This is a genomic window from Cyclobacterium sp. L-R (assembly GCF_056859355.1).
Genome location: NZ_JBSXOH010000079.1, coordinates 1 through 112,807, shown reverse-complemented (window position 1 = coordinate 112,807; position 112,807 = coordinate 1). Strand labels below are relative to the sequence as shown.

Below are 112,807 nucleotides of genomic sequence, written 5' to 3'. Positions count from 1 at the left end.
AACCCGAAATATGCAATAGACAATCTATTAAGTGCTGAAATCGCTTCAAAATCAGCCACTTCCTTGCTGATTTCAATTTACCCATAGCGGTGCTATGCTAAAATCTCCAAACAGCCTGATTTTCTTGCGATTGCAACACTTCCCGTAAACACGGGACAGGCTTCACCCCTGACATTGTCAGGGCGGAGAAATCCTATTACATAATCCGGGTTAAACTGTCGGTTTTACTACTAATGGAACAGTAAATTATTTAGGAAGGGTTTTCACCTGCTGGATTACCATAGCTTGGTGACACATTAATGGTTTGCATATGGTTTGTGTCGGTTTCAAAGTATTTTCTTGTCCCCTGAAACCAAAGCTGGCTTCAGAACAAACTTCGGTATTCTATCTGGTCTCGATCGACTGGGATGCTGCGAGGAGTGCTCCACAGGCTTTTGGCTTGGGGCCATTCACTCGGTTGGGCTTTAATTTTCATATCTCTTTGTCTAATTTTTTCGGGTTTTGTCTTGTGTCAAATAACGTAACAATATTGATTCGCTTGGAATTATAGCGATAGTATAAAATCGTTTGTTTTGTGATAACACATTTTCTCAAACCTTCTCCTTTTTTAGATTCCGGAAATATTTCAGGTTGGTTTTTAATTATTTCTATTGATGACTCTAATTTTTCAACGAAGTCCGTTTTAACCTTAACAGACCATTCCGTAATTAAATACTCAAAAGTTTATCTAATTTCTTTTCGGCTGTTTTTGAAAGAAAAACTTTTCTGCTCAATTCACCTGTGTTTTTGCATAAAAGTATCGTAATCCGTTACCTCTCCATTTTTAATTTCAAGTGAAGCCTTTTCAATTTCTTTACGTTGCTCGATAGATAAATCATCCTGAAAGTCAGATGCTTCTTTTTTGAATATTTTTTTAATGGATTCAATTATTTTTGGATTTTCAGTATCCAAAAGCATTTTAACCAGTTCGATTTTTTCAGCTTGAATATCCATAGCATTTAATTTTATAATCAAAAATAACGATTTAAACCTAAATTTCTGATGGTGAGACGAAATTTTTAAATGAAGCCATTAATTAAGGTTTGCTAAGATATAGGGAAATCCTTGTTCAACTGTCGGGAGCCCTTCCAAATACACACCACATTATTTAGGTAAGACTTTCACTTGCTGGATTACCACAGCTTATTGGTTTACTTTTTCGAATAAAATATCTTTTACTGTTCCTTCTGAAGCTACATAAAAAGAAGACACCTTATTTTTATCATCTCGTATAAAAGCATATTTGGTTCGTCTATTTGCTCCAAAAACATCTTTTTCCCCTTCTTTCAATACCAACCCTTCATTATTTGGGTAATTCAAAATCAATTCTTGATCAGAAACAATGATCTCGTAACCAATATTTAGCTCTTTAGAAAAGTAGCTACCTGCATATTCAGAAATATTCGGATTTGGGTTCCTTGCTAATTCAATCTTTTCAAAGTAAAACACCGCGCCTCCAAAATCTACGAGTAAATCTGCCTCTGATTTTTTTTCTGAAAGAAAAGTATATTTCACAGAAGCATTGTCAATTCTAGCAAAAGAATTGACAGATACTGAATTGAGTTGCACAGGATTTCTTCCATAACTGCTCTGTACATTAAGGGTGTCATTATTTATAAATAGGTGCATTCTCAAATCACTATTTAGTTCTTGATAATGTCCTATGAATTGATTCAACTCGTTTTTCTTATGATTGTACTTTGTCTGATTGTAATCGTTTTGAGGAAGATCTTGAATATAAAGGTCCAGGATTTTGTAGGATACATCCACCGCATTGATCTCCTCAGAATTAGCAAAAACGACTACTCCTAGATTTAAATCAGGAATACAGATGAATTGGGACCGCAACCCTAAGTCTCTGCCGCTATGATTAAACGTATTATAGCCCTTATAAGCTGTCACAAACATTCCGCGAGCATGTTGCATCTCTTCACCATTGTTCAGTGGCTCAAGCTTTGTGACAAAATCTGCAATATAGGAGAAAGGGTGCTTGCTGTCTAGAAAAACCTGAGACCAGGTTATTAAGTCTGAAATCGTACTACTCATCCCGCCAGCTCCAACACAAAGTGTTAACGACTTTGGCTGTTTGAATTCATTTTTTACTTGATAATAAGGATAGGCCCTATTCTTAACAATGCTCCTTAAATCACTGCTATAGAAAGTATTCGACATCCCAAGAGGCTCGAACAATTCCTTTTCAGCAAACTGATGAATAGGAATTCCTGACACTCTTTCAACGATAAGTGCCAGCAAAACATAATTTGTATTGGAATAAAGAAACTTGTCTCCCGGTGTATTGTTCATTCCTTTTTGGCGGAACATCAGTTGCTGAATGCTTTTATTTGTATAACCCTGGTGTTCATAATCAAACCCAGACAAGTCCAATAAAACATTGTGATTTCGTATTCCACTTGTGTGATTTAATAGGTGCTTAATCCTTATTGTGTCTCCAGAAAAATACAATTCAGGAACAATTTTTCTTACATCATCATTTACAGAGAGTTTGCCTTGTTTTTCGAGTAGGGCTATACAGGCTGAAGTAAATTGCTTGGTAACTGAAGCAAGTTCAAATGTCGTAGCATCATTAAATGGGATATTGTATTCCAAATTCATTAAGCCATTACTGTTCTTATAAACAAGTACCCCATCTTTAACAACACCAACTGTTAAACCAGGCCCTAATTCGGTAACAACCTGCGCTGACAAAATGGAATCGATTCTTTCATTCAAGCTATTTTGTCCAAAAGAGCAAATGCTAAATGATGAAAATAATATAAGTAGTAGGATTCTCATTTTTTCAACTTAATTATTGATTTAGAATGAAGTAACGTTTTCAATTAATGCCAACGGTTTATGATATGTTTTCTTGCGGGATTATGAAGCGATTCCCTAACAGTTTTTACCGATTTTTTCACGAATTACAAGCTTACTATAACCTCCGAAACCCGCAGGCATTCTACCAGGTGTTGAACGAATCCTGCTAAGACAGGAAGCGAGCAATGATTGCCCTTTCTTCCAACTTTAGACCTATCATTAATTTTCAACATGATAAGCTATGAAAAAAAAGCAATCATTCCGTAAAAAAGCCTATAAAAATGTAGTTGGCTCAGTTGTACAGCTCAAAAGGCTCCGCCTTTTTAAAAATAACTATTGTGAAAAACGGTAAATAAGAATTTTACAGTTAAAAGATTAACACTTTAGTAAATTTCAAACACTATTATTTGCATTTTACACTATATAAAAGTATTTTGAATAGTATAAATTATGTTTTACTATAAATCTCAATGATATGAGTACGAAGAACACAGTTTCTATTCAGATTCCGGAAGCGGAGCTTCAGACGGTGAAAGAAGCCATCGCTACCCTTAAAACAACTTTAAGCCCCTACCTAATTGCCATTAGTGCTGAAGAAAGGCAGCGCATACCCAAGATGGGAGATGGCACTATCCCCTTTGTAGAAAAAGTAATGGACTATGCACAGGAAGACAGCCAATTCCTTCCTCCCTTTATTGATTTAAATGAATTGTCTAAGGATTGGGAGGTAGTAAAAAGACTGGCGCCATTGCTTAGGGATTTGCAGCAGGTGGAAAGCAACCTCAATGATACCGTGATGATGGCAGGATCTGAGGCCTATGTCGGTGCTCTTGGTTATTACAATTCTGTAAAATACGGGGCTAGGGTAAATGTAGCAGATGCCAAGGTGATCCATGAGGATCTTAAGCAGCGGTTTAATAGATCCAAATACAATCAGTCTGAGTAAGGCCAAATAAGTAATCAATTCATAATTTGGAAATGAAACCTATAATCAATTAATGATGCGCATATCACCCAATCCAATATAAAGGGGACAGTCAAAGGCATTTGAATTGTCCCCTATTTTTTTTGCATTCCTTATTTAAGTTAAACTCTTTTCGGTTCAAATATCCCTGTTTACACCTTCATTTTTCCTTACAATTCTTTCAATTCTTCAGTTTTTTTATTGAATTCTCTCCCTATTAGGTGGAATTTTGGAGCTAAAAATCCAATTGATCTGCCAAAAAGGCAGAATTTTCCTGAAAAAACATTGAAAATTCGACCTAAAAGCTCGAATTTTCCAGCAAATAACTGCAATGGGTAGGTTCCGAAGTACCCCTCCCCACTTCTAAACCCCAAAAATTTAACGGTCCCGTTGAATATTCCGGCAATTTTGTCAGTTTTTTAGTAATTAAGTCGATTAAAAGTCTGTTTTAGGTGGAATTTTCCGGTATTTTGGTGAAAATTTTCAGCTAAATGCCAAAAAATTCGACCTCCGAGGTCGAATTTTGCAAGTTTAGGGTACCCTCCCCTACTTCTGAACTCCTCAATCGGAGCTAATAAGCCCAAAGGGTAGGTTCCGAAGTACCCCACCCCACTTCCGAAGTACCCCTTTCAGGTATAGAAGTAACCTTAAGTTTTAAAATCTTACTTTAATTTCTTGCGATGTCAAAGGGTACAAAAGGTTTGTTGATCTCAATCCTGAACATGGTCCCTGAGCTTGATCCCTGAGCCTGTCGAAGGGTGGCGAAGGGTAGTGATGGGTTCCTGCTATTGGAATGATTCGTTATTATTTCCGCTCTGGATAAATTGAAAACATTTCGCTCCTGAAATTTTCGTACCAAACATCAAAATTGAAATGGTGTCGTTGGACAGTTTCTTCAGGTTCAAAAGACATCAAGAGTCCGTAGTTTTGTTTCATTAACATTGCAGTCTTATAGTCCTTCTTCGCTAACAGTTCTTCAATTATCTCCAGAAAAGAATTGTAATCAATTGAAAGTGGAGTTGAAAAGTCTCCTCCTTGAAATAAATCTGATCTTCTTTTAACAATCGGGTTATCCTTCAACTCATTTGATGGAATCATCTCCTCAAACCTGTCAAATACTTTTTTAGAGGGAACGCCGAAAAAGAAATTTGATGAAATTGAATTTATAAGCGCCTTGTCTGCTTTATCCTTTTGTCCTGTTTTATAGTAGTTCTCTGCCAGCCAGTACCATGGTTCAAAATACTCTTCAAATAAAGATGTCGCTCTTTCTAGTTTCTGAATTGCTTCTTCGTGCTTTCCTTTTTTCGTTAGAACTTTACCTTTATTGGTAAGAGCGACAAAGAAATCGTTGTCATTCAGATTCATTGTCGGGCCTTCTTGGCCACTTGACTCGTCAAACCAATGAGTAAATGATGCGAAGTCTTTAAATTCAGGAACTAATAAAAACTCTTCGTGTCGGGCAATACAGACAATTGGGTCTCCATTTTCCTTTCCAATTTCCCAGTACAATCCGTAGTAATCCCCACCTCCATCAGCTGTTTCTTCAATGGATAAACACCCTATCGGTGGAAAGAAGTAGCTGTCATTTTTGAGGGTAAACCGTTCTATATCGTGAGGAAATTTCATAAGTTTTTATTGTGCCCTAAAATTGCACCTGATTGCCATTTTTAATAATTGCCCATAAAGATTATTAGTAATAAACCAACAACGTCCCCTATACTTCTTACCGATAACCCTTTTCATAAAGCTTTCTAAAAAGGTATTGCCAAACTTCAGAAAAACCCTCAGGTGCTTAACTTTCGGTTGTACTTCTAAAGGAACGACAAATCATTTAGGTAGGATTTTCACTTGCTGGAATACCATAGCTTGGTGGTATATGGTTTGGGCAGGCAAAAATGTGAAATTTTTAAGGTTATTTTTTACATTTCTAAAAATACAAAACTTTGGTTCTGACACAATTCCGCCATAAACTGTATGCGCTGTTAGCAACTGGCTTATTTTTTAAATAAATAATTATCTAATGAATCTAAATATCTTAATTGTAAATAATTTATTGAATTATCATATGTGAATTCTCCTTGATATTTTGGAATGTCAACCCAATTAGGTATTGTAGTAGAATCGGATGAATTACCTTTTGCTAAATAATTCAATTTACCATCAAAAACTTTTATAAGGACAATTCCATGTTCTTTGGCATACTTAATGGCTCCAACCTGATATCCACTTGTTGAGAAAATCATTCCTTTCTGAGTTCCAGTAGCTCTTAATTTATCAAATAATAACTGAACAGTTTCTCTTTTTACTGAATTTTTATATTTCTTACATTCAATTAGAACTTTTATTACACCACCAAAAGCCTCTAATTCAGCATAAACATCAATTTAATAGTTTCTATCTGACTTTTTGATTTTTAAATTATGTATAGCTTTAAATGAGCTTAAATTTTTCCCAAGATTTGATAGATAATCGTGGAATAGCTTCTCAAATTCTATAGGTGAGATTTCAGTATTTGGATTGATTGGTATATGCGACATTTTTTTAGCTTCTGACGTAGATTAGAACCTGATAGTCTACTTTATTAACCCCCATAAAGATAATAAGAAGCAAAGAATCAGTAACCCTTCATCAAACAGTACCCTGTTAAATACAAGGCGACATCCTTAGTGTAATGGTAAAGAAACGGAATGTTTCTCTATCTACCGTAAAGCCCCTACCGGAGCGGGATTAGAGCCAACTTTCATTAATTTGTTGTTAATTTTCGTTTTTAAATTTTCTTACAATTCAATCAAGTCCACAATTATATCTTTTGGAAATGCCCCAGCTTTTCCATAGGTTAAAATAACTTCATTATCTTCTTTAACCGCAATATCTTCGGGTCGAAACCCTAAAATTTTATTTACATCGTAAGTTTGAATGTTATATAATTCAAATAATCTCCGGTCGATTTTAGCTATAATTTTATTTCGCTGCCCATAGAACTTAGCTCTTTCTAAAAACGGTGTAGTCGAAATACCTCTTGTTGGTAAACCATTTTGTTTCCATTGATGCTGTCTCACTTTGTTATCAACGCTATCAAAGAAAAATGGAAAAGTCGTGTCAAATCCGAACATTGGATCGGATGTAAATTCCTTGTCAGTAAATTCCTTAGGTATTAATGTGAAATCAGATTCAATTTCAAGTCTTCTAAGGGCTCGGTATAAGAAAAAGTTCTCCATTTATCATCTATTTCTGCGGTCAGTCGAAATGAAAGGTACCATCTGTATATACATATATTGGCTAGGAAGTTGCGATAACCGACTATGCAAATAATTCTTTTCTTTAATTATCTCCCAAATTAATCCTTTAGTACAATAAAACTAGCTCCATACCTATAATTCTACGGTAAAAAGCGAGAATTTATTGATAAATGGCTTGAAATTCAGGTCAATTGCTAAAAAATAAGCGGTTTAAGACAGGATTAGCCGAGGATTATATCTTAAAGTTGAAAAAAATGCTTGTAACTTTCCTCGTTTGCAAGATCTTTAGCTCATAAATAATCTGTAAAAAGCTTGAGGGTATGCAGAAAAACCTGCTTAGATCTAGAGTGAGCCAAGAACATGCCTCCACATTAACCAAAACCGAAATTGGACGCAGCCGTAGGCGCCGTTCCTCCTATTTATTATCCCCACTCCTTGGTTTATTCTACATCCCCCCCATTCAGCCAAGTTTAATGAATTTGTCTTCAAATTTTACATTAAAATTGATTTCTGCTTTTAATGCTTTGAACACTTTTAATATGGTGTCAATGGTCGCACTGTTGGCACTACTTTCAAGTTTAGAGATTTGGGCTTTCTGCACGCCAACAAGTCGACCAAGCTCTTCTTGTGTCAAGTTTCTTTCTTGTCTTGCTGTTTTAATCATCTTACCCAAAACGTCCATACGAAGTTCGTATTCATATTCGTCACGTTCTTGCGTTCCCACCTCTCCGATATACTTGTCTTTCATTTCGGCAAGCGAATAAGTCTTTAATTCTTTAGTTGCCATAGGATTATAGCTTTTGTTTATTTTTAAAATATTTTTCTCTAAGTCGTACTGCTCATTAGTCTGTTAGGCAACATCAATAAAAGTTTTTCTTGATAGTTTTTCGGTCAAGTCCAGAAATGAACTTATCCACTTCTTCTAAAAATTTCGTCTCAAAATATCTCACTTAAAATCGCCTTGTTCAACGTATCCAAGATAGTGGAAGTTTCCAAAATTAGAAACATTCCTTATCGAACTTGTTCTAGGTGCCTGCTTTATAAGGTAACTCAACCCATACCGCACATCCAAATACCACCTCCATTGTATCAGCCAATATTTTAACTTATATTCAATACCCTACACCTATTTTATCTCAAGGGCTTTGTGCGAGGCCAGCACCTTTAAATAGCACTTGGGCTTTAACTACAATTGAAGAACGCATATGGATTTGTTGAATAAGTTTTTAGGATTTGAGCTGCTTTCTATTGGGGAGTACAGCCTGAAGGTTGGGACTTTGGTGCTGGTGCTCCTCATTATCGTTTTGACGAAATTGATTTTATGGGGAATAAAAAAATCCATTTTTCGCAAAAAAAGAATCAGTAAGTTCAACGAGGGGAATATTTATTCCTTGTACCAGATTTTGACCTATATTGTCTGGGTAATCGCATTTGGCCTAATCCTGGAAAGCATCGGCATAAAGGTATCCCTCTTAATTGCTGGTTCCGCCGCCCTACTGGTAGGCATAGGTCTGGGCTTGCAGCAGACCTTCAACGATATTGTTTCTGGAATCATCTTACTTTCTGAGCGGTCGATCAGGGTAGCGGATATTTTGGAAATTGATGGGGGCATTTTAAAAATTCAGGAAATAGGCTTGCGTACCTCCAAAGGACTGAATACCGATGACATTTCCATTATTATCCCCAATTCATTGATCACCACCAATAAAGTCATAAACTGGAGTCACCAAAGAAAACAAAACCGCTTTAGGATTGAGGTGGGCGTAGCTTATGGTACAGATGTGGAGTTTGTCATCAAGATTCTGGAGGAAAGCGCCAAAGAACATCCTGAAGTAAATGCAGAAAAATTGGTAGAAGCCAGACTGGTGAATTTCGGGAATTCCTCGCTGGACTTCCAGGTGCTTTTTTATAGCAGCACCATTTTTGGATCGGACCGCATGAAAAGTGATATCCGAAGAATCATCAACCGGAAATTTATCGAAAACAATATTTCAATTCCTTTCCCTCAAATGGATGTGCACATAAGAACGAACGAGAAACGGGGGGAATAATACCCCTATTTAAAAACCTTATAGGTTTTTAAAACCTATAAGGTTATATTTTTAACGTCAAACCACTTCCAGAATCTCCGTTGTACTGCCTCTAAAGGCTACTCTATCCCCTACCCTTTTTCCTTTCAAGGCGAGGACTAGGGGAGAATCAGCGGAGACGACTTGGACTTCTTGGTCTTGGTGCGTTATTTTACCTATAGAAGCCGCAATCCATATCCATCCAAGAGGGATTTTAACCAGGGCTCCTGTAGTGACAATCGAGAAAGGATCTACCGATGTTTGCTCAATCATCTTTTCATTTCGATCCAACAGCACCTTTTGCTTTTCCAGCAGACCCCTACTTTGGTTGATGCTTTCTCTGCCCGTTTCATACTTGTCTCCCATACTGCTTTTGGTGTCGGCATTGGAGGCTTCCTGTAAGGCCAGTAATTGGGATTCCAAGTCTGCCTTTTTTTCTGAAATTAAATCCAGAACGGCCTTCTTCAAGCCGGTTTTAAATGTACTGTCCATCAATGGAAAATGTAGCTGTAAGGTTGAATTAAAAATTATTTTTCATTCATAAGGGTCTCTATTTCTTCAGGGTCTATAGGGATATTTCCCATAAGATCTGTGTAGCCATTGTCATTGATCACAATGTTATTTTCCAGCCTGATGCCAATTCCTTCTTCCAGCACATAGATGCCCGGCTCCACGGTAAATACCATGCCGGCCTGAATCGGTTCATACATGGTGCCTACATCATGCACATCCAATCCCAAGTGATGAGAAGTGCCATGCATAAAGTACTTTTTATAAGCCGGATTTGCAGGGTCTTGATTTTGCACATCTGTCTTGTCTATCAAGCCAAGGCTGATCAATTCGGCTTCCATGACTAGGCCAATTTCTTTGTGGTAGCTCTGAATGTCTATGCCCGGTCGGAGCATATTCATGGCCTGACGCTGTACGCGCAATACGGCATCATAAATCTGCCTTTGTCGCTTGGTAAAGCGACCATTGACCGGAATGGTTCTGGTCATGTCAGCATTGTAGTTGCCGTATTCAGCCCCTACATCCATCAGGATCAAATCTCCATCCGCACAGGCTACACTGTTGTCCAGGTAATGGAGTACACAAGCATTCCTGCCTGAACCGATGATGGGTTCATAGGCAAAGCCCCTACTGCCACTTTTTATAAATTCATGCAGAAATTCCGCTTCAATTTCATATTCGAGTACGCCCGGCTTGACAAATTTCAACACCCTGCGAAAAGCCGCATCCGTAATGTCACAGGCTTTCTGAAGTTGAGTGATTTCTTCCGGTTCTTTAATTGCCCGGAATTTATGCATTATTGGAGCCAAACGATGGTATTGGTGCAGTGGATACTTTGCTTTGCATTCTTTAATAAAGCGCGCATCCCTGGTTTCCACTTCTACCACAGCCCTTAGGTGTTCATTGGTGTTTAAAAACACATGTTTGCTAAGCTGCATTAAGGTGTTAAAAAACTTATCGAAGTCTGTATTCCATTTTATGGTTTTAATCCCGGAAAGGGCTGCCGCCTCTTCCATGGTAAACTTATGTCCTTCCCAAATGGCGATATGCTCACTGGTAGGTTTTATGAAAAGGATCTCTCTTAAGTCCGGATCTGGAAAGTCGGGACAAATCACCAATACGGTCTCTTCCTGATCTATTCCACAAAGATACAGCAGGTCATTGTTTTGCCTGAACTTCATGGTCCCATCCGCATTGGTGGGCAAAATGTCGTTGGAGTTGATAACTGCTAAAGAATTTGAAGGTAATTTATCGGCAACTTTAGCCCTGTTTTTAATATAAAGTGATGCTTTGGCAGGTTCGTATCTCATAAAATATTGGGTTTTGACAAAGGTAAAAAATATCCCTTGATCGCAAATTCAACTGGCAAAGGGAATTGGTGTTTTTTATCACTGCTTAATACAAGTAAATAGTGACCGATTCCCTGTTGGGCCTTAAGTTAACAAATTTAATTTTCTATTGCCTTTTCGGTACCTGCAGTAAAGGTATAACGAAGTAAAACTTTGGTCACACTAGCCAGTACCCCTGTAGCTACAGTCCATAACAAAGCCTCTTTAAGGGAATTTTTTTCCGGATAGGGATTTTTGGGAGCTTCTTTACCTGTGCGCTTTTCATACAGTTCTTCTAAACCTTTTCGCACCAAGTAGGCACCAAGGATAGTTCCTCCGGTGATTACTGCTGATTGTAAATACTCATTGTTTCGCTTTTTCATGGGTTAATGGTTTAAATTGTAAACTTATAGTAGTTTAATAATCATGCCAAACCCCTGAAATTTCACCCATATTTTGGAATTAATTGCTCTCGCTATATTTTGAAGGGTGATTAGATGAAGTTTTTTAAAGGATTCCAGTTCATAAACAAATCCCTCCCGACTATACAGGTCTGGTCCCTTTGTCTAAGGGGGACAAAGGGGGATTTCTTACGTTAACTGTAAACCAATTGTAGTTTTTAAACCAGAAATAGGTAAACCAATTTTAGGAGGTAGCACCGTAAATTCAAAGCCCAACACTTCTATTCTATAGAAAACAATGATATCCTAAATCATTAAGGAGAAGCCTGAAGGGCTTTAACCATAATAGCCACGGGTGAAACCCAATGCTATTAAGTTAAGAAAAAAAGTCCTTTATAAGCAAAAGAAGCCAGTTTTCCTTATGAAAACTGGCTTCTTTTAAGTAAATTATGTTGTCTTAAAACATATAGTTATGAAGGTACAAAATACCAACCAAAACACGAAGGGCATATCTTGCAGATGTCCGAAAAAAAATCTTTGAAAAAATTCAATCAATTGACAATCAGTCGATTTACTGTTCTGATGCTGCTCATTTTTCTAGATCATCTCCCCTTGATTTTCAGACAGTAGCTATTTCTATTCTTCAGTTGTTTAAAGAATCTGCTGAATTTGTTACTTCTAGTGTTCTTTCCAAGCTTTGTAAGCGGGTTGTCACTGGCAGTGCTTTTTCACAGGCGCGATATAAAATTGATTGGAAGTTCTTTTCTGATTTGTGTGATATCAGCTCAAAGGCTTATGATGGTTTTGATACAGCTCTATTTAAGGGGTATAGAATTTTGGCGGGTGATGGAAGCACCCTAAACCTTCCTGCCTCCAAAAATATCCGTGATCATTTTGGAATAGATGCGACTAGTAAATGTACCTCTCTGGCTAGAATATTCCTCTTATATGACGTAAATACGGGCTTTACTATTAATGCAAAGCTTGGAAACATGAGAAAAGGTGAAACAACTTTACTTTTCAAATGCCTTTTAGAAACTCCTGTTAAAGACGATGACCTTATAGTTTTGGATAGAAATTTTGGCTATTTCTATCATGTAAACCAGATGATTCGTGAGCAAAGAAATTTTTGCATTCGAATGTCTACTATGACCACCAGATTTGCTAAAAAGGTAATGGCTGATCCCAGAGTAGATTTTACTACTAATTGGACACCAAGTTTTCCGGAGATGAGTAGATCAAAAACGAAGAGTTCAATTAAAGTGAGGGTTACAAAAACTGTTCTTATTACTGGAGAAACAGAACTGTTGGTTAGTAATTTAGATGAGAGTGTATTTAATAGTGGGGATATGGCAAAACTCTACAAAATGAGATGGGGAGTAGAGGAAGGTATAAAGAACCTGAAGCCTAAGATCAAAGTTGAGCAGTTTGGGTGCCGAAAAAAAGAAGGAATCTATCAGAAATATTACGCCCACATCTTAGCAATGAACATGGTGGCTTTAGCAGGAATTGTAGCCAGCACACAAATCAAAAATAAGACCGAAAAGAGGAAATTGCCTTACAAATATAACTGGAAGAATGCTTTCTTACATTTTCGGGATAATATTGTAGCACTGTTTAGCAGAAAACATGTAGCAAAACTATTAGATGAATTAGTCGAAAATATTGCTCGAACCTTAATAGCAATAAAAAAAGGTAGGCAATTTTCAAGGAAAAAATTAAGACCACCATGTCGAACAAATCAATACTATAAATGAATATTGAAACTTAAAAGAAAGACCTAATCATTACATATCGCCTCAAAATGTTTACCCTTAAAATAAGGCAAGGGAAAAGTACATCCTACACTCAAAAAAGGAACCTGGACTGAACATGAAAACTCAAAAAATGACATTTTGAGTCACAAAATTATTCATCTCATATGCTTAGCTTAACTGCATTGGGTGAAACCCGTGGTTAGGGACAACTACACGATCCTGATTTTGGCGGCATTGTTGCCTTTTTTTCTGCAACAATGCTGACAAAATCATATCGACGTAATCGCTATAACCTGACACTTTCCCAGAACTTTAAGCCAAGCTCACAGCCCCAAGAACCTTTTTATATTACCGGACTGTAAGTTTGCTCTGGTTTGGGCATCTGCTTCATCTTCTCTTAATGAAGCGATTCTCAAGGCCCCAGTCTTGTAATCCAGAATCGGCGAATGGGTGCCAAAACCAAACTTTTCCTTGCCTAAGGTTTCCATCAATCCCGCCAAATCAAGGACATTTCTGCCGGAAGTATCCATAAACACATCGGACTTTTTAAATAATTCCAAATCCTCTTTTTCCAAATGTGTGCTGCCGGACAAGTTAAGCACCATAAACTTAGCATCAGGAACAGCCTTTACAATTGGCATTACATCGCTTAACCTCCATTCATTGCTTATGTCCAACCAGGAACTTGGACGGCTATCTACCATTCTCAATGTAAGGCCAACGGGTATACCCATATCTCTGCACATTTTCACCAATTCGACACATGAAGGATGATCCAGGTTGTAGCGGTGGTATTTAGGGAAAATCCTAATCCCTTTCATGCCTAATTTGCTGGTGCTCTCCTTCAGATCTGCTTTCCAACCTGAATAGACCGGATTAATCACGGCAAATGGAATCAAGCGATCAGCCCATTTGCGGTTGGTTTTGATTTCCTCATAGGTCTCCCGATTGGCAGCCTGGGTGTCTTTATAAAAAATCCCATTGATATTGGTCAAAACCGAAGCTGAGATACCATTGGCATCCATCCTTTCCACCAAATCCTTACAAGTACTGTTTCTTACCTGACGAAAGGGCCAGTGACCTATATATGTATTACTATCTATCCACATGGTTACCTGACTTTTTAAGTACATTATTATAATTATCAAAAAAGAGCTTCTTCTTTTGGGTATCCGTAAGGTCAGCAGCCATCATATGGCCTACTCCCTGAAAAAAGCTATTGTCACAGCCAAAGAAGATCCTATCTTCCCCTACATGCTCCATGGCATAAGGAATGATATCTCCCTCATTATTACTTCCCGATACATCTACAAACACATTGGGATAAGGCGCTACGGCTTTACAAGCATCCAACCAATCGCCTCCACCAGCAAGGTGAGCCAGTTGGAACATGGCCTCCGGATAGCGCTCCGCAATCAATACAAAATCATCAGGAGTAGAAACATTCTCAGGTTCTCTGGCATCGAAAATAACCCTGGACTTACCGATCCCCATGTGCATCAAGATGATCATCTTCATGTCTATGTATTTTTCGATAATCGGGTAAAACAAAGGATCACTTATCTTCACATGATTGTAAAGTTTCAAACCTGTCATGCCATGGTCCATGCATCTTTTGATTTCCTCCATTGCCTGCTTAGGAAATGCTGGATTGACCGTTGGCTGTCCAATAAACCTGTCAGGGTATTTTTTCATGGACTTAAGGATTAAATCATTGCAAGCAATAAACTCTTCAGGAAGCCCCTTGCTTCCCGGAGCCATCGGCCTTGAAATCACCAATTTTTCAATCCCTAACCGATCTGCAAAACCTATTTGGGTTTCAGGACTATCGGCTGTAAAATAAACATGGGCATGGGAATCTATTTTCCTGTATTTCATGACCTCTTTCATAAGGTCATTCTCTTCTTGCGGTTTTTCCTTGCTTGTAAAACCAGTCATATGTACGCCCAATGCAATCCCTGAAACAGAAACGGCACCAGTCGAAAAAAACTTTCTTCTATTCATATTTTCTAACTGTTTTTAGAATTTAAATATTCGATGCTAAATCGACACCTTGATCATGCCCTAGAACAAATCATTTACTCTTATATTTTTCTGACAATCCCCAAGCTAAAGAGACAATGCTTCCCTCCAAACCAATTCTTCTTTTTGGACGGAGGCAGCAGCAAAGTGTCCACTAAGTATTTCCTTGCCCTTGCCATGTTCAATACTCATTTCTCCATTGCCATGCATGGACATAATATAGTCTTTTCCTAATGAAGTTTCCACCTCTACAACTCCGGTTTTGTCCACAAGTGCTACATTTTTGACAAATGACTCCTCTCCATCGAAGCCCTCAAAGACAGAAACAAAAGTCTGTAAGCCCTCTCCTCTTTTCCGCCTTACAAAATAAGGCAGTGTGGCGCCAATATCTGCATTCTTCCAATCTTTTTGTCCCCAGCCATCGCCAACAAACATCTCCTCCCCTTCTTGCCCAAGGGACCAAGCCCGAGTAGTCATTCCATTCTCAGATCCCCATTGGCTGTTCCACGTTCCTTTTCCATTACTGGTCCTGGTTTCTTTAAAATCATAAAGTGTCAATCCAGCCTTCGCCATGGGAGAAATACCATTTATTGTCAGTTGCTTACTCGGGGCGTGGAAAACATAATCCTGAATTTCACCGCCCTGTACCCTAAAGAAATCCACCACATAACTGTGTCCGTTTCCATGATCGACCAATACAGCCGTTCGCTTATAAACAGAAGTCTGGGAATAGGCCGTTGAAGCCATTTCCATTATTTTGACTTTAGGAAAGGTTTTGAACAACAAAATCTCTCCCCCTCTTCCTTTACTAATCTGGTTCTCCTCATCGATCAGCACCGTATTGTGCGCCAAGGCCCTGATATTATTGGGTTTTAGCGGATGGTCCCAAAGGTATCCCAAGTCAGAGAGTAAGGAAGCACCATTCTTCCAATAGTAAAGGTTAAGGCTGTCATTTTCATGGTGAATACCCCAAGGGCTAGCACTCAATAACAATAAGCTTTCCCTACCGTCAAGCCCCGTTCTAAGGTGGCCAATTTGCAGATTTGGCGGGCACCAATCTGGGAACGATAAGACAGCTCCTTTTTCCTTTTCCAGCTTTGGCTTTCTGTAATACATGGAGAAAGACAAAGCGCCATTTGGCTTGGTAAGGTCATAAGGAAGTCGAAGCACAGGTTCTACTTCACTGTCAGTGAATTCGCTGTTAAACCCCGCTGATCCACTGTGTAAAAGAAGTTCATCCCCGCAAAGTTCTTTTAGCAAGGCGAGGTATTCCTTTTTCTCCGGATAATTGGCGACCATTAACTCCACATAAGCCACATCAAGCGTGGTGTTTTCGAAAGAGTCCGCATAGGGTGGGTATTTTAAATCCCCTTGCAAACCTTTGAAAAAGGCCTCCCAAACCAGTTTATAATTGCTATCATGGTAAAGGTCTAAATCGTCTATTCGTTGTCCCGTCTTGTCCTTATATCCTGAGGGGTCTGAATACCCATGAGCAGCTTGGGCCATGTCCCAAATCCCTCCCAAGGTCATCAAACCATAGAAAGGGGATTCGCTGGTAGTCCCATCAGGCAAATACCAACCATCAACGGTCATATTGAATCCTTCAAGTCCAAACCTAAGCAAACCCGGATGCCCTACACACATCCCAACCAGGGCTACGGCCGTTCGGTTACTTACAGATTTATTGTTTAATTTTTTGTCGCAAACCAGCAAAATGGTGCTTTCAAGAAGCAGGTCTTTTTCTATTCTGCGTTTGTCTTGTTCAGTATAAAGAGGGGTTCCATCGGACTTTTTTGCCTGACAAGTCAGGTCATAGGCGGTCACAACTTTTCGCACAAAATCGGATTCCAAGCCTACGCCACTTGCCCTACCAGCACTCCAGAACCCTGTCCATAAAGCATTGTCAGGTACGTTTGGTGGTGGACACAATTCCGGCTCCGGCAGGTTCATCATATTGAGCGCTGCCTTTTTTGGATCCATGTCCGCAAATTCACCATAGCCAACATGGATCAGCCAGCCGGGATAGCATTTGGCTAGCCGAAGCAGGATCTGTCTGCATGTTGCAACATAGCTAATGTTTTCTGTAAGTAGATACCCTTCTGCCAGTGTTTTGCAAAAGCCTGCTATCCATTGTACTTTCCGCGACCTTATATTAGCCGTAAAGCTGGGTCTCCCCTCTTTATAACCAAAGATCACAAAAGGATCTCCGCCACAATAAGTTAGTTTTTGAGGTTTTCCCCAACTCGTCGTTAAGACGATGTCCTCCGGATAGTCACTGTTAGGGAATACCGCATCACACTCAGTACACTGGATTTCCTCTGGATTTTCTACGTCCCAACGCCACAACCCATGTGGATGAACGGGCAAACCTTTGTCTCTGCAAGAAGGACATGGCGTCCATAACGGATCCCCTGGTGTTGTTTCTTCCACCATACTATTTAAAAAGTCTGGTGTGATCTTGCCAATGTGTTGCTTTATGATCGCATCAATCCGATCAAAATGAACCTTTGCCCAATCGTAATTATTAATGTTTTCTTTAGCAGTTTTCAGGTTCTCTTCCTTGATTGTCAGGCAAGGATGATTAACTGAGTCTCGGTACTTTTCCCAATCGGACCAGTCAAGCAACTGTTCGGTATCAGAACATTCAAAGAGTTTGCACGGTGTAGAAGAGAAGGTAATTGGGCTTAAATACATACTTAAGCCCAAAAGCGTACTTTGTTTTATAAAGTCCCTTCTATTCCCTGTTTTATTGTCCATCACTACAGTGTAAAATTTCCTTTTATTGGATTAGGTATATTTAAGAAATCTTAAAAATCAGCCATCATTTGATTAATGCGGCTAAATATTCTTGATTCCAGCGTTGGTTTCCATGTGCCTGGATGACCAAAAGCAATTTGTGAAGTAGCTCCTTCGTAACCACCTTCGTTCAACACTGTTCGGGTAGGGATATAAGCCATCACATCATTTGAGTAACCAAGAACAAATAAATCATTTCCATACTGGGTTTTCAGCTTGACAGAATAGTCAACAACTGGCTCTCCCCCAAGGGCAACCAAAAATTGCGCGCCCAATTTCCAAATTTGAATGGGATAAGGATAAGATAAGTTTACCTCCTTATTTTTCACCTTTTCATGCATCATTTTGGCCCAGCGTTGGTAATGTCCGCTACCTTCCTTGATCATTTTCTCCAAAACCTCATTAGAAGGCGGTTCATTCAATGCCAGGTTTACTTCCGAGTAAGCTGTTTTTAATTGAGGAGTCAAAGGTTTCATTTCTTTAACCAATACACTCTCTACAGCAGCTGCCAATTCTTTCCCATACTTTTTAGCCAAAGGAAGGGTTCTTCTCGGCAAAGGATTTTGATCGGCTCCTGCACCTTGAAAAAACATTGCTGTAGCACCTGGATACATTTTCTCAAGTTCAATTTGAGCAAACCCAGGGTAATCACCGGACCACTGGCTGATTGACAAAACAGTGGCATGACAGGCATAACCAAAAGTTATGGCATTTAGGTTGCCTTCCATATCTGTAACTTTCAGCACGGGTACCGAATAATCATTAGGCCCATTCACCTTTGTAGTTGCCTCCATGCTGGCTTCCGAATTGTTCCTTCGATTTACCTGAAACCTGGTTACTCCACTCTCTGAATAAATCTTTGCCGGGGCCAAGCCTGCCAATGCATCCCCTACTAGGGCTACTATTTGTTCTTCTAACCAAGCCGAATAATGGATAACCTTTTCAACTTCTTCTTGATTCAAAGGGTAAACATGGTACAAATAGTCTTTCAGCACAGGGCCGGAATGAGAATGAGAAAAATTCATCAGCACAGCATCCTCAGGCAGAGAATACCGAGCCTTAATTTTCTCCTTGATGCGACTGCTCATGTCTCGAGGCATGCCCGAAAGGTCATTGGTAATTAAAACGGCTGTATTGTTATCCTCATCCTGAATGGCAAGTGCTTTGGACCATATAGGGTGAATGGTACCTTCAGAAGGCCCTGTTCTTGAAGCAAAGCCAGCCATCCACATAGGGACTTTAGGTGTAATGTCTACTTTTGCCACATTTGCTTTCCAATGCGCTGAGGCATCCTGAGCGGACAAAAGGGAAGCGCTAAAAAAGCTACTAGCTATAAGTACCAAAAAAGACAGGTGCTGAATGTGTTTAATGTTGTTTTTAATATTTCTCATGGCGCTATTAAGGGATATTCCACAGTTTTAATGCCTACACTTTCAGCAAGCTTTACTGCTTCGGAAAGGATATTGTCTTCTATTGAAGCTGCCCATTGGGTGGTAAAAAGCGGAGACCTATTGGCCTCATAGCCACCTTCTGCAAGCACTACTTTAGTGGGGATATAGCCCATCACATCATTGGAATAGCCCATCACAAATATATCCGGGCCAAAAATCTTTTTAAGTTCCAGAGAATACCCAACAAGGAGTTCACCTCCTAAAGCAAATAGAGGTTGATCGCCTATTTTCCATGCTTGTACTGGATAAGGATAGGAATCCTTAATTTTTTCTCCTTTGTCCAATCTAGCTATCCAGATTTTTGCATATTCTTTCAGGTAATCTGGATAACCTGGAATTACACCACTGATTATATCTTCAAGTTCTGATTTGGTAGGAACGTCCTTAGCAAAGGTCAGGTCTATTTCTGAATAAGCCGTTGATAGTGTTCCTTCCAATACATTCATGTCTTCATTTATAACCCGCTCTACAGCAGCTGCCAGCTCTTTGCCATATTGCTGTGCCAGTGGTGCGGACCTTCTTGGCAATGGGTTTTGATCGGCTCCTGCTCCTTGGAAAAACAAGGCGGTAGCACCTGGATAAAGCTTCTCCAGTTCTATCTGAGCAAAGCCTGCATAGTCCCCTGATAGCTGATAATCAGACAGAACAGTAGGATGGCAAGCATAGCCAAAAAGTATTGCTTTAATCTCTCCTTTTTGGTCTTCGACTTTTATGACAGGGACAGCGTAATCGTTGGGACCTTTTAATTCAGTTTGTGCGTTTAATTGGGCTTCTTTGTTATTTCTTCTGTTGACTTGGAATCTCGTCACCCCATTATCAGAAGACAAGGTTACGGGTTCAAGTGCCTTGATGGCATTGCCCACCAACTCCACTATTTCCCTCTCTACCCGAAAGGAAAATTGTTTAATTTTATTGTATTCCTCTTTACTAAGCTGGAATTCATACCTGGGATAGTCCGTCTCCGGGCCGGTATGTGTATGCGAACTATTTAGGATAATCTGATCCCTTGAAAGCCCATATTTCTCTTTCAATTGGTCTCTTATATTATCGGACAGAAATTTTCTGAAAGCCAACAAATCTGTGGTCACGATAACAGCAAGTTTACCATTGGAATCTTCTATTGCAAGGGCTTTGGCCCAAACGGAATGCCTAACACCTTCTGAAGGTTTCTTTCTCGCGGCATAGCCTCCCATCCAGATGGAACCTTCAGGGGTAATTTCAACTTTATCCACTCCGGCTTTCCAGGAGGATATTTTTTGTTGTGCATGTAACTGATGGCTAAACAATAAAACTGTTAGGCCTAAAAAAATAAGGTTACAGGATCTTTGGAAAATTATTTTCATGAGTCAATATTTAATGGAACGGATTTAATCGTTTTAAAACCAATTAAACAAAAAGGCTCAATGACCCTTCTCAGGTGCAGCCTTCATAAGAAAGACATTCTTATTGGTTTAGAGAGTAGTTAACTAATCACCTGGTTGAAAATAGTAAAGTTGGCTGTTATTGGAATGATTTCATGAACTGATAAAATGGTTTAAGCATGTTTTGGGTTTAAAATGCTTGAACCCGAAATATGCAATAGACAGTCTATTACGTGCTGAAATCGCTTCAAAATCAGCCTGATTTTCTTGCGATTGCAACACTCATCACTAATTCTATTACATAATCCGGGCTGAAAGTATAACTTTATCAAAATACTTCAGATAAAGTTATTCAGCAAAAAATAACAGGTCTTTCTTCTTCAATCGTTTAATTGAATACCGGTATTGATTCTAGGTGGAATGGATTAAACCCGAAATATGCAATAAATATTCTATTACGTGCTGAAATCGCTTTATAATCAGGCACTTCGTTGCTGTTTTCAATTTCACCATAGCGGTGCTATGCTAAAATCTCCAAACAGCCTGATTTTTTTGCGATTGAAACACTCCCTGGGAAAGTTCAGGACAGGCATCACCCCTGACATTGTCAGGGCGGAGAAATTCTATTACATAATCCGGGTTAAAAAAAATCCCTCTGCTAAAGATTTAACAGAGGGATTTAATTAACTATTCTATAGTTTCCAAAGGAGGAACATTGTTCTCTGCTCCAACATAACCTATATTTTGGTTAATTGTCCCTAAGGAGTTTGCTGTTATCACATTATTGTCAATTGGCCATAACACGTGAAATGGTGCAATTGCAGGAGTATTTCCAATCACAATAGGCTTGATAGTATACATGATATTTTTCTCCATGATTCTATCGTACCACCAGTTACTGTCAGCAAATCCATCCAAAGTATAACCTCCAAGACCTTGAGAAGCCATGATGTAAGATACCCTTACCATTTCTGAATGGCGAGGAGTTTCTAGGAACAACTCACGAGCTCTTTCATCAAAGATGTATTCGATAGTAACATCAGAAGCATCTATTGGAAGGGCATTGGCTCTGTTTCTAACCATATTGATATCAGCAGCAGCTGCATCCATTTGGTTTTTCCAATAGTAAGCTTCAGCACGTAGAAGGTAAGTTTCTGCAAGTCTAAAGATATACCAGTCACCATTTCCACCCATAGGCACTGCAGTAGGTGATTGTTGAGGCTGGTAAGTTTTATAGAAAATCAATGGGAAATGCTTATAAACTGAATCCTGAGGAGCAGTCATATACATAGGATTAATAGGTTTTCCAAAGTCAACAGACTCAGGATTGGTATATACCAATTCATGCTTATCAATCCAGTTAACATCACTTCTTCTAAGGTCAGGAGTAGTCATGTAATCAAACCCATCTTCTTCCCAAATATCATAAAAGCTATAAGGAGTAGAGATCATATCTGGGTTACCTCTTCCTAATGAATCATATCTTGGTCCATTGTCAAAAGTACCTCTTAAACCTTGGCTATCACGAATGGAAGAATGCCACCAAGATGCGTGGAAATGTCTCATAGTATACAAACCAGCAGTTTGTGCACCAGAAGGGGCTTCAAATCTATCAACCATCGCTAAAATGGTTTCTGTATTTGCACCAATATTCTTGTTTTCAGGACGGTGTAAATCCCAGATCACATTTTTCTCCGCAATATCAGCTTCAGAGCCAAATCTATCTTCAACCAATGCATAACCACCATTGATAACTGCTGAAGAAGATGCTATGGCTTTATCAAATTCCATATTGGCAAGGTAAACCTTGGTCAACAAATGGTTACCAGCACCCTTAGTAATCGCTCCTGGAACAGCCGCTTCAGGCAACCATTGCACTGCATATTCCAAATCTGCTTGAATTTTATCAAGAATGGCCCAACGGCTATGTGTTTGGTAATCCAATCTTACACCTCTTACCTCTTCTCCAACAAATGGAACATCACCATAAGAGTTGATCAACCAGTAATACCAAAATGCCCTGTGCCATAAACTTTCAGCCAAGATCGCATTTCTAGTGGCATCATCCTCCCATTCGATATCATCAATTCTTCCTATAACTACATTGGCATTTTTGATGAATTCAAAAGACTCAGAAAAAAGAGGCACAAAGGTATAATAACGATCAAAGAAAGGAGTGGTTTGAAACCAGTCCATTTGGAATGTTGGAGTACCTCCTTCAGAAGAAGACCATTCCCCCACCATATAGTGTCTTCTACTACCTGTTACACCTTCAGTAAGGGCTTTCCTCATGGTAACCAAACCAGCTTCATAGCCAGATGCATCTATAAACACATTCTCCGGGGCAAAGAAGGAGAGCGGTTTTTGTTCGAGTAAGTCTTCTGAGCAGGAAAATGCTAGTAAACCTACCAGAAAAAGGAACAAATATTGTTTTATATATTTCATAATATTTAAATCTTTTTGGTACTAAACATTAAAGCGAAAGGTTGATTCCTGCAGAAAACGATTTTGGCATTGGTGTGTTTCCTAAAACAGGTCGATCACCCGGTTCATCAGGAATACTGGTGGATTCAGGATCCCATCCTGGCCATTTAGTAAAAGTCAGAAGGTTACGTGCAGAAACAAACACTCTGATACTTTTTGTTTGCAACTTTTCTGCGATATAGGAAGGAATATTGTAGGACAAAGAAACGTCCTGTACCCTAAGGAATCCTAAGGATTTAAACACCCTTAAACCTCCACCATATGCACCATGAACTTCGGAAGTACGCGCATATTCATTTTCTCCATTAGTTGGTGTCCAGTAAGGGATATCCATGATATTGATTCTATCATAAGTTGAGGACTCATGCGTTGCATAGGTAAACTCTCCAATATGTCCTAAATCAGCTCTCAAGAAAATAGTTGCAGTGAAATCTTTAAGGAAAGTGAAATCATTTCTTAAACCCAAACGGTATCTAGGTCTGGTATGTCCGATAAACTGTTTGTCAACCAAAGCATCATACACTCCATCATTATTTACATCCTCTGATTTGTAATCACCAGGCTGCATATTGTAAACAGCTGCTTCGTCAGCTTCATCCAATTGCCAAACTCCTTGTACATTATAATCCCATACTACATCAATTGCCTGTCCTGGGAACCATTGATTGGTATAATCAGGAACTTCTCTGGTAACAGTTTCACCTCCAATGATTACCTCTTCAGTATCACCAAATAATTTAACAATTTTGTTCCTGTTCAAAGAGAATACAAAATTGGATTTCCATAAAATATTAGGACGGTTTACGTTTACTGTATTAATGGTGATATCCAATCCTTTATTTCTTAATTCACCTAAGTTCGCAGTGATGCTGGAAAAGCCGGTTATTTCAGGCAATTGCCTGTTCATCAACAAATCAGTGGTAGTCATGTCATAGAATTCTGTAGAAACATCAATTCTATTTTCTAACAATCCCAAATCCAAACCAATATTGTAAGACTCGGTTTTTTCCCACCTCAAACCTTGGTTTGCCAATGTATTGTTGTACAATCCTAGTTGAACATTGGTTCCATCATAGTATAAGTTGGTACCAATTTGTGCCAAAGAAGAATAGATTCCGATATCCCTGTTACCATTGACACCCCAGGATCCTCTAAGTTTCAATAAACTGATTGCTGTATTCTGAGGGAAGAAAGGTTCTTCAGAAACGATCCATCCTAAAGCCACGGCTGGGAATGTCGCTACATTATTGTCTGCACCAAAAGCAGAGTAACCATCTCTTCTTACTGAAGTGGTCAACAAGTACCTGTCTAAATAGGTATAGTTAAGTCTTGCCATGTAGGCATTTCCACCAGCTTCAGTATCCTTAGTTTCAACAAGTGGTCTTGCACCAAACTGAAGCCCATTGTATCCTAAGGCTTGGTTAGGTTGGAAAGTTTGATTTTCTCCATAAGAATTAAAGGTCTTGGTTTGTTCAGCATTGTAAAGCAAGGTTACATTAAAATTATGATCACCTATTTCTTTGCTCCAAGTCAAGATATTATCAACCATCCATGCATTCAAAGAATAATCCGTTCTCGTACCATATCCATCCAATCTGTCTCTACCACCAATAATTGTTTCAGGTCCCCAGAAATTATAATTCTTTTGGAAGTTGAATCGAGGCTGGTAAGACAATTTGTACTGAATACCAAAAGGCAATTTCACATTCGCATACAAAGAAGCGAAAACACCAGTAGTCTTATTAAGTCTTTCCTGGTACGTATTATTGATCAATGGATTTACAATGATCGGATATCCATGAGGATACCAATTCAAACTCCCATCTTCCTCATACTTCGAACTATAAGGGCTGATTGAGGCAAAATTCATACTAGCTGGAACAGAGCTATTATCGGTATTTGAGAATTGCGTGTTAGTACCCACATTTAACCAATCGGTTACCTTAAAGTCTAAATTCAACCTAGATCTAATAGAGCTAAAATCATCACCCACCAAATAATTTTGGTTATCTACATAACCCAAAGACCAGTAGTATTGGAATTTTTCATCTCCACCACTAATACTCAAATCATAATCTTGTCTTACACCATTACGAGTGGCTTCATTCATCCAATTGGTAGTATTACCGGCAAGATATTGATCTATCTCAGTATCAAAGAAATTAAGTCTGTTCAAGTACTCCAAAGTATTGTCTGAATTTGAATTGGCATTGGCATTTCTCCATTGATCAAGGGAAACACCATCTGATAGGCTAGCAGGATCATCCCAATAGTAATCAGGACGATCAGCAACACCTAAGGTCCTAAAGAAATCTCTTCTAAAGTCCTCATATTGTTCAGCATTTTTTGGTCCGAAATTTTTATTGGTATAGGTGTTGATACCCGTTTTGGCTGAGAAATTAATAGTTGGCGCACCGGATTTACCTTTAATAGTAGTTATCATTACCACACCGGAAGCTGCCTTAGATCCAAAAACTGCAGCGGAACTCGCATCTTTTAAGATATCAATTGACTCAATATCATTTGGGTTAATATCGGAAAGAGCACCATAAAAGATCACACCATCTACCACGATTAATGGTGAGGTTCCACCATTGAGAGAAGTAGGTCCCCTTACCTCTAAAGAAGTCCCACCAGAAGCAGAAGTTCCTTGGCTACCATAAAAACCGGCTACTGTACCTGCTAACATATCAGAAACCTGAGTCAATGGTTGGTTCTTAAATGTAGCTGCATCCACACGGGTTACCGCACCTGTAAGGTCACTTTTCTTTTGAGTACCATAACCTACAACAACAACCTCATTTAAGTCTGTTGCACTAGTCGTTAATCGTACATCTATTGTAGTCTGGTTACCTACTTTAATTTCTTGATTCAAAAAGCCTATAAAAGAGTAAACCAATGTGGCCTCACTATTAGGAACACTTATTGAATAAGTTCCATCAATATCCGTTATGGTACCGATACCGGAACCTTGCAAAAGAATATTAACACCCGGTAAAGTTTCACTGGTCGCAGCATCCATCACCACTCCAGTAACGGTAATTTCATTCTGTGCTTTTGCTCCTGAAAGCCCTACAAAAGAGACGCCCAAAAGTACCATAAAACTAAAAGCCAATCCACGCAATTTACCTTTGCTAGGCTGGCTATATGGTTTTGAAAAAGCACCTATTTGCTTTTTTAATTTGGTAAGAATTTTTATCATAACATTGAATTTTGGTTTGTGAAACTTCTTATCACTCTTTTGTTGCCTATTAAAGCTTCAAATGAATTTTAAGAAATAAAGTGGATTAAGCAGGTTATTTTTTCATTATATTATAGCACGTATTTTATTGAAGATTTAACTCTCCATTCCGAAATACGCTTAAAAGTTATTACAAATATTTTTAATACTAATAAAACTAAAAAAATAAGTTTGTATTATTTTACACCAATGGTTCTAAATTCAACAAAATAGAAGTCCCAAAACTGGCATTTCTTCAACAAAGCAGACTTTATTTTGAAATTCTAAAAAGGGCATATCCATAGTGTTTGGGGCAGTAAATCACCAAAAAATATCCCAAATCACATCCTCCATTTACCAATATTATATTCAATTCCAATCCAAGAAAAATTTCATTTCACTAACTTCCTAAAACACCATTTCTCCTCAAACTCTACTGCCAATACCATTATAAAAAGTCATTTACTAAATGTTTTTTTTGTAAACATTGAATCCAGCCCTACCAAAACAAACCGCTTCGATAGAGCTGAATTTAATAGACTTATCATCAATTTTATTAACGACCGAATGTAACCCCTAAATTGATTCCAGAGCCCCAACCGGTATTTCCTGCGGAAGTATATTCTACCATAATCCCAAAATTCTTTTTATCCCCAGGATACCATCTTGTTCCTAATACAATCCCTAGCTTATTGTGATTAAGAAAGGTAGCATAACTACTACCAATAGATGGCCAATATTGTCCAAATGTAAACCCCAAATAGGGCTCCAATCCTGCTACGCTTAGTTCTTCGTCAGAAAATTCTTCAAGAGCCTGAAAAGCATAGCCAACAGCTCTTACTGTCATCCCTAAAGACACCAAGGTTTCATCAGAATATAAAGGCTGTCTTAGGTCCGTACCTACGGCTAAGCCTAAACTTAGAAAATTGGCTACCCCTCGTTCAATATATAAGGACACGGGTGGGATTGTTAAACTTGAAAATTTACCCCCTAGGGTGGGATCGACTGCAAGTGTGTAAAACATGCCGTCTTTAGCAGTTTGTGCATTTGCATTATAATTCAAAGCCATTGTACTTACCAATAGCATTAGAATTAGGATTTTGTTATTGTGCTTTTTCATATTTAGTTAATTTATGTTGAGTTTGGGTTATATTTTTTTGTAAATTGAAGCACAGTATCCCCACAATAAAAAACAATACAACTTCCTCATTGTCTTTTACTTAGGCACTTTACAATTGAAATCAAATATATTGTTTAATGAATAAAGCATGAATTGGAATTCGCGAATGGTGGCTAATTATTCGTGAAAACCTCTCCTCATTGTGTGAAAAATATATTGCCCCTAATTCAATGGGTTTATTTTGGCTAAAAACCCATATACGGCCTTGATCGATTTGGCTCATTTGAGCATTTCTGAATTGAAAATCACTCAGGACCTGTCTTGATGTAGAACTACTAAAAGAAAAACAGGGTAAGTTATCGAGAAAGGGGATTTCTATTAATTAAGGTCTATTGAAGAAGTCAGATTTAACCCGGATTATGTAATAGGATTTCTCCGCCCTGACAATGTCAGGGGTGAAGCCTGTCCCGTGTTTATGGGAAGTGTTGCAATCGCAAGAAAATCAAGCTGTTTGAAAATTTTAGCATAGCACCGTTATGGTGAAATTGAAAACAGCAACAAAGTGGCTGATTTTGAAGTAATTACAGCACGTAATAGATTGTCTATTGCATATTCCGGGTTTAAGCTAAGCCAACTGAATAGGACACTTACCAGTACCTACTTCCATGGTCAAGAGGCAAGAAATTATCCCCTATTAATTATATTTTGTGTTTTACTACAAATACAGGATCAAATTAGAATTATCTCAAAGGAGGAATTGACCTTTCCACATAAAGCCCCTTTTTTATTCAACTGTATTTTTCTAAATTAAAGCCTATTACAATAACCACTGAACCATGAAATGCAAAGAAATCAGATTACCCCAGGATCTTGACAAATCCTTTATTGTGTTTAGGGAGAAAGGACAGTACATACCATGCCCTTGGCATTTTCATCCTGAATACGAATTGGTATTGGTTTTAAAGAGTACCGGAAAACGCATGGTAGGAGACCATATCGGCAAATTCCAGACTGGGGATTTAGTATTGGTCGGGCCTTATTTACCTCATGTATGGTCCAATGACCCCATTTATGTTAATGGACAGGCCACAGAGGAGGCCGATGCATTAGTCATCCAATTTAAAGAGGACTTTCTGGGTGGTGAATTTCTTAACCTACCTGAGATGAAACCTTTCAGAAACTTTCAGAAGCTATCGAGACGAGGAATGTCTTTTTATGGAAAAACAAAGGAACAAATTAATCCATTGATCATCGAGATGATTCATATGAATGGAATCCAAAGATTATCCAATTTGCTGTCCATATTCGATATCCTCGCCCATACAACGGAATACGAATTACTCGCCAGTCCAGTATATGTATCCCAATTGGACCCACCCAATACGGACAAAGTTTCAAAAGTTAAAAACTATATATTAAACAATTTTAACCGAGACATCAGCCTAGCAGAGGTTGCCTCCATTGCCAATATGGCTGTTTCCACTTTTTGTATGTTTTTTAAAGACCAATACCGGATTACATTTGTCGAGTATTTAAATTCTATTCGGATTGGTCATGCCTGCAAACTACTCATAGAGGAAAATGATAGTATTTTGGAAGTAGCCTATAAAAGTGGTTTCAACAACCTAGCTAATTTTAATAGGCAGTTTAAAAAATTTAAATCCATGACCCCTACTCAATTCAAGAAAATCATAAATGAGACCGAAATGGCCTCTTAAATAGATTCCCAATAATTATTGCACACAGAGCCGCAGAGGCGCGAAGAGATGTATTCTACACCCTAACTAGGGTTAAGAAAAAAAAGCTAATCAAAGGGTTACCTTTTAAATAAGAGGCATCCCTATTCCCTTTGCGTCTTAGCGCCATTGCGAGAAACAATTATCTGAAAATAATTTATAAATATTGCACGCAGAGTCGCAGAGAAAAAACCTCAGCACTTTCATGAATAAAAAACTTTGCGCCTTAGCGCCTTTGCGAGACCAACAATCTGAAAACAACCTATAAATATTGCACTCAGAGTCGCAGAGTCGCGAAGAGATGGTTTCCTCATCATTACAATAGCCCAAAATAAAACAAGTTATATAAGTGTCAACTATTCAAATAAAAGTAACCCTATTCCCTTTGCGTCTTAGCGCCTTTGCAAGAATTAATAACCTGAAAATAACTTAAAATATTGCACGCAGAGACGCAGAGTAGCGAAGAGATGTTTTCTACGTAATAACGAAGGTCGAGAATAAAAAAATATAAATCAAAGGGTAAGGTATTCAAAAAGAGGTAGCCCTATGACCTTTGCGGCTTAGCGCCTTTGCGAGAACTAAGAACCCAAAAAAAACTAGTAAATATTGCACGCAGAGACACAGAGTCGCGAAGAGATGTTTTCTACACCCTAACGAGGGTTAAGAAAAAAAAGCTAATCAAAGGGTTACCTTTTCAATAAGAGGCATCCCTATACCCTTTGCGTCTTAGCGCCTTTGCGAGAAACAATTATCTGAAAATAATTTATAAATATTGCACGCAGAGACGCAGAGTCGCAGAGAAAAAACCTCAGCACTTTCATGAATAAAAAACTTTGCGCCTTAGCGCCTTTGCGAGACCAACAATCTGAAAACAACCTATAAATATTGCACTCAGAGTCGCGAAGAGATGGTTTCCTCATCATTACAATAGCCCAAAATAAAACAAGTTATATAAGTGTCAACTATTCAAATAAAAGTAACCCTATTCCCTTTGCGTCTTTGCGCCTTAGCGAGAAACAATAATCTGAAAATAATTTATAAATAGTGCACGCAGAGACGCAGAGTCGCGAAGAGATGTTTTCCTCATCATAACAATAGCCCAAAATAAAACTAGCGTACTAAGAGGTACCTCTTAATATTTATGGTCTACGAATCCGGTCTAATTATTTCTCTACGACCTTACTAAGGCAAATCCGGAAGCCATCTCGTGAATCCGAGTAAGAGGTACTATGTAGGCCTAACCTTACCGCAGATCGGGCATTGCCTGGCACGTCAAAGTAATTACCACCACGACAAACGGGTTTGTAATTTTCTTTAACGCTATAAAATGCTTCATGCCCACCTTTTGGATCAAAGTGATCCAAGACGATTTCCCATACATTCCCCAACATGTCTGCCAAGCCGAACCCATTTCTTCCTTTTTCGCCAAAATAATCAACGGGAGATACAAAAGAAAAGCCATCACTCCATGGTACTTTAGCCAAAGGCCATGTCTTGTTCCTTCCCGGTAAAAAATCAACACTTGAAATATTAAAGCGGCCCTCTCCATCTCTTAAATCGTTTCCCCACCAATAATAAGTACTTTCTTCATTACCCCCACGACAAGAATAGGCCCACTCCGCCTCCGTAGGCAGGCGGTATTCCATCCCCTCTGGAAGTCTTCCTGCTACTCTTTCCTTTTCTGTCAACCACTTCCCAAAAGCATTTCCATCATTCCAACTAACACAAACTACCGGATAGTCATCCCTTAGCGGGAAACCAAAATTAGGGTCTCTCCAACTTTTATTTTCTGCTTTGATCCAAGGATGAGGGGGTGCCAAGCCTGATATTTTCCACTCTGGATCAAAAACCTGTGTCATTCCGCCTGGTTTTTCTGCATCGGAGACATATCCGGTTTCCTCTACGAACCGCCGGAATTGCCCTACTGTAACTTCTGTCCTACCCATCCAAAACCCATTCTTCACCTCCATTAGTCGAGGTAATTGACCTTCATAAGATTCCCTTTCCGTCCCTGCAGTAGCTCCTCCTTCAGGACCTGTGGCCCAAGCTTTTTCTTCTGGCGTGCTTCCCATATAAAATTTACCGGCAGATATATAGACAAGTTCAAGAGAAACTCCCTTGCCCAATTCAACTTTTCTGGATTTTGGCTCAGCACCAATTGCGTCAAAGTGGTCTGTAATCAAACTACTTAAAGCCAGTTGATCACTTGAAAATGAATAAACTGTCGGACCCATTAAAACTCCCATACCCAAAATAGACAATACAAGTAAGCTTTTCATAAGATATTTATTTAATTTTTTGATAACTCTTGTAAAACGGATGCAGACCCTGAGACAAGACCCACAAACCCCTAGACCTTGTTACTTTTTATATAGGAAACAAAATCTAACTAAGCTGTCATCTATGCTCAATATTTACCTCTCTATTTTGAAGAAAACCATTTTTTCAATTGGCTTTCAGGAGTAAGTCCCTGATTAAGGGCTAAGCGCATCCATGCATAATAAATCACGCCTGTTGTGACCATTCCATTTATTAAGGAAATGAAAAACTCTTGACTAAAATAACCTACCAAAAACCCTACAATCCAAGCCAGGAAAGCTGCTGGATTGATTACCATATCCGGACTGCCATCAGCCTTTTCATAGAGGTCCCTCTTTTCAGGAAAAAGCCAATAATCAATAATCACCGTCATGGCAATGGGACCAATCACCCAAGATAAGAACTGAAGGAAGAAGTTAAATATCTGATCAGGTCCATACCAAGCAAAAAACAAGGCTATTCCCCATGATATAAGCAACACAAGTTTTCTGTTTTTCTCCTCCGTTTTATATTTAGGCATGGGTGGTGTTGACATCATGTTGGCTCCGAAATAAATCGCAGCCATGGCGGTAGACCAGGAACCTAGGAATATGGCAAGAAATGAGATTTCCAGCAAACCAAATTCATCCATAATTAAGAAAATATTCCACTCTCCGGTAGCAAGCGCTCCTAGGGTAGCACCGATGTATTGAAAGACCATCATCACGCCATAGGTCAAAAACAAACCTATTGCTGCCTGTTTGCCAGTTTTATAAAACCTTGTAAAATCGGATATTACCGTATTCGCATGCAACCATCCACCTGCTGCGGCAGTGAAAACAACAAAAGAAGAAGCAGAAGCTACCGGAGATTTATCTATGATCGCCATTAATCCTCCACCAGCATCCAATGCACCACAAACGGTAACTATCAAAATAAATACAATGGCAGGAACAGCCAAATAATTTACATAGGCAATCCATTTCATGGTTTTATAAGCAGGAATCAGGAATAAAACGGCCATTAAAAGGGTTATTCCATAAAACAGCACCGAAGATTCAGAACTCACTCCTATTATCCCTACAAAAGAATCCCTAGTAAGATTTAATATCACGGCAAACCAAATGACCGTGGTAATGGCGATAATAAAATTGGGGAGCAAAACTCCTTTGACTCCATAGGAATACCGGAAAATCATGGCACTGGTAAATCCAGTTCTTGCTCCTATTATACCAATCAAAATAGCGATCAAACTGTTAAAAACACCAGCCATGGCAATAACAATAACCGCATCCTTAAATGCCAGTTGTGAACCTACAAGACCACCTACCAACAAACTGGTGACAGTAAGGACCAGCCCCCAAAGGATAAACGTATTACTCCAAAACCCTAGGCGTTTTGAAGCAGGCAATCTAGACCTAACTTCGTCTCCTCTTTCTAATTCATTTTCAATTATCGTTTCTTCCATGGGCTTCTAATTTTTACATTTTTAATTAACCAAAATCATAATTTTCTGTAACCATATTTATTACCTAATTGTAGGCATTCCATCCAAGGCAAGATGGCCTCGGAGGCAGTATTGTCCATAAGGCTGGCAGCGGCAACAGTCACACCTAATTGTAGCGATGCTTTCATCTCCCAGCCTTCATGCATCCCCGCTAAAACCCCAGCAGCAAAAGCATCACCTGCACCAACAGTCCCTTTTACCAATAGCCTCGGCATTTTTATACATGGCTGAAGAATTTGATGCCCCTCTTTATTCAATGCCAGGGCCCCATTGGGAAAGTGTATTACCACCCAACTAAGCACTCCCATATCTAGGATTTTTTTTGCGGCTTTAAAGCCATTTGAAATCAGAAAAACATTGTCAGCGTCTAATAATTGAATCCCTGTAAGGTTGTGTGCTTCCAGCTCATTGATGAAAAGGAAATCAATAAAAGGAAGTGACGAAGGAATCACCTCCGTATACCGATCTGATTGTTCACTTACAATATCAGCAGAGGTATACATTCCTGCCTCCTTTGCCCTTCTTAAAACTTTCGCAGCTCCGGAAAGCCCATCCGATTGAATTCTGTCCAAATTATCCAATAAAAGCAAATAGCCTAAATGGAAAAATTTCGCCTTCGAAACCTCAAAATCAAAATCATCCTCTTCCAATAAAGCATTGGCCCCACGGTGGTGAAAAAAGGTTCGTTTTCCTGTAGAACAAACCGTCATCACATCAGTAAAAGAAGTTTCAACCCCTTTCAAGCGTTTCATTTGCCTGGTTTCTAAACCCAACCTTTCACATTGATTCAAAATATCGTCACCGTATTCATCGTCACCCAACACGCCTACCCCTTCGAGTGGAATTGAAAAGTCCATTTTACGAATGGCCTTCAATACATTGAAAGGAGCGCCTCCGTTCCCTGAATTTTGGCTTAAAATATTGGCCAGGGCATTTTCATTTGGATACACATCAATCATTTTGATGAAATCCAAAATCCAATTCCCCCCAGCCAATATGCCTACTCTATTGCTTTTTTCCATTATTTCATCGAGTCAAATCCAGCTATAGGTGATTTTGTGAAATAACAATTTATTGCATTTGCCATTTAACAATATTTAAGGTATAACAATGGCTGATTTTGATTGGTGTGACTTCAAGGCTGCATCAAAAACCTGATGGCTCATTACCGCTTCTTCTGGAGTAACACATCCTAGTCTTCCCTCAAGAAACCCCTCTCTTTCCGCAAAATAGGCGGCCAACATCTGCATAAAACAATCAGGAAAACCAGGCTCAAATATTCCACCGGTAATGGTAGGGAATGGCACCTGAAAACCAAGATCTATCCGTTGCCAAATTTGCTCCTTTTCCCGATTAAAGGTCCAAAGCACTTTGGTATCTTTGGTACTGTACCTTACACCGCCCTCTGTTCCTAAAACTGTAATAAACCAGGAGTTTGTTTCCCCAGGAGCCAGGCGCTTCATTTCTAACAACATAGGCACTTCTTCTCCTTCAATTGAAATGGTAGAAGAAAGGTGGGCATTGTTCCAGGTATCACATTCACTCCATCCACCTTTTCCATCAGGCCTTTTTGTGACGATCTTTTGAAGCTGGGCATAGACCCTGTCAGGCTTCCACCCCATCCTTAGCGGAATATGCATCACATGCATACCTAAATCGCCCATCACTCCTATATCTCCACAAAACTTGGATTGCCTTTTCCAGTTAATTGGTTTAAAAGGATCCATATCACTTGAATGACAAAACCCAGCCTTGACTTCTATAACCTTACCGAGTCTTCCGGATAAAATCTCCTTAATTACTCGCTGACCTCCTGGGAAAAAGGGCATTTCAGAACTGCACCTTACAAAACGGCCCGATTCATCAATCTTATTTTTGATAATTTTGGCCGCTTCAAGATTTATCCCGAATGGCTTCTCTGCAAACAAATCTTTCCCAGCTTCGAGTACTTTCAGGTAATATTCCTCATGCAGGTGGTGGGGAAGGGCCACATAAACCACATCCACATTTGATGAATCAAGCAAAACTTTGTAATCAGTGGTTAGCAAATCTATAGTAGGAATCTGCTCATACCATTTTAATGCCTCTTTATTGATATCGCAAATGGCTTTTAAAACTACCTTTAAGGGATAATCATTGAGGACAAACCACCTTCCAAGCGCACTCGCCACTTCCTTGCCCATCAGGCCTCCTCCTATTATTCCTACGTTAATGGTTTTCATTTCCTAGTTTGACTTTAATAAGCCTCTCACTTCATCCGGAGTAGCATCATTGTGAACAATAGCCATCAGGGCTCTGGTCATTCCTCCAGGATTGGCATGCTGCACCACATTTCTGCCATAAACAATGCCTTTTGCACCTTGCTTCATCAGGCGATAGGTTCTTTCCAATATTTCTTCGTCACTGGCACGGCCTCCACCTCTTACCAATACAGGTACATCTCCAGCCATCTCAATTACTTTATGGTATTCCTCCACATCATCTGTTGGATCAGCTTTTATTAGATCCGCACCCAATTCTGCTGCCTGCCTGACCATTGGCGTGATCAGTTTTATATTGCCATCTACCATATAACCTCCAGCCTTGTTATTGGGCTGAAAAACCAATGGTTCTATCATTAGAGGCATTCCATAATGGTCACACATGGGTTTTAGCTTAAGTATATTCTGAATACAATGGTCTGTAACTTCTGGCGCTCCAGGGATATTAAAAAGGTTAACAACCACACAGGCCGCATCCAATCTGACAGCCTGCAGTACAGGCTCCTCTATCATTCTACTGTACAATACTTTCTGTAATTCAAGACCATACACATTGGCAACATCAGTTCTTAAAACAAGTGCTGGCTTTCGCTTACCAGGCACAGACTGTAAATGTCGGGCCTGCCCTACGGTCAATTGGATAGCATCTGGATCGGCATCGATCAAAACTTTGACAGATGCTGAAATATTCTCTATTCCACTCAAAAATGTATATTCACTAAAAAACCCATGGTCGATGGCTACATCAAAACATTTTCCAGATTTCTCGTTAAAAAGCCTATTAATCCTACTTAATTTCATACTATTTTTATTTACTAAGGTTATTTCGTTTGATTGAATTAAATTTTAATTCTATTAATTGTATCGCTAATATTTATGGGTTTCCCACCCTGTCTTTTACTTTCATTAGCTGCTTCCATAAATGCATAAATTTCAATGGTTTCTTCTGGTTCTACTGGAAGTTTACCCGTAGTAAAAAAGCCATCTATGGACCTAACCAACCTTTGATACCCTTCAAATTTTCCTATTGAATTAATTCCGTTCGTACCAAATACGGTACCTCCGAAACCAACTTTCCCCATTCGTATACCTCTGAAATACCCCAACTTATCACCTGCCCAATTCCCAACAATCATATCAGTCCCGTTGGTTGAGGTCCTTGTGACCGTTTGACAGCCTGTGCCCATGACACTGTAGAGCGATTCTATCCCATGAATGCCATCCCAGAACATATCCACATGGGATTTTTGAAGGGGAGCAGGCCCGTAAGTTTGCGCTCCCAATAACTCACCCACGTATTCCCCTGCTTTAATCTCACTGTTTTGGCTTCCATAGCGTAAGGCAGAAGAGCTAAAGACTTTGACCCCAAAACGATTGGCTTCATGAAAAATCTTCAATACATTTTCCAGATTTTCTGCCAAAGGTTTGTCGATATAAACAAGCTTACCTGCTTTTAACACAGGCAAAACCTGTTCTAAATGTGGCCTCCCATCGTTGGTCAATAGCATTATAGCATCCGATTTTTCAATGACTTCATCTATTGAATTGACCGTAGATACTCCTTGTTTTCCAATCCTCTCAGCAAAGTCTTGCAACCTTTCTTCAGAGAATTCCACATCAGGATTTCCTTTTGGATGGTATATCGCCACAACTTTACTGTTGTAGCCTCCTGAATTAGCTCCTTCAGCATTCAGAATTTCAGTAAAATCAGCACTATGTACAGAAAGCCCAATAATACCTACGCTAATTTTCGGCTTAATCATTTCCTTGTCAACTGATTAGAATAAGGTTACTAGATTGAACCCGAAATAGGCAATAGACATTCTATTACATAATCCGGGTTGAAACAGATTAATGAATTTAGGGCAATACCCGCATGATGCCCCTCATCACTGGCGCATGCCCAGGAAAGGTGCATACGAACTGGTAATCACCCGGCTTTGTTGGAGCTTTAAACTTCATTGTTTCTATGGTTTTCCCATTTAACAATTTGGAAGCGGTTATTATTTTCGGGCTTTCTGGAAGGTATTGTTTCGCAGGCCCATCGTCCCCCAAAGCTATTGCCAATGAGGCTACTTCATCTGCGGTACCAGGCTCTACGATGACAATATTGTGTTCCATCAAGTCTTTGTTATCCATTGTCAATTCTATTTGCTGACCAGCCTTAACAGTAAATTCTGAAACATCAAAGGCAAGCAATTCGGCCACAATGGTTAATTTTGCTATAGGATCTTTTTGTAGTTCTAGTTTTCGTTTCCCACTTTCATTAGCCTTTTTGGCAGGAGCCATATTGGAATGGCTTTTCATGTCTTCATGTTTCTCCTCCACTTTAGTAGAATCTGCATTTTCCCAGAATTTCTCATAGAATGTTCTAAACTGCATTCCTGAAATATCTGCGGTAGTTCCACCACGTCTATGAGAATCCCTATCGCTCCAAAACCAGGCAACTTTCTGCGCTGCTATTCTGGCTTTTTCCTCAGGTGATCTCAACACCATTTTGAGCAATTCATTGTTTTTTACATTGTGTTGCTGGTGAAGCCATAAAATCTCCAACATTGGAAGCGCATCATCCTTACTTTGAGGATCAAGTGTCTTCGCATAAGTTTGCGCTTTTTCTATCACTTCCTTTGTGTCCCTTCCGCTCAACTCTACTCGTACTGAATGCCTAATCCCATCCACTGGACTCCTAAACAGTTCCAAAAGCTTCTCTATTGGTTCTCCATAAATCTCCACTGGCTCTTGAAGCGGTCTGTTTTTCGCTGTGACACGGTATATTCTACCATGTGCCTGATCTCTATTGATATCTCTTAAATTATAGGGAGAATGGGTAATAATCGCATTGTGCCAATCCCCAAAGTACAAGGCCCCGTCTTTTCCTATTACCCCATCAGAAGGACGGAAGTTAGGGTCACCTGTGTAACCCGGAGGCACAACCCTAGGTTGGGCTTCAGAGGAAGGACGGAAGGTTGGATCATTTCCTGTAAACACTAGGTCTCCGGCTTCAACACCTTCTACTACTCCCATATCTTTGTATTCCAACTGGTAACGCTTTATCCCTTGAAATCCAATCACATTGTATATCAGGAAATTGTTTTCGTATTTCTCTGGGAAATGCTGGCTGGATAAAATTTGATTGGAGGTAATTGGTCGAATTGTTTGTTTGAACAATGGCCTTTTGTCAAATTCATTGGTGTCTGTCGTGGATGTCACCGTTCTTTTGTAATAAACCTGAAAAGCTTTTCCTGTTGTACCATCTGTTATTAACGGATTGCCCCATCTATCTATACTGATACCGTGTGCATTGGGTGTATTCTCCACCATAAATGAGAAGTCAGAAGTCCTTGGATTGAAACGATAAAGTCCCGGTGATCCTGATTCTTCACTTTTTCGGTAAGGTGTTTCTATATTTTCAAGAATGAAAATCCCTCTTTGGTAATAGATATTTCCATCTGGAGCATAGATTAGGTTATTCGCTGTATGATGTGAATCATCAGAACCTAAGCCTCCAAAGAGCCTCTCTTTAAAATCAGCCACTCCATCGCCATCAGTATCCTTAAGAAACCACACGTCTGGAGCAGAGATTACGATCACTCCACCATTCCAAAATTCAAAACCAGTAGGGTGTGGTACATAGGCAAAAGTGGTTACTTTATCCGCCTTGCCATCACCGTCCTCATCACTGAGGTAGGCTAATCTGTCACTCATCTCTCTTCCAGGCTCCCATTTTGGATAGGTGGACCATGAGGCTACCCAGATATTTCCTTTTGTATCCACCTGCAAAGCAACAGGGTTGATGATCTCCGGGAATTCATCTTCCGCAGCAAAAAGGTTGACTTCCAAATCGTCAGGCACTGTCATTCTTTCTATGGCTTCCTCCGGATCTACATAAGTCAAATCTCTCACAATATGTGTACCTACCATCACTGGATCAGGCATATTGCTGTCATCCACTTCCAGATCTTCTCCAATGGCTCGTGCCCAGATTTTCTCATCTCTATTGGCTGTCATCACATCCAACATTTCTAATTCCCTCTGCAAGGTTTTATAATTACCATCTTGTATGGATCGCGTTCCCCAAACATCATTGCCACTAATGGCTCTGTACTTGTGAAACCAATAAAGGTTTTTGTCCTTAACAGTAGACCTTATGGAATCCAAAGCTACTTGATCCTCAATTAAGCTTCCCCCCATTAGGGTTTCAGCAATGAATTTGCCCACTTCCTGATTGCCTTTTTCATTTAAATGAATGCCATTTATCGTCAAAGGCTCCTCTATGATTTGGTACATTTGCTTTGTTGCTTCAAACAGATCAACGAAGACAACCTCTTTCTCCTCTGCAACTTCTGCCATGGCCTGGGTATAAGCCTGCAGTCGGGGATTGTTTTCGGAGCCATCAGGAAGGTTGGGAGAACCTAGGTCCTCATGTGCTATAGGAGAAAACAACACGACTTTGGGCACATTCACAGAATCGTATTTCTGTGTCCGCAAATGATCGATCCAAAGGGAAAGTTGTTTTTTAAAGTTCTCTGGTTGATTATCAAAAGATTCATTGTACCCGAAAAATGAGAAAATTACATTGGCTTTAACCTTTGACAAATGACTATCGCTGTCCCCAAACCCTTCATGAGCTCTCGGCCTATAATGCACCTGATCCCCTGAATAACCCAGGTTTCTGAAAACTAGCTTTTTGCCAGGGTTAGCAACTTGAAGATAAGTCTCCATCCATCCGTCATGTTGGAATCGCTCAGCCAATGAATTCCCAACAATGGCTATTCTATCCCCTTCACTGAAAGAAAAATCAGACTTGCTGGAACAGGCCCCTAAATAAATCAGGCTGCCCAAGAGGATAAAGGAATGGGCCACCCTTATGGGGTTTCTCGAATTTTTCAATAATCTCATTTAGAATTTAATTTAAATAAATGTTAATTTTCCAACCTATTGGATAGGGCTTTCCTCAATGCATTTCTACAGAACAGGTTCCAAGCCCTGGTGCGTAAAAGTTAAACTTTACATTAGGATGATCTGCCAAAACCGACATAGGCACAGAAGTGTCTGGAATATTATTGGATATCATGTAGGTGGTCAGTCTCTGACCAAAGGGATTGTCATGGGCTCCGGCATGCCATATAGAGACCTGATCCGTTTCCCAGGTTTCTTTAGGTCCTACTGTCACAGCTTGCGTTGGTATCAAAGGAACATTCCCACCACAGTGCAACCTGGAATTTTGTTGAATGGTGATAGGGTGCAAATCCAAAACCCTGGTAGGAAGTTTTTTGTATTCCTCCACCGTTTGAGGATTTTCCTTATAGGCTCCTTCTCGTTTTGGTGGCTCATTAAAGGCCCAATGCTTTACATCGCCCTGCCCACCTTGCATGATTAAACACCTGGCATGTTTCCAGCTTTCAATAAATTTGGACGTATCCGCTTGAGGGAAATGTATATTTTCCTCTGGCATGGCCAGTTTCTTGTCTATTCTACTATAACAAAGGTCATTAAATGCTTTTTTGAAGGATAGGGAGTGATTGGCGGAAACTTCCTTGCCGTCAACCACCCACTCGTCCATGGACCAGAAATGCGCATGTTTCAAGGATATTTGCAATTCATTGACCAATCTTGCCACAAGGGGTAACTGTTCTGTAGGGCCGATCGGGCCGCAAATCCCTACTGGATTATCTGCTGTTGCTTTTTTCCAGGTAGTAATGTATTCCAGTGCTTCGGCTAGGTAAAATTCTTCGATGGTATCATAAAAGACTACTTCAAAACCAGGCCTGGATAATTTTATCATATCTGCTGGAGTCATTCTGGCTATTTGGTCGGTAATCTTGCTTCCCAAATCTAAGGTTGTATAATCCCACCAATCAGGAGCTATTGAACTTATCTTTCTCATATTTTTATTCATTATTTTTAAGTTTTAATCTTTTACCCCAATGCTTTTTTTGCATAAGGAATACACTTCTCCTAACTCCTTAAGAGGATCAAATTCGGACTCTGAAAATCCAAAGTGAACCCTTTTCCTCCACCCTTCTGCATGTACAAAACATTCCGACATTCCCCCAACCTTTATCGAGAAATCTTCCATGGCCGCAATGTACGAGTCCATTTTCTGACTGTCTTCCAACCAGTTTTTTTGACTTTTATGGGCATCTAATGCTTCCTTTTTGATAGTATGTACTGATTCGGTGTTAATAAATATCCCTGGGATTACTTCTTGCCCTAGAGGATCTAGCAGCCCATGCGGAAGCGCATGATATATGGCACAGTTGTAATTGGAAACGGCAGGATAGGAAGATTTAAAATTGGGAACCCCTCTTACGAATGCTGCTGTTACTGCCAAACGGCAGGCATTCATATGATCTTCCATATAATCCACTGGAGAATGTGTAAGGATAATACTTGGCTTTACTTTTCGAATAATTCCCGTCAATTCCCTTAGTGCTCCAGCCTCGTAGAAAATTTCAAAATCATCACAAATGGGCGGGTGAAAAACTGCACCCAATATCCTAGCAGAGTTTTGCGCCTCAAGCAATCTTATCCTGGCCGTAGTCGCAGCATCCGATTCGGTACTTCCACAGTTTCCTGAAGACAAATTCATGTAATGGATTTCATATCCTGCATTTTTTAACAATACCAATGTACCAGCCATCATAAACTCAATATCATCAGGATGCGCTGCAATTGCCATGGCTATTTTATTCATCAATTATAGCTTTACACTTTTCCCTGTTGCAGCGGATTTGTCAGCAGCAAAAATAACTTCATGTGTTTTCATGGCTTCTTTCAGTCCAGTCAAAGGCATGTCTGTCCCTTCATTGATGGATTGAAAAAAACTGTCAAACTGCAATTGATAGGGGTGGTCAGCCACATCTCCCGAGTCTAACATTTTCATGGACAGTTCACTCCACCTAGTTTTATCAGACTTAAGCTTGTTGGAGTGAAATTTATTGTCCAAAATAGACCCTTCGCTTCCAAACAAATGGGTATGGAAATAATAAGGTTGCAAACAGTCTACACTTGCTGCACACTTGGCAATTTTTCCACTTTTGAATTTTAGAATGGTTACACTGGTAGTGGTGTATTCATAGGGCTTGAAAATTTCACTTTTGGTCTTGGTATCATAACTGGTTACCTCTTCAACATCAGACCCCATAAACATCAGAAGGGAATCCAAAGCATGGCATCCTGCGGTCAGCAAAGAGCTTCCTCCTCCGGTTTTCTTCGCATTCCATTCAAATTGTCCGTACCAGGGACCTATACCATGTAGGTAATCAATTTCACCGTAATGGATGTCTCCGATCAATCCCTGATCCACGACTTCTTTTGTGGAGATAAACTGGTTGGACCACCTGCATTCGAAGCAAATACAAAATTTAACATCTGCAGCTTTCACCGCTTTTTCAATTTCCTTGCAATCTTCCCAGGACAAAGCCATTGGTTTTTCCAAAATGATATGTTTTCCCGCCTTTGCTGCAGCCAATGCATGTTCAGTATGTTGATAGGTGTAGCTACAAATGGAAACAGCATCTATACTTTTGTCTTTTAACATTTCATCAAGGTCTGTGTAAGATTTGATGTCTGTTCCCCAGGTCTTGCTTAATTCGGCATCGTCATGTTTTCTGGATGAAAAAATAGCCGAAACCTGAGCATATTCTCCCGCGTTTATCGCGTTTATATGTGCTGTAGCTACCCAACCGTATCCAATAATCCCAACATTTAATTTTTTCATAATTATCTCTTTATTAAATAGTTAATAGTTAAAATGATTATTTTAAAACCTTTTTTAATACTTTGTCCAGTGATATCTTTTTACCGCCTTTGTTTTTACTTTCCTGAGCTGCTTCCATAAAGGCATAGATTTCAAAGGTTTCTTCAGCAGACACCGGAGCTTTATTTTGAAGGAAAAACTCGACAACTTTGACAACCAGCGATCGATAACCTGTAAATGAACCCAAATCAACGATTTCTTTTTCTTTGAATACTGTTCCTCCAAAATCACGTTTTCCTTCCCTAATGCCTCTGAAAACGCCTACCCTGCCATCTTTCCAGTAGCCTATAACTAGGTCTTCGGCTTCTGAATGTTGCACTTGCTGAACTTCCACACAGCCTGGTCCCATCACGGTAAATAGGTATTCAATGCCATGAATCCCATACCAAAACAAGTCTGTATGGCTCTTTTCCAAAGCCGCAGGACTAAAAGTATGGGCACTTATAACCTCAGAAGGATTGATATTTTGAGCGCTTTCCATGTACCTCAAGGCTGAGGAGGAAAAGATGGGCACTCCGTATTTCTCTGCCTCTTTGTAGATATCCACCACTGCCTGTAAATCCTCAGCAACAGGCTTGTCTACAAATACAGGTTTTCCTGCTTTCAGCGCTGGGAGAACTTCTTTCATATGGGGTCTGCCGTCATTGGTCTCTATCATCACCACGTCCACTCGTTCTATTAATTGATCCATGGAGTCAACCATGATAACCCCCATCTCCTCCACATCTTTTTGATAACTGCTTAGTTGTTCTGGAGTGAAGTCAACATCAGGATTTCCAGGTGGGTGGTACAATGCCACCATTTTACAACCAAAAAGGTCTTTCTTTTTATAAGGGTCGTTTAGTATTTTTGAAAATGCCGCACTATGGACCGATAGACCTACCAAGCCTACCTTTAAGTCTTCCCTTGGAAGGTTTTTGGCTATAGAAAATAAGGGCTGCCCCAATAAGCTTAACCCAACTCCCCCAAAAGACAGCTTTTTTACAAAATTCCTGCGTACTATTTTATGCTCGACCATTTACTTTGTTGATTATTTTTATCTCTTTTATTTCTATCTATAAACACCTCTTTTGAGTGCGGATAAAGCCTATGGCTCTGTGTTGAACCTAAAGCTTATATCCGCCTCTCATTTGTTGTAGTGGTTTTGCTAGTTTTAAGCTAAAGCAGAATTAATAACCTGGATTTTGTTCCAATGCCGGATTGATATCAATCTCTGATAAAGGGATTGGAATTAATTCCATGTCTGCTGTTATGCTACCTGTTTTATCAATTACTTTATAATGACCGCTCATTGGCCCAGACGTTTCCACAGAGTAATCCGTATAATTGGCCGGATCATCAGTCAATTTCATTCCATAAAATTGTTTGTTCATTACCTCTTCAAAAATGCCCCACCTACGGATATCCATGTATCTGATTGTTCTTTCAATACAAAACTCTACCCTTCTTTCTCTACGTAAAATTTCCGTCAGCTTAGCAGGATCTGTCTCCGTAACCATTGGCATCATTACAGCTTCTCTCCCTCTAATCTCATTGATGGTCTGATCGAGTAGGTCCTGATTAATTATGTCACCATTTTCGATCTTAGCCTCTAAATAACTCAACAGCACTTCTGCGTACCTCAACAAAATGATATCGTCTCCTGAATTTCCAAAATCACCTGCATAATCTTCAGTAACATATTTCTTCCACCCATAGCCAGTGGCACCTGGTAAAGCTGCAATGTTGTTTGAAGCCCTATCTGGATGAGCTAAAAACAGCCTTCCTCTAAATTCGGTGTATTCTGGAAGAAAAATGCTGGCATAAAGCCTTGGATCCCTGTTGTCAAATGGGTTTTCGGGATCGTACAATGGCGAATCTTCTATGGGAAGACCATCATTCATTAAAAACGCATCTACCATGCCCTGATAGGGATTGACTTCTGAATATCCACCGTAAAATTCTGGGTGGTGGTTTCTTTGGTTGTGTGTGTTCCCATAAAGACCAGCAATACAATTGGTAGACAGGATAATCTCGCTACTCCCCTCACCTGCTTCTTCAAAAATCGTTTTGTATCTAGGATCTATTTCATGCACCTGCAGCCCAATAATCTCTTCATAAACATCAATTGCCTCAGCCCATTTTTCATCAATCATCAGCAATCTACCTTTAATACCCAGAGAAGCAGCTTTAACTATTCTGCCTTTTTCATTCTCTGGCCTACTAGCAGGAAGATCGGCTGCGGCAGCAGTTAGTTCCTGTATGGCAAAATCCACCACTTCAGTCCTTGAATTACGGGTTTGAGTATTGGCCTCTTCAATGGTCATTACATTGGTGATCAAAGGAACACCACCGTAAAGAAGTGACATGTAGAAATATTCGTAAGCCCTTAAAAATTTGACTTCTGCAATCCACTCATTCTTTAGTGTCTGATCCATTTCTACCTGCCCAATGTTCTCGAGGAAATAATTGGCTTTGAAAATGGTCCTGTATGCCCTTTGCCAAATGGCCAATACCACTTGCGTATCAGCCGCTCTTAAGTAACCACTGTATATGTTCCCAACTGAACCAAATTTATAGCTGGAGTCATCTGTAGCACTAGATAGGATCAGTAGCTCATTTGTATAGGAGTTATTACCTACATTACTACCATTATAAACACCAGTGAGCGCAAGCATGGCGTCACTTTGACTGTTCCAGAAGGATCCTTCTGACAACTGAACCAAGGGTTGTTCATCCAACCAATCCTGGCAACCAGTTTGACCGATCAAGATCAGAATAGACAAAACACTAACTAAGCCTAATTTTTTATATGTTTTCATAATCAGAATATCTTTTATTAAAACCTTACATTTACACCCACCACATAGGACCTGATAAGCGGATAAAACCAATCTGCTCCTCCTGTTTGCATTTCAGGATCCCAACCTTTATAAAATTTGGTGATCGTGAAAAGGTTTTCACCGGTGACGTACAAGCGCACATTGTCTAGGAAGGTATCTCCAATAAGGCCCTCTGGTAGCGTATAGCCGAGTTGCACGTTTTTCAACCTTAAGAATGTGGCATTCCGGTTCCAGAAATCAACTGGATTGGAATTGTAGAAACCAGAGGCGGTAGCGATGATTGTTGGATAAGCCGCATTGGGATCTGGATTTTCAGGTGTCCATCGGTTTTCATAAAAATCCCTTTGCACATTACTATTGTTCTCCAATGGAAAGAAGAATTGACCAAGGGTCACAAAAGCATCCCTACCTCCTTCTCCTTGAAACATAATGTTAAAGTCAAAATTCTTGTAATCCCCATTCAGTATAAAGGCATAGGTACTAAGTGGCAAAGGCTTGCCTATCACGCTTCTATCATAGGTGGAATTCACCACACCGTCTGGTACACCATCAGGTCCACTGATATCCTTGTACTTTATTCCTCCAGGGATGGCCAAATTTGAAAAGGGTTGGGTGGCATAACTCGCAACATCGGCTTCACTTACAAATAATCCATCGCTCATAAACCCATACCTGCTCCCTATCGGATGACCTATAAACAAGCCTCTTGAAATATCTCTTTCAAGGTTGGCAATTTCTAACACCTGATTCTTCACGACTGAGAAAATGGCCGACGCACCGATATTTAATTCTCCTATTGAATTTCTGTAGCTAAGGTCAAAATCCCAACCTTTGTTTTCCACCTTAGCGGCATTGGATTCAGATGGGGTAGCCCCTAACAATCTGGAAACTGAAACTGGATAAAGAATATCATTTGTGATCTTCACAAAATACTCTCCTGAAAATGACAGCCTATTTTCCATAAGTGCCAAATCAATTCCTATATTAGTCATTGTTGTTGTTTCCCATGTGATTTGCTTATTGGCAATAGTCGTCACCGCTCCTCCAGCTGAGAGCGAGCCTCCAAATGGATAATTCTGACCTAAAGCAATCAAGTCCTGATAAGGATAATTGGCAATGGATTGGTTACCCAATTTCCCCCAAGAACCCCTGATCTTGAAATCTGCTACCCAAGGAAATGCATTCTGAAAAAAGTCTTCTTGTGCTACCCTCCAACCTGCAGAAAAAGAAGGAAACAACCCCCATCTACTTTCCTCTGGGAATCTGGAAGAACCATCGTAGCGAAAATTTGCCTCCAATAGATATTTATCCTGGAAGTCATAATTTACTCTTCCAAAATAAGAAGAAAGAGTATTTCTTGCCGCACCTCCATTATTAGTTGCGCGAACAGTTGCTCCTGCATCAATTTCATAAATTTCATTGTTTGGAAACTCATCTCTGAAAGCTCCCAGGTATTTTGAGCTATAAGCTTGAGCAGATCGTCCCAAAAGCACCTGAAAAGAGTGATCATCAATATCCTTATTGTACTCTAGAAAAGCTTGAAGCGTCAAAGCTGAACTTTGGTACCATCCAGTCCTTAAACTATTTCTTTGTATTGCATAAGTAGAAGTGATAGGATAGGTCGAAATAAAAGTTTTACTTTCAGTAAGCCCTTGAGTGTAACCGGCCTGACCTGTAATTTTAAGGTCCTTTGTGATTTGGTAGATCATACTACCATTCGTATAGATATTGGATTCCTCCCCGGACACAAAGGATTGGCTGTTTAAATCTGCTTCTGGATGAGAGGTCTCATTTCGGCCGTACAATCCATCAGCTGTAAAGCCTGGTATGGCATTTGAATTCCTCATGGCTCCGGCAATTATATTCCCTATACCTCCATTGCCATAAGGAGCAGATGGCTCGTTACTATTCGTCTTGTTTCCAGCTAATTTGACACTGATGCTTAATTTATCACTCAGCTTACTATCCAGATTAAGACGCAAATTAACACGGTCAGCATTGTTCTTTTGAATAATCCCTTGTTGATCGTAATAACCTAAGGAGAACATGTATTGCGTTTCAGCAGTACCACCACTTACAGAAAGGTCATGCTTGGTTTCTGTACCTTGACCTGAACCAAATAAATGCCCAATATGATCAAAATTGGGATAGTCAGGATTATTTCCAGCTCTGAAAAAATCAATCTCTTCATCTGAATACCTCCTTTGTTGCCCTAAATTCAGGTTGTTTTCATTGACTGCTAATCCATATTCCCATGAATTCAACATCTCAGGAATCATGGTTGGGGTTTGACTGCTTACATAAGCATTGTACCTAAATACAGGCGTTCCTGATTTTCCTTTTTTGGTTTCAATGAGGATAACGCCATTTGCAGCTTTCGACCCAAAAATAGCAGCAGATGCGGCATCCTTTAACACAGAAATGCTTTCAATATCATTGGGATCTACATCATCCAGAGAAGATTCTATCATGTCCACCAGTACCAAAGGGCTATTGCCTGCGGAACTAAAAGTACCTTGTCCCCTTATTAACAAAGAGGCACTGTTTTTACCGGGATTACCCGAACTTTGACGTACAGAGATCCCACTCATCTGCCCTTGTAAAGCAAGGGATGATTTAGGTACAGACCTTTTTTCCAATGCTTCATTGGTAACAGTAGAAACAGAACCTGTTAAATTCACTTTTTTCTTGGTACCATAGCCTACCACCACCACTTCTTCCAAACCTTTAAGATCTTCTTCTAAAGCTATGTCAATAAGATTCCTTCCTATAATTGGTACTTCTTGGGTAATAAACCCAATGGACGAGAAAATCAAAACTTCAGATCCATCTGGAACATTTAAATTATAATTGCCCTCCACATCAGTGACAGTCCCCATAGACGTTCCTTTAACCAAGATGTTCACTCCTGGTAAACCAATTCCATCCGATTGGGAAGTAACCTTCCCTCTTATACTAATGGCTTGATTAGCATCATTAATACCCACTATATACCTTGTAGATTTGGAAGTCTCAATCCCAAAGGCAAATCCGGCCCCAGTAAAAACTAGGGGCCCCAAGATCCCCAGAAACAAGAAACTTAATAATCTGGTAAGTGGTCTGTAAATTAATTTTTTCATACTTTTGTGGTCGTAGATTAAACTTAGTTTTTCTGCATTTCCTATTCATTTTAAGATTCCAAATCGATACAAATGAGTAGGATCAATATCTGGCCGGAGATCATCCCACTGATCTCCGGCTTTTCTATTATTTCACCATAAGCTATAATAGCAAGATCTATTAGCACTATGATTATCTTATTACCAAATTTAATTATTACATATTCGACAATCCTATACTTTTTACTAGATCTAAGATACTATCTTATAGAATTGTTAAATTTTAATGTAAAAGACAATAAATACGCTATTAATTACCCAATGAAGTTGTTTTATAATTATTAAGCTATTATTCATCCCTTTAACCAGAAATGTGAATTTGAATTAGACGTACCTGTCCCCACTCCCAGAAGGGAGTTCTATATTTAAAAGAAAATCAGTTGGTTATGTAAACACAAACAGCCTAATTAAGCAAAAATTACTTCATGAGCACTGGAACTGGGTGATCCATTTTTCCAGGGCTTCTTTGGTTAAGACCGGGCTGACCGCTATTTCCCAAATCATTTTTGGCAATGGCTGCCAATTCCGTCAAGCTTTTTACTATCTCAGGCTTTTCAGCAGCCAAATTATGAGAAGAAGTAACATCATTCACGACATTAAACAAAAGTGGCAGGTTCTCTTCCCCTTCTTTAAAATACGGATGAACCTTAAACTCCTTTAAAGGCAGGAATAATTTCCACTGACCGGATCTTATGGCTTGAAGTTGATCCATATAGTAATAATAAAAAACATCGTAAGGGGTTTTTGCATCCTTTTCTCCTAGAATCAGTGGAAGAATGTTTTTACCATCAATAATCCGATCTTGGGGAACCTTGGCTCCTGAAAGAAGGGCAAAGGTCGGTAGAAAATCCATAGTCGTCGCCATCTCCTCGCTTACGCTTCCCGCTGGAACTTTACCCGGCCACCAGAAGATAGTTGGTACTCTAAATGCCCCCTCAGCAGTAGTATAGCCTTGACCTGATAAAGGAAAGTTCGTTCCTCTTACTGTACTTTCAGGATCACTAGTCATTGGGGCACCATTGTCTGAAGTGAAAACTACGATTGTATTTTCATCTATCCCAAGCTGCTCTAGCTTATCCATTATTTGACCAACCGACCAATCCAACTCTTCTACACTGTCGCCCCATGGTCCTCCTTTACTTTTACCCTTGAAAGCCTCACTGGCAAAGGGTTTGGTAGTACTTCCAGGCATGGCTTGAGGCAGGTAAAGGAAAAATGGTGTATTTTGGTTTTGGTCTATAAATTCCAAAGCCTTTTCAGTGTAATCTTTGGTCAACAAATTTCTATCAACTCCTGCCTGCACTACTTTACTGTTTTCCATTACAGGCAATGGAGGCCAATTCGACCCATTAAATTTTGTCCCGATCCGTTGACCGACCTCTTGGGTCATGTCATCACTATAAGGTATGCCATAAAAATAATCAAAGCCCTGATTGTTTGGTAAAAATTCTGGCTGGTCTCCCAAATGCCATTTCCCTATAAGGCCTGTTTTGTAGCCAACGCTTTTTAGCACTTCTGCTATTGTTACTTCTTCAGGACTTAATCCATAGGGTGAAATAGGACGCAAAACCAGCCCATCTCTAGGATTGACATGCATACCTACCCGCTGAGAGTAACATCCTGTCATAATAGAAGCCCTAGAAGGCGTACAAACTCCTGCAGTAACCAAAAAATGGGTAAACTTCCGGCCTTCTTTGGCCATCCGATTTAATTCCGGAGTGCGGATCACTTTTGAGCCAAAAGGCTCAATGTCTCCATAGCCCAAGTTGTCGCAGAATATTATAATAAAGTTAGGTGTCTTTTTTAAAGTATCGGTTTGCTCCAAGACCTTATGATTATTCCCTACCCCTGCTTTCAACACTTTAGCATTAAGCTGAGCATAGCTCATGAACAATAAGAAAAAACAAGCTAAATAAATGGAAAGGCAATTCCCTTTGCTCCTTTGAAGTAAATTAGAAAAGATTTCCATTTTATTAAGCGTTTAATAAGTCGAAGTATCTATTTGCGGAATGATAAAAATATGGATTTTAAAACAAAACCACCTATAATATCTTCCAAGTTACTGGTATTATATAATGAAAAAACTTTAACAAACGGTAAAGACCATTATTTACCCCATTCGAAAAAATTAAAATTAGAACATCCCACAAAAAGAATGATCAAGCATTTTTATCCCCCTCGTAATAGGCAATGGATCTTTTATTAACTGACCGTGCCATTCTACAATTAAAATCCCTTATCCATGTGGTAAGGCTGATTATAAAAAAAAACTTCTAAATTCTAAATTTTGGCTAAAGCCACCTGCAACGAAGCAATCCTATAAATGGGCTAAAGCCCATTCCTATTGAATTCAATTGGCCCAGACCCAAGCCTGAGAGAAAGAATAACAAACACATCTTTTCAATTGCCACCAGCTTTGCTGGAGATTAATGGGCGACTAGACACCGGTGGCTGAGCCTGTCGAAGCCACTCAATGAAAGTTGAAATCTTTCCGCATTATAGGTCCAAGTTACGCTTCGCTAAACTTGGACCAGATCGGGGAGTACTGTAATTCAATTGGTTGAACATAGATTTTGAGTATGGATTTGAGGTTTATTTTTTGTATTTTGAATTCAAATTGACAGCTTAGAAATCAATCAAACTTACTACTGGCAAAAATTTGAAAGGCCAACAGGAATGAAGGCCTTAATAATATTGCGTTTTATTTATGCACTATAATGACACTTTAACCCAAAATAATGAACAAAAAACCCCTAACTACCGAATGGCCGGTCCTCAATTTTGTAGCCATGCAAGACACCATTGAGACCATCCACCAATGGATACAGATAATTGGTAAGATCCGTTTAAGAACAATGCCTTGGCAAAACCACTCCTGGCATACTACCTTATATCTTTCTCCGGTGGGTTACACCACCAATGCCATTTGTTTTGATGGTGGTATTTTTGAAATAGAGTTGGATTTTATCCACCATCAACTGCACATCAAATCTTCAAATGCTGAAACGCAACATATTGCGCTAAAAACAATGAGTGTAGCCGACTTTTACAAAGCACTTTTTGAAAAACTAGCGGCATTAGGAATTCAAATCAAAATTCATGGCAGTCCAAACGAAATGGAACCGGCCATTCCTTTTGCCAGCAATACTGCCATAAGTACATTCGATCCTAAAGCTGCCAACCTACTTTGGACAGCCATGCTCAAGTCAAATGGAGTATTCAATAAATTCCGAAGTGGGTTTATTGGTAAATCCAGTCCTGTACATTTATTTTGGGGTGCTTTTGATTTGGCTATAACCCGATTTTCCGGAAGGCCTGCGCCCCTACATCAGGGAGGCGTACCAAACATGCCACTCGACGTAATGCAAGAAGCCTATTCTCATGAAGTAAGTAGTGCGGGATTCTGGCCAGGGTCCAAAGATTCGCCCATGCCCGTTTATTATGCCTATGCCTACCCCGGTAATGAAGCCTATGCAAAGCAAAAGGTTTTACCCGAACAAGCATTTTACAGTCCTGAAATGGGTGAGTTTTTCCTAAAATATGAAGACGTACAATCCTCCTCAGATCCGGAGAAAATGTTAATGGATTTTTTACAGACCACCTACGAGGCAGCAGCCAATACCTCAAACTGGGACCGAGATGCTTTGGAAAAGTAAAGAGGGAATAGCTAGATGGTTTTGTAGATGTGTTAACCCCTCCCTACTCTGCCGGAACAGGCACTGCCTCTTGATTTGAGAGATTTATTCGTAAACTGTAATATAAAGCAGTATTTAAACCTTAAGTATTTTGAGGTCTTTTTAGAAAAATTTGCTGACAAAATAATTGAAAAATGGATTAGCTATTTTGTATACCATAAAGATGTTGAGTTCGATAAAATTACTAAAAAATTAAAATGAAAATAATTGTTGACTATAAAGATTCTGAGTCTGGAGTTAATCAGTTGAAAATTGATTCTGCTAAGTATTTGTCGGATTATGCGATTCGGATTGTTTTTAACGATGGTAAGGAGAGGCTTATTGACTTTAAACCATTTCTATCAAAATCCCTTCATCCATCTATTAAAAAATATTTAGATGAAAATAAATTTTCCAACTTCATTGATTGATGGAAATTTAAACTGGAATGATTATAATTTGATTTTTCCAATTTCTGATTTACATGATTGACACGAATTTCGCTAAACCTTAATCGTGTCGACAGCTCTTCAAGATTTGTCTGTCATAGAGTACCGCACCTAGGTTTCATGAGCTTTTCGCAATGCTATTTCAGTCAACACAATGCTCACTCCTCTGCCTAAAGAAAGTTGAAAACTTTTTTCATTTTAAGTATAAGTTACGCTTTGCTAAACTTAGACCAGTGCATCGATAACACATTTCCAGTAGCTTCGACAGGCTCAGCCAACCTATTAGCAAGACACCCCCAGCGGGTACCTCAGAACCTACCCTTATACCTTCCTAACTCCAATTTCTGACAAAAAACAGGGGTTGGGTGCCCAAAACTGACAACATTCGACCTTTTAGCTCGAATTTTTATCCTCTGAACTCAAATTTTCGACCTAAAATATCGAAAATTCGACCAAAAAGGGACATCGATCTGGTCTAAACGTCGAAAATAGGACATAATTACCGGAATTTTAAGGATTTGGATGAGAAATTCGGTGCTTCGAATTGAAGATGGGTATCTTCAAGGGCACTCGTTGCAGTTATTATTTTATAAATTCGAGATTTGAGGTGGGTAATTCAACGTTTTATCCGGAAAATTCCGTCTATTTGGCAGCTCATTTGAGTTTGTAACTCGGCAATTCGAGCTAAACCTGACAAAATTCAAAAGTAAAACCGAACAATTCGACCATTTATATACACTATTGGCTTTTTGGATAGGGGAAATGAAGCTAATTAGGGACAAGGATAAATAATTAGGCTAAAAAAACAGGGTACAGCTCAATGATTATTGACTGTACCCCTCAATTTGTTTTGGTTGACGCAAGCATATTTTACTGTTTAGTTATTTGTTTCATCGGAGGGACCATATTTGGCTCTTAAAAACCGCTGCTTGAGATCATCATGGATCACTTTGGCATCTGCTACATTTAGTTTGGCTCCATATTTCACAGAGTTATAGTAACTGAGTGCTCCTACATAGGCTTCAGATCCTGCCATCATTACGGTGTCATTCAGGTTGCTTTCCACCTGCTGCAAATCCCTGAGCAAAGGAATTAGGCTTTTCACGGCGATCCAGTCTTTATTCAATTCATTCAAATCAACAAAGGGAGGAAGAAATTGACCATCTTCATGGGCATATTCCATAACTTTTTCTACAAAGGGAATGGTACCATCTCCCATTTTAGGCACCTTCTGCCTCTCGGCCGAACTGATGGCAATTATGTAGGGGCTTAAGGTGGTTTTAAGGGTAGCGATGGCTGTTTTAATGGCCTGAAGTTCCGCTTCCGGGATTTCAATAGAAACTGTGTTCATCGTACTCATATCATGGAAATTTTAAATGAAACATAATTAATACAAATCAAATTTTTTTTTTAAGATATGAAATACAACTAAATACATGTGAAATTTACTAAAAAGCTAATCTTTTAACTGTAAAGTTCTTTAATTCGGTTTTTAACAAAAGGGTTTTGGAAGAATAACCTGTATTAAAGGAAAATCCTCAATCGAATTATAGAAGTACTGGAAATTTACGGCATGTTATAGATCGAAAACCAAAAAAATTAAATTTTTTTTTAAACTCAAACCTCTTAATCTCTTTCGAAATAATGAAAACTTAGGTAGTTTAGGGGGAACTAAAAGGTAGATATAACTCACGGTATACTTATTCCTATGTTAGCTGATACCAATGATCCCTCCAAAGAACGTTAATAAAATATAAATAAAAGAAGAACATGAAACTAATTCCTTTCGAAATTGAATTACATAAAATTATAATAGACCCTTATAATCCAAGGTTTGTAAATGAAAAAAAAGTTTCACAAGAAACAATGATTAGTGAAATGCTTCAATCTTCGCAATCAAAAGAATTACTTAAAAGCATGCAACAGGATATAAAATGGGTAAATAGAATAGTTGTCCAAAAAATTGAAACCCATCAATATTCAGAAAAGTTAAAAAAATCCAATCAGGAATTTGAATATGTGGTAATAGAAGGAAATACAAGGGTTGCATGTTTAAAATCAGGACGCATTGATGGTTATAATGACCAAACCATTATCCCCTTACTTTTAGCTGAAATGGAAGAAGAGGAATTGAAAGAAGAATTTTGGAAGCAAATTAGAATTACTCAGGGAATTGCTAATGTAACAACGGTTAAAGAATGGAGTCAAGTTGCGAAAGCAAAACATTTAAATGCATTGTACAATGATTCTATTAATGGTCAACGCTCTCACGATGTATATAAACAAATTTCTAATGAATTGGGGATAGGATTAAAGGAAGTTCGTGAATCAATAATTAGATTCAAAATTTACTCTAAAATTGCGGATCTTTCAGATCCCATCTCTGATGATAATTGGGGTTATTTAGAAGCTTTTGATAAAAACATTTCTATCCGAGAAAAAATTGGTATAAATAAAGAAACAAATGAATTTCAGGACAATGATGAAGAATATTTCGAAGAAATTTTAATGAAAATTCCTAAACTAATAACTCAAGCACTCCATCAAGGTCTAAACACAAAACAATTCAGAGATATAATTATTGATATTTCAAAAGATGTTGATACTTCAGAAGATTTTAATTCATTAATCGAAGAAATATTAGACACAAGTTCGGATAAACTTTTAGTAAACTTAATTAAAAAAGAAAAAATCACAAGTGATAAAGAACAATGGGAATCAGAATTAAATCAAATTTTTGACAAGGTCTCAAGTTTTCCAAGTGTTCAAAATTGGGCAATTGACTTAAAAGAAAAATTAGAAAGTATAAATTTAAAAATTAAAAAACATTTAGAAATCATTACTGAGTAATGAAATGATTATGAAGGTAAATGACATAGTTAACTTGATAATAAGTTATAATTGGTCTGGTTCAATAATTATTGAAAATATAATTTTAGACATGTCTTATGATTTAATTCCAGATCTTGAAACAAGAGAAAAAGTAATTGACGACTATGCAGATGTAAAAAGTAAAGCTTTTCTAAAATTAATTAAACATATTGATTCAGTTAATCAATCTAACACCTCGTTTCAAAAAATCATACTTGAAGAAAAAATAGATGGTTACTATATTGAAAAACAAAAAGAAAATCCGTTTCATAGTAAAAAATACGCTGAAGTAATTAAACTAATTAATAGATTTGAAGAAGAACAAAACAAAGGAATTATATATGAGGAATTTTGTAAATTGTTTTTAGAAGACTTAGGTATAAACTGCAAATTAACACCTAAAACAAATGATAAAGGTATAGATGTTCTAGGAAGTTTTAAGGTTAAACTCTCAGAGGAAATAGGTGATTTAGTATTTAATGAAGAAATATATTTATTAATTCAATCAAAATATTTCAATAAAAAAATTGACACACCTGTAATCAGAAAGCTAGTTGGCGACTCACTTTTCATTAGATTTGATGAATTAGAGTACGCTGAAATCAAACATAATGCTTTTCATTTAATAGTATTTTCTCATTTAGGTTTTACTGAACCGGCTATAAAATTTGCTAAAAAAAATATGATTAAACTATTTGATTCAACTAATATCGCTCACATAATATCTGAAAAGCCAGGAAAAGTCTGGAATTGTTTAAACATTACCTTGAAAAATCGAACTTTAGAATAACCATACCATTTAAACTGCTGTAAGCTCTAAACCATCATTGTGCCTGTCAAAGAGTCCATCGAAAATCTCGTATCTACCGCTCTTCGTATAAATTATCCTAATAGATTTTTTTTCCATTCAGCCCTAATTCACTGTATTTGTTAATCATGTTTTGAGGTAAAAAGAAAATATAGACTTAGACCCTTATATTACTCTTCGCTAAACTTTAGACCAGATACGGGTACCAAAAAACCAATTTGAAATAGCTTATTGTTCATGTTAAAATCCCCATCCCTCTAAACCTTCACATACCAGCGGTTCTTATCCATCCACCAACCTATCAGCCATATGAGCAGCATAAAGGATATGGAGAACAACAAACTTGCCCAGCCTTCGGGGAACACTGGTTCATAAAGGGTTTTATAGGTCAGATTTCGGATGGATTGACCTTCAATCCTTATCATTCCCAAGATTCTTACCAAGACACCTGATAAGATGTACAAAGCCAAGGGGTTTTTGCCAAAGACTTCGAAAAAATAAGCCCAGCCTTTAATGGACCGCACTTCCAATACAAACATCAGTACGGCTAAGGTAAGTGTGGAATAACCAACCGTTACGAGAACGAAGGAACTGGTCCAGATTTTCTTATTGATTGGAAACCCATAATCCCATAGGTAACCTGCGACTAGTAAAAGCACTGCAACCATGGCCAACCAAAGCACCGTCTCGATATTCCCTCCTCTTTTTTGGATTTGCAAGCCTACCCAATAACCTAATAATACATTGACCATGGCAGGAAAAGTGCTCAACAAACCTTCAGGATCAAATGCAACCCCATCCATCTTGTAAAGGTTATCCGGGGAAAACAGCCATAAATCCAAACGGCCACTCGCATTGCCTTCCAATGAAAAAGGATCCATGCCCGGAACCCCAAGAAAAAGCATGACTAGCCAATACAAGACCAACACAACGCCACTCGTAATAAGAATTTTTCTCGCACCCAAGAAATAAATCAATGTAGCCGAAAGGCCATAACACAAAGCTATTCTTTGCAATACACCAAGAATTCTGATGCTGGTAAAATCATAAGGGACCATACCACTATCATTGATTCTAAAGAAAGGAAAGGCCGTAAGCAACAAACCAATAATAAAAATCAAGGCCGTTCTTTTAAACACCTTGCCAAAATAATCCTTTCCGCCCTTTTGTTTAAACTTACCTAGACTGAAGCTCATGGCATTGCCCACTACAAATAAAAAGGAGGGGAACACCAAATCCGTAAGGGTTAAACCATGCCATGAAGCATGAGTCAGAGGGCCAAAACTAGTGCTTCCATCTCCGGGAGTATTGACGATCACCATCAATGCCAATGTCAAGCCTCTTAGTACATCCAATGATTGGTACCTTGTTGAGGGAGTAGGGTAATCCAATGTATTTGTCATATTCTTACTTTGTTGAAATCTTACCTATCGTATCAAACATCTGGACAAAAGTCACCCAAGGTTGGGATTGTTCCTGCTTGGACTTATCTTCAGCAGCCATGTAATTTTCCAGTCCGTCGATAAATCCAGCAGCACCTGACCATACAGTTAATATAACGCCCTGAAATCGGTCTTTCATGGCTTCCGTTTGGAATTCTCTCCACCTAAACATGTCCTTGACTTGCTGCACGCCCACCTGAGGGGTCTTCCAGGCACAACTTATCACATCAAAACCCTTCATCGCAAACATTACCGGCGTTTGATCCGGCCTTTCATAATGCCAATCACATATCACCACATCTTTAGGGATCATGTCAATGGCTCGGTAAGTGTTGTTCATGCTTGCTTCCCACTTGCCTATGCCGGTGGTTTTACCATCGATCAACCTATCTCCCCACATCCAAAGCTTTTTCCCTTGCACCTGTAGGTGATTTCTAATCTTGGTGACTTCACCAGCAAAAAGCTCTGCAGCATCTCTACCACTACACCTGGGGCATTTATCATCAGCAATATAAAACACCTCATCCATGCCTGCATGAAAAGCATCTGTCTCAAACACTTCCACAATCTCATCCATTAAGTCAAAAACCACCTCATGCACACCAGGATGTAAAGGGCAGTAGCTTTTACAATACAAGCCATCTTCATTTGGCCATTTGTAATCAACTGGAATTTGCACCTGCGGTGTCTCGTCAAATTCAGGATAAACTTTAAGTAAATTCCCAAGTGACCCAGCCCAGGATTGATGTCCTAGAAGGTTGATCTGTGGCACCAATTGAATCCCATGCTTCTTGGCTACGACCACCATTTTCTTGACATCTCCTTCAGACAATGTCACTTTATTTCGGAGCTCGGGATGGCTTTTAAATTCATAATTATAATCCACCCTCAGAATCAGCACATTTACACCTCTTGGAGCCAATACTTCATCCATAAAGCTGACAAATCGATCAACATCCGTCTTTTGAGGAGCTGCAATGGCAAAACCTCTTACCGGCAAATCTACCTTATCTATTTCCTGAGTATATGCAGATTGAAACAAAAAGAGCATGTCCAATAGCAATACAATTCTCTTGAATTTTTTCATGTTTTTGCCATTTGGTAAGGTGCAAATTTTCAGGCCTGGGCCGCTTTTGCCTGACCAACCGGTAATTTGAACAATAATTATAGCATAAATTAATGACTTAACAATTCCATTCCCTTCAAATCTCAAAAAATCAGGTGCCATTAATCCGCCAAGTATCAAGATAGCCTAATGAAGATAGGGCAACTAAATAAAAAGGCTGGGACTATCACATCGGATAATCCCAGCCTATTTACATCTTTCGGTAGGTATAAAATGCCCTAACAATAGCTAAGACATGGTTTCAGTGATTGTTTTATGCATTAATGATCATTTTCTTTAGCTATTTCCTTGAGAAGTCGTCCTGAACCCGAACAATATCCTCCTCGTCGGAAGGATTGGTTGGGTCAGTGTGCATCCATATTTCCGCAACAACCCCCCAATTCCCCATTCCAATTAGACGATGTCGCTCACCTTGTTTCAAACGTTGAACTTCACCTATTTTCATGGCTTTCAATTCGCCTTCGGTATCATCCTCGCTGGTAATTAGTCCACCTTCACCCGCTACCAATTTCCAGATTTCGGCTCTTCTGTGGTGGTATTGCCATGACAATCTTTTGTCTGGGCCCACCAATAATATTTTAGGACTTAATTTATTTTTCAACTGCTCTGGAGACAGATTAACCTCAGGAAAGAACTTTTCCCGAAATTCATTTATTTGCTTTTCATTAATGACAAAAAAACCTCCCCAGGGTCGGCTTTCATCCTTGTTTACTATTTGGAACCCACTGGCGGCCAACCATTCATCAACCGTCTTAAAAATAGCTGTTTTGGATAATTCTTTCTCTATTTTCATTCTATTCTATTATTAAACGAAGTATTAATACTTACTGCTTTCTAAAAAACTCTCAAAAGATAATAAATTTTTATTGCTTTCTTTCAAACAAGCTTGCAGCCCCTATCATTGCCGCTTTTTCTCCTAATTTGCTTATGAAAATTTCCGGGTTGGCATTTCTAGCATTCAGAACCCTTTTTACCTCAGGCAAAAACAGATCACCCGCTTTAACCATATTCCCACCGATGACAACTTTATCAATGGCCTTTCCTTCCATTTGCATAAGCATTAGTTCGGCCAGATTTTGACCGAATTCTTTGAGAACGGTTATCGTTGCTGGTCTCATGTCAGGCATAGAAAGCAGGGTTTTCAAGCCATCAACTTCAATAGCATGTTTTTCTTTAGCCCAATGAACAAAGAAGGAAGTACTTATCAAATCTTCAGCAATTCCCCCTTTAAAAGGACGTGACCAAAAAGCTCCATCCTCTGCCATTTCTCCAAACTTGTAAGAACCACCTAAACCCGTACCCAAGGTAATCCCCATCAAACGTTCCTCGTTTCCCCAACCGGCGACAAAAGACTCCCCTTGCAAAAAGGCCGCAGCATCATTGATAAAGGCTATATTTTCTACAGGGATATTAAGGAGTCTTGAAAGCGCTTCCTTTAGGTTAACCTGATAAAGAGAGCGGTATTTCCCCTGATCTAAAATCAAAGAAATCCCCTGCTCATAATTAAAAGGAGCTGGCATGGCAATTCCCAAAAAAGCATCTTTGGTGATTTTTAAGGAGGAAATACACTCCATCCAGGCATTTAGTATTACTTCTTTAGACGCAAGAGAATCCACAGGACACCTGGAAATATTGTCATCAGGAATGCTTAAATTTTGATTATCCAGAAGTCCTGCACTGATATGGGAACCTCCGATGTCAACACCCACAATCTGTTTCATTTTAATCGTTTATCTTTTGTCTAATAATCTCTTTGAAGCTTTCTTTCTCATGGTAGGCCGCAAATTCAAAATCATTGGCAGCTCTTTTCCTTAAATATTCATTCCGCACAATGGCTTTTTTGAGATTCTCATAAAGCTTTGTTTCCTCTCCATTTCTTGCAGCTATCAATGCCAATCCATAGAAGGGAAATCCATTTCCCATATTTTGAATGGCACTGTTTTCAAATTGGAGGGTTGCATTGTAATAATCTCCGGATAAAACATTGGCCAAACCCTGATTAAAGAGATTTACGGGATTGTTCTCCGCGTAATTTAAATGCATGACAGCCAATCGATAATCACCATTGAAAATCGATACAGCACCCAAGGCAGCTTGGTGGATCTTGGTAAGTTTGTCTGACTTGGTTAGGGCATTTGCTCTATAAAAGCTGGCATAGGCACTAAATTTATCTTCCCACAACCAAAAAACTATTCCAAGATTATGTGCTGCAAATGGGTTTTCAAAAATCCCATTTGATCTATTGAAGGCGAAAAGCGCATTCTCAAGTAGCTGGTTCTTTTCTTTTTTATTCAAGGTTCTATTGGCCCTATTGGCAAAAACTACTCCTAGATTATTATAAGAATAAGCGCTTGGGTAGACTTCTACCATTGCCCTCAAAAGCTCTTCCTTCTCAGCCCATCCGGGCTCCATCTCCAAGGCTCTTATATAGTCTTTCTCCGAAAGTGTATCTGCTGACACCTCACCTTTACGAATACTTCTTGACAAGATGGATAGCTGAAGGTCTGAAATATTTTCAGAACCTTGTTGCGATGGTTTATTTTCATTCTCAAATCGCTTCAAAACATCCCGTTCCACTTGAGCGTAATGAGCAAAAGCTTTCATTTTATTCTTTTTGAAAGTCCAGTCACCCGGCCCTTCTATGGCCTGAAGAAATGGAGCCTTATCGGTAAAAGGAACACCACTGTAAGCAGTGAATATTTTTGATAAATCTTCGTAGCTCTTTTCCGACAACATCCCAAAAGTTTCCACCTCATTGGGAGAAGCCCATAAACCTAAAACAGGATATTCTTCTTGGTTTCTGTATTGACCTATTTGAGAAAGGGCAGCTGTAGTAATAATTCCTGTAGACACTACTATTTCTTCTGTTTCCTCCTGAACTGCAGCCTGATTATTCAATATTGCACCTTTCGCCAGTAAAGAACCTTTTTCCATGCCTTCTTTAAATGGCATACTAAAGTGGCCTTTCAATTTAACTCCTGAATAAACATCTAAAGTATCTCCTTTCACCTTCAACTTTTTCTCAAACAAATACGTTTCATTACCATATTTAAAATAGGGCGTTAAAACATAGGTCTCGTTCTTCAATAGAGATGCATTGGGTAAGGCTACAGTTAAATCGAACCTTACTGAATCCCCAAGACGTTCGAGGGCATTTGGTTCCAAATAAATTTTTTGGTTATCTGCTTTTTTTTTAACTTGGACTACGTTACAAGAGAAGCATGTAGCTGTAGTACTTAAAACAAAAAAAGCAATAATATTTTTCACCATATTCATAGGTTAACCAATTTATTATCAATAAGTTGTTGTATGTTTAATTCTTAGAACATTAAAATGGTCATTACAATGGAAAATATAAAATTATTCTTCCAAGAAAGAGCCTTCGGTGTTTGCTCAAAATTAGGAGAAAAACTTCATTTCCCTATTGATAGCATTCGTTTGTTTTTTATCTACAGTTCTTTTATTACGTTAGGCTCACCCATTATAGTATATGTGAGCCTAGGGATGCTAATGAAAATAAGAACCTACTTAAGAAGAATGAATAACCCAGCATTGTTTGATTAACTAAGCTGGGAGTATTTTTTCTTTCCTTTTAAATAATAGGCTAATATTATAGAATAAACAGCTTTAGGTTGGGCAGACTTAAGTTGTTTTACTTTTTTAAACTCCTGGTAATTTACCGCTTGCCTATTGGTTAGGAAATCCCAGTAGGCTTTAAAAACAGCCTTGCTATGTTTCCCACCTTTGGTAAATAGCAAATGCAACATGGCCCCAAAGTCCATTACCATCCTCCACAGGAATACTTTTATAAAACTATCAATTTTCAAATTGCTATTGAGCATATAAAGACTATTTCTGAAATTTAGATAAGTTTTAAAGGGATTTGTCTGGGAAAGCGTACCTCCTCCCAAGTGGTAAACGGCAGATTGTCCACAATAATGGATCTTATAACCTTCATTTCTCATTCTCCAGCACAAATCAATTTCCTCCATATGAGAAAAAAAATAAGGATTGAACCCTCCTAATTGATGAAAAAGAGGAGCCTTGACACAAAAGCAAGCTCCTGAAGCCCAATCCAGTTCAATTGAATCATTGTACTGCCCTTGGTCCTCTTCCAATAAATGTAACACTCTTCCTCGGCAATAGGGATAACCCAGTTGGTCTAGAAAACCACCTGCTGCACCAGCATAGTCGAAATAACCTTTATGGGAGAGCGAAAGCACCTTTGGTTGGCAGGCAGCCACAGCAGGTTTTTCAGACAGACAATCCACCATAGCCCTGTCCCATCCGGGAGTGACTTCCACATCGGAATTAAGTAATAGGTAATAGGAAAATTTTCCTTTCAATTCCTCCAGACCAAGGTTATATCCTTTACTGTAGCCATGGTTTTCTTTAAGCAAAATCAAGCTAACATTGGGGAAATCCTTTTGAAGAAAAGCTATGGAGCCGTCCTTGCTCCCATTGTCCACTACTACAATCTCAAAAACGCTATTGCCGATCACTTGAGGCAGGTACTGCCGAAGCATGGTTTCCCCATTGTAATTTAAAATAACAATAGCAGCCTCTTTCATTAAACCATATTTCCAAAATCCATGCCCGGAATATTCGGCATCATTCCGGCAGTAGCACTGCCCATTTTTTCTTTGATTTTCGCATCTATGTTTTCAAGGGCTTTATTGGTCGCTCCTACAATAAGGTCTTTCATCATGTCCTTGTCTTTCTCATTGACTAGACTAGGATCAATTTCAATGTCCAATACCCTACGTTCTCCATTCACCACTACTTTGACCATTCCTGCCCCTACTTCTCCTTCTGCGCGTAAGTGTACCAATTCGGCTTGGGTGGCTTTTATTTTTGCCTGAGCCTCCTTCACCTTATTCATTATATTCATCATGTCAAACATATCCGTCGCTATTTTATATTTTCATTTATTTAAATTTCGAGTGCCATTTGAGAAATAGCACTACTTATAGACCTATTTAAACGGCAATTCTAACCAAAAGATCATTTTATCTTTTCGATCACCTCTTCTAAAGTTATACTTTGCTGTTCCCCACTTGCCATATCCTTCAGACTAATGGTATTGTTTTCCAATTCATCAGACCCTACTACGCCTACAAAAGGAATTCCCTTTTTGCCTGCATAGTTGAATTGTTTTTTTATTTTAGCCAAATCAGGAAAGATTTCAGCCGCTATTCCGGCTTTTCTTAAGGAGGCAACTATGCCCAAACAAGCATCCCTTTCCTCTTCACCAAAATAGGCAAGCATTATTTTTGTTCGCTCCACTTCATCATCCGGAAACATATTTAATTCGTCCAGCACATCATAAAGCCTGTCTACTCCAAAGGAGAAACCAACCCCAGATACACCTGGGAGGCCAAACACACCAGTAAGGTCATCATATCTTCCACCTCCACTTACAGAACCAATACCTACACCATTTACTTTCACTTCAAATATAGCCCCTGTATAATAAGACAAGCCTCTAGCTAAAACAGGATCAAACACCACGTGGTTTTGATTTTCCCCCATTTTCCCTAAGTAATCGAAGACTTCTTCAAGCTCAGCTATTCCTTTTAAGCCCACCTCGCTTTCCGCCAGGTAATTCTTTAAAAACAATAGCCAGTCTGCATTGTTGTTCTCTTTTTGAGCTATAATAGGTGATAAGACTTCAATAGCCTCTTCAGAAAAACCCCTTTCTTGCAATTCTATTTTAACCTTTTCCCAGCCAATTTTATCCAGTTTATCGATGGCAACGCATAAATCGGATTCTTTTCCTGAAGCGCCAATTACTTCTGCAATCCCAGTAAGAATTTTCCTATTGTTAATCTTAATGTCATAATCCTTTAAGTTAAAATCAGAAAAGACCCTTTTAATCATAGAAAGTATTTCTGTTTCACAGATAAGGCTGTCTGTACCCACTACATCTGCATCACATTGGTAAAATTCTCTATACCTACCCTTTTGTGGTCGATCAGCCCTCCAAACAGGCTGCATTTGAAAACGTTTGAATGGATAGGTGATTTCATTTTGATTCATGACCACATACCTGGCGAAAGGCACAGTAAGGTCATAGCGCAGGCCTTTTTCTGAAATCTTTGGTAACACCTTGTTTTCACCAGCATTAAAAGTATCTGAATCTACTTTCTTTAAAAAGGCGCCACTATTTAGGACTTTAAACAAGAGTTGATCCCCTTCATCCCCATATTTCCCAGTCAAAGTACTGAGATTCTCCATGGTAGGCGTTTCTAGCTGTTGGTAGCCATATAATTTAAATGTATCCTGAATGGTATTGAAAATATAATTTCTGCGGGACATTTCTTTTGGGCCAAAATCTCGCATCCCTTTAGGTATACCTGGTTTTTGTTTGCTCATTCTCTGGAATTTTGGCCAAAGTTAAAAAATTAAAAAGTATATGGCAGATATTCCCATTGCTAATTAGAAGCAAAATTCAACTTCTTTAATTATTTTCTGTGTTTATTTAATATTTTACTTACCTTTGCCCTTCATTTCAAGCGCGAACAAAAAATAAATAATACAATGGCTGTTACTACTTTAAAAAGGAAATTAAGAAGAAAAAGACAGGCACAGAATGCCAGGGTACAAAAAATCAAGTTATTGAGTGCTCAACCTGTTCTTAAAAATGTAGATGTAGAAGAGATTAAAAAAGAATTTACTTCAAGCAAATAAAACATAAAAGAGCCCGATACTGTTCGGGTTTTTTTTTATATCCTTCCCCTTTTTCCCATTTCAATAACTTTTAGATTTTTGATGGTATTGTCCAGTTCAAAAGTCAGCATGGTTTTTATTTGATGAAAGCCATGATTCCCAATTGCACCAGGATTCATATACAAAACATTCAAATCCTTGTCATGTATCACTTTGCAAATGTGTGAATGACCACAAACAAATAGTTCAGGTTTGTGAAGTTTAATTTTGGCTTTTACCCCTTTTGCATATCTTGGTGGAGTCCCTCCTATATGGATCATAAAGACTTTTACTCCTCCGCATTCAAACACTAGCTCTTCCGGAATTTCCCTTTGCAAATTGGCATCATCAATGTTTCCATACACTACTCGAAGCAAAGGTTTTTTAGGCAACAAGTCCAATACGGCCGGATCTCCTACATCTCCAGCATGCCAAATTTCGTCTACCTCCTCTAATCTTTTGATTGCATTTTCAGGTAAGCTACTGTGCGTATCGCTAATGAGGGCTATTTTCACCATTGATTTTTTTGTTTCAACAACAAAACAAATCTAAAAGCGCTTGAAAAACAAGAACAGCCTACCAAAGGACTAGACAAAACATGAATTAGGCGTTTTTTATAGTAAGAGTGAAAATATTTCAAAAAAACCACAAAGTTTGAAAACGAAAGGCAAACACCTTCTCAACATGCTATCCACCCCTAGAAACTAGCTGATAGTGAATTCATTTCACAATAAAATCAAAAAATCATCCCAAATCCTCAAATGGTAAAGCCAAGCAACTTCAAGTGCAAAAAGCAATGTTATCCCAGTTCCATTTTAAAATTTGCTGAATTTCCTTTTATCACTAAAGACTGCGGTTCCAAATTTAAAATCACAAGAAAACGACCTTAAAAAGTAAGCAAACTTGGTAATTGAAAGATTCCTTTCTATTTTTACGAGGATAGAAAATTTTGTATATAAATGAAAGAAATACAATTCAGAGATGCCATTCGGGATGCTATGTCCGAAGAAATGAGACGCGATAAAAATGTGTTTCTTATGGGAGAAGAAGTTGCTGAATACAACGGTGCATACAAGGCTAGCCAAGGAATGTTAGATGAGTTTGGACCTGAGAGAGTATTTGACACTCCTATTTCGGAACTTGGATTTTCAGGTCTTGGCGTAGGAGCTGCAATGAATGGTCTGAGGCCCATAATAGAGTTTATGACATTTAATTTCTCATTGGTAGCAATGGATCAATTGGTCAATTCAGCAGCTAAAATGCTAGCCATGTCTGGAGGCCAATACAGCGTTCCCATCGTTTTTCGAGGACCAACAGGAAATGCAGGTCAACTAGGTGCCACCCACTCTTCAAATTTTGAAAACTGGTTTGCCAACACTCCTGGTTTAAAGGTAGTGGTTCCTTCCAATCCATATGATGCCAAAGGACTACTTAAGGCATCAATAAGAGATAACAACCCTGTTATTTTCATGGAGTCCGAAGTAATGTATAGTGATAAAGGCGAGGTCCCTGAGGGTGAATACCTTTTACCTATAGGCGTTGCAGAGATCAAAAGAAAAGGAGATGATGTTACTATTGTTTCTTTTGGTAAAATGATGAAAGTAGCCTATGAAGCTGCCGATGAATTGGCCAAGGACAACATCCATGCTGAGGTTATTGATCTAAGAACGGTAAAACCAATAGATTACCCAACTGTCATCGCTTCAGTTAAGAAAACCAATAGATGTGTAATCGTTGAAGAAGCCAATCCTGTTGCTGGATTATCTTCGGATATCGCCTATAACATTCAAAAACAAGCCTTCGATTACCTTGATGCTCCTGTGATAAGGGTCAACTCTATGGATATTCCTTTGAGTTATTCACCTGCTTACATAGAAGTTACATTACCTAATGTAAAAAGGACAATTGATGCTGTGAAGTCTGTGACTTATAAGAAGTAAATCTTAATCCTACATAATTATACGATTGAAAATAAGCAGTGCCTTAGGCATTGCTTATTTTTTTTCTAATAGCTGAAGATTTTCAGTTTGAACCTAAAATAAAAAAAAAAAATGGCTGCGAAATAATTCATTTTGCAGCCATTTTTTATTTCTATTTCTGTTTTTTTTATCGTCTCCTCATATTTCCTCCAAGTGCACCCAATGCTTTTTGGGCTCCACCCATCTTATTCATCTGCTTCATCATTTTTCTCATATCCGAAAACTGCTTCATGAGGTTATTCACTTCCTGAATGGTTCTTCCACTACCATTTGCAATTCTTTTTCTACGACTGCCATCTATAAGAGACGGATTTCCTCTTTCCTGAGGAGTCATACTTCTAATAATTGCCTCGATAGGAATAAAGGATTCATCGTCAATGTCTAAACCTTTGATGGCTTTTCCCATTCCAGGTATCATTCCCAAAAGGTCTTTAATATTCCCCATCTTCTTTATTTGGTCAAGCTGGGAAAGGAAGTCATCAAAATCAAACTGGTTTTTCCTTATTTTGGCATTCAGCCTTTTTGCCTCATCCTCATCAAATGATTGCTGGGCTTTTTCCACCAATGAAACCACATCACCCATACCCAAAATCCTTTGGGCCATACGATCAGGGTAAAACAGGTCAAGATTTTCCATCTTTTCACCCGTTGAAATAAACTTGATGGGTTTATTAACAACGTGACGAATTGAAATGGCTGCACCACCCCTACTATCACCATCGAGTTTGGTCAGCACTACGCCATCAAAGTCCAATCTTTCATCGAAAGTTTTGGCCGTATTGACAGCATCCTGACCAGTCATTGAATCGACAACAAACAGGGTTTCTGAAGGTTTCAGGCTTTCTTTTAAAGCTGAAATTTCGTTCATCATCACCTCATCCACTGCCAAACGACCCGCAGTATCCACGATCACAGTCTTTTTACCATTTTTCTTTGCGTATTCTATGGCATTGGTCGCAATTTCTAAGGCATTTTGGTTTCCAGGTTCTGCGTATACCTCTATTCCGATTTGTTCACCGAGCGTTTTAAGCTGTTCAATGGCAGCAGGGCGATAAATATCACAGGCTACTAATAAAACCTGACGACCTTGTTTTTTCAAGTAGGTACCTAACTTTCCTGAAAAAGTGGTTTTACCTGAACCCTGAAGTCCAGAAATCAAAATAACTGAAGGATCTCCTTTTAATTTAATCTCCTCCTTTGCACCTCCCATTAACTGGGTCAATTCTTCCTGCGTGATTTTGACTAATAACTGTCCTGGGGAAACGGAAATCAACACATCTCTTCCTAATGCTTCCTCCTTTATTTTGTCGGTAACCTCTTTGGCCACCTTATAATTCACGTCAGCGTCGATCAGTGCTCTCCTAATTTCTTTTACCGTGGTAGCTACATTTATTTCTGTAATCTTCCCCGTACCTTTTAAGGTTTTAAAGGCTCTGTCTAATTTAAAACTGAGATTATCAAACATGTCATTTTTGTTTTGAATCAACAAAAATAGAGATTTTTTTTAAGCAAGTAGGTCTAAATCACCAAAATAATACGTAGATTATTAAAAGTCATTTTATTTGATTTTGTTAATTATACATACTCAAAACTTCGACCTATAAGGTCAAAATGTTGCATTTAGCATACAAAAATACCCTGATCAGGGTATTTTATTGATCAAAAAAATGTCGTTACTTACACATTCAAATTAAACATTATCAAACAATTACAACTTAATTTAACTTTTATCAATCAAAACAGCTTAAATAATGTTAAAAGACCAAACCCCGCTTTTTATCCCTATCGGAAATTTTTCTGATCATTGTAACAGCCTTGATGGAAGAAAATTATTGCCGTTAATAAACCTTATCCAAGAAATGGAACTGAGGTTTTATAAAACAGAAAAATTTCTTGGAATCCATGATTTAAGTGACACCACTCTTAATACAATTGGATTAAATGGAATTCATGTTAAAATTTTAGACGCCGTATTGAAATTAAGATTGGTACCATTATTCGATTGGCTTTCTTGGAAAACTGAAGCAGAAAGGTATTACCAGGATCCATCCTTATTGAGAGGTTTAGATACCGTAACACTTGGTAAAATAATGACTGTATTACTTAGATCTCAAACGATTTATGGACCTACCTTCCTAGAATCAAAGATTAAGGACAAATTTGTTCTATTTCTTCTAAAAGCAATTGTTCATTCATTAGACCAAACAAATATTTCAGGTTATTTAACTAGTGACATCGTCGATTAAACCCTACATAACACCAAATTAAGTACAAAATTTATCAATATAGCACACTATTTTTTATGCTTGACACCCCATTTTTTTTTTAAATTGGCCTTAAAATTGTATTGTAGTTATAACAGGTTTCAATTCAATAATTGCCATATTCAAATTTCACAAAGTGAAATGGGGATTTACTAATTAAATCTTTACTGGAGTGATCCGGTCCCATTTCATTTTTCGTAAATATCTTAAATACTAATTCGGTTTTGTGCAATTATCTCCCAATACTATAAAGGAGAAAATACATCCACAGGATTATTTAGTTATATACCCTATTTTGAGTTAGCAAATCAACAGTTAGGCAGAATAAAAAACCAATACTACTGAGGTTGAATAGTTTCCATCTTTTAACAAAACAGTTAGTGACTATTTCAAGTTTATTTCAAATAGGAAATACAACAATCCTGAATGAATATTGTTGGTTCATCGGCTAAAAAAAGTGTTAATGAAAGTCCAAAAATTAGACATTTCACATTTAAAGTTTGTGATCCTCCTATTCAGTTTACTAATAGGCATTAGTTTTTCGTCCAGTTTATGGGCACAATCCAGCCCTACATTGGAACTTGAAAAGCAAAACCCCTCCTGTTCAGGAAATGGGAGCATAACGGCATTGCTTGTAAACGTGGACAATTCGGGGAATTTAGCCTACAACTTATATTTGCTCCCTGGGGGAGACCTGCTATCCACAAACCAAAATGGGATTTTTGAGGAATTAGAAGCAGGTACCTATAGTATTACAGCAAATTACACATCTGAAGGTAACCCAAAGGAAATTTCTTCCGAGATTACTTTGCTTACAGCATTTGAACCTTTGTCATTTACAGTAATTTCCAACAATCTTTGCAACAGTGATCTTGGTAGGATAGAAGTGGATGTACATCAGGGAAATCCCGCAACCTACCAATTACAAGGTCCTACCCCAAGAGCTGCTCAAGAAAGCCCTGTATTTGAAGATCTTTCTGCAGGGACCTATACGATTATTGTCACAGACAATTGTGGAGACAGGCTTTCCCAATCCTTTGAAATTCAAAAAGCTGAGTTTTTGATTGATAGTGAATTCCAGCAGTTTGAAAATGAATTAAAAAGCTGTGGAGTGATTAGTGTTGGTCACCAATTGAATTCAATCGGTTCGGATATTTCCTATCCACTCCAAGTAAAATACCTTATCTATACTCCTGGAGGAGATACAGAAGAAGTCAATATTGTAATAGCAACCGGTTCTTCTTCAGAAAACATTTTTTTTGCTGACCTACCATTCTTCCATGACCAAGCCTATACTTATGATATAACAATCACCGACAACTGTGGTCAAACTACAGCTTTAGAAGGGAACACAATCAACCGTAAGTTAAGCATTTCCAATGACCTGCTATGGGGTGCAGGACTTTGTGGAAGAAGAAGACTTTCAGTAAAACCTTCTAATTTCACCGCACCATTTACTATTAATTTCACAGACTTCCCTGCCGGTTTTGATCCTGTATCTTTTAATTCACAATATCCAGGACCATTTGATGAAGAGAATGTTTTTTTCGGATCCACTGAACTACCCATCCCTGCAGGAAACTATGCATTTACCTTGGTAGACGCCTGTGGAAATTCAGCAAGTATTGAGAAAGAGTTGCTTGAAAAATTAAGTGGTCCCGGTGCAACTGTTTACAAGGGCTGTGGAGTAGACTTAGGTTCTGTTCAATTGAACAGTTTTGACTTTGAATTTACTAAGGTGGAATTGACTAAAGCTCCTAGCTCCTACACGGAACCGGTTCCGGCCGACGTTAGTCAAAACATTAGTGTTAGCATAGACCCGAGAAGGTTCTTTATGGGAGGACTTCCTGCAGGAGATTATGAATTCACCTCTTATACAAGTTGTGGTACTACCCACCTTACAAAAGTTACTATAGAAGGCGTAACAATAACTGAAAACCAAATTGACGTAGTCGAAAATTGTGGTGCTTTCAATCTTTTCCTGAAGCACAATGACAACCTAAACAGTAATCAAGCCACAATATTTGGAATACAAAAACTAGATCCTATCTCAGGTGAATGGACACACCCTGGAACGGGAAAGGTTTACAATCCCTCGGATGAACTTAGCAATGAAAATGCAGTACTATTGACAAATGGAGCTTCAAATATTAATCTAAACTATTCTGGAAAACTAAGATTACTCAAATCCTACCGGGTATGGAAAAATGGAAAGGACATGATACTAAACCGACCCCAGACCACCTATTGTATCGAAACTTTGAAGTCATTTGAAATAAAGGAAAAGAGCACTTTCAGTAGCATTAACACTTTCAAATGCTCAGGGGACAGCTATGAGATGTCTGTAAATGCCAGTGGTTATCCTCCCATTACTTATAAAATTGTAGAAAAAGATGGTTTACCATTTGTTGTAGACAATGGCGAGGACCCCTTATTCACTGGCCTTGAATCTGGTAAATATAAATTACAATTGGAAGATGCCTGTGGAAATTTAACCAATTCCACAGTACAGGTAAGGGGGGAAAACCTACCTAAAATCACTCCTGAAAATCTATGTGAAGGGGAGAATGGGGCACTTTTGATAAAGAACCTTGATTTTCTTCAATTTGAATGGTACAAAGGTGGAAGCCCAGAAACAATCCTTAGCACTGGCCCCCGACTTGAATTTTCACCCTTTAACTTGGCTACCGATGCAGGTACTTATTATGTAAGAATAAGCGATACCAATCCCGAATCATGTGTGAATAGAACTCTAGAATTTAGGATTGATGAATCAAGTCTAAACCCAGAACCAGGTGAGGGTCAGGAGGTGAATCTTTGCAAGGGTGAAATTGTAAATTTATTTGACTTTTTGGATGGACCGTTTGACAATTATGGTACTTGGAGCGAAGCAAGTGAAAGTGGTGGACTAATTGAGAACACATGGTCCTCTTCAGAAGTAACACCTGGCACATATACCTTTGATTACACAATTACGGGTATTTGTTCCGGAGAAAAAACCAGTACCGTAACCATTAACCTAGAAGATGTTCCAGATGCACCAATTGGCAATCCTATTCAGGAATTTTGCAGTCCTGGTGAGTATACACTTGCTGACTTAGAGGTAGAAGGCAGTAATATTGAATGGCATTTGTCTCCATTAGGAGAAGCAATACTGCCGGCTAACACGAGCCTTCAAAACGGAATGTCCTATTACGCATCCCAGAACAATGGCACCTGCTTTTCTAACGAAAGACTAGCCGTTAAAGTATTTGTTTATCCTGAAGTAGAAAACAATACAATTTCAGGTGATCAGACCTTGTTTCAGATGGAAAGCCCTGAAATTATTATTGGCAGCACACCTCAGGGAGGATCGGGAGATTTTACTTATACCTGGGAAAAAAAATCAAATTCATCTGACTGGGAGGTTATAAATGGTGCAGAAGGAAAGGATTATTCACCTCTCCCACTATTAGAAACTACTAGCTATAGAAGAACCGTAAGTGACAATACCTGTGGTGGTTTTGTGAGCAATATAGTTACCATAACAGTGCAGGTGGCCCCCATTATCGCTACCAATGATGTCTTTGGTCCTTTTAAAAATTACCAAACCTACCTATTGCCATCCATACTATTGAATGACAGCCTAAAAAGCAAACCGCTTTTGCCCGAGGAAGTTAACATAAGCATTCTGTCTATAAGGGACACAGGAGGGAACAGTATTCAACTGGACTACCAACTGGATGAAAACGGAAGTCTTTCTTTACCAGAAGATATTCTGCCAGAAACCTATACAATCCAATACAGCATTTGTCAAAAAGAAGTACCCGGAAATTGTAGTGAAGCTACGGTTACCTTTGAAGTGCTGGGAATTTCCCTTGAAGCCGAAAAGAAAATTGACAGGACTCAAGCCCTACCTGGTGAAATAGTAAACTATTCTATCACTATCAAAAACACTAGCCTTTTTGCCTTAGAAAACATTGTTCTGACCGAAATATTACCCGAAGAATTGATGATCTTGTCATCCACTCCTCTTCTAGAGAATAACAATACCTGGAAAATACCGGCACTTGCCCCTGAAGAGATTACTTCATTTTCTTTATCCATAATGCCCACCACAGACGGGAATTTCACCAATGAAATAAACATAGCAGTTGAAAATTACAATCAAACAATTGCTAGTGAAGAATTGCAGGTAAGGCCTAAGATGGTAGACATGTATATACAAAAGTCCTCTGCCAGCAGCCCTGTTAATGATGGCAATACTTTTGAATACCAAATAACCGTAGGAAACAATGGGCCTGACCCTGCTGACAATATTAAAATTGTGGATTTTTTACCAGATGAATTGAAATACCTGAGTGCAAGCTTAAGTTCGGATGGACTATTTTCATCGCCAATATTCTCACAGGACGGTAAATTATTGATATGGGAAGTGGCTCAATTCCCCGTAGGAGCAACGTTTCAAATCAATTTATTGGTCACTGCCATAAAAGATGGAAGGATCAATAACAGGGCTGAAGTAAGCGCAGATGGAGAAGATGTTAAACCCGAGAACAATACCTCCATCGAGACCAAAACTATCTTGCCTCTCTTTATTCCAAATGTAATCAAACCGGATGGTGATGGAAGAAATGAAACCTTTGTCATTAGGGCTTCACACAGGTTTGAGCGTGTTGAATTATCCTTATATAACCGCTGGGGAGATATTGTGTATACCTCCAGCGATTACCAGAACAACTGGTATGCACAAGGATTATTGGCTGGCACTTATTACTACCAGGTAACAGGTATAAGTTTTGATAAAAAAGAAATACAATACAAAGGTTGGGTACAGGTGATTAAATAACAAAATGAAATCAATCAACTTAAATAGCATTCTTTTGATTTTGGTAATATTTGCCACCCTTAAAGGCGTGAAGGGCCAACAATTGCCCCAATACAGCCAATACATATTCAATGCAATGCACGTAAACCCAGCCTACGCAGGATATAAAATTGATCCATTCGTCCAAGCCACTTACCGAAGTCAGTTTGGAGGATTTGAGGGTGCGCCCAAAACTTTTTCCCTGTCGGCAGACATTGCAAACTCATTACAAACCATGGGATTTGGTCTGAATATTAATTCAGACCAATTTGGTGCCAGTGATATACAGTCTATGTTACTCACTTATTCCTACACTGTACAGATCTCCTACGAAAGCTTCTTGTCTTTGGGCCTTAGCTCAGGATTTACTTCCTATGGCCTTGACGCAAGTCAATTCCAGCCGGATGATCCCAATGACCCTGGCATCCCTCAAGGGAGAATCAATGCGATTACACCCAATTTAAATCTAGGGATCTTTTTCCACACACCTGTGTTTTTCACTGGTTTAAGTGCCTATAACCTTGTTGGACAAAACATACTGGAAAAGAAACAACTTGCGATAGCCACACACAATTATCACTTTTACTTCCAAATGGGCCTGCTACTCCCAATATCAAATGAACTGTCCTTCAAACCATCTGTACTAATTCGTGAGGACCTGAATGGGCCTACCAGCTATGACATCAACGCCATGTTTCTGATAAAAGAAAACTATTGGATTGGCACTTCTTTTAGATCAGGACTTTCTAAAAACAAGACCATAATTTCTGAATTATCAGGGAATAGAAACGCTCTTGCTTTACTATTTGACTTTTTCATTACTGATGACCTAAGAATGGGCTATGCTTATGACTTTAACTTAAACAGCAAAAGCAATTACATCAATAACAGCCATGAACTCTCCTTAGGGTATTACCTCAACAGCAAATGGCTCAGTATATATAGAAATAGACATTTTTAAATAAACCTTCCTCACAAAGTTTAATTAAACACCCCGTTATCTCATTCCCTCAGAAATAAGAACTAGACCAAGCATTAATCAGGTTTTAGCTGTGTTTTAGTTTCGTTAGCTTTGCCTTATCTTTTTTTGATTGAAGGGATATCATTTCTTCTATTTCTGTTTTTTTGCTCAAAGGATTACAATGTTCGAAAGCCTCGTTTGTCTTAACGAAAAAATTATCCTTTCCAATTTCATTGATCAACCCACTGCTATAAAAAATATCTCTAGCAGGGCCAATCGCTCCTGCAACGACCAATTTTATTCCTTTGTTTTTCAATTCATTGATTAATTGGCGTAACATATGAATAGCACTACTATCTATATAATTAATGGCCTCCGCATTCAGGATAACGAATTTCACGCCTAGCCCTTTTTTATCAAGTTGATTTTGCAATTCGTTTTTAAAATATTCTCTATTACCAAAATAGAGCTGGGCATCAAAACGAATTATTAAAAATTCCTTAAAAGTTTCTGTATCCTCTGGAAAACGAGCTATATTTTTAAAATAATCGGTATTTCGTATCCGACCCAAAACAGCAATATGTGGCCTTGAAGTCCTGTAAACTAACAACAGCAAAGAAATCAAAACCCCTAATAGTATACCTTCTTTTATACCTACAGTAAGAGTGATCAGGAAGGTAGCTATCAATAGGTAAAATTCATCTCTTCGGTTTTTAAACAGATCGATGGGGTATTCAATATCTATCAATCCAAAGACAGCTACCATAATAATTGCCGCCAAAACTGCATTTGGCAAATAATAGAACAAAGGTGTTAAGAACATCAGTGTTAGCCCAACCACCATCGCACTTACTATTGGCGCGACGCCAGTTTTAGCACCTGCTTGATCATTCACTGCAGTTCTTGAAAAACCACCAGTTGTTGGGTAGGATTGAAAAAACGACCCAAGAATATTCGACGTTCCCAAGGCAATAAGCTCTTGATTGGGATCGACCTGATAACCTTGATGCTTTTCCTCAATCGCCTTGGCAACAGAGATAGCTTCCATAAAAGCGATTAGGGCCAAGGTCATCGCAATGGGAAGCAGCTCTGAAACTCTTGAATAATCGATGGAAGGGACTTGAAACATAGGTAACCCACTTGGTACTTCACCGACAATCTTCACCCCAAGGTCATTCAATCCCAAGAAATAAATCCCCAAAACACCCACGACCACTACTACAAGTGCCGCAGGAATACGACTATCGATTTTTTTAATCGACTTAATGAGAATTATAGCGATTACACCGATAGCAAGGGTAATCATATTGGTATCGGTAATGGTAGCCAATGCATTTTTTAAAAGGAAATGTATTTGATTGCTACTTTGAATAGAAGTACCTAAAAGATGCTTTAACTGACTTAGACCAATGATAATTGCGGCAGCAGAGGTAAATCCACTAATTACAGGTTTTGATAAAAAATTGACCAAAAAACCCATTCGCAGTAAGCCCAACCCTAGCTGAATAAGCCCCATAAATAAAGCCAAAAATATGGCCATGGCGATATATTCATCTATACCGGAAAGAGCTAGAGCCCCTAGACCAGATGCAACAAGTAAAGAATCCATTGCAACAGGCCCTACCGCCAATTGTCGCGATGTACCCAGTATGGCATAAATGATTTGCGGAATCAAGGACGCATAAAGTCCAAAAACCGGCGGAAGACCAGCAATCATGGCATAAGCCATCCCTTGAGGAATAAGCATAATGCCTACGGTCAACCCAGCTCCAACATCGCCGGATAAATAAGATTTCTTATAGCTCGGAAGCCATTGGAGTATTGGGAAATAACGTTTCAACATAAGAATAATTTAAACTCAAATGTAGTGCACAACAAAGCCTGATACCGTAACATTGGTCACAGATCCATTAATTTACTTTACCCAACTATCCCCTTTCGGCTAAAGCTAAAACACTCCAGACAAAATGGATCACTTGGTTGCTTTTCCCATCCTCACATGAAGGCTATGACTTTACCTTCAATAAAATCACGTATTGCATAATTTTGGCCAAAAGTATAACTTCAGGCTCCAGCACCTGCATTAAAAGCATTGGAACGACCAACTATTTGATCTATATTAACCATTCAGGTAAAATCCTGTGGCCGTTCTCTACAATATAAACTATAATTAATAGGCTAAAATGGAAAAAGAACCAAGCAACGCACAACTTTAAACAAAAACCCAAAGCTTTAACCCGAATATGCAATAGACAATCTATTACGTGCTGAAATCGCTTCAAAATCAGCCACTTCGTTGCTGTTTTCAATTTCACCATAGCGGTGCTATGCTAAAATATCCAAACAGCCTGATTTTCTTGCGATTGCAACACTTCCCGTAAACACGGGACAGGCTTCACCCCTGACTATTGCAGGACGGAGAAATCCTATTACATAATCCGGGTTTAAAATACTAGAGAAAAATTAGAGATGCATTACCCTAACTGCATAATGAGGTGGTTTGGTGTAAATAATACCATTTCATATGGAAACTGAATGAACAACAATGAAGTTATATGTTCATAATAATATCAAATTGTATAAAAATACGCGATGACGACAAAACCCAATGAACAATCTATAGTAATGTTAGGTGCTAGTGGTGCCGTTGGTACAGCAGCTTTAAACTCTCTTCTTTCTCTAAAAAACATTCAGCAACTTACCTTGCTTGGAAGAAATCCAATTCCAAATGTAAATGCTTACTTTGTAAAACAATACAAAATCAATATTCATGAACCTAAGTCGTACCTGGACTATTTACCTGGTCACAGAAGTGCTATCTGCACTTTAGGTGTAGGTGAACCTTCAAAAATAAGTAAAGAAGAATTTATTAAAATTGATAAAACGGCTGTTTTAAATTTTGCAATAGCATGTAAAAATGCTGGAGTCAAACATTTTGAGTTATTGGCCTCAGTAGGAATACATGCTGAATCAAGATTTTTCTATTTAAGAGCAAAAGGGGAATTGGTCGAAGCTTTAAAAGACTTGAATTTTGATAGGTTAAGCATATTTCAACCATCAATGATTTTAACACCCACAAACCGATATGGGCTATCACAAGCCATTACCTTGAAAGTATGGCCCTACCTAAATCCGTTATTGATCGGGGGATTAAGGAAATACCGTGGTATACCGGTAGATGTATTAGGACAGGCAATGGCAAATAACATTTTCAATAATGGTAAAGGTTATGAAATTTTACAATGGGATCAGTTTTATTCGGTAACAAAAAAACGAAACTAAAAAGCAATTCAAAAAAGGGCTAATAGTATCAATTTTCAAAAATCCCTGCTTGGCTTTTTGAAAATAATTGGATTTAAAAGCCTTAAGGGCAGCATGCCATTTACAATAATCCGCCGTTTTTTGTTAATTTGCGTATTAAATTTAAACATATCTTAATTCCAGACGATTAGAACATGAAGTTTGATTTTAAAGCAGACGTATTGCCCCACTTTTTAGCGATTTCTTCCTTTTATCTGATCGTAGTTCTTTATTTCTCCCCGATTGTATTTGATGGGAAAATGATGTTCCAGTCAGATATCCTTCAATGGGAAGGCTCTGCCAAGGAGCTTTTAGAACACCGAGAAAACACTGGGGAAGAAGCCCTATGGACAAACCGAATGTTTGGCGGAATGCCTGCTTACCTAATTCACCTTGATCCTAAAGGAGACATTACCAATTTCCTAATTAAGGTGTTTACTTTCGGTTTACCCCATCCGATTAGCGCTTTGTTTTTTGGAATGGTTTCCATGTACATCCTACTACTAAGTTTTAAGGTTCGTCCTGTCATCGCGTTGATAGGAGCATGGGCCTTTTCATTCAATACCTTTAATTTTCTCAGCCTGGAAGCTGGTCACAACGCTAAAATTTGGGCTGTATGTATCATTCCGCTAATTCTTGCAGGTGTCCACATGGCCTTTAATAATAAGAAGTTACTTGGCCTGGTTATCACCGCTTTAGCAGTACTATTGCAATTAAAATTCAACCATCTTCAGATCACTTATTACACGCTTTTATTGGTAATTGTTTATGGCATTGGTCAATTGGTGCATGCTTATCGTAAACAACAATTACCCGCCTTCGCTAAAACTACCGGCATGTTGCTATTAGCTGCTATGCTTGGTGTAATTGGGCATTCAGCCAGGTTGAGTGCTGTATTAGAATATGGAGCCTATTCTATTCGGGGTGAACGTAACCTTCCTGCTGTCAATCAAAATGATTCAGGTCTAGACAAGGAGTACGCTTTCAATTGGTCAAGTGGAAAGCTTGAGACATTCACTTTGCTTATTCCCAATTATTTTGGAGGTGCTACTCAAGAAGCCGTTCCTAAAAATTCAGCTTCTGAAAAAGCGCTTCGTGCCAATGGAATTGACAATGCACAGGTCAACCAATTTATTAAAGGTGCGCCTACCTATTGGGGGGACCAACCGTTCACTGGTGGTCCCATGTATGGTGGCTCGATCATGATTTTCCTTTTTGTATTAGGTATACTCTTTGCTCCCGCCTCATATAGAAATACTTTTTTGGCAATGACCGTATTGACTCTATTGCTTTCTTGGGGAAAAAATCTTGCTTGGTTTAACTATACGCTATTCGACTATTTACCAGGATACAATAAATTCAGGGCTGTCTCTATGGCCTTGGGCATGACCCTTTTCGTAATCCCTCTATTTGGTGCCATCGGCCTTGAGAACGTAATGCGAAAAATTAAAGAAAAGGAAACAAAAAAGACTTTCTTTATAGGTACAGTTATCACATTAGGCTTGATTTTGCTAGGCATTGTCTTCGCTTCAATGATGGGTTACCAGTCTTCAATGCCGAATTCAGGATACCCTGACTGGTTAATGACGGCACTTAAATCCGACAGAAAAAGCATGCTAATGTCTGACGCATTAAGGTCTGCTATTTTCATTACTATTTCGGCAGCATTTATAGGTTTGGCATTGTTTAATAAATTAAAAATTACTTATTCAGTTTTAGGGATTGGCGCAATGGTTCTAATCGACCTTTGGGGAGTCAACAGCCGTTATTTGGACAAGGATAGCTTTACTAATGATCCTAGCGAACAACATTTTGCAGCAACTCCTGCTGACAATAAAATAAGTGCTGATAAAGACTATTTCAGGGTTTTAAACATTCAAAACCCTTTTAATGATGCCCGGACCAGTTATCGTTTCAACAGCATAGGCGGTTATCATGGAGCCAAAATGAGCCGGTACAACGATTTGATAGACCGTATACTTGGTACAGAAATCAATGGCTTTGTTCAAAAAGCACAGGAAGGAAACTTTGATTATAAAGGCATTCAGGCTTTGAACATGCTGAATACCAAATACCTCATGGCGGGCAGAGCTGAAAATGCTGTTTTCCTAAACCCTGAAGCCAATGGTCCTGCTTGGTTTCCGGAAAGTATTGAAGGTACAAAGACAAATGAAGAGGAGATCGAGGCTTTGGCAAAAATAAACACCAAGGTGACGGCCACCTACAATGCACAAGACAACGGAAATCAAAGCATAAATACTGGAAAAGGAAGCATTAAATTGAAAAGCTACTCACCTGATGTTTTGGCCTACACTGCCTCTGTTGAAAAATCAGGTTTGGTGGTTTTTTCTGAAATTTACTACCCAAAAGGCTGGAAAGCATTTATTGACGGTCAAGAAACACCAATTTTACGTGTAAATTACTTATTAAGAGGACTTGTACTTCCTGAAGGTGAGCACATGGTGGAGATGCGCTTTGAACCAACATCTTATTATCGATGGGAGTACATTTCAATATTCGCTCAATACCTTGTAGTCCTTTCTTTAATATTTGTTGTTTTCATAAATTTGAAAACCAAACAAGAACCGACAGTATAAAAATGACAAAAGACGTTGCCCAATTCTACGACCAATTTGCCAATCAGCAAATTAAAACCGGTGTAAACTCAAGACACCTTAGCATTATTTCAAAATTGAAAAATGCCGGTTTAAAATCACACCATAAGGTATTGGAGGTCGGTTGCGGAATTGGAACCGTTAGTCAGCTAATTGCTAAAAACACACCTAAAGGAGAGGTACTGGCGGTAGACATTAGCCCTGAAAGTATTGCACAGGCAAAAATAATTTGGAATGGTTTGGGCAACCTCCAATTTGAAGTTTCTGACATGAAAAACTTTCATAAGAAAGATACTTTGTTTGATGCCGTAGTTTTCCCTGATGTATTAGAGCACATACCAGTAGAGGACCACTTTGCTTTATTTGAGACCATCAAAAAACACAGTCACTCAGAGACTTTCATCTTTATTCATATTCCTTCCCCTAGATTTCTTGAATGGATGATCGCCAATGAACCAGAAAAACTACAGGTAATTGATCAACCATTAGATACTGGAGAACTCGTTAGCAAATTGTCTGCAAATGATTTTTACCTTGATAAAATGAACACCTATAGCCTTTTTTACAAGGAGAAAGATTACCAATATTTCGTATTTAAAAAGAAACAAGCCATACAAAGCACCAACCATAGAGACAAATGGACTATTTTAAAGGAAAGGCTTTTGATCAAATTAAAACAAAAATTACCTGCTTTTTGAACTTCAATTGAACAATAAATGATCCTCTATATCTCTCCCATTCCTACCGCTTTTATCCAAAGGGATATAGAAATGCTAAGCCCTACATTTCGAATTGTTCACCTCAATTTCACTACGAATCCCTATTTATTACCTTTTTTTTTCGTGTATCAATTAATGCAGCTAATGTTGTTGCTTCCGTTCACAAGCAAATACCTTTGTTTTTTTGCCGGATACCACACTATTATACCTGTTTTTCTTGGAAAACTATTTGCCAAAGAAGTAATCATTGAATGTGGAGGAACAGACGCCATGCATTTACCAAAAATAGATTATGGCAACTACAGAAAAAAATGGCTTAAAAAAGCAACTGTATACAGTTTCAAAAACTGTTCACTCATACTTCCGGTATCCCATTCTTTAGTAAAATCAACATATACCTATGATACAGATTCGCCAAAACATCAGGGTTTGCTACACTTGATCCCTGACTTAAAGACAAAAATACAGGTGGTTTATAATGGCTTTGATGACCAGTTTTGGACCGATGACCATAGAGCAAAATCACCTTTCTCCTTTGTTACAGTGGCTACAGGGATTTCAAAAGAAAATCGAGCCATGGTTAAGGGTATTGATCTGGTAATTGAAATGGCAAAAGCATTCCCAGACCATTCATTTACGATTATTGGAGACAAGAATTTCAAAACACTTCTTCCAAATGTCATCATAATGCCCCCTCTTGATCAAAAAGAAATTAGACAAGTATACCAACGCAGCCAGTTTTATTTACAACTTTCCTATTCTGAGGGTTTCCCCAATGCCCTAGCTGAGGCAATGTTGTGTGGATGCATTCCGATTGGAAGTAATGTAGGCGAAATCGCTAAAATCATTGGTGATACAGGTTTTATTTTACCTTATAAAAATGTTGAACTCTTATTTGATTTGGTCTCTAAATTAGAAAATGAAGACTTAAAAACCTTACGGGTAAACGCCTCACTAAGGATAAAGGAAAATTTCAATTATGCCCAGAGAAAAGAAAAACTAATTGCAGTTTTAACACCTGATTAAGAAAAATAATCTCCAACTTTGAATAAAATATTAAAGTATTAATGTCGACTTTTAATGGCAGGTGTTAAGCAAAGTGTATTAACAACCATATTTTCCTATGTGGGAGTAATCGTAGGGTATGTTAACCTTCTATGGCTGTTCCCTTACGTACTTAGCCCAACACAAATCGGTTTATTTAAGACCGTTCAGGACATAGCTTTGCTTTTGGTACCCTTTGCCCAACTGGGTATCGGACATGGCATTACCCGCTTCTTCCCAAGGTTAAGAGGCAAAGAATTTGCTTTCTTTAGCTTTAGCCTGATCATCGCTACTGTAGGCTTTTTTATGGTAGCCTCATTGTTTTTTGTTTTCAAAACCCCAATCATTAACGCATTTGCAGAGAAAGCACCTGAGGTTAACAACTTCCTTATTGTTGCCCTATTGATTACCTTCTTCTCTCTATTCAATTCGCTTCTGGAGGCATTTTGTAGGTCATTTTTAAAGATTGCCATACCTTCTTTAATTCGGGATGTGTTTCTAAGAGTTTTTATGGCAATGTTGGTAATAGGATATTACTTTTCTTTTTACTCCTTTGACTTTATGATTTGGGGCATGGGGGCTGTGTACATGCTAGCCATGATTTCTATCATGTTATACATGAAAAGGGAGAAAATATTTAAAATTGATTTTAATTGGAAGAGAATTACCCTCCCCATTAAGAAGGAGTTTTTGCAATACAGCTTGATCACCCTCCTAGGCACAGCCGGGGCACTTCTGATCATGAAGATTGACAGCATCATGGTGAGTTCAATGATAGGCTTAGATGCCAATGCAATTTACACCATAGGCTTTTCTATAGCTGTGGTAATAGAAATGCCGAGGCGGGCAATTTCACAGGTAGCCATGCCGGTTATCTCCGAGATGTTTGCGAAAAATCAATTGACTGGAATAAATGCACTCTATAAAAAAATAGCTATCAACCAGCTGTTAATTTGTTTGTTGATTTTTTTAATGATCTGGATCAATATTGAGAGTCTCTACCACTTTGTACCAAACAGAAGCATTTATGAGCAAGGCAAATGGGTAGTATTATTGATCGGTTTAGGCAAATTAACAGATGTGATCTTCTCGGTTAATGGCGAAATAATCGTCTTCTCCAAATTCTACACCTTTAACATCACCGCTACTCTTTTCATGAGTGTAGCAGTAATTGTATTTAACTTGGTATTGATTCCTCATTACGGGATTGAAGGAGCTGCTTTGGCCTCCTTAATCGCCATGTTTTTTTACAACTTTGTCAAATTTGTTTTCATAAAAATAAGGCTAGGTTTCAACTCCTTTACACCTAATGTCTTTTTAATTCTCCTGGCTGGGATATTGAGCTGGGCAGTTTCGTATTACTTGATCCCAACTTTAGAGGCTGTTATCCTTGATATTCTAATTAGAAGTGGAATTGTTACCGCTGTTTATCTACTGCTGTTACACATATTAAAGGCCGCACCTGAAACGGAAACAATGGTTTTACAAAAAATCAAACAGCTGTTGTCTATGCTTAGTAAACACTAAGTATCCAGCCTGTGCATAAAACTTCACATAGAATTCAATGTCATGGTACTGAAAACCTTCGACAACTACGTCTTTGCAATGCCTTCAAGTAATAGCGCCAATTGCTGTGTAATGTTTTTTCTGCTGTAATTTTGAATGTCGGACTTAGTCCATCCTTGATTTTCCCCTTTGGCAAAACCACGAAGGAACTGAACCAAACCTTCTTCATCTTGATGAGCGAAAACTTTACCTGCCACCGATGAATTAATAATAGAAGCGGAATCCCCCATCGGATCTCCCAAAGCCAATATTTCCCGACCCGTTGCCATGTATTCAAATAGTTTACCGGGAATATTTCCTTTGGCATTTTTGGTATTGGTAAGGATCAGAAGCAATAGCTGGGCTTTTTCATAAAAGGAGAACACTGTTTTATGAGATACATAACCCGGCAATGCAATATGGGCTTTGAACCAACTGTCTTGAGCTACCAAGGTTTTAATGCTCTCATTCACCCTCCCTACAAAAGTTAGCCTGACCTTGCCTGTGCTCTCTCCAAAAACCGTTTTAAGCGCCCTTAGAAACGGAAAAGGGTCTCTTATTCCATCAATCACTCCCGAATATACGATTTCTAAAACAGACGATTGACTGGCTGGTTTAGAAAGGGTTTCAGGTATATCCGCAGTATCAAAACCATTCAGGATTACCTTTACATTTTTAGCCCCTATCCCCTGCATTTCATTTTTAAATGTAGGTGAAATGGTTACCAGGCTATCGGCCTCTTCAAATACGCTAGACTCAAGCTTTTGATGTTTCTTTCTGGCAAATTGACTTAGCTTAAGCGTGTCCAAAAACTCCCAATTGGACCATGGATCTCGAAAATCTGCAAGCCATGGAATTCCTGTTTTTCTTTTTAGGTTTCTACCTATCAAGTGCATACTGTGAGGAGGCCCAGTAGTGATGATCGCTTCAAAATTATTTTGCTCGCAAATACTAGCTAAAAAACTAACCGAAGGTTTCACCCAAAATAATCTAGGGTCAGGAATAAGGAGGTTTCCCCTGAGCCAGACGGCCAACTGATCGAGCATTCCCGGATCCTTGTACTCAAGAATGCTGGCAGTATCCTTTGGTTGCTGTTTTTTAAGTGTTCTAAACAACTGATAAGGCTCCCAAATAGGAAACTTCAATACCTCTGTATGTTTGTCCACTTCTTTCTCCAGAGAAGGGTCTTGTAATGCAAAATCAGGATTTTCGGGCGTGAAAATTACGGGTTGCCAGCCAAATTCAGGTAGGTATTTGGAAAATTTCAGCCAGCGTTGAACGCCTGACCCGGCACTTGGCGGCCAGTAATAAGTAATGATCAGGACCCTTTTCATACATTAAAAAAAAATCAAGCAGGAACATTATTTCCTGCTTGAATGACATTATATATTTATTCGCCTTGAGCCAATGAAAAACCTCTTTCTCCATCGAAAGTATACAAATTCTCTGTCTTGATAAAGTCAAAGCCTAAGTTTCCTACCTGATTCAATACCTCTATGATTTGCTCATGGGTAATGGGCTTATCATCTGCATCAAAAAACCTGACTCTCCAATGATCAGAGCAAAAGGTCTCTTTCATTCCATCAGGATAAACCCTTACCCCTCTATTGGTAATAAGTTGCATTTTTAATCCGTTGGCATTGACCGACCTAAGCTTGTCTCCCATTTCGTCCGGGTTTCTATTTCCTTCTTTCCAGTCTATAAAAACATCCAAACCTATCAATACTTTCTCAGCAGCTTTATGTGGTTTGATCGCAAGGGCTTTTTTTATTTCAGCTTCACTACGCTCAGCTTTGGCAAAAACCGCTTTTTTCATGCTTTTAGGTTCCTTACCTAACCTTGAAATTACTGCCTCAGCAAATTCTTTAGTACCCACTCTTTTGGTACTTACTCCATCTTGATAAATATCTCCTGTATGAATACCATCCTCAAGTGTAGCCATCCATGCATTACTGATTTTTTGTGCTACTTCGGGTTGTCCTATATGCACTAGCATCATGATCGCACCATTTAACAAACCAGATGGATTGGCTATATCCATACCTGCAATATCAGGAGCAGAACCATGAATAGCTTCAAACATGGCCACATCTTCACCAACATTAGCAGAACCACCGAGGCCTACTGACCCTGTTACCTGAGCTGCCACATCAGAGATAATATCACCATAGAGGTTTAGTGTAACAATCACATCAAACATCTCAGGGCTGTCAGCAATTAATGCAGTAGCTATGTCTATAATTTTATGATCCGTTTCTATGTCAGGGTATTCTTTAGCAACCTCATTAAACACCTGATGAAAAATGCCATCAGTCATTTTCATGATATTGTCTTTGGTCATACAAGTGACCTTTTTCCGCTTGTTCATGCGGGCATACTCAAAAGCATACCTGACAATTTTCTCACTACCCGGTCTGGAGATCAACTTTAAGCATTGGTATACTTCATCCGTTTGACGGTGTTCAATACCTGCATATAGGTCCTCTTCATTTTCCCTAATAATAACCAAATCAGTTTTAGGGAAATGAGTATGAATAAATGGCGAATAAGCCTTACAAGGCCGCACATTAGCATAAAGCCCTAATGTCTTTCTTGTAGTCACGTTCAGACTCTTAAAGCCACCTCCTTGAGGGGTGGTAATTGGTGATTTTAGAAACACCTTAGTTTCTCTTAAAGAATCCCATGCACTTGGCGCTATCCCCGAACTTATTCCTTTTAAATAAACCTGCTCACCGATTTCAATAACATCTGGCTCTATAGCAGCCCCGGCTGCCTCCAGGATTGACAATGTTGCATTCATTATTTCTGGACCAATGCCATCTCCAAATGCTACTGTTATTTTCCTTTTTTCCGTCATGTGGTAAGTGATTGAAATTTTTGTACCTAATTGTTAGCTTCTATGCAAAAATAGAAAATATTGACATACAATCGATTTAACCAGAGAAATAATAGCCGTTTTGACAATAAATGAGGCCTACTTCAATCAGTATCAATTCCTAGACTTTAAAGCTTCAAATTAATTAGAAAGCAATAATGATTCTTAAATACCTTTTTCCGTGGTTTAAAATGCAATTTTATAGCTATTTAATGAATTATCACTTTCAGTTGATTTGTGATTTTTAGCCGAATCTTTTGTGATTGATTAGGCACCTCGTATATTTGGGCCTTAACATTGAAGAATTGGAATGGCTGAACAAAAAAATATTCTTTCAGAGACTAAAGACGGAATACTTTATCTTACCATCAGCAGAGAGTCCAAGCTCAATGCCTTAAACTTCAGCACATTGGAAGAGTTGAAAAACATTTTCAACGAAGTGAATGATAACAAATCGATAAGAGGTGTAATCATCACAGGTGCGGGTGAAAAGGCCTTTGTCGCTGGTGCTGACATCAATGAAATTTCAGAGCTTAACGAACTCAATGCTAGAAAGTTTGCTGAATTTGGTCAGGAAGTTTTTGATAACATTGAATCTTGTCATAAACCTGTAATCGCAGTAGTAAATGGCTATGCTTTGGGGGGCGGATGTGAATTGGCCATTGCCTGCCACATGAGAATCGCTACTTCAAATGCTAAATTTGGACAACCAGAAGTAAATTTGGGGATAATCCCTGGCTACGGAGGAACACAGCGGCTTACCAACCTTATTGGTAGAACAAAAGCCACAGAAATTCTGATGACTGGAGACATGCTTGATGTCAATGATGCTAAATCCCTTGGGCTACTCAATCATGTAGAAGCTTCCAAAGAGGATGCAATGGCTAAAGCAGAAGAGATTTTAAGAAAGATAATGAGCAAAGCACCATTGTCTATAGGTATGATAGTAGACTGTGTCAATGCTGTTTTTGCAAGTGACGAAAATGGGTATCAAATCGAAGCCAATAGTTTTGCGCGTTGCGTCAAATCCGAAGATTATAGAGAAGGAACCAAAGCCTTTCTAGAAAAAAGGAAACCTAATTTCAAAGGGGAGTAGTCCCCTTTTTTATGGGCCTGATAAAAAAATTAGCTGGGCAATCTGCCATATATGGCATCAGCAGTATCCTCGGCAAATCAATCAATTTTTTGCTTGTCCCCCTGTACACGGGATATCTTCCAAAAGAAGAGCTAGGGTCTTTCACTATGCTTTATGCAATGATTGCTTTTCTGAATGTCATTTTCACATTCGGCATGGAAACCTCTTACTTTAGATTTTCTACAGGCAAGGGTTTGGAGCCAAAGGTTGTCTTTCAAAATGCCCAATCTTTGGTAGCCGTGGTAGGTTTATCATTAGGAATCATTTTGTTTCTTTTTGCAGAAAACCTAAGCTTGCTATTTGATTATCAAGGAAAATCTCATTTGTTTCAATGGGCGGCAATGATATTGACAATTGACGCCTTGATGGCTCTGCCATTTGCACGCTTGAGGCTAGATGGCAGGTCTCTGACTTTTGCATTACTCAAATTATTAAACATCTTCCTGAATGTAGGTTTCAATGTGCTATTTATCGTTGTGGCTTATCATATCGTTGAAGGAGATATTCTACAGATACTGTATCCATTTGTTTCCCAATGGTACAATCCAGACTGGGGCGTAGACTATATCTTACTAGCAAACCTATTGGCAAACCTACTTATTTTACCATTTTTATGGAAACTAGCAGGCCAATGGGAATTCCAGCTAAAGCGAACCATCCTTCTCCCCATGTGGAAATACGCACTTCCTTTGTTATTTATGGGACTTGCAGGGGTTACCAATGATGTGTTTTCAAGAGGGTTATTTGAATATGCTCTTCCTGATGGATTTTACCCTGAATTAACTTCCAGAGAGGCCGGAGGAGTATTTGGCGCCACTTTTAGGTTGGCTATATTAATGAGCTTAATCATTCAAGCTTTCAAATATGCCGCTGAACCCTTCTTTTTTCAACAATCTGAGAACAAAAACAGCCCATTATTATTTGCAAGGGTCATGCATTGGTTCATTATCTTTTGCACTTTCTTAATGGTGGCAGTAGCTGTAAATTTAAAGTTAATTGGCGCCTTGTTCTTCCAGGCAGATGGATATACAGCAGCCCTACCTATGGTACCTATCCTACTAATGGGCTATTTACTATTAGGGGTATATTACAACCTTAGCATTTGGTTTAAAATCACTGACCAAACGCGTTACAGTTTTTATATCACCTTGGTTGGAGCAGTCATAACAATAGTGATTATCCTCACATTGGTCCCTATCTGGGGTTTTATAGGTGGAGCGTTGAGTACCTTAGGTAGTTATTTGATCATGGTGTTGCTATGTTATTTTATAGGACAGAAGTATTACCCCATCCCCTACCAGACTAAAAAAGACATTGGCTATCTTATCATAGCATTCCTTTTAAGTTATGGAGGCTTCCTTATAGATACAGGTTCATTAGCGATTAATTTTATCCTTCACACATCTATCATTTTATTGTATGGTGGCCTAATTTTCTTGATGGAAAAAAAGGAACTATATTCGTTATTAAAATCTCTCTCCAAGAAGTAGCATGAATATTAACGTTATTAATAAATCAAATCACCCTTTACCTGCTTACCAAACCAAACTGTCTGCAGGTCTGGATCTTACCGCCAACATTTCTGAACCTATCATTTTAAAACCACTAGAGAGAAAATTAATAGGAACCGGCTTGTACATTGCATTACCAGAAGGTTTTGAAGCACAAATAAGGCCTAGAAGTGGTCTGGCTTACAAGCATGGAATTACTGTTCTTAATAGTCCTGGAACAATTGATGCGGATTACAGAGGTGAAATAAAAGTTTTACTTGTGAATAATTCTGACAGTGAGTTCACCGTTCAGGATGGAGAAAGGATTGCACAAATGGTCATCGCTAGGTATGAACAAATCGAATGGAGTCCTCAGGAATCCCTTTCAGACACCGAAAGAGGAACTGGTGGTTACGGAAGCACTGGGAAATAAACCCATATATTAAATCGATTTCTTTTTTTGGTGTTTGCCGGCAGATGAACCAAATGTTAGGGTTAATTGTATAATTTAAAGTAATCTGTAAATTGTCGACCTTGATAATAGTTCACAATGGTCTGGAACTAACAGAATTAAAAATCACATTGTAGTTAAAATGAAGGTTTAGGTTATTGAACAAGCTTAAACCTATAGCATGCTTAAACATGGATAAATTGAATTTAAATTTTTTTGTCTGGTTTTTCACCTTAATACTCCTAATGGGAATTTCCCAAGAGGATGCTTATGCTCAAAAAAAGCTTAGCAGAAAAGAGCGGAAGGCCAAAGAAAAAGAAATGCTAGCCAGCAGATTGTTTATAGAGGGACAGAAAAACCTCATGCTGGACGATTATGAGAAAGCCTACTTTTATTTTATTAAAGCCTTAGAATACAACGAGGAAGAAAGTGCCATACATTTTAAGCTATCCCAAATGATGGTTCGTGCCAAGCAATTTGAAAAAGCTTTGGCTTATGGACAAAGGGCCTTGGAATTGGATCCGGACAATAAATATTACCATCTACAAATAGCTGAAATATACAACAACCAAAACAAAACAAGGGAGGCTGCAGGTGTTCTTGAAAATCTGATGGCTAAAGAGGGAAATTACAGGCAATACATTCTAGACTTGGCTTCCTTGTATCTAAAACTTCAGGATTTAGACAAAGCCTTGGAAGCATTAAATAAAGCCGAGGAATATTTCGGTGTGGTAGAGCAACTTACCGCTCAGAAACAACGCATTTATTTGAAGAAAAACAACTTGGAAATGGCTATAAAAGAAGGTGAAAACCTTATTGAAGCCCATCCTGGTAATTCAAGGTATGTACTCTCTTTAGTAGATATTTTATTTAACAACAACAAAGCCTCACAGGCATTGGACTTGGTACTTTCTAACTTAGAAGACTACCCAAACCAGCCTGATATGAAAATGGCTGCCTACAAACTTTACAAGGGCAAAAGTGAATTTGACAAGGCAAACAAATACCTAAAGGAAGCTTTTGAAAATCCGGAATTAGAAGGAGATGTAAAGGCAGAAGAATTCTCTACTATTTTGACACAAAGCAAAAGCACTGCTAGAGACCAGTTATTGGACAGCCTTTCCAAGCCTATGGAGGCCCTTCACCTAAACAACCCCAATATTCTAATCGCCTTAGGAGACTGGAAATTACAGGAAAAGGCATTAGAAGAAGCCATAGAATATTATACTAATTCAGTTAAAATCACTCCTTCAAACCAAAAGCTATTTCAGCAATTGATACCATTGATGTTTGAAAATCAAAAACCTTTTGTTGATATTATTGAAATAGCGACATTGGCCACGGAGAACTTTCCCGAGACTTCAGAGTTTTGGTTTTATTTGGGAACCGCCCAGTCTGGAAATAAGGACAATGAAGGTGCCAAAAAATCATTGGAAGAGGCGCTAAAGTTGAACAATGAATTGAATTCTCAATTGACCTTAATGGCCAATTCCCAATTAGGTGATGTACTATTTGGCTTGGGAGAAAAGGAAAGAGCCTTTGAAATTTATGAAGAAGTTTTGGCTCAAAATGCCAATAATGAACATATATTGAATAATTATGCCTACTTTCTTTCTCTAGAGAAGAAGGATCTTGAAAAAGCGTTAAAAATGTCTCAAAAATTAGTTAAGAGGTTTCCAGACAACGCCACCTATCTGGACACCCATGCTTGGGTTTTATTTCAGATGAACCGGTTTGAAGAGGCTCGGCCATTTATGGAAAAGGCATTAGAAAAAGAACCTCATCCAAGTGGTGTAATGTTTGAACATTACGGCGACATCATGTTCAAGATTGGAGAGAAAAAAATTGCCATGGACTATTGGAATAAAGCCAAGGACCTGGAAGACACCTCAGAGTTTTTGACACTTAAAATCAAAAATAAAACCTATTATGAGTAATGCTAAAATATTGACCTTCTTCTTGGGAATGGTGATGCTTTGGTCTTGTGCAAGGAAACCCATGTCTTATACGACCAATAAATCAATGGAAGAATTCCAGCCAAATTACCTTGAATTCAATTACCTTTCAGCCAAAGGTAGGGTTACCTTGGAAGAACAAGATGGCAAAATCACCAAGGGGGTTTTGAATATCAGAGCAAAAAAAGACAGTGTTATTTGGTTTAATATGTCTCCAGGTTTAGGAATTGAGGCCCTTAGAGGTTTTATAAGTGCTGATAGAATTAAGATAAGAGACCGAATAAATGGGCAAAAAATCGACATGGATTATGCCGATTTTCAAAAGAAATACGGGGTTCCGTTGTCCTTTTCGCTCTTCCAGAATTTACTTTTCGCTAACTTACCCCATGAATTCAGCTATAGAGACAGACTTATCAGGGTTGCTAAGACGTTTGTATTAAAACAGGAACGAGAAAACATCACTTACCAAACAACCATCGACGCCGGTCATGGTAAAGTTACCCAATTAGAAAGTAAAGCCTCACAAAATAGAAGTGGCAGTCTAGAGGCGTCTTATATGGATTTTCGCGAAGTTTCCCAACAACCATTCCCTTATCAGGCCATTATAAAAATGGTCTTAAGCTTACCAGACAAGCCCAAGACCAATTTTTTCTTAAACGTAGAGATGATCAAAGTAGAACTAACGGATGACCCACTCAATTTCCCATACAATTTTTAATAAGTTTACCGGAACCAGGGTTCTTTCCCTCATCTTATTTTTAGTTCTTGGACTAGGTACATTTTCTCAGCTAAACGCTCAAGTCACCGCAGACAGAGCAAAGCTAGAGAGAGAGAAAACTGCCATCCAAAAAAGGCTAAGAGAATTTGACACTGTGTTGAAAAAGACTACAGATGAAAAAAAGGTTTCTGTAAGTGAGCTAAGGGCAGTAAATCAGAAACTAGTTGAAAGGGAAAAGTTTATCGCCACAATCAATAAAGAACTCCAACTTGTCAATAAGGAAATCAACCAAACATCATCTCAAATAAAAAAATTAAATGACGAGCTTAACTTACTTAAAGAAGAATACGCTAAGATGATTTACACATCTTATAAACTAAATCAAGGTGTAAACCTTATTACCTTCATTTTTTCATCGGCCACCTTCAAGCAATTCTACATGCGGCTAAAGTACCTAAAACAATACAGTGATGCCCGAAAGAAACAGGTAGAACAAATGGAAAAGGTAAGTTTAGAGTTGGCAGAAAAACAAGGGACTTTAGAATTGCAAAAACAGGATCAAATTAAGGTCCTAAAGCAAGAACAAGAACAGAAAAAGGTTTTGGATCAGCTTAAGATGGAGCAACAAAGAATGGTCAATACCCTTAGCCAAAAGGAAGAGGAAGTAAAAAAAGAGATTGCGGCAACAAAAAAACAGCAGGCAGAACTTAATCAATTAATAAAAAATGTAATTGCTGAAGAAATCAAGCTTGCAAAAGCCGCAGAAAAGGCTGAGGAAAAGCCAAAATCAGCCCAACCAAAAACCAAAAAACTCCCAAATACACCGCAGGTCAAAAAACTCTCTGCATCGTTTGCTAGCAATAAGGGCAATATACCTTGGCCAGTTGATAGCGGATTTATCTCTAAAAAGTATGGTACTTACCCCCACCCTACCTTGAAAGGGATTTCTGAAACCAATGATGGTATAGATATTCAGACCACAAATAATGCTCCAGTGAAATCCGTTTTCCCTGGTACAGTAACTAAAATCACCACAGTACCTGGCATGGGAGGTACGATTATTATCAAACATGGGGACTTTTATACCATGTATAGTAGGTTAAAAACCATTGATGTAAAATCTGGTGAAGAGGTTCAATCCGCAACAGTCATTGGGCACGTATATTCAGATGAAGATGGGTATTCTGAACTTCATTTTCAAACTTGGAAAGGCTTGGAAGTAATGAACCCTAGCATTTGGCTTTCTAGTAAATAATCGCTAAATTTTAATATATTTACAAAAATTAAATACAACATGCTTTAATTCCTTTGCGTTAATAAAGCACAATCATATATTTGTAATAATTTCAAAATCAAAATAATCGAATCATGAATACATTGGGTTTTATACAAAATATCGGAGGAGGATCATTAGTGGTCATCGTACTGGTAGTTATCCTTCTTTTTGGAGCAAAACGAATTCCTGAACTGGCTAGAGGACTAGGTAGAGGTATCAGAGAATTTAAAGATGCTACCAAAGAAATTCAGGATGATTTGGAAGAAGGACTGAAAGACGACAACAAGAAAGCAAAAAAATAAAAAGTTGGAAAAATTTCGTTCATTCGATGAGATAAGAAAATCGCTAGAAAAAAAGGAAACGGATTGTAAAGCGATTGTCAAATACTACCTAAGCAACATTGAAACGAAGGCGCAATTAAACGCCTTCGTTGAAGTTTATAGCCAATCTGCTTTAGAGCAGGCGGAAGCTATTGACGAAAAAATAGCTGCAGGAAAAGCTGGAAAACTAGCTGGAATGGTAATTGGTATAAAAGATGTTTTGTGCTATAATGAGCACGAATCAAACGCCTCCAGTAAAATACTGGAAGGGTTTGAATCTCAGTTTACCGGAACTGCTATTCAGCGTCTAATAGATCAGGATGCCATCATAATAGGAAGGCTTAACTGTGATGAATTTGGTATGGGCTCTTCCAATGAAAACTCAGTGCATGGAAAAGTATTGAATGCCATTGACGAGAGTAGAGTACCTGGAGGATCATCCGGTGGATCAGCAGTAGCCGTGCAAGCCAACCTTTGTACTGTTTCTTTAGGAACAGACACAGGAGGATCGGTAAGACAGCCTGCAGCTTTCACAGGAGTAATTGGTATTAAACCTACCTATTCTCGTATTTCAAGGTATGGATTAATCGCATACGCTTCGTCATTTGACACAATCGGTGTTTTCTCAAACAACGTCAAAGACAATGCATTGGTACTAGAAACCATGGCAGGTCCTGATGACTTTGATAGCACCTCTTCTCGTAAACCTGTACCTTCTTACAGCAAATTATTGCATTTCGATAAACCTGCAAAAATTGCTTACCTGAAGGAAACGGTTCACTCTGAAGCATTGCAGCCAGAAATCAAGGCCAATACGCTTAACGTACTAGAAAAGTTGAAGGAAGAAGGTCATGAAGTGGAAGAAGTAAATTTTCCACTTTTAGACTATGTGCTCCCTACTTACTATATTCTTACGACGGCGGAAGCTAGTTCAAACCTATCAAGATTTGATGGTGTAAAATATGGGTATAGAACACCCAATGCACATAATCTTGAAAGCATGTACAAGCTTACCCGATCCGAAGGATTTGGGGAAGAGGTAAAACGTAGGATTATGCTTGGTACCTTTGTATTAAGTGCCAGTTATTATGATGCTTATTTCACAAAAGCGCAAAAAGTAAGAAGGTTAATTAAGGAGTATACAGAAGACTTGTTGACCAAGTATGATTATATTGTGCTTCCAACAACCCCAAGTACAGCCTTCAAATTTGGTGAACATTCAAATGATCCGGTGGCCATGTACTTAGAGGATTTGTTTACAGTACAGGCATCAGTGTCAGGAGTACCTTCTATTTCTATCCCCAATGGAAAAGATGAGAAAGGTTTACCAATAGGACTACAAATCATGGCCAATTCTTTTAAAGAAGCGGAATTATATGCTTTTGCCAACTACCTGACATCGGCCACATTTAATAATTAAAATATGAGGTTAAAATCTTTTTATATATTAGTAGCAACTTTGATATTGTCCATTCCTAATTGGAATGTGGCAATAGCTCAGGAGAAAGGCATGACTGTTTCAATCGACCCAAATGGGGAGGAAACAATCATGCCTTTTTATGACTACGAACATATACCAGATTTCACCTATGAAGAAGTAGAAAAGCGTATCGCAGAAATGGATACGGATATGCCTTTTGAATTGAATGAAACAATTTTTGCCTTCATTAATTACTTTACCGTAAGGAATAGGGATTATACACGCATGGTCCTTGAAAGACAGGACATGTACTTCCCTATGTTCGACGCTTATCTTTCAGAACACAATATGCCTGAAGATATCAAGTACCTATCAATCATAGAATCTGGCCTTAACCCAAAAGCCAGGTCTAGGGTAGGTGCCATGGGGCTTTGGCAGTTTATGCCAGCCACAGGTAAAGAGTACAAATTGTATTACAACAGTCATGTAGATGACCGACTAGACCCTGAGCTTTCCACCGAAGCAGCTATTCGCTACCTAAAAGCATTAAATCGACGCTACAACAATTGGGAATTGGCCCTAGCCGCGTATAACTGTGGTCCGGGTAATGTAAACAAAGCCATTCGTCGCTCGGGAGGAAAAAGGACATTCTGGGAAATTTACAGGTATTTGCCTCGTGAAACAAGGAGTTATATCCCGCAGTTTCAAGCAATCATGTATGTATTGCGGTATGCTGAAGAACACAATCTCATTCTAGAAGAGCCCTCCTATCCAGTAGCCTACGAGAAAATGGACATAGGGAAAGGATATACCCTAGAAAATCTGGCCAAACTTACCGGGCTTTGCATTGAAGACCTTGAATATTTAAATCCTTCTTTAATCAAAAGTAAGGTTCCTGATTTCGGAAAAGCAATTAGTATTAATGTTCCTAAAGCAGCTCACGCCTTTATCACAGAAAACCAGGACTGGATAATTGATTCTTTAAAAATAGAAAACCAGAGGTTTTTGGCTGCCATGTCTGAAAAGGAAGCTGCTAAACCAATGCATTATGCTACTTACAGAGTTAGAAGTGGCGATGTCTTGGGTAAAATTGCTCAAAGGTATGGTGTTTCGGTAAGTCAACTCAAGACCTGGAATAGTCTGTATTCCAACACAATAAAAGTCGGACAAGTACTTCATTTCCATCAGGACAAACCCAGTTTTGAGAGGAATTTGGCCTCAACAGCTACCATCTCCACCAACAGCAATGGAGGTAAAATGTACACTGTCCAACCTGGAGACTCACTTTGGCTAATCTCAAAAAAGCTAGAAGGAGTAACCATTGATCAGCTTAAAAAATTGAACAACTTGAACAATAATCAAATAAAACCAGGTCAGAAATTAATCATTGGATAAATTTCAAACTAATTTGTTAATTGTTTTTTGAGTTGCGATAAATATCCCTAAATTAGGCTTGAACAAAAATAAACTAAACAATTATGAGTTTACGATTTTGCATTATAGCCTTAATATCCATTTTTGCTTTTGCTGGATGTCAGAGCAATTCCGGATCCGATTCAGATAGCAATAAACCAAAAGCTAGAGGTACACTGGGAGAAATCATCTTGGTAATTGATTCAGCAAAATATGCTGGCCCAGTTGGAGATGCATTAAAGGATGTTTTTGAGTCCAATATTGAAGGGATTATAAGAGAGGAATCCATGTTTTACATGAGAAAAGTGGATCCTAGAAAAATGACAAGAATCCTTAAGATGGCCTCCAATATAATATTTGTCACAACTTTTGATGACAGAAGTATTGGTAGTAGAACAATCGCAAATCAATTTACACCTGAGTCCGTAGAGAAAAGTAAATCTGACTCTTCCTTGTTCATGTTGAGAAATCAAAACGAATTCGCTGTAGGACAAGAAGTTGTTTATTTATTTGGAGAAAATGAAGCTGAATTAATAGATAATTTAGAAAAGAACAAAGACCTACTTCAAAGTCTTTTTGCCAATAAAGAAAAAGAGATATTGGCCACTGCTCTTTTTAACCGTAAAAATGGAGTCGGCTCTGAAATGTCAAAAAAGAAGTTTGGTGTAACACTTAATCTTCCGGCCTCTTATCAGTTTACTAAAGAGGAAGACAACTTTTTATGGTTCAGGCAGCCTACACCAAGAGTTGACAAACCAGATATTAGCTTGTTCTTTTATCAAACAACTTATGAGGACGAGTCTCAAGTTTTCCCTGAAAATATCATAAAATTACGAGACGAAATAACCAAGCCACGTATTTTTGGAGACCCTGCTAATACTGAATCGTATATAATCACAGAAAAGCAAATACCGCCTGCATTCAAACCCATTAAATTGGATGGACAATACGCCGTAGAGATGCGTGGTTCATGGAGAACCAATAACTTATCAATGGGAGGATCATTTCTATCTTACACGGTAGTTGATGAAGCCAAAGGCAAGATATTCTATATGGAGGGATTTGTCTATTACCCTAACGAAGCACATCGAGCTTCACTAAGAGAAATTGAGACCATTCTTCAAGCGAGTAAGTTCAAGATGGAAGCAGAATAAATTTCATAAAACAGATAATTATTTTCCCCTAGGTAATGAAGATAAGAAAAGAGGATGCATTAAATTATCATGAATTTAAGAAACCAGGAAAAATAGAGGTAGTTCCTACCAAACCACTTTCCAGTCAACTGGACTTGGCCTTGGCCTATTCTCCTGGGGTAGCTGAACCCTGTACTGCAATTCAGCACAATCCTGAAGATGTTTATAAATACACCGCTAAAGGGAACTTAGTGGCGGTAATTTCAAATGGCACGGCTGTTTTGGGCTTAGGCAATATTGGGCCTGCTGCCTCCAAACCTGTCATGGAGGGAAAAGGTGTTCTGTTTAAAAAATTCGCAGGAATAGATGTTTTTGATTTAGAAATAGACGAGAACGATCCTGAAAGATTAATTCAAACCATTCGATCATTAGAACCTACATTCGGAGGAATTAATCTAGAAGACATTAAAGCACCAGAATGTTTTATCATTGAAAAGAAGCTCAAGGAATTAATGAAAATTCCTGTAATGCATGATGACCAACACGGAACGGCCATTATATCAGGGGCAGCTCTTTTGAATGCCCTGGAAATGATCCAGAAGAAAATAGAAAACATCAAATTGGTAGTTAGCGGAGCAGGAGCTGCCGCTATTTCTTGTGCGAGGTTTTATATTAGACTCGGCGTTAAATTTGAAAACGTCGTTATGTGCGACATTGATGGGGTCATCAGAAAAGACAGAGATGGATTAACAGATATTCACGGAATGTTTGCCACAGATAGGGACATCTACACCATTACTGAAGCCATGGAAGGTGCTGATGTATTTTTAGGCTTATCTGCGGGAAATATTATTAGTCAGGACCAAATAAAATCCATGGCCGCAAACCCAATAGTTTTTGCACTGGCAAACCCAACACCAGAAATTAGCTATGAGGAAGCCATGGCGGCTAGAAAAGACATCATCATGGCCACGGGACGTTCAGATTACCCCAACCAGGTGAACAATGTGATAGGCTTCCCTTATATATTCAGAGGAGCTTTAGATGTAAGAGCCACCGGGATAAATGAAGAAATGAAACTGGCTGCTGCTCTGGCTATTGCTAACTTAGCCAAAGAGCCGGTTCCAGACATAGTAAACAAGGCATATGGTGAATCTAAGCTGGCATTCGGAAAAACCTACCTGATCCCCAAACCTTTGGACCCAAGGTTGATCACAACGATTGCACCTGCTGTAGCCAAAGCGGCCATGAAGTCAGGAGTAGCCAAAACACATATAGAGGATTGGGATGCCTATGAATTAGATCTTCAGGAAAGGATAGGCATAGACCAACGACTAATGTCACGAGTTGTGTCCCGAGCTAAAAAAGATCCAAAACGAGTAGTATTTGCTGAAGCTGATAATCCTAAAATATTAAAAGCTGCTCAGATAATGAGGGATGAGAAAATAGGAATCCCGATCTTGCTAGGCAACAAACAAAAAATAAACAAACTAATCAAGGCCAATTCCCTTGACTTAGAAGACATAATAGTCATTGACCCGAATGAGCAAAAAGCCAAGCTAAAGCAGTACGGTCAATTGCTTTATGACAAAAGGAAGCGCAAAGGCTTAACCTTGTATGAGGCTAAGAAGCTAATGAAAGACCGGAATTATTTCGGTGCAATGATGGTAGAACTCGGAGAAGGTGATGCACTAATTTCTGGTCTGACAAAGGATTACCCTAGAACTATACTTCCATCTCTACAGATAATAGGTGTTAAGAAAGGGGTTAATAAGGTAGCAGGGATGTACATTATGAATTCAGACAAAGGCCCGCTTTTCTTTGCTGACACCACCGTCAATGAAGATCCTACTGCCGACGAATTGGTTGAGATTATCGGTTTAACGGCCAATGGTGTACGGTTTTTTGATATTGAACCTAAAATTGCAATTTTGTCTTACTCTAACTTTGGTTCAGCCAAAGGGAAAGTACCTTTAAAAACAGCCTTGGCCACCACCAAAGCCAAAGCTCAGTATCCTGATTTAGTCATTGAAGGTGAGATGCAAGCCAATGTGGCCTTGGATGAAGGAATACAAAAAGAAAATTATCCTTTCAGTGCATTAATTAATAATAAGGCAAACACTTTGATATTCCCTGATCTTGCCTCTGGTAATATCGCCTATAAGTTGGTGGCAGAGGTTGGAAATGCAGAAGCCATAGGCCCCATACTTCTTGGCATGAACAAATCTGTTCATATTTTACAACTAGGTAGTTCAATTAGGGAAATCGTCAATATGGTAGCCATAGCAGTAGTGGATGCCCAAACCATAGAATTGGAATGATAACTTATCTGAAAGGAAAATTAGCATTTAAAGACCCTACCCATGTTATCATCGATATTCATGGAATAGGCTATGAGGTCAAAATATCCTTGAACACCTATGGAAAAATAGAGGATAAGGAAGAAATCATGCTGCATACCTTTCTTCATATTAAGGAAGACGCACACACGCTTTATGGTTTTAAGGAAGCATCAGAAAAAAAAGCATTTTTAGACTTAATATCTATCTCAGGGGTGGGTGCAAATACTGGACTAATGATTTTGTCCAGTATGACCGTACCTGAACTTGAGCAAGCCATCAGTGAAGGAGACCACCCTACCATACAGCGGGTAAAGGGAATCGGTGCTAAAACTGCGCAACGAATTGTACTGGAGCTTAAAGATAAAATTTTAAAGGCAGGGATTTCTTCCCCTGAGGGAATAGGTCAGGGCTTTGTCCAAAACAGCAATAAATTAAAACAAGAGGCGTTACAAGCTTTGATTACACTAGGCTTCACCAAAGCTCAAGCTGAAAAAAATATCATGACAGTTTTGAAAAAAAGTGGCCCCGATGTTTCCTTAGAAACATTAATTAAAGCATCTTTAAAGTCATCATCATAATTTAACAACGTTGGCCTTTACTTTCTCAAATATTTTTTGGAGAAAAAAGTCATTACAACACGATCACATTTCCATTTTAGGAGTGTTTTTTATAGTGTTTATGATGTCTTTATCGGGAGCCTATGCCCGACAGGCGCCGGTGACTACACCGTCGGACAGCCTTCCGAGCCTAATGGACACCTTAAATAAAAGGAGGTCACTTCCTTCCTTTTTATTATGGGACAACTTAAACACCAAACCCCTTTATCCCTATCAAAATCCATTTTTGAGAAGAGATTCCCCTTTCCTCTTGCAACCGGAGAAAAATCAAAGGGTAGAAGTAGAAGTGGACACAGCCGTAAGTTACCGAATTTACCCTAATCAAGACTCCACCAGCCTAGATCCTGGATATTCCTTGGATTTTGAAGATTATTCTCGAATGCAGGAATACCGAATCAGACAACAATATTGGAGAGATCGATCCCGAGGGCTAGATGGTGAAAGTGCAGTAGGAGGCCGAGGGCTAATTCCTCCTATTACTATGAGTCCAACCTTTGATCGGCTCTTTGGTGGTAGTGAAATCACAATTGTACCAACTGGTAATGTGAACCTGGATTTTGGAGGGATTTTCAGAAGAATCGATAATCCTTCGATCCCTATCCGCCAACAAAAGACAGGGAATTTCAACTTCAACCAGCAAATCCAAATGAGTGTCAATGGAATGTTGGGGCAGAAAGTACGTATAGGCGCCAATTTCGATAGCAATAATTCATTTGATTTTGAGAACCAGCTAAAGGTTGAATATGCTGGTTTTGAAGAGGACATCTTGAAATCTATAGAAATAGGCAATGTGAGCATGCCTGTACAAAACAGTTTAATTCAAGGTGCACAAAACCTTTTTGGAGTGAAAACCCAAATGCAATTTGGAAAACTCTTTATGACTACTGTCGCCTCTACCCAACGTGGTAGAAGAGATGAGATCATTATTGAAGGAGGAAACCAAGGCCGCCCATTTGAAGTGAGGGCTTCAGCTTATGATGACAACAGGCACTTTTTCCTAGGACATTTCTTCAGAAACAATTATGAAAATTGGTTGAGGGGGCTACCACAAGTATTAAGTGGTGTTCAAATTACCCGATTGGAGGTTTATATCATGAATAGAGCCAACAATACCGAAACCCTCCGGAATTTTGCTGCTTTCATGGATTTGGGAGAAGGCCAAACGATTTATAACCCTAGTAACCCAAGCATAGGGACAGGAAATCCACAGGCTCCTGCCACCAATACCGCCAATGATTTATTCAACAACCTAAAAAGCAATCCTTCCTATAGAAATTTCGAAACTGCTGCCACAGCGATAAGCAATGACCTGGGCTTGGAAAGAGGGCTAGAATTCGAGCAAATAAACGGGGCTAGGAAATTGGCTGAAAATGAATACACCTTCGACCGACAATTGGGGTATTTTAGTCTCTCTAGAAAACTTCAAAACGATGAAGTAATTGCTGTCTCTTATGAATACACCTACAATGGGCAAAGTTTCAAAGTAGGTGAGCTTTCTGAAGATTATCAAAATAGGTCTGAAGACAATGTGATCTTCCTGAAAATGCTACGTCCGGCTAGGATCAATACCAAGATTCCTACTTGGGACCTGATGATGAAAAACATTTACAATTTAAATGCCAACCAAATTCAAAAGGATGGATTTCAATTACAAATCATTTATAGGGATGACCGTACGGGATTGGATAACCCAAGTCTACTGGAAGGAACGAATGTCAAAGACATTCCTTTAATCCGGCTTTTAAAACTAGACAATCTAAATCCCCAAAACGACCCTCAGCCAGATGGTAATTTTGATTATGTAAATGGATTGACAATCAAACCTGAACAAGGCCTGATCATTTTCCCTGTAGTTGAGCCCTTTGGTAAAACCCTGGAGAATTATTTCACACCTGCTGAAGTAAACCTAAGTGACAAATATGTTTATGACACTTTGTACAGAACCACTCAAGCAGATGCTGAACTGGTCACTCTACTAAACAAATACTACCTAAAAGGTAGCTTTACTTCAGGTTCTGCTTCTGAAATTATGCTTCCCGGCCTAAATATCAGTGAAGGCTCAGTAATTATAACCGCTGGAAACATTCCACTTACAGAAGGGGTAGATTATACGGTAGATTACAATATTGGCAGGGTAGTCATTATCAATGAAGGAATTCTTCAATCTGGAAAAAAGATCAGTGTAAGTTTTGAAAAGGCTGATTTGGTTTCTTTTCAGACTAGAAGTTTACTAGGCACCCGACTGGACTATATGGTCAATGAGAATTTCAATATTGGCGGTACTTTTCTTTACTTAAATGAACGGCCAAATATCTCCAGAATAGCTACGGGGAATGAAACCTTAAGAAACAGTCTCTGGGGTTTGGATGTCAATTACAATGACGAATCCTTGTTCCTTACCAAACTGGCCGACGCGCTACCTTTTACTGAAACCAAAGAGAAATCTTTAATTCAGTTTAGTGGGGAGTTTGCGCATTTGATTCCCGGAACCTCTAATCAGGTAGATGGAGAAGGAGCTTCTTATATCGATGACTTTGAAACAGCAATAATCCCCTTTAATCTGGGATCAAGTCCTCAAAACTGGAAACTTTCTTCCACCCCTGCTACCCCTGACAATAAATTTGATCTAAGCCAACTAACAGAAGACAGGCTGGGCAACGCCTATAAAAGGGCTCGTTTATCTTGGTATACAGTAGACAATGTGTTTTATAGATCTTCAGGAACAGGTGTCCCTTCAAATATAACCACGGAAGACAGAAGAAACCATTACGTAAGAAGGGTACTCCCTCAAGAGATTTTCCAAGGAAGGTACCGAGATTATATGGTTACCAATGAACCATTGTTTGATTTGGCCTATTTCCCACACGAAAGGGGGATGTATAATTTTAATACCAACCTGAATAGTGCAGGTTTACTCAATAATCCCAGGGAAAATTACGGTGGAATTACCAGAGCCATTACTTCTGAAGTAGATTTTGACAGGACAAATATTGAATACATAGAGTTCTGGATGATGGATCCCTTCATTACGGGAGAAAATGGTAGGGTATTGGACGGTGTCTTTAATGAAAACAATACTACTGGAGGAAAATTGGTTTTCAACCTTGGTGAAGTTTCAGAGGACGTTATTGTAGATGGAAGGCATGCCTTTGAGAATGGGCTGCCAGCAGATGGATCAGAAAACAATACTTCAAGTAATGAGTGGGGCAAAGTTACAAGCCAGCAGTTTTTAACTCCTGCATTTGACAATTCTCCAGAAGCCAGAGAGCACCAGGATGTAGGGCTTAATGGACTCAGCAGTGAACAAGAAGTAGAATTCTATGGAGCCAGGTTCATTGACAGGCTTAATCTAAACCCTCAAGCCCGTCAGCAGATCTTGAATGACCCTGCTGCTGATGATTTTCAATATTACTTAGACCCAGAGTTTGACAACAACAATGTAAAGATTCTAGAGCGTTACAAAAATTTCAATGGTCTGGAAGGCAACACACCTATCACTGCCAATAGTAATCTGGCTTATACTCCCTCAGGCTCTAATATTCCTGACAATGAAGACCTCAACAACGACAACACCATCAATGAAGTAGAGAGTTATTATGAATATGAAATAGACCTGCGTCCATCAGGTCTTGAGGTAGGTGAAAACAATATTGTGGATAGAGTATCGACAGTAGAAAATGGAGAAGAGGTAAATTGGTACTTGTTCAGAATCCCTGTACGCCAACCAGATGCCGCATACGGTAATATTTCAGGCTTTAAATCCATTCGATTCATCAGAACCTACCTTACAGATTTCCAGCAGCCTGTAGTGTTAAGAATGGCGCAATTCCGATTGGTAGGCAGTCAATGGAGGACCTTTCAAGAGTCTTTATTTGAAAAAGGTTTTTCTGAGATACCTGAGCCAGACAATTCTAACTTAACGGTGGGTGTGGTCAATATTGAAGAAAATGGACAAGGCAGTGAGAATCAAAGCCCTTATGTATTGCCTCCAGGAATCAACCGAGACCGAGACAACACCTCCACGGTAGAAAGACAACTCAATGAACAAGCATTACGCCTTTGTGTGGACAACCTTCAGAGCAGAGATTCAAGGGCGGTATTTAAAAATGTCAATCAAGACCTTGTCCAATATGGAAGGTTAAAAATGTTTTTACATGCCGATAGTCAAGATGCTCAGGACGGTGAATTGTCTGCCTTCTTGAGAATGGGTACCGATTACACGGACAACTATTATGAAATTGAAGTACCTCTTACAATAACACCAACAGGAACCCGAGATCCTCGTCAAATCTGGCCTTTGGAAAATGAAATAGACATTGCTCTGGATGAAATAGTAGGCGTAAAAGCAGAAAGAGACAATAATCAACAACCTCAAAACCTCCCCTACTCCATCATGGTGAGGCAATATAAAGTTACGGTTGTCGGTAGGCCTGAATTAAGTTTCATCCAAGGAATGATGATCGGTGTTCGAAATCCTGGAATAGGTGGAGCAAGTAAATCCGTTTGTATATGGGCAAACGAATTAAGAGCTACAGATTTCAACAAATCTTCTGGTTGGGCCGCCAATGCACGTCTTAATGCTCAAATTGCAGATGTTGCAACCATTTCAACTTCTATTAGGCACAATACTTTTGGTTTTGGAGGTTTAGAAACCCGCCTTTCCGAAAGAGCAAGGGAATCCACAACTCAATATGACATTTCAGCCAATGTCAATGTGGATAAAATTTTACCAAAAGGGCTGGGAATAAGCATCCCTTTATATGCAAGTGTAGAAAATTCCTCTACCAAACCGGAGTTTGACCCACTTAACCCGGATGTACCTTTTGAAATTGCTCTTCAGAAATTCAAGACGGATACTGAGAAACAAGAATACCAGAATCTGGTAATGGACCAATCCAAAAGGAGAAATTTCAGTTTAAACAACGTTAGAAAAATAAAAGATCCAGAAAAAGAGACCAATAGAATTTATGCTTTAGAAAACTTATCCTTTTCTTATGCCTATGGATCTGTAACCCAAAGCAATATTCAGCTGGAAAGTTACAATTATGAAACCACCCGTGGTAGTGTTGCCTACAATTATCAGCCAGACCCACTCAGTGTCACACCATTCAAAAACTGGGGTGTTTTTAATAGCAGCTACTTGCAACTGTTTAAAGACTTTAACTTGAACTTTGCCCCAAGTCTCATTTCAGCCAGATTGGATGTAGATAGGCGTTTTATGCGAACACAAAATAGAAATGATCAACTGAGCACTGCAGGAGTTGATCCACTATTCCAAAAAAGCTTCTATATGAATCGCTACTACAGTCTCAATTGGGACTTGACTGAAAACCTCTCCTTTGATCTAAACTCTAGTGTCAATGCAGTAGTAGATGAACCTGAGGGAGACTTGGATACTGAAGCGAAATTAGATTCATTGAGAAATAACATTAAGCGACTAGGTAGAACAACCAATTACAACCAACAGGCTGTTGTCAATTATAAGCTTCCTTTAGACAAGATCCCACTTACAGATTGGATAAGTGCTGACCTGAGGTATGAGGCTACTTATACCTGGATGACAGGCGCCATTGGCCAAAGGGATACTCTGGGTAATGTTATTCAAAACTCTAGAAACAGGTCCGTCACTGGAAAGCTGGATATGGTTCAATTGTACAACAAGAACAAAAGGCTCAATGCATTGAATGCCCCCAAGCGACCAAGCATTCCAGGAAGACCTGCAGCGAATGCCCCGGATGATGAAGAGAAGGAAAAAGAGTTTTCTACCGATGGTTTCGGAGCAAACATCTTAAGGTTCATGATGATGTTAAAGGACGTAAACTTCTCCTATGCAATAACACAGGGGACATTCCTACCTGGTTACTTACCGAATACAGGCCTTTTCGGAATGGACAGGAGTTTTATGAATCCTGGGCTAGGTTTTGTATTAGGGGATCAAAATAGCAATATTAGGTATGATTTGGCCAACAGAGGTGCTTTAGCAGCTAGCGCTTCATTGACTCAAGCATTCCGACAAAATGAATCCCGAAACATCAAACTATCCAGTTTAATAGAACCCATTAAGGACTTTAAAATCACGCTTGAGTTTAGAAAAAGGGAAAACGGCGATTACAGCGAAATCTATAGGAGAAATGGCCCCGGCGAGAATGATTTTGCTTCCATCAACCCTAACAGAATTGGCAGCTATGAGATAAGTTATAATGTGCTTAAAACTGTTTTCAACAAGCAGGATAGTGAGAACAATTCCCCTTTATTTTCAGACTTTGAAAAATACAGGACCCTCATACAAAGCAGACTTGAAACTGAAAATCCAGGAGGAAGCTATAATATCAATGGACAAGATGTATTAATCCCTGCATTTCTTGCTGCCTATTCAGGAAAGACTGCAACTGCAATTGAATTGAATCCATTCCCGAGAATGCCGCTACCTAACTGGAGGGTGGAATACCGGGGATTGGCAAGGCTACCAGCATTGAACGAATACTTTTCATCGATAAATTTGACTCATAATTACACCTCAACATATTCAGTAAGTAATTTCTCGAATGCGCTAATCTATCAGGAAGGACTGGAATTGTACAACACATTACAGCAACTCCCTATGGCTAGCATGACAGATGAGTTTGGTGCCTATATTCCCATAATGATACTCAATCAAGTGGTGATTTCAGAAAGGTTTGCCCCCCTGATAGGTGTAGATCTACTTACCAAAGACAGAATGAACATCAGCTTTGAGTACAACACAGAAAGAAATATAGGACTGAACTTTTCAAATGCTCAGGTGACGGAGCAAAGTAGCCAGGATTTCCGATTTGACCTAGGATATACCAAAGCGGGTGTAAAAGTTCCTTTCAAGATTCAAGGAAGGCAAGAAGTGCTTAGCAATGACCTTACTATTCGAATGTCAACAAGAATTGTAGATACAAATACGATCCAAAGGAAGATTGAAGGAGAGAACACACTTACCAACGGTAATTTAAACATTCAAATTAGGCCTAGTGTAGGATATGTGGTTAACCAAAAACTTAATATTCAATTCTATTTTGACAGAACTATTAACGATCCAAAGGTTTCCACTGCCTACAGAAGAAGTTCCACTTCATTTGGTGGACAATTAACCTTTAATTTAAGTCAATAATTTTTTGTCCTATCTAGAAACATTGTATTTTTGAACAGTTAAAATAATTAGCATGAAATTTCCAGAAGATTTAAAATATACCAAAGACCACGAATGGGTCAAGATAGACGGTGAAACTGTCACTGTCGGAATAACCGATTTCGCTCAAAAGGAATTGGGAGACATTGTTTTTATAGAAGTAGAAACAGTGGGTGATTCCATGGATACCGGTGAGGTATTTGGAACAGTAGAAGCAGTAAAAACTGTTTCGGATTTATTTATGCCTATCGCAGGTGAAATTCTGGAGATGAACAGCCTTCTGGAAGATTCTCCGGAATTGGTGAATGAAGATCCTTACGGAGATGGCTGGATGATTAAGGTAAAGCGCACTCAAGAAACTGAGACTGACTTGCTATCTCCTGAAGAATACAAAAACCTTATCGGTCAGTAATCTGTTTTGAGAGAAAAAGTCGTTCTTGCTCTTCTTTGGTCTTTTGGCATGGCTTATGCTTTATTTAGCCCAGCGAGCAAAGTGCCTAGTTTACCAAAGTTTTACGGATCAGATAAGCTGATTCATTTTGGAATATTTGTCGGCATGGCTTTTCTTTGGGATAGAGTAATCCGCCAACAAGCGGATGAAAAGAAGAAAAAAAGCAATAAATTATTCACTAAATATTTAGTTTTATGGATTTTTATTGCTATATTGACAGAGTATTTACAAAGATTAGTACCGGGAAGGTCATTTGACTATTTTGATATTATCACAAATATTATAGGCGTAATTACAGGTACAGGTATTTTTGTTTATTTAAATAAGAGGGGTAGCGTCCTTGTATAAATAAAAATTATTTGTTATGATTGTTAATTGGAATTAATAAACTGAATCAATAAAAATTAAAAGAAGGGTTATAATATGGAAGCCAAAAAAACACCAAAAGCTGACTTAACCAAAAAGACGGGCATGTTCCTAAATCTTGGTTTAATGGTTAGTGTTGGTCTGGTCCTCTTTGCCTTTGAGTATAAATCATTTGACGATGGTTTGCTTAAAGACCTTGGATCGATCGATGATGACTTTGAAGAATTATTAGACATTCCAATCACGGAACAGCCACCACCACCGCCGCCTCCAGTAGAGCAGCCGGAAATTAAAGAGATTCCTGATGAAGTTGAAATCGAAGAAAAAATTGAAGTAAATTTCGATGTTGATGTTCAGGAAGAAACGGTAATCAAGGAAGTAGTTATTGAAGAAGCTCCTGTAGAAGAAAAAGCAGATGAGATCTTTGATGTTGTGGAAAACATGCCTACCCCTCCGGGTGGAATGGAAGGTTGGAACAAGTATTTGTCTAAAAACCTTAAGTACCCAACCCAAGCAAGAAGAATGGGTATAGAAGGAACGGTATACGTAGTATTTGTTGTGAATACTGATGGATCTATCCAAGATGTTGGTATCCTTAGGGGTGTTGGCGGTGGATGTGATGAAGAAGCCGTAAGAGTAGTTAAAAATGCTCCTTCATGGGAACCAGGAAGACAAAGAGGTCGACCAGTAAGAGTAAAAATGAGATTACCTATTCGATTTAAATTAAGCTAATTGCTTTTTTAATTCCAGGTAAAAAATAGATTTGAAGTGCCATGAATGAAAATTTCATGGCACTTTTTTATTACCTACCTATCCTCCTCCTACTTATGGCCAATAATGTATTCGGCGAAGCACTTATCCCCTGCTGTTTCTCCCCAAGAACTGGATTCTATAGAGATGGTTATTGCCAAACTGATGAACAAGACACAGCCTTACATACGGTTTGTGCCGTTATGACTGAAGAGTTTTTAAATTTCAGCCTTGCTACTGGCAATGACTTAATCACTCCCAGACCCGAATTTAACTTCCCTGGACTCAAGCCGGGAGACAAATGGTGTATATGCCTAACAAGATGGCTACATGCTTATCAGGAAAACAAAGCACCAGGGGTCCTACTTGAAGCAACGCATGAAAAAACACTGGAGCTTATAAGCCTTGAAGAATTGGTGAAATTCGCAGTTAAAAATTAAAACAAGGCTTTGCCTTCCGCTAATTAAGTTGACCAGCAGTACATCGCTAATCCCTATGTTTAGCACTCCCTGCACTTCAACTTGGCTAATGCACAGTTCTGCCAAAAAAAACATCAATCAGGTTTTATCAGGTTCTTTAAAATGGATTACCTTCCCCAGTTCTGGATAGGTTTCAAATTTGGAGGGCGGAGAATTTCACAATCCAGCAGCTTTGATAATTTCGTGGTGATCAAATGCTAGCTCTGGAAGTAATGAAATCGAGTACCATGCTACCTCTTGGCTATCAGAACCAGGGCATACCTTATCCATTAGCACTTTGTCTATTTTAAAAACAAATGACACACTTACTGTCCATCCTCTTGGATCTCTTCCCTCCTCACCATAAACACCTAACAATTGGCCATCTTTGAGACGAAGACCAGTTTCTTCCTGTAATTCTCTAATACAAGCCTGCACAGGCAATTCATTCACGTCAACAAAGCCTCCTGGAAGAGCCCACTTATGCTGAAATGGAGGATTTCTTCTTTTTATTAATAAGATTTTTCGCTCCTCTGCACAGAAAACCACCGCATCAGCAGTAAGGGCAGGACGAGGGTAATCATAGGTATAGGCCATTCTTTAATAGATTATTAGATTTAGAACCAATATTAAGTAAAGTTAATTCAAGCTCAAACAGGAATTAGACAATCCATTTCCTAATCAAATACATTAAATCCGAAATATGCAATAGACATTGTATTACGTGCTGAAATCGTTAGAAAATCAGCCACTTCGTTGCTGTTTGGAGATTTCACGATAGCGGTGCTATGATAAAATCTCCAAAGAGCCTGATTTTCTTGCGATTGCAACAGTTCCCGTAAACAAGCGACAGGCTTCACCCCTAACATTGTCAGCGCGGAGAAATTCTATTACATAATCCGGCTTAAATTTCCACTATTAGTTAGGTGGGAAATAGCCTAAGACCTGTGTATTGCCTGATCAATGAACTGATAACTGTAGAAACTTTGCTAGGGAATTGTGCCTTTGGTA

General features: G+C 38.8%; 83 protein-coding genes. 36 read left to right on the top strand and 47 right to left on the bottom strand.

Features of this window, described 5'->3' with window-relative positions:
• Positions 1 to 471: 471 nt before the first annotated feature.
• From AC13EX_RS14735 to AC13EX_RS14725, 3 genes are all read right to left on the bottom strand, one after another.
• Positions 472 to 708: a type II toxin-antitoxin system RelE/ParE family toxin gene (locus AC13EX_RS14735; RefSeq protein WP_482893267.1), complete on the bottom strand. Its 237-nt coding sequence runs from the start codon at positions 706 to 708 to the stop codon at positions 472 to 474.
• Positions 709 to 774: 66 nt separating this feature from the next.
• Positions 775 to 993, bottom strand: coding sequence for a hypothetical protein (locus AC13EX_RS14730; protein WP_482893264.1), 219 nt, complete (start codon positions 991 to 993; stop codon positions 775 to 777).
• Between the two features lie 189 nt (positions 994 to 1,182).
• Positions 1,183 to 2,769 (bottom strand): serine hydrolase domain-containing protein, encoded by a 1,587-nt coding sequence (locus tag AC13EX_RS14725; protein WP_482893263.1) that lies wholly within the window; start codon positions 2,767 to 2,769, stop codon positions 1,183 to 1,185.
• 559 nt (positions 2,770 to 3,328) lie between these two features.
• Between AC13EX_RS14725 and AC13EX_RS14720 the strand changes: the two genes are divergently transcribed.
• Entirely contained in the window at positions 3,329 to 3,799 is a 471-nt protein-coding gene (locus AC13EX_RS14720; RefSeq protein WP_048640293.1) for a hypothetical protein, read from the top strand.
• A gap of 822 nt (positions 3,800 to 4,621) precedes the next feature.
• Here the strand turns inward: AC13EX_RS14720 and AC13EX_RS14715 are convergent.
• The 4 genes from AC13EX_RS14715 to AC13EX_RS14700 all read right to left on the bottom strand — a co-directional run bounded on the left by AC13EX_RS14715 (position 4,622) and on the right by AC13EX_RS14700 (position 7,843).
• Complete coding sequence (locus tag AC13EX_RS14715; protein ID WP_482893262.1) at positions 4,622 to 5,443, bottom strand: tetratricopeptide repeat protein; 822 nt, start codon at positions 5,441 to 5,443, stop codon at positions 4,622 to 4,624.
• A 368-nt stretch (positions 5,444 to 5,811) separates the two neighbouring features.
• Positions 5,812 to 6,201, bottom strand: coding sequence for a restriction endonuclease (locus AC13EX_RS14710; protein ID WP_482893266.1), 390 nt, complete (start codon positions 6,199 to 6,201; stop codon positions 5,812 to 5,814).
• 393 nt (positions 6,202 to 6,594) lie between these two features.
• The gene (locus AC13EX_RS14705) at positions 6,595 to 7,035 is read right to left on the bottom strand and encodes a hypothetical protein (RefSeq protein ID WP_482893261.1); all 441 of its coding nucleotides are present in this window, start codon (positions 7,033 to 7,035) and stop codon (positions 6,595 to 6,597) included.
• 481 nt (positions 7,036 to 7,516) lie between these two features.
• A complete protein-coding gene (locus AC13EX_RS14700; protein WP_482893260.1) occupies positions 7,517 to 7,843 on the bottom strand; it encodes a helix-turn-helix domain-containing protein in 327 nt (108 codons plus the stop codon).
• A gap of 418 nt (positions 7,844 to 8,261) precedes the next feature.
• Here AC13EX_RS14700 and AC13EX_RS14695 point away from each other — a divergent pair, with 418 nt between their 5' ends.
• Positions 8,262 to 9,107: a mechanosensitive ion channel family protein gene (locus AC13EX_RS14695; protein WP_482893259.1), complete on the top strand. Its 846-nt coding sequence runs from the start codon at positions 8,262 to 8,264 to the stop codon at positions 9,105 to 9,107.
• Between the two features lie 57 nt (positions 9,108 to 9,164).
• Here AC13EX_RS14695 and AC13EX_RS14690 read toward each other — a convergent pair whose 3' ends face one another.
• The 3 genes from AC13EX_RS14690 to AC13EX_RS14680 form a co-directional block, all read right to left on the bottom strand.
• The gene (locus tag AC13EX_RS14690; RefSeq protein ID WP_482893258.1) at positions 9,165 to 9,617 is read right to left on the bottom strand and encodes a hypothetical protein; all 453 of its coding nucleotides are present in this window, start codon (positions 9,615 to 9,617) and stop codon (positions 9,165 to 9,167) included.
• A 35-nt stretch (positions 9,618 to 9,652) separates the two neighbouring features.
• On the bottom strand, positions 9,653 to 10,945 hold the full coding sequence (locus tag AC13EX_RS14685) for an aminopeptidase P family protein (RefSeq protein WP_482893257.1): 1,293 nt from the start codon (positions 10,943 to 10,945) through the stop codon (positions 9,653 to 9,655).
• 137 nt (positions 10,946 to 11,082) lie between these two features.
• Positions 11,083 to 11,346 (bottom strand): DUF4235 domain-containing protein, encoded by a 264-nt coding sequence (locus AC13EX_RS14680; RefSeq protein ID WP_482893256.1) that lies wholly within the window; start codon positions 11,344 to 11,346, stop codon positions 11,083 to 11,085.
• Positions 11,347 to 11,849: 503 nt separating this feature from the next.
• On the opposite strand from AC13EX_RS14680, the gene AC13EX_RS14675 reads away from it, so the two are divergent.
• On the top strand, positions 11,850 to 13,121 hold the full coding sequence (locus AC13EX_RS14675; protein WP_482893265.1) for an IS4 family transposase: 1,272 nt from the start codon (positions 11,850 to 11,852) through the stop codon (positions 13,119 to 13,121).
• A gap of 323 nt (positions 13,122 to 13,444) precedes the next feature.
• Here AC13EX_RS14675 and AC13EX_RS14670 read toward each other — a convergent pair whose 3' ends face one another.
• The 8 genes from AC13EX_RS14670 to AC13EX_RS14635 all read right to left on the bottom strand — a co-directional run bounded on the left by AC13EX_RS14670 (position 13,445) and on the right by AC13EX_RS14635 (position 27,575).
• On the bottom strand, positions 13,445 to 14,254 hold the full coding sequence (locus AC13EX_RS14670; RefSeq protein ID WP_482893255.1) for an amidohydrolase family protein: 810 nt from the start codon (positions 14,252 to 14,254) through the stop codon (positions 13,445 to 13,447).
• Positions 14,217 to 15,125, bottom strand: coding sequence for an amidohydrolase family protein (locus AC13EX_RS14665; protein ID WP_482893254.1), 909 nt, complete (start codon positions 15,123 to 15,125; stop codon positions 14,217 to 14,219). The genes AC13EX_RS14670 and AC13EX_RS14665 overlap by 38 nt, the downstream gene beginning before the upstream one ends.
• 105 nt (positions 15,126 to 15,230) lie before the next feature.
• Positions 15,231 to 17,900 (bottom strand): hypothetical protein, encoded by a 2,670-nt coding sequence (locus tag AC13EX_RS14660; protein WP_482893253.1) that lies wholly within the window; start codon positions 17,898 to 17,900, stop codon positions 15,231 to 15,233.
• Positions 17,901 to 17,950: 50 nt separating this feature from the next.
• The gene (locus tag AC13EX_RS14655; protein ID WP_482893252.1) at positions 17,951 to 19,330 is read right to left on the bottom strand and encodes a neutral/alkaline non-lysosomal ceramidase N-terminal domain-containing protein; all 1,380 of its coding nucleotides are present in this window, start codon (positions 19,328 to 19,330) and stop codon (positions 17,951 to 17,953) included.
• Complete coding sequence (locus AC13EX_RS14650) at positions 19,327 to 20,733, bottom strand: neutral/alkaline non-lysosomal ceramidase N-terminal domain-containing protein (RefSeq protein WP_048640305.1); 1,407 nt, start codon at positions 20,731 to 20,733, stop codon at positions 19,327 to 19,329. The genes AC13EX_RS14655 and AC13EX_RS14650 overlap by 4 nt, the downstream gene beginning before the upstream one ends.
• Positions 20,734 to 21,438: 705 nt before the next feature.
• Entirely contained in the window at positions 21,439 to 23,196 is a 1,758-nt protein-coding gene (locus AC13EX_RS14645) for a RagB/SusD family nutrient uptake outer membrane protein (RefSeq protein WP_482893251.1), read from the bottom strand.
• Positions 23,197 to 23,224: 28 nt separating this feature from the next.
• Positions 23,225 to 26,437 (bottom strand): SusC/RagA family TonB-linked outer membrane protein, encoded by a 3,213-nt coding sequence (locus tag AC13EX_RS14640; RefSeq protein WP_482893250.1) that lies wholly within the window; start codon positions 26,435 to 26,437, stop codon positions 23,225 to 23,227.
• 574 nt (positions 26,438 to 27,011) lie between these two features.
• Positions 27,012 to 27,575, bottom strand: a complete 564-nt coding sequence (locus AC13EX_RS14635) for a hypothetical protein (protein WP_048640307.1) — start codon at positions 27,573 to 27,575, stop codon at positions 27,012 to 27,014.
• An 836-nt stretch (positions 27,576 to 28,411) separates the two neighbouring features.
• Between AC13EX_RS14635 and AC13EX_RS14630 the strand changes: the two genes are divergently transcribed.
• Entirely contained in the window at positions 28,412 to 29,293 is an 882-nt protein-coding gene (locus tag AC13EX_RS14630; protein WP_048640308.1) for an AraC family transcriptional regulator, read from the top strand.
• A gap of 1,181 nt (positions 29,294 to 30,474) precedes the next feature.
• On the opposite strand, the gene AC13EX_RS14625 is transcribed toward AC13EX_RS14630, so the two are convergent.
• The 14 genes from AC13EX_RS14625 to AC13EX_RS14560 all read right to left on the bottom strand — a co-directional run bounded on the left by AC13EX_RS14625 (position 30,475) and on the right by AC13EX_RS14560 (position 51,088).
• Positions 30,475 to 31,590 (bottom strand): formylglycine-generating enzyme family protein, encoded by a 1,116-nt coding sequence (locus AC13EX_RS14625; RefSeq protein WP_482893249.1) that lies wholly within the window; start codon positions 31,588 to 31,590, stop codon positions 30,475 to 30,477.
• 143 nt (positions 31,591 to 31,733) lie between these two features.
• Positions 31,734 to 33,077 (bottom strand): purine-cytosine permease family protein, encoded by a 1,344-nt coding sequence (locus tag AC13EX_RS14620; protein WP_482893248.1) that lies wholly within the window; start codon positions 33,075 to 33,077, stop codon positions 31,734 to 31,736.
• Positions 33,078 to 33,112: 35 nt separating this feature from the next.
• Positions 33,113 to 34,138, bottom strand: coding sequence for a carbohydrate kinase family protein (locus tag AC13EX_RS14615; protein ID WP_482893247.1), 1,026 nt, complete (start codon positions 34,136 to 34,138; stop codon positions 33,113 to 33,115).
• A 75-nt stretch (positions 34,139 to 34,213) separates the two neighbouring features.
• Positions 34,214 to 35,338, bottom strand: a complete 1,125-nt coding sequence (locus AC13EX_RS14610; RefSeq protein ID WP_482893246.1) for a Gfo/Idh/MocA family protein — start codon at positions 35,336 to 35,338, stop codon at positions 34,214 to 34,216.
• Positions 35,339 to 35,341: 3 nt separating this feature from the next.
• Entirely contained in the window at positions 35,342 to 36,178 is an 837-nt protein-coding gene (locus AC13EX_RS14605; protein ID WP_482893245.1) for a class I fructose-bisphosphate aldolase, read from the bottom strand.
• Between the two features lie 38 nt (positions 36,179 to 36,216).
• Positions 36,217 to 37,140: a Gfo/Idh/MocA family protein gene (locus AC13EX_RS14600; RefSeq protein WP_482893244.1), complete on the bottom strand. Its 924-nt coding sequence runs from the start codon at positions 37,138 to 37,140 to the stop codon at positions 36,217 to 36,219.
• Positions 37,141 to 37,237: 97 nt separating this feature from the next.
• Positions 37,238 to 40,276, bottom strand: coding sequence for a PVC-type heme-binding CxxCH protein (locus AC13EX_RS14595; protein WP_482893243.1), 3,039 nt, complete (start codon positions 40,274 to 40,276; stop codon positions 37,238 to 37,240).
• Positions 40,277 to 40,331: 55 nt separating this feature from the next.
• Positions 40,332 to 41,264 (bottom strand): sugar phosphate isomerase family, encoded by a 933-nt coding sequence (locus tag AC13EX_RS14590; RefSeq protein WP_482893242.1) that lies wholly within the window; start codon positions 41,262 to 41,264, stop codon positions 40,332 to 40,334.
• Between the two features lie 24 nt (positions 41,265 to 41,288).
• A complete protein-coding gene (locus AC13EX_RS14585) occupies positions 41,289 to 42,074 on the bottom strand; it encodes a PIG-L deacetylase family protein (RefSeq protein WP_482893241.1) in 786 nt (261 codons plus the stop codon).
• 3 nt (positions 42,075 to 42,077) lie between these two features.
• Positions 42,078 to 43,100 (bottom strand): Gfo/Idh/MocA family protein, encoded by a 1,023-nt coding sequence (locus AC13EX_RS14580; protein ID WP_339714741.1) that lies wholly within the window; start codon positions 43,098 to 43,100, stop codon positions 42,078 to 42,080.
• Between the two features lie 37 nt (positions 43,101 to 43,137).
• Positions 43,138 to 44,157 (bottom strand): Gfo/Idh/MocA family protein, encoded by a 1,020-nt coding sequence (locus tag AC13EX_RS14575; protein WP_482893240.1) that lies wholly within the window; start codon positions 44,155 to 44,157, stop codon positions 43,138 to 43,140.
• A 151-nt stretch (positions 44,158 to 44,308) separates the two neighbouring features.
• Positions 44,309 to 45,940, bottom strand: coding sequence for a RagB/SusD family nutrient uptake outer membrane protein (locus tag AC13EX_RS14570; protein ID WP_482893239.1), 1,632 nt, complete (start codon positions 45,938 to 45,940; stop codon positions 44,309 to 44,311).
• Between the two features lie 17 nt (positions 45,941 to 45,957).
• Positions 45,958 to 49,080, bottom strand: a complete 3,123-nt coding sequence (locus AC13EX_RS14565; RefSeq protein ID WP_482893238.1) for a SusC/RagA family TonB-linked outer membrane protein — start codon at positions 49,078 to 49,080, stop codon at positions 45,958 to 45,960.
• Between the two features lie 457 nt (positions 49,081 to 49,537).
• On the bottom strand, positions 49,538 to 51,088 hold the full coding sequence (locus AC13EX_RS14560) for a sulfatase family protein (RefSeq protein WP_482893237.1): 1,551 nt from the start codon (positions 51,086 to 51,088) through the stop codon (positions 49,538 to 49,540).
• Positions 51,089 to 51,857: 769 nt separating this feature from the next.
• Between AC13EX_RS14560 and AC13EX_RS14555 the strand changes: the two genes are divergently transcribed.
• Positions 51,858 to 52,775 carry a DUF5996 family protein gene (locus tag AC13EX_RS14555; protein ID WP_482893236.1) on the top strand — a complete coding sequence of 306 codons (918 nt, stop codon included), beginning with the start codon at positions 51,858 to 51,860 and terminating at the stop codon, positions 52,773 to 52,775.
• Positions 52,776 to 53,011: 236 nt separating this feature from the next.
• Positions 53,012 to 53,224 carry a DUF2442 domain-containing protein gene (locus AC13EX_RS14550; RefSeq protein WP_482893235.1) on the top strand — a complete coding sequence of 71 codons (213 nt, stop codon included), beginning with the start codon at positions 53,012 to 53,014 and terminating at the stop codon, positions 53,222 to 53,224.
• Positions 53,225 to 54,119: 895 nt separating this feature from the next.
• Here the strand turns inward: AC13EX_RS14550 and AC13EX_RS14545 are convergent.
• Positions 54,120 to 54,602: a hypothetical protein gene (locus AC13EX_RS14545; protein ID WP_482893234.1), complete on the bottom strand. Its 483-nt coding sequence runs from the start codon at positions 54,600 to 54,602 to the stop codon at positions 54,120 to 54,122.
• Positions 54,603 to 55,012: 410 nt separating this feature from the next.
• Here AC13EX_RS14545 and AC13EX_RS14540 point away from each other — a divergent pair, with 410 nt between their 5' ends.
• Entirely contained in the window at positions 55,013 to 56,092 is a 1,080-nt protein-coding gene (locus AC13EX_RS14540) for a hypothetical protein (protein ID WP_482893233.1), read from the top strand.
• A gap of 10 nt (positions 56,093 to 56,102) precedes the next feature.
• Positions 56,103 to 56,903 carry a restriction endonuclease gene (locus AC13EX_RS14535; protein ID WP_482893231.1) on the top strand — a complete coding sequence of 267 codons (801 nt, stop codon included), beginning with the start codon at positions 56,103 to 56,105 and terminating at the stop codon, positions 56,901 to 56,903.
• Positions 56,904 to 57,178: 275 nt separating this feature from the next.
• Here AC13EX_RS14535 and AC13EX_RS14530 read toward each other — a convergent pair whose 3' ends face one another.
• The 5 genes from AC13EX_RS14530 to AC13EX_RS14510 all read right to left on the bottom strand — a co-directional run bounded on the left by AC13EX_RS14530 (position 57,179) and on the right by AC13EX_RS14510 (position 62,759).
• Entirely contained in the window at positions 57,179 to 58,324 is a 1,146-nt protein-coding gene (locus AC13EX_RS14530) for an acyltransferase family protein (RefSeq protein ID WP_482893230.1), read from the bottom strand.
• A gap of 4 nt (positions 58,325 to 58,328) precedes the next feature.
• Positions 58,329 to 59,450, bottom strand: a complete 1,122-nt coding sequence (locus tag AC13EX_RS14525) for a family 20 glycosylhydrolase (protein WP_482893229.1) — start codon at positions 59,448 to 59,450, stop codon at positions 58,329 to 58,331.
• Positions 59,451 to 59,769: 319 nt separating this feature from the next.
• Entirely contained in the window at positions 59,770 to 60,282 is a 513-nt protein-coding gene (locus tag AC13EX_RS14520) for a cupin domain-containing protein (RefSeq protein ID WP_482893228.1), read from the bottom strand.
• A gap of 70 nt (positions 60,283 to 60,352) precedes the next feature.
• On the bottom strand, positions 60,353 to 61,210 hold the full coding sequence (locus AC13EX_RS14515) for an ROK family protein (protein ID WP_084011594.1): 858 nt from the start codon (positions 61,208 to 61,210) through the stop codon (positions 60,353 to 60,355).
• A gap of 1 nt (position 61,211) precedes the next feature.
• Positions 61,212 to 62,759: a TPR end-of-group domain-containing protein gene (locus AC13EX_RS14510; RefSeq protein ID WP_482893227.1), complete on the bottom strand. Its 1,548-nt coding sequence runs from the start codon at positions 62,757 to 62,759 to the stop codon at positions 61,212 to 61,214.
• Positions 62,760 to 62,834: 75 nt separating this feature from the next.
• Here AC13EX_RS14510 and AC13EX_RS14505 point away from each other — a divergent pair, with 75 nt between their 5' ends.
• Entirely contained in the window at positions 62,835 to 63,053 is a 219-nt protein-coding gene (locus tag AC13EX_RS14505; RefSeq protein ID WP_048644303.1) for a PspC family transcriptional regulator, read from the top strand.
• Here AC13EX_RS14505 and AC13EX_RS14500 read toward each other — a convergent pair.
• The 3 genes from AC13EX_RS14500 to hisS form a co-directional block, all read right to left on the bottom strand.
• On the bottom strand, positions 63,050 to 64,060 hold the full coding sequence (locus AC13EX_RS14500; RefSeq protein WP_482893226.1) for a glycosyltransferase family 2 protein: 1,011 nt from the start codon (positions 64,058 to 64,060) through the stop codon (positions 63,050 to 63,052). The two genes, AC13EX_RS14505 and AC13EX_RS14500, sit on opposite strands and share 4 nt — an antisense overlap.
• Positions 64,060 to 64,392 carry a YbaB/EbfC family nucleoid-associated protein gene (locus AC13EX_RS14495; RefSeq protein WP_482893224.1) on the bottom strand — a complete coding sequence of 111 codons (333 nt, stop codon included), beginning with the start codon at positions 64,390 to 64,392 and terminating at the stop codon, positions 64,060 to 64,062. Before AC13EX_RS14495 ends, AC13EX_RS14500 begins: the two co-directional genes overlap by 1 nt.
• Positions 64,393 to 64,493: 101 nt before the next feature.
• Complete coding sequence (hisS, locus tag AC13EX_RS14490; RefSeq protein ID WP_482893223.1) at positions 64,494 to 65,864, bottom strand: histidine--tRNA ligase; 1,371 nt, start codon at positions 65,862 to 65,864, stop codon at positions 64,494 to 64,496.
• Positions 65,865 to 66,029: 165 nt separating this feature from the next.
• Here hisS and AC13EX_RS14485 point away from each other — a divergent pair, with 165 nt between their 5' ends.
• Positions 66,030 to 66,179: a hypothetical protein gene (locus AC13EX_RS14485; RefSeq protein WP_169786455.1), complete on the top strand. Its 150-nt coding sequence runs from the start codon at positions 66,030 to 66,032 to the stop codon at positions 66,177 to 66,179.
• Positions 66,180 to 66,214: 35 nt separating this feature from the next.
• Here the strand turns inward: AC13EX_RS14485 and AC13EX_RS14480 are convergent, their stop codons facing one another.
• The gene (locus tag AC13EX_RS14480) at positions 66,215 to 66,715 is read right to left on the bottom strand and encodes a metallophosphoesterase family protein (RefSeq protein WP_482893222.1); all 501 of its coding nucleotides are present in this window, start codon (positions 66,713 to 66,715) and stop codon (positions 66,215 to 66,217) included.
• A gap of 441 nt (positions 66,716 to 67,156) precedes the next feature.
• On the opposite strand from AC13EX_RS14480, the gene AC13EX_RS14475 reads away from it, so the two are divergent.
• On the top strand, positions 67,157 to 68,137 hold the full coding sequence (locus AC13EX_RS14475) for a pyruvate dehydrogenase complex E1 component subunit beta (RefSeq protein WP_048640330.1): 981 nt from the start codon (positions 67,157 to 67,159) through the stop codon (positions 68,135 to 68,137).
• 166 nt (positions 68,138 to 68,303) lie between these two features.
• On the opposite strand, the gene ffh is transcribed toward AC13EX_RS14475, so the two are convergent.
• Positions 68,304 to 69,641 carry a signal recognition particle protein gene (gene ffh / locus AC13EX_RS14470; protein ID WP_482893221.1) on the bottom strand — a complete coding sequence of 446 codons (1,338 nt, stop codon included), beginning with the start codon at positions 69,639 to 69,641 and terminating at the stop codon, positions 68,304 to 68,306.
• A 286-nt stretch (positions 69,642 to 69,927) separates the two neighbouring features.
• Here ffh and AC13EX_RS14465 point away from each other — a divergent pair, with 286 nt between their 5' ends.
• The 3 genes from AC13EX_RS14465 (at position 69,928) to AC13EX_RS14455 (ending at position 76,247) form a co-directional block, all read left to right on the top strand.
• Positions 69,928 to 70,422, top strand: a complete 495-nt coding sequence (locus tag AC13EX_RS14465; RefSeq protein WP_048640331.1) for a DUF6508 domain-containing protein — start codon at positions 69,928 to 69,930, stop codon at positions 70,420 to 70,422.
• A gap of 481 nt (positions 70,423 to 70,903) precedes the next feature.
• Positions 70,904 to 75,268, top strand: a complete 4,365-nt coding sequence (locus AC13EX_RS14460) for a T9SS type B sorting domain-containing protein (protein ID WP_482893220.1) — start codon at positions 70,904 to 70,906, stop codon at positions 75,266 to 75,268.
• 4 nt (positions 75,269 to 75,272) lie between these two features.
• Positions 75,273 to 76,247, top strand: coding sequence for a PorP/SprF family type IX secretion system membrane protein (locus AC13EX_RS14455; protein WP_482893219.1), 975 nt, complete (start codon positions 75,273 to 75,275; stop codon positions 76,245 to 76,247).
• Positions 76,248 to 76,332: 85 nt separating this feature from the next.
• On the opposite strand, the gene AC13EX_RS14450 is transcribed toward AC13EX_RS14455, so the two are convergent.
• The gene (locus tag AC13EX_RS14450; protein ID WP_482893218.1) at positions 76,333 to 78,090 is read right to left on the bottom strand and encodes a SulP family inorganic anion transporter; all 1,758 of its coding nucleotides are present in this window, start codon (positions 78,088 to 78,090) and stop codon (positions 76,333 to 76,335) included.
• Positions 78,091 to 78,839: 749 nt separating this feature from the next.
• On the opposite strand from AC13EX_RS14450, the gene AC13EX_RS14445 reads away from it, so the two are divergent.
• The 5 genes from AC13EX_RS14445 to AC13EX_RS14425 all read left to right on the top strand — a co-directional run bounded on the left by AC13EX_RS14445 (position 78,840) and on the right by AC13EX_RS14425 (position 85,452).
• On the top strand, positions 78,840 to 79,529 hold the full coding sequence (locus AC13EX_RS14445; RefSeq protein WP_482893217.1) for a Rossmann-fold NAD(P)-binding domain-containing protein: 690 nt from the start codon (positions 78,840 to 78,842) through the stop codon (positions 79,527 to 79,529).
• 173 nt (positions 79,530 to 79,702) lie between these two features.
• Positions 79,703 to 82,144: a YfhO family protein gene (locus tag AC13EX_RS14440; RefSeq protein WP_482893216.1), complete on the top strand. Its 2,442-nt coding sequence runs from the start codon at positions 79,703 to 79,705 to the stop codon at positions 82,142 to 82,144.
• 2 nt (positions 82,145 to 82,146) lie between these two features.
• Positions 82,147 to 82,860 carry a class I SAM-dependent methyltransferase gene (locus AC13EX_RS14435; RefSeq protein ID WP_482893215.1) on the top strand — a complete coding sequence of 238 codons (714 nt, stop codon included), beginning with the start codon at positions 82,147 to 82,149 and terminating at the stop codon, positions 82,858 to 82,860.
• A gap of 18 nt (positions 82,861 to 82,878) precedes the next feature.
• A complete protein-coding gene (locus AC13EX_RS14430) occupies positions 82,879 to 83,907 on the top strand; it encodes a glycosyltransferase family 4 protein (RefSeq protein WP_482893214.1) in 1,029 nt (342 codons plus the stop codon).
• A gap of 54 nt (positions 83,908 to 83,961) precedes the next feature.
• Positions 83,962 to 85,452, top strand: coding sequence for a lipopolysaccharide biosynthesis protein (locus AC13EX_RS14425; protein ID WP_482893213.1), 1,491 nt, complete (start codon positions 83,962 to 83,964; stop codon positions 85,450 to 85,452).
• Between the two features lie 65 nt (positions 85,453 to 85,517).
• Here the strand turns inward: AC13EX_RS14425 and AC13EX_RS14420 are convergent, their stop codons facing one another.
• Positions 85,518 to 86,804, bottom strand: coding sequence for a glycosyltransferase family 4 protein (locus tag AC13EX_RS14420; RefSeq protein WP_482893212.1), 1,287 nt, complete (start codon positions 86,802 to 86,804; stop codon positions 85,518 to 85,520).
• 56 nt (positions 86,805 to 86,860) lie between these two features.
• Positions 86,861 to 88,327, bottom strand: coding sequence for an NADP-dependent isocitrate dehydrogenase (locus tag AC13EX_RS14415; protein WP_482893211.1), 1,467 nt, complete (start codon positions 88,325 to 88,327; stop codon positions 86,861 to 86,863).
• 328 nt (positions 88,328 to 88,655) lie between these two features.
• Between AC13EX_RS14415 and AC13EX_RS14410 the strand changes: the two genes are divergently transcribed.
• The 17 genes from AC13EX_RS14410 to AC13EX_RS14330 all read left to right on the top strand — a co-directional run bounded on the left by AC13EX_RS14410 (position 88,656) and on the right by AC13EX_RS14330 (position 111,778).
• Entirely contained in the window at positions 88,656 to 89,441 is a 786-nt protein-coding gene (locus AC13EX_RS14410; protein WP_048640342.1) for an enoyl-CoA hydratase/isomerase family protein, read from the top strand.
• A gap of 11 nt (positions 89,442 to 89,452) precedes the next feature.
• Positions 89,453 to 90,970, top strand: a complete 1,518-nt coding sequence (locus AC13EX_RS14405; protein ID WP_482893210.1) for a lipopolysaccharide biosynthesis protein — start codon at positions 89,453 to 89,455, stop codon at positions 90,968 to 90,970.
• 1 nt (position 90,971) lies between these two features.
• Positions 90,972 to 91,403, top strand: a complete 432-nt coding sequence (dut, locus tag AC13EX_RS14400) for a dUTP diphosphatase (protein ID WP_482893209.1) — start codon at positions 90,972 to 90,974, stop codon at positions 91,401 to 91,403.
• 209 nt (positions 91,404 to 91,612) lie between these two features.
• Positions 91,613 to 93,358, top strand: coding sequence for a tetratricopeptide repeat protein (locus AC13EX_RS14395; RefSeq protein ID WP_482893208.1), 1,746 nt, complete (start codon positions 91,613 to 91,615; stop codon positions 93,356 to 93,358).
• A complete protein-coding gene (gene lolB1, locus AC13EX_RS14390) occupies positions 93,351 to 94,094 on the top strand; it encodes a lipoprotein insertase outer membrane protein LolB1 (RefSeq protein ID WP_048640346.1) in 744 nt (247 codons plus the stop codon). Before AC13EX_RS14395 ends, lolB1 begins: the two co-directional genes overlap by 8 nt.
• Complete coding sequence (locus AC13EX_RS14385; RefSeq protein ID WP_482893207.1) at positions 94,063 to 95,349, top strand: murein hydrolase activator EnvC family protein; 1,287 nt, start codon at positions 94,063 to 94,065, stop codon at positions 95,347 to 95,349. The genes lolB1 and AC13EX_RS14385 overlap by 32 nt, the downstream gene beginning before the upstream one ends.
• Positions 95,350 to 95,462: 113 nt before the next feature.
• On the top strand, positions 95,463 to 95,672 hold the full coding sequence (locus tag AC13EX_RS14380; protein WP_020888834.1) for a Sec-independent protein translocase subunit TatA/TatB: 210 nt from the start codon (positions 95,463 to 95,465) through the stop codon (positions 95,670 to 95,672).
• A 4-nt stretch (positions 95,673 to 95,676) separates the two neighbouring features.
• Positions 95,677 to 97,110 (top strand): Asp-tRNA(Asn)/Glu-tRNA(Gln) amidotransferase subunit GatA, encoded by a 1,434-nt coding sequence (gene gatA / locus AC13EX_RS14375; RefSeq protein ID WP_482893206.1) that lies wholly within the window; start codon positions 95,677 to 95,679, stop codon positions 97,108 to 97,110.
• A 3-nt stretch (positions 97,111 to 97,113) separates the two neighbouring features.
• Positions 97,114 to 98,505 carry a lytic transglycosylase domain-containing protein gene (locus tag AC13EX_RS14370; protein WP_482893205.1) on the top strand — a complete coding sequence of 464 codons (1,392 nt, stop codon included), beginning with the start codon at positions 97,114 to 97,116 and terminating at the stop codon, positions 98,503 to 98,505.
• Between the two features lie 83 nt (positions 98,506 to 98,588).
• Complete coding sequence (locus tag AC13EX_RS14365) at positions 98,589 to 99,677, top strand: DUF4837 family protein (protein WP_482893204.1); 1,089 nt, start codon at positions 98,589 to 98,591, stop codon at positions 99,675 to 99,677.
• 35 nt (positions 99,678 to 99,712) lie between these two features.
• The gene (locus AC13EX_RS14360; RefSeq protein ID WP_482893203.1) at positions 99,713 to 101,977 is read left to right on the top strand and encodes an NADP-dependent malic enzyme; all 2,265 of its coding nucleotides are present in this window, start codon (positions 99,713 to 99,715) and stop codon (positions 101,975 to 101,977) included.
• On the top strand, positions 101,974 to 102,576 hold the full coding sequence (gene ruvA / locus AC13EX_RS14355) for a Holliday junction branch migration protein RuvA (protein ID WP_482893202.1): 603 nt from the start codon (positions 101,974 to 101,976) through the stop codon (positions 102,574 to 102,576). Before AC13EX_RS14360 ends, ruvA begins: the two co-directional genes overlap by 4 nt.
• 100 nt (positions 102,577 to 102,676) lie before the next feature.
• On the top strand, positions 102,677 to 109,753 hold the full coding sequence (gene sov, locus AC13EX_RS14350) for a T9SS outer membrane translocon Sov/SprA (protein ID WP_482893201.1): 7,077 nt from the start codon (positions 102,677 to 102,679) through the stop codon (positions 109,751 to 109,753).
• A 52-nt stretch (positions 109,754 to 109,805) separates the two neighbouring features.
• Positions 109,806 to 110,183, top strand: a complete 378-nt coding sequence (gcvH, locus tag AC13EX_RS14345) for a glycine cleavage system protein GcvH (RefSeq protein ID WP_048640353.1) — start codon at positions 109,806 to 109,808, stop codon at positions 110,181 to 110,183.
• A 6-nt stretch (positions 110,184 to 110,189) separates the two neighbouring features.
• A complete protein-coding gene (locus AC13EX_RS14340; RefSeq protein WP_240477908.1) occupies positions 110,190 to 110,570 on the top strand; it encodes a VanZ family protein in 381 nt (126 codons plus the stop codon).
• Positions 110,571 to 110,645: 75 nt separating this feature from the next.
• Entirely contained in the window at positions 110,646 to 111,320 is a 675-nt protein-coding gene (locus AC13EX_RS14335) for an energy transducer TonB (protein ID WP_048640355.1), read from the top strand.
• A gap of 95 nt (positions 111,321 to 111,415) precedes the next feature.
• On the top strand, positions 111,416 to 111,778 hold the full coding sequence (locus AC13EX_RS14330) for a DUF2237 family protein (RefSeq protein ID WP_339710846.1): 363 nt from the start codon (positions 111,416 to 111,418) through the stop codon (positions 111,776 to 111,778).
• Positions 111,779 to 111,973: 195 nt separating this feature from the next.
• Here the strand turns inward: AC13EX_RS14330 and AC13EX_RS14325 are convergent, their stop codons facing one another.
• Positions 111,974 to 112,393, bottom strand: coding sequence for an NUDIX domain-containing protein (locus AC13EX_RS14325; RefSeq protein ID WP_048640358.1), 420 nt, complete (start codon positions 112,391 to 112,393; stop codon positions 111,974 to 111,976).
• Between the last annotated feature and the right edge of the window lie 414 nt (positions 112,394 to 112,807).

Excerpts from the sequence above, each read along its gene's own strand:
- AC13EX_RS14730 (WP_482893264.1), bottom strand. The coding sequence starts at position 993 with ATGGATATTCAAGCTGAAAAAATCGAACTGGTTAAAATGCTTTTGGAT.
- AC13EX_RS14720 (WP_048640293.1), top strand. The coding sequence starts at position 3,329 with ATGAGTACGAAGAACACAGTTTCTATTCAGATTCCGGAAGCGGAGCTT.
- AC13EX_RS14715 (WP_482893262.1), bottom strand. The coding sequence starts at position 5,443 with ATGAAATTTCCTCACGATATAGAACGGTTTACCCTCAAAAATGACAGC.
- AC13EX_RS14705 (WP_482893261.1), bottom strand. The coding sequence starts at position 7,035 with ATGGAGAACTTTTTCTTATACCGAGCCCTTAGAAGACTTGAAATTGAA.
- AC13EX_RS14700 (WP_482893260.1), bottom strand. The coding sequence starts at position 7,843 with ATGGCAACTAAAGAATTAAAGACTTATTCGCTTGCCGAAATGAAAGAC.
- AC13EX_RS14695 (WP_482893259.1), top strand. The coding sequence starts at position 8,262 with ATGGATTTGTTGAATAAGTTTTTAGGATTTGAGCTGCTTTCTATTGGG.
- AC13EX_RS14690 (WP_482893258.1), bottom strand. The coding sequence starts at position 9,617 with ATGGACAGTACATTTAAAACCGGCTTGAAGAAGGCCGTTCTGGATTTA.
- AC13EX_RS14685 (WP_482893257.1), bottom strand. The coding sequence starts at position 10,945 with ATGAGATACGAACCTGCCAAAGCATCACTTTATATTAAAAACAGGGCT.
- AC13EX_RS14680 (WP_482893256.1), bottom strand. The coding sequence starts at position 11,346 with ATGAAAAAGCGAAACAATGAGTATTTACAATCAGCAGTAATCACCGGA.
- AC13EX_RS14670 (WP_482893255.1), bottom strand. The coding sequence starts at position 14,254 with ATGTACTTAAAAAGTCAGGTAACCATGTGGATAGATAGTAATACATAT.
- AC13EX_RS14665 (WP_482893254.1), bottom strand. The coding sequence starts at position 15,125 with ATGAATAGAAGAAAGTTTTTTTCGACTGGTGCCGTTTCTGTTTCAGGG.
- AC13EX_RS14660 (WP_482893253.1), bottom strand. The coding sequence starts at position 17,900 with ATGGACAATAAAACAGGGAATAGAAGGGACTTTATAAAACAAAGTACG.
- AC13EX_RS14655 (WP_482893252.1), bottom strand. The coding sequence starts at position 19,330 with ATGAGAAATATTAAAAACAACATTAAACACATTCAGCACCTGTCTTTT.
- AC13EX_RS14650 (WP_048640305.1), bottom strand. The coding sequence starts at position 20,733 with ATGAAAATAATTTTCCAAAGATCCTGTAACCTTATTTTTTTAGGCCTA.
- AC13EX_RS14645 (WP_482893251.1), bottom strand. The coding sequence starts at position 23,196 with ATGAAATATATAAAACAATATTTGTTCCTTTTTCTGGTAGGTTTACTA.
- AC13EX_RS14640 (WP_482893250.1), bottom strand. The coding sequence starts at position 26,437 with ATGATAAAAATTCTTACCAAATTAAAAAAGCAAATAGGTGCTTTTTCA.
- AC13EX_RS14635 (WP_048640307.1), bottom strand. The coding sequence starts at position 27,575 with ATGAAAAAGCACAATAACAAAATCCTAATTCTAATGCTATTGGTAAGT.
- AC13EX_RS14630 (WP_048640308.1), top strand. The coding sequence starts at position 28,412 with ATGAAATGCAAAGAAATCAGATTACCCCAGGATCTTGACAAATCCTTT.
- AC13EX_RS14625 (WP_482893249.1), bottom strand. The coding sequence starts at position 31,590 with ATGAAAAGCTTACTTGTATTGTCTATTTTGGGTATGGGAGTTTTAATG.
- AC13EX_RS14620 (WP_482893248.1), bottom strand. The coding sequence starts at position 33,077 with ATGGAAGAAACGATAATTGAAAATGAATTAGAAAGAGGAGACGAAGTT.
- AC13EX_RS14615 (WP_482893247.1), bottom strand. The coding sequence starts at position 34,138 with ATGGAAAAAAGCAATAGAGTAGGCATATTGGCTGGGGGGAATTGGATT.
- AC13EX_RS14610 (WP_482893246.1), bottom strand. The coding sequence starts at position 35,338 with ATGAAAACCATTAACGTAGGAATAATAGGAGGAGGCCTGATGGGCAAG.
- AC13EX_RS14605 (WP_482893245.1), bottom strand. The coding sequence starts at position 36,178 with ATGAAATTAAGTAGGATTAATAGGCTTTTTAACGAGAAATCTGGAAAA.
- AC13EX_RS14600 (WP_482893244.1), bottom strand. The coding sequence starts at position 37,140 with ATGATTAAGCCGAAAATTAGCGTAGGTATTATTGGGCTTTCTGTACAT.
- AC13EX_RS14595 (WP_482893243.1), bottom strand. The coding sequence starts at position 40,276 with ATGAGATTATTGAAAAATTCGAGAAACCCCATAAGGGTGGCCCATTCC.
- AC13EX_RS14590 (WP_482893242.1), bottom strand. The coding sequence starts at position 41,264 with ATGAGAAAGATAAGTTCAATAGCTCCTGATTGGTGGGATTATACAACC.
- AC13EX_RS14585 (WP_482893241.1), bottom strand. The coding sequence starts at position 42,074 with ATGAATAAAATAGCCATGGCAATTGCAGCGCATCCTGATGATATTGAG.
- AC13EX_RS14580 (WP_339714741.1), bottom strand. The coding sequence starts at position 43,100 with ATGAAAAAATTAAATGTTGGGATTATTGGATACGGTTGGGTAGCTACA.
- AC13EX_RS14575 (WP_482893240.1), bottom strand. The coding sequence starts at position 44,157 with ATGGTCGAGCATAAAATAGTACGCAGGAATTTTGTAAAAAAGCTGTCT.
- AC13EX_RS14570 (WP_482893239.1), bottom strand. The coding sequence starts at position 45,940 with ATGAAAACATATAAAAAATTAGGCTTAGTTAGTGTTTTGTCTATTCTG.
- AC13EX_RS14565 (WP_482893238.1), bottom strand. The coding sequence starts at position 49,080 with ATGAAAAAATTAATTTACAGACCACTTACCAGATTATTAAGTTTCTTG.
- AC13EX_RS14560 (WP_482893237.1), bottom strand. The coding sequence starts at position 51,088 with ATGGAAATCTTTTCTAATTTACTTCAAAGGAGCAAAGGGAATTGCCTT.
- AC13EX_RS14555 (WP_482893236.1), top strand. The coding sequence starts at position 51,858 with ATGAACAAAAAACCCCTAACTACCGAATGGCCGGTCCTCAATTTTGTA.
- AC13EX_RS14550 (WP_482893235.1), top strand. The coding sequence starts at position 53,012 with ATGAAAATAATTGTTGACTATAAAGATTCTGAGTCTGGAGTTAATCAG.
- AC13EX_RS14545 (WP_482893234.1), bottom strand. The coding sequence starts at position 54,602 with ATGAGTACGATGAACACAGTTTCTATTGAAATCCCGGAAGCGGAACTT.
- AC13EX_RS14540 (WP_482893233.1), top strand. The coding sequence starts at position 55,013 with ATGAAACTAATTCCTTTCGAAATTGAATTACATAAAATTATAATAGAC.
- AC13EX_RS14535 (WP_482893231.1), top strand. The coding sequence starts at position 56,103 with ATGAAGGTAAATGACATAGTTAACTTGATAATAAGTTATAATTGGTCT.
- AC13EX_RS14530 (WP_482893230.1), bottom strand. The coding sequence starts at position 58,324 with ATGACAAATACATTGGATTACCCTACTCCCTCAACAAGGTACCAATCA.
- AC13EX_RS14525 (WP_482893229.1), bottom strand. The coding sequence starts at position 59,450 with ATGAAAAAATTCAAGAGAATTGTATTGCTATTGGACATGCTCTTTTTG.
- AC13EX_RS14520 (WP_482893228.1), bottom strand. The coding sequence starts at position 60,282 with ATGAAAATAGAGAAAGAATTATCCAAAACAGCTATTTTTAAGACGGTT.
- AC13EX_RS14515 (WP_084011594.1), bottom strand. The coding sequence starts at position 61,210 with ATGAAACAGATTGTGGGTGTTGACATCGGAGGTTCCCATATCAGTGCA.
- AC13EX_RS14510 (WP_482893227.1), bottom strand. The coding sequence starts at position 62,759 with ATGGTGAAAAATATTATTGCTTTTTTTGTTTTAAGTACTACAGCTACA.
- AC13EX_RS14505 (WP_048644303.1), top strand. The coding sequence starts at position 62,835 with ATGGAAAATATAAAATTATTCTTCCAAGAAAGAGCCTTCGGTGTTTGC.
- AC13EX_RS14500 (WP_482893226.1), bottom strand. The coding sequence starts at position 64,060 with ATGAAAGAGGCTGCTATTGTTATTTTAAATTACAATGGGGAAACCATG.
- AC13EX_RS14495 (WP_482893224.1), bottom strand. The coding sequence starts at position 64,392 with ATGTTTGACATGATGAATATAATGAATAAGGTGAAGGAGGCTCAGGCA.
- hisS (WP_482893223.1), bottom strand. The coding sequence starts at position 65,864 with ATGAGCAAACAAAAACCAGGTATACCTAAAGGGATGCGAGATTTTGGC.
- AC13EX_RS14485 (WP_169786455.1), top strand. The coding sequence starts at position 66,030 with ATGGCTGTTACTACTTTAAAAAGGAAATTAAGAAGAAAAAGACAGGCA.
- AC13EX_RS14480 (WP_482893222.1), bottom strand. The coding sequence starts at position 66,715 with ATGGTGAAAATAGCCCTCATTAGCGATACGCACAGTAGCTTACCTGAA.
- AC13EX_RS14475 (WP_048640330.1), top strand. The coding sequence starts at position 67,157 with ATGAAAGAAATACAATTCAGAGATGCCATTCGGGATGCTATGTCCGAA.
- ffh (WP_482893221.1), bottom strand. The coding sequence starts at position 69,641 with ATGTTTGATAATCTCAGTTTTAAATTAGACAGAGCCTTTAAAACCTTA.
- AC13EX_RS14465 (WP_048640331.1), top strand. The coding sequence starts at position 69,928 with ATGTTAAAAGACCAAACCCCGCTTTTTATCCCTATCGGAAATTTTTCT.
- AC13EX_RS14460 (WP_482893220.1), top strand. The coding sequence starts at position 70,904 with ATGAAAGTCCAAAAATTAGACATTTCACATTTAAAGTTTGTGATCCTC.
- AC13EX_RS14455 (WP_482893219.1), top strand. The coding sequence starts at position 75,273 with ATGAAATCAATCAACTTAAATAGCATTCTTTTGATTTTGGTAATATTT.
- AC13EX_RS14450 (WP_482893218.1), bottom strand. The coding sequence starts at position 78,090 with ATGTTGAAACGTTATTTCCCAATACTCCAATGGCTTCCGAGCTATAAG.
- AC13EX_RS14445 (WP_482893217.1), top strand. The coding sequence starts at position 78,840 with ATGACGACAAAACCCAATGAACAATCTATAGTAATGTTAGGTGCTAGT.
- AC13EX_RS14440 (WP_482893216.1), top strand. The coding sequence starts at position 79,703 with ATGAAGTTTGATTTTAAAGCAGACGTATTGCCCCACTTTTTAGCGATT.
- AC13EX_RS14435 (WP_482893215.1), top strand. The coding sequence starts at position 82,147 with ATGACAAAAGACGTTGCCCAATTCTACGACCAATTTGCCAATCAGCAA.
- AC13EX_RS14430 (WP_482893214.1), top strand. The coding sequence starts at position 82,879 with ATGATCCTCTATATCTCTCCCATTCCTACCGCTTTTATCCAAAGGGAT.
- AC13EX_RS14425 (WP_482893213.1), top strand. The coding sequence starts at position 83,962 with ATGGCAGGTGTTAAGCAAAGTGTATTAACAACCATATTTTCCTATGTG.
- AC13EX_RS14420 (WP_482893212.1), bottom strand. The coding sequence starts at position 86,804 with ATGAAAAGGGTCCTGATCATTACTTATTACTGGCCGCCAAGTGCCGGG.
- AC13EX_RS14415 (WP_482893211.1), bottom strand. The coding sequence starts at position 88,327 with ATGACGGAAAAAAGGAAAATAACAGTAGCATTTGGAGATGGCATTGGT.
- AC13EX_RS14410 (WP_048640342.1), top strand. The coding sequence starts at position 88,656 with ATGGCTGAACAAAAAAATATTCTTTCAGAGACTAAAGACGGAATACTT.
- AC13EX_RS14405 (WP_482893210.1), top strand. The coding sequence starts at position 89,453 with ATGGGCCTGATAAAAAAATTAGCTGGGCAATCTGCCATATATGGCATC.
- dut (WP_482893209.1), top strand. The coding sequence starts at position 90,972 with ATGAATATTAACGTTATTAATAAATCAAATCACCCTTTACCTGCTTAC.
- AC13EX_RS14395 (WP_482893208.1), top strand. The coding sequence starts at position 91,613 with ATGGATAAATTGAATTTAAATTTTTTTGTCTGGTTTTTCACCTTAATA.
- lolB1 (WP_048640346.1), top strand. The coding sequence starts at position 93,351 with ATGAGTAATGCTAAAATATTGACCTTCTTCTTGGGAATGGTGATGCTT.
- AC13EX_RS14385 (WP_482893207.1), top strand. The coding sequence starts at position 94,063 with ATGACCCACTCAATTTCCCATACAATTTTTAATAAGTTTACCGGAACC.
- AC13EX_RS14380 (WP_020888834.1), top strand. The coding sequence starts at position 95,463 with ATGAATACATTGGGTTTTATACAAAATATCGGAGGAGGATCATTAGTG.
- AC13EX_RS14370 (WP_482893205.1), top strand. The coding sequence starts at position 97,114 with ATGAGGTTAAAATCTTTTTATATATTAGTAGCAACTTTGATATTGTCC.
- AC13EX_RS14365 (WP_482893204.1), top strand. The coding sequence starts at position 98,589 with ATGAGTTTACGATTTTGCATTATAGCCTTAATATCCATTTTTGCTTTT.
- AC13EX_RS14360 (WP_482893203.1), top strand. The coding sequence starts at position 99,713 with ATGAAGATAAGAAAAGAGGATGCATTAAATTATCATGAATTTAAGAAA.
- ruvA (WP_482893202.1), top strand. The coding sequence starts at position 101,974 with ATGATAACTTATCTGAAAGGAAAATTAGCATTTAAAGACCCTACCCAT.
- sov (WP_482893201.1), top strand. The coding sequence starts at position 102,677 with ATGATGTCTTTATCGGGAGCCTATGCCCGACAGGCGCCGGTGACTACA.
- gcvH (WP_048640353.1), top strand. The coding sequence starts at position 109,806 with ATGAAATTTCCAGAAGATTTAAAATATACCAAAGACCACGAATGGGTC.
- AC13EX_RS14335 (WP_048640355.1), top strand. The coding sequence starts at position 110,646 with ATGGAAGCCAAAAAAACACCAAAAGCTGACTTAACCAAAAAGACGGGC.
- AC13EX_RS14330 (WP_339710846.1), top strand. The coding sequence starts at position 111,416 with ATGGCCAATAATGTATTCGGCGAAGCACTTATCCCCTGCTGTTTCTCC.
- AC13EX_RS14325 (WP_048640358.1), bottom strand. The coding sequence starts at position 112,393 with ATGGCCTATACCTATGATTACCCTCGTCCTGCCCTTACTGCTGATGCG.